The following is a 115,066-nucleotide window of genomic DNA, read 5'->3' as shown; positions in this document are numbered from 1 at the left end:
ATCACGGCTTCGCCGTGAGCGAGTTCCCTCGGGAACAGCGAGAGGCCACGCCGGCAGACGACTGATCCGTGGTTCACCCGCTCGATGCTCTCGGTGATCGGATCGCTTCGCCGCGTTCGGACCGCCTGACGCGGACGCTCCCGCTGGTGGTCGCGCTCCTCGGGGGCCTCGTCGTCTTCGTCTTCGCCAGCGACCTGTTCGCCTACCACTCGGTGAACGACGACGAGGGCGTCTACCTCCTGCAGGCCGCGATGCTCCTCGACGGGCACCTGTTTCTCCGACCCGGCGAGTTCGGACTCGCGGTCCGCCCGTGGTTCTTCGTCGTCGACGAGACGGCGGCGGTCGCGGACGCCGGTGCCGTCGGCGGTCCGGGCAGTGCCGACCTCCGACTGTACTCGAAGTACTCGCCGGGCGCACCCGCGATGTTCGCACTCGGGAAACTGGTCGGCGACGCACACCTCGCACTGGCGGGCGTCGCGTGCGGGACGACCTACTTCACGTACCGTCTGACCGCCGACTTCACCGACCGAGTGACGGGACTCGTCGCGGGCCTCCTGTTGGTCGGGACGCCGCTGTTCCTCCTCACCTCGTCGGTGTTCCTGTCGTACGCGCCGGCGACGGTCCTGAACCTCGCCTTCGCGGTCTGTTACGTCCGGGCAGTGCGGCACAGACATCGCGGCTGGGCGCTGGCGGCCGGGGTCGCCGTCGGCCTGGCGTTCTTCACGCGACAGTACACCGCCGTCCTGTTCGCGCTTCCGTTCGTGAGCCACCGGTGTTGGGCGCTGTGGCGTGCGTGGCGCGTGCGGCGTGGTGGGCGCTCCAGTGCCGACGCCGGCGGCGGAGCGGGGAACGACCGGTTCCGCGAGACGCTCGTCCTCTCGCTCGCTATCGCGGTGCCCGGACTGGCGTTCGTCGCACTTACCCTGGGCTACAACGCGGTCGTGACGGGCGACGCGCTGACGTTCCCCTACAAAGCCTTCGGGCCGGAGGACGGGATCGGCTTCGGCGAGCGTGAACTGCTCGGCTACGATCGGAACTACACCCCCGCACTGGCGGCCTCGGCGACACTCGCCGCACTCGCGGAACTCGGGGGCGAGTGGACCGTGGCCGCGCCACTGGGCACCGGTCTCGCGCTGGTCGGTGCCGGGTGGTTCCTCCTGCGGGACGTGGTCCGAGCACGTCGTGGCCCCGGCCGTCTCGGGGAGTCTGTCGGCGGCGACGAAACGGTCGGCGACCACCTGCCCGCAGAGACGCTCGGCCTGCTGCTCCTCGGACTGGTGCCGACGGTCGTCCTCGGGAACGCCTACTTCTGGGGGACGCTGAACGGCCTGACGAACGGACTGATCGACCTGCTGGGGCCGTACTACCACTTCGACCTGCTGCTGCCGCTGTCGGCGTTCGGAGCCGTCGCACTCGTCCGGGGGTGGCGCGGACTGCGGAGCGCGCTCTACACGCGATACGACCGCCGGACTGCCACCGCCGGTCTGCTCGCGGTCCTGCTCGTCTCTGCGCCGGTGCTGGCGGTCGCCGAGTCGCGGGCGGTCGGCGACCCGGTCGCGGAGAACCGCCTGCGAACCGAGAACCTGGCGACGACCTACGAACCGATCCGCGAGACGGACTTCGACCGCGCGGTCGTGCTGACGGCCGACCCCTACGGCGACTGGCAACAGCACCCCTTCCAGTATCTCCGGAACGACCCCGGTTTCGACGGGCCGGTCGTCTACGCCACCGAGGACGACCCCGAGCGTGATCTGCGCGTGTTGACCGCGACGAACCGGACGCCCTACCGGTTCACGTATCAAGGCGACTGGACCGGCGCGACGACGCCAGTCGAGTCGACACTCCAGCGACTGCGGGTCGTCTCGGGGGAGTCCGTCTCGGCCGAGACGACGCTGGGTGTGCCCGACGGGATGCGGGCAGTCTCGATCCGACTGGCGAGCGACGACGGGAGTGCTCGCTACGAGACCCTGCGCGTGGGTGACGGCTCGAACGGGACCGGGAGTGTCGGCGACACGAACGCGATCACGGTCCGGTGGCAGGTGACGCCCGAGTCGGTGCGGGTGACGAACGTCCCGCCGGCGACCGATCCGGGGTCGGTGGGTGTCCCGACGCCGGCGGGTGCGAGCGAGGTCGACCTGATCGTGACCTTCGTGGACGGCGCTGGCGGGAGCGTCACCTACCGCCAGACGGTGACGGTCGGCACGCAGGCGGCTACAGACGGTGAGACCGAGCGGTCGGTCCAGGTCGTCTGGCCGCCGGAGACGGTCGTCTGTGAGTTGACGACCGACTGTGGCTCCGAGGAGCGGTGGGTTGGTCCCGAGGGTGACTATCCAGACGGTGTCGGAGTGGCGACGAACGCGACTGCGACAGCGTAGGAGGTGCGGTCGCGGGCAGCACGTCGTGCCGGTGATCGCGACAACTTCGGGACGGCCCGCGACGATCACCACACCGCAGACCGCGACGGGATCGTTACTCGTCGCGCCTTCCCCCGGACGACCGCACCCACACAGCACCACGCGAAGCAGTTGTCGTCTCACCACCTCGATCCCGACAGACTTTCACCACGTCTAAGCCCCGACCGCGAGAACATCGACAGGACCCGTCATGAACGCGATCAAGGACAGTGTCCACGACTACGTGACTCTCGGGCCGGTCGCGCAGGACCTGCTGGACACCCACGCCGTCCAGCGACTCCGGCACGTCAAACAGCTCTCGACCGTCCGCCTCGTCTACCCCTCCGCGAACCACACTCGGTTCGAGCACTCGCTGGGCGTCTACCACCTCGCCTGCCGAGCACTCGATCACATGGACATCGCGGGCGACCGGGCCGAACACGTCCGGGCCGCCGCCCTCCTCCACGACATCGGGCACGGTCCCTACGGCCACCAGACCGAGGAGGTCATCATGCGCCACACCGGGACCCACCACGACGAGATCGGCGACCTCCTCCACGCGACAGAGACCGGGACAGTGCTCGAAGCCCACGGCCTCGACCCCGACCGCGTCGCCCGCATCGTGCGCGGCGAGGGGGAACTGGGGCAACTCGTCTCGGGGGAACTGGACGTGGACCGGATGGACTACCTCGTCCGAGACGCCCACCACACCGGCGTCCCCTACGGCACTATCGACCACGGCCGCCTCGTCCGCGAACTGCGCTACCGCGACGGGACACTCGTCTTGGAGGAGGGGAACGTTCAGACCGCCGAGAGCCTCCTCCTCGCGCGGGCACTGATGAACGCGACCGTCTACCGCCACCACGTCTCCCGCATCGCGGGCGCGATGCTCAAACGCGCGGCCGAGCGACTCCTGGCTAGCGAGTCGGCCGAAACCGACATCCAACAGTTCCGTCGGATGGCCGACCACGACCTGCTGGTCGCCCTGCGCGAGTACGTCCCGGATCTCGGTGCCCGTATCGAACGCAGGGACCTCTACAAGCGGGCGGTGTGGGCCGGTCTCGATTCGGTCCCACCGGCGGTCGTCGACCTCGGCCACGAGGACGCCCGGCAGGCCGAACGCGAGATCGCCGACGCCGCCGGCCTCCAGTCACACGAGGTCATCGTGGACGCCCCGACCCGACCGGGGATCAAGGAGTCGAACACCCGCGTCGTGGTCGGCGGCGAGGTCGTGCGCCTCGACTCGGCCTCGGAACTCGTTTCCGCCCTGCGCGCCGGCGAGCGTGCCCAGTGGCGACTCGGCGTCTACTGTCCCGCCGAGGCGACCGGAGCGGTCCACGAGGCGGCCTGTGACCTGCTGGAACTGCCCGGCGAGCGCGTGAGGCCGACCGGGTGAGCCAGCAGATCGCGCCGCCGGAGCGGCTCTCGCCCGGTGGGCCGCCGACGGCGTCCGGTGCGCGTGTGCGACGGTTTTTATCCCAGAAGGCGCAAGTCGGCGTATGACGACGATCAAGGACAGCGTCCACGACCACATCGAGGTCGCGGGCGTGGCCGAGGCACTCCTCGACACCTCGGCCGTCCAGCGCCTCCGCCACGTCAAGCAGTTGGGGACCGTCCAACTCGTCTACCCCTCTGCGAACCACACTCGGTTCGAGCACTCACTCGGCGTCTACCACCTCGCGGACCGGGCGCTCGGCCACCTCGGCGTCGAGGGGACCGAGGCCGAACGCGTCCGGGCCGCCGCACTCCTCCACGACGTGGGCCACGGTCCCTACAGCCACAACATCGAGTCGCTCACCCACCGCCACACCGGCAAGTACCACGACGACGTGGGCGGACTGCTCACTCAGGGCGAGGTCGGGGACGTGCTCCGCGACCACGGGCTCGATCCGAGGCGAGTCGCCGGACTCGTGGCCGGCGAGGGCCAGTACGGCCAACTCGTCTCGGGCGAGTTGGACGTGGACCGGATGGACTACCTCGTCCGGGACGCCCACCACACCGGCGTCCCCTACGGCACTATCGACCACGGCCGCCTCGTCCGCGAGTTGGTCTTCGTGGACGGCGAACTCGTCCTGGACGAGGGGAACGTCCAGACCGCCGAGAGCCTCCTCTTGGCTCGCGCGCTGATGAACCCGACCGTCTACCAGCACCACGTCGCCCGCATCTCGAAGGCGATGCTCCGCCGGGCGAGCGAGCGACTGCTCGACGCCCCGGACATCAGCGCAGAGCAACTCCGTCGGATGGACGACCACGAACTGCTCGTCGCGCTCCGTCGGACCGAGACGACCGGCGACTTCGCCGATCGCCTGCGCACCCGGAGCCTCTACAAGCGCGCGGTCTGGGCCGAGATACGCGACGTGCCGAGCGAGGTCTTCGAGATGAGCCACGACGAGATCAGGGCAGTCGAACAGGACGTCGCCGACGACCTCGGTCTCGCCGTGGACGACGTGATCGTGGACGTCCCGCCGAAGCCGTCGATGACGGAGTCCTCCTCGCGGGTGATGGTGAACGGCGAGATCCGCCGACTCGAAGACCAGTCGCCACTCGTCGGTGCGCTCAGGACCGCCCAGCAGAACCAGTGGCGACTCGGCGTCTACTGCCCGCCGGAGGAGACCGACCGGGTGGGCGACGTCGCCGCAGACGCCCTCGGCCTGGACGTGGACGGCGCACTCGTCAGCACCGTCAGCCACAGCGTCCACGCGACCTTGGACGAGTTCAACTGAGAGGGATACGTTCTCGCTGGCATCGGTGAACCTGCGATAGCACTGAAAGGCTGACTGCGACAGATACTGCGACCACGACAACACTGCGACAGCTACTGTTGCGAGCGCACCTCTGCCACGACCGCACCAGCACGGCACCGCGACAGCGACCACATCCGCCACCACAACCGCACCGCGACAGCGACCACATCCGCCACCACAACCGCACCGCGACAGCGACCACATCCGCCACCACAACCGCACCGCGACAGCAACAGCAGACGGCACCACACCTCGGTCCTCCCCAGCCTCGGGCTTCTCTCCACACCGCCCGAAGCCCTCCCTCGCGCACGTTGCTCGCGCGCGCCGACCGCGACGACACCGGGACGGCGACGACACCGGGTCTTCGACCCCGATGGAGCCGGAGCGTTCGACTGCCTGTCGGGAGTTCGTGACCGAGTGTCGGGGGTTTCAAGACCGGCGGTCGTCCACAGTCGGACGATGCAGATCGAGGGGACGCTACTCCGGGGGCGCTCGTTCGAGGCGGTCGAGGGGCGCGTGACCGTCGACGACGGCGAGATCGTCGCGGTCGAGGAACGACCGACCGACAGCGACCGGATCGTGCTCCCGGCGTTCGTCAACGCACACACCCACATCGGCGACTCGATCGCGAAAGAGGCGGGCGGCGACCTCTCGCTGGACGACCTCGTCGCGCCGCCGGACGGGTTGAAACACCGCCTGCTCGGGGCGGCCGACACCGACTCGAAGGTGCGGGCGATGGCGCGGTCGCTCGCCTACATGGAGTCGACCGGCACCGCCGCGTTCGTCGAGTTCCGCGAGGGCGGCGTCGAGGGCGTCGAAGCCCTCCGATCCGCCCTGTCCGGCCGTGAGATCGAGCCAGTGATCCTCGGCAGAGAGACCGTCGGGGCGATGGAAGCCAGCGACGGGTTCGGTGCCAGCGGCGCGCGCGACGACGAGTTCGGCCGGGAGCGCAACGCGACGCGCGAGGCCGGGAAACTGTTCGGCATCCACGCCGGGGAGCGCGACTCGTCGGACATCAACCCCGCGATGGACCTCGATCCCGACTTTCTCGTCCACATGGTCCACCCCGAACCACTCCACCTCCAGCGACTGGCCGACACCGAGACGCCGGTCGTCGTCTGCCCGCGCTCGAACCTCGTGACGGACGTCGGCCTGCCGCCGGTCGCCGACCTCGCGGAGCGGACGACCGTCGCGCTCGGCACGGACAACGTGATGCTCAACAGCCCCTCGCTGTTCCGCGAGATGGAGTTCACCGCCAAGTTGTGTGACGTGAGCGCCCGCGACGTCCTCCGGATGGCGACGATCAACGGCGCAGAACTGGCCGGGGTGAACTGCGGGCTGCTCGCAGAGGGGTACGACGCGAAGTTGCTCGTTCTCGACGGCGACTCCGACAACCTCGCGGGCGCACAGGACCTCGTTCGGGCGGTCGTCCGCCGGGCCGGGCAGGCCGACGTACAGCGCGTGATCCGCTGATCCGGTGACCGACGTGGGACCGCTCGGTCCGCCCGCCAAAGGGAAACGCTTTTTCGCCAGACAGACCGACTGACGGGCATATGAGTGACGGGGACGACGAGACGCCTGCCGACGACGGGGAGGCGTCCGAGACGACGGAGATCACCGTCGACAGCCTCGACGAGCGCCTCGAATCAGCCGAGAGCGCGCTCGCCGACGCCGAGACAGAGAGCGACCTCGACACCGTCGAGGGTGTCCTCGACGACATCGAGAGCGACATCGAGTCGGCCGAGCTACCCGAACCGGACGACGAGGACGAGGAGGCCCCGGCGGAGTCGTTGACCGACCGCCTGTCGGGACTGCGCGACGACCTCGAAGCCCAGCGCGGGCCGTACGCCGAGGACGTGATCGACGACATCGAGTCGTCGGTCTCGAAGATCGAGGACACCCGCTGGACCGAGCAGGGCGCAGACGAGATCGCCGACGCCGTGGCCGAGTTCGCCGAGGCCGCCGGCGAGATTCTCGACGGCGACTTCGCCCCACAGGGCCACGACGAAGAGTCCCTGGTCGCCGCGCTCGATTCGGTCGCCACGACGGTCGAGGCGGCCGGTCTCGACCCCGACGAGGACGACGAGACCATCGCCGCCCTGCTGGAGGCGACCGACGCGCTCTCCACCGGGCTGGAAGACGCCCAAGAGTGGGACGACCTGGAGACCAACGAGCAGTTGATGGCCGAGGGGTTCTACGACGTGCTGGGCCACTTCAAGGACTTCCCGGTCGAGTGGTCTGCGCTGAAGGAGTGGGAACAGCGTTCCCGCCCCGACATGGTGCTGCTCGCGCTGAACAGCCTCCAGTCGGACTTCATGGAGCGGCACTGTCTGGAGACGTTCCAGCGGATGGGCCAGGCCGCCAAGACCGAGGCGGTCGTCGACCAGATGCTCCAGCGTGCCGGCAAGCGAGACAAGCCGGCGATCCGCATCCTCGGGAAGATGGCCGCCGAGGAGGCCGTCGAGACCCTCGTGGAGTACGTGGACGCCGACAAGGACCCACAGCTCCAGAAGGTCACGTTCAAGGCGCTCGGCGAGATCGGCGACGAGGCCGCGACCCAGCCCATCGCCGACAAACTCGACAGCGACAACCCGATCATCCGGAGTCAGGCCGCCCGCGCGCTCGGTCTGCTGGGCGACACGCGGGCCGTCGATCCCCTCTCGGACGTCCTCGCGGACGACGAGGAGGACACCGTCCGCACCAGCGCGGCGTGGGCGCTCCGCCAGATCGGCACCGAGACCGCACTGGAAGCGGCCGCCGAGTACACCGGCGACCGCGCGTACAACGTCCAGATGGAAGCCGAGTCGGCCAGCGAGGCGCTGGACGCCGGTACCCCAACTGCGTAGGTCCGCACGGGTTCTCGACGTCCGCCGTCGGACGACCGACCCGACACGAGTCTTTTTGAGGGAGGCCGGGACCACCCCGTCCCGTGTCCGACAGGCGCGACCGACCGAGGAGCAGTCTCGTCACCTGTCTCCTCGTCGGCTGTCTGCTGGTGACTGCGATTAGCAGTGGCGTCGCCCTCGGTCCTGCCCTCGCCGTCTCCGCCGACGCGACCCGCGACACCGCCAGCCCTCGGATCGTCGCCGTCTACCCGAACCCCGTGACCGACGAGGATCGCGGCGAGTTCGTCGTCGTGGACACCGCCGGCGCTGCGAACCTCACGCTGTCGGACGGGGAGTCGTCGGTGTCGGTCTCCGCGCCGAACCGGTCGGCGACGGCGAGCGTTTCGACGCCGAGCAACACGACGCTCGTCGCGGTCAGTTCCGACCCCGAAGTCGCCCGAAACCGGACCGAGTATCCCGTCGTCGCCGGCGGCCTCGCACTGTCGAACGCCGGGGAGACGTTGACGCTGAGTCACGGAAACGTCACACTCGACACGATCAGCTACCCCGACGCGCCTGAGGGAGAACGCTGGCTGACGAGCGCCGCCAGCGGCGAGTCCGATCGCCAGCAGACCGAACCCGGTCACTGGCGACCGTTCGGCTACGAGCCACGAGGTGTCCACACCTACGGCGAGACGAACGCGACGGCCTTCGTGCTTCCCGACGCGGCCGGCGTCCCGGTCGAGACCCTGCGAGGTGCCGAGGATCGAATCCTCCTCGCGGGCTACACGCTCTCCTCGGAGCGCGTCGCCGACGCACTCCTCGCCGCCCACGACCGAGGCGTCGAGGTCGAGGTCCTGGTGGACGACGCGCCGGTCGGCGGTATCGGTGGTCGGGAGGCGGCAGTCCTCGACAGGCTGTCGTCGGCAGGCATCTCGGTCGAGGTGATCGGCACCGACCCGGCGCGGTTCGACTTCCACCACCCGAAGTACGCGGTCGTCGACGACGCGGCACTCGTCACCAGCGAGAACTGGAAGCCGGCCGGCACCGGCGGCAACGGCAGTCGTGGCTGGGGGGTCCGCGTCGACTCCTCCGCAGTCGCGGCCGACCTCGCCGGGTTGTTCCGGAACGACAGCGCCGGTCGTGACACGACTGACTGGCAGACCGAACGGGCGGGCGAGGTCTACGAGTCGGAGAACGCGACGACCGGCGAGTACCCGACACGCTTCCAACCGACCGGGTACCGCGTCGAACGGGTTCGCGTCCTCACCGCGCCGGGCAACGCGGAGTCGGCGGTCGTCGGCATCGTGGACTCGGCCGAGGAGTCGGTCGAGGTCATCCAGCCCGCAATCGGCGGTCGCCACCAGCCGTTTCTCCGGGCGACCGTCCGGGCGGCCGGGCGCGGCGTCGAGGTTCGCATCCTGCTGTCGAGTGTGTGGTACAGCGAGGAGGAGAACGAGCGGTTGGTGTCGTGGCTGAACCGCATCGCCGAGGAGCGCGGGTTGTCGTTGACCGCGAGGCTCGCCGACCCCGGTGGCCGCTACGAGAAGATTCACACGAAGGGATTGATCGTGGACGACGAGACGGTCGTCGTCGGCAGTCTCAACTGGAACAACAACTCCGCGCGCGAGAACCGCGAGGTGGCGGTCGCACTGGACGATCCCGAGACGGCGCGGTACTACCGTCGGACCTTCGACGCCGACTGGCAGGGTGGCGGCTCCGACCGCCTGCCGGTCGGACTGGTTGCGGCCGTGGCGCTGGCGGTCGTGATCGCCTTGCTGGTCGCTCGACGGGAAGTCGAGTTCGAGGACGAGAGTGACAGCGGTATCGAGGACGACCGCGAGATCGAGTGGCCGTGAGTCGGGACCGTGTCCTCGGCTGTCAGATCCGCTGACTCAGTCGTCGAGTGTCGCGGTACTCGACAGTTCCTCGTCGAGGTCCGCGTCGGCCATCTTCTCCACGAGGGCGTCGATCACGTCACCCCGCCGACCCTTGACGAACTTGATCGAACCGACGACGAGGTGACCGCCGCCGGAGACGCCGCCGCCCGGAATCTCGTCGTTCAGTTCCGTCACCATGTTCGGGATGTCGAGCCGAACGCCGTCGGATCTGAGGACCGCGAAGTCCGGCCCGTAGCCGATGGTGATGACCGGTTCGCCGGTCTCCTGCACCTTCCGGTCGTGGAGCTGTCCGGTCGTCTTCCCCGGCGCGGGGTAGGTGAACCGGTGGGCGAACTCGTCCACGTCGATCCGGTAGAGGTGCGCACCGGAGGCCAGCATCTCGTGTTCGACGTGCGGTTCGACGGCGTCGAGTTGCCGGTCCACGTCGCGCTGGGCGCGCGTCGAGAGGAACTCCACGAGTTCCTCGTGGCGGGCCTCGTCGTCACAGCCGACGTTCAACACGTCGTTGACCATCGACTTGCCGTCGTCGTAGCGGAGCCAGTGGGCCGCGTAGTCCAGCGCCTCGCCGATGTCTTCGAGGTCTGCGCGGTCGTACCCCTCGGCCTCGGCGAGTGCGACGTAGTCGTGCATCGCCTCGGCCTTCGAGCGGTCCGAGAGGCCGGCGACCGCCGGGACGTGCCGCAGATCGTCCGTGATCTCGGGGTCGATCATCCGGGCGAGTTCGACACACATCATCCCGGTCGTGATCCGGTAGTCCTCGTCGTAGAGGTACGGGTTGACGTGGGCGTCCAGCAGGTCGTTCACCGCGTCCGGGTCGGGGTGGTGGTGGTCGACGACCGCGATGGGGATGTCGTAGTGCGCGAGGTTCTGGTAGGCCGGCACGTCCTCCTCGGTCGAGCCGTTGTCCACCATCAGCAGGAACGGGAGCTTCTGCCCGTGCCGCGCCTGTCCGCCGAGCGCGAAGTTCAGGTCGCGGGTCACGTCCTCCATCTCGTAGAACGGGGCCTTGCTCGGCAGTCGCTTGAACAGGTGTCGGGGCGCGTCCGGGTCCTCGTGGACCTCGGCGATGAAGTTCTCCAGCGCCATCTGTACCGGGACCGACGCACACATGCCGTCGCCGTCGGCGTGGTGCCGGACGCGGAGCGGGCGACCCTCCAGCACGGTCCGGCGGAGTAGCCGGGCGACCTCCTGTAAGTCGTCGTGGAGTTTGGCGAAGGCGTCCCACTCGACGAGCGGTTCGGGCGTCGCCGGTTCGGCGCGCTCTGCGAGGGCGGCGTCCAGTCGTTCCTCGGCTTCCTCGGCTGTCTCGTCGGTCAGGAGCGTCAGATCGTCGACTTCGATCTGGAGTGCTCCCTCGTGCTCCTCGGCGTCGCCCGCGACGCGGACGAGGTCGTCGAGTTCGACGTCGGGATACGCGCGGACACCGGCCTCCTCGAAGGCGGCACAGGCGACGATGCCCGTCTCGTCGGCGACGTGGAAGATGGTCGGCCCGCCGGTCTGTTTGATCTGGACGACGCGCCCCTCGATCGTCGCGGTGTCGCCGGTGCCGAGCGTCTCGACCGGCGTCAGCGCGATCTCGTGGTCGACGACCTCGGTCCGGTAGTCGTCGGAGTCGACGACGCCGAACGCGATGTCGCCGTTGTCTTTCACTTCGACCAGTTCGACGATCAGGCGATCACCCACGTCGTACGAGCGGTCGAGGTTCGACTCGTGGACCAGCCCCGAGACGTGATCGGAGATGTCGACGAAGACGCCGTACTCCACGACGCCGTTGACGACGGCGTGGTACTGCTCGCCGACGGACGCGTCCTCCAGCGTACAGTCCGGTGCGAGATCGTAGACGACAGGACGGGAATCCCCCGCGCCGGAATCTCCGGCTTCCGTATCGGTCATGTCTGTCACGAGTCGGTCGCCGGTGTTAAGTCTTGCAATACGCCTGCGAGCAGGACGCAGGGGCCCCGACCAGTGGCACGCCACGACGTGTCGCCGACTCGCTCGTTGGGGTTCCGGAACCCTTAGAAGGCGACGCGACTCACGTTTTCACATGGGTCTGTTCCGGTCGAACCGGGTGATCGGCATCGCGGCCGACACCCTCGACTTCGCGCTCGACGCCTCCGAGGACACCCACCCCAACGAGTACATGGGCTTTCTCCGGGGCGAGCGCGCACGCAGAGTCGGTATCGACCGCGACGGACTGGTCGTCACCGACATCCTCGTGATTCCGGGCACCGAGTCGAACCCGATGTCGGCGACGGTCAAGTCCAACATGATCCCGAACGACATGAAGGCGGTCGGCTCGGTCCACTCGCACCCGAACGGCGTCCTGAAGCCCTCCGACGCCGACCTCGCCACGTTCGGCTCCGGCGAGGTCCACATCATCATCGGCTACCCCTACCGCCGGTCGGACTGGCAGGCGTTCGACCGTGACGGCGAGGAACGCGAACTGGACGTGTTGGACGCCGACCTCCCGGACGCGGACACGTTCTTCGACTTCACGCAGGCGGACATCGACAAGGAGCTCCGAGACGAATGAGACGCGACGACAGCAGGGACACAGACGAGACGGCGGAGGCGAGTGGCGTGGAATCGGTGGCGTCGTCCGGCGACGACACGACGACCGTCATCGCGCAGGGCACCTTCGACATCCTCCACCCCGGACACCTCCACTACCTGACCGACGCCGCGTCGATGGGTGACGAACTCCACGTCATCGTCGCTCGGCGGTCGAACGTCACCCACAAGGCCCCGCCGATCCTCCCCGACCGCCAGCGGCGGGACATGGTCGCCGCACTCGATCCGGTGGACGAGGCCCACCTCGGCCACCCCGAGGACATCTTCGTCCCCATCGAGCGCATCCAACCGGACCTGATCGTCCTCGGGTTCGACCAGCACCACGACGACGACGCCATCCGAGGGGCACTCGCCGACCGAGGCATCGACTGTGCGGTCCGCCGAGCCTCGGCGCGTGAGCCCCGCTACGAGGGCGAACTGCTCTCGACCGGCCGGATCGTCGACCGGATTCTCGACGAACGCGGTTGACGCCAACACAACGCCGAAGTTCCACGCCCGAGACCACCCGATATGGAACTCGACGACACCGACCGGGCCATCCTCGACATCCTCCAGTCGAACGCGCGGACACCCTTCTCGGAGATCGCTCGACGGATCGACATGTCGAGCGCGACGGTCCACGACCGCGTCGGTCGGCTGGAAGACGCGGGCGTCATCCGGGGCTACCACGCCGACGTCGACCCCGGTGCGGTCGGACTCGGCGCGTCGGCCATCGTCGGACTCCGGATCGAACAGGGGCAGGAGCGGGAGGCGCTCGACGCCCTCCGGGAGTTCGAGGGCGTCCACGAGGTCCACCTGACGACCGGCGAGTGGGACGTGATGCTCCGGGTGTTCGCCGAGGACACCGACGGCCTCCGGGAGTTGATGTTCGACCACATCGCCCAACTCGACGGGTTCGCCCGGTCGCAGACGATGGTGATCCTCGGCACCGAGTACGAGGCGGAGGGGTTGCCGATTTTGGACGACGACGCGGAGTGAGAGCCACCGCCGCTGTTGTCGCACGGCGAGAGACACGCGACCGAACCGACAGGCCGAGACACACGAGACCGGAACCCTGAAACCCGACGCGGGCGGTCGTGAAGGTATGGCAACCGTGGCAGACCGCGTCGGCATCCCGCCCGAACGACTCTGGGGGGGCACCGTCGCCACCCTGCTGACCCTCCTCGTCGTCGGGTCGCTCGCGCTCCCCCGACTCGTCTACGACCGCTTCGTCTGGCAGTACTTCTGGGGGCCCGTCGAGGCAGACGCGAACTCCGCCGTCTGTGCAGTCCGCGGTGGCGGCGTGACGGAGTACCTGACGAGCAGTAGCGCCTGTGCGTCCGCACAGGGAGTCGTCGCGTATCCGGGCTACACGCTCGTCTCCGAGGTCGGCTACGTCGTGATCCTCCTGATCGCACTGACCGGCGTCGTCTTCCTCCTCCGGAGACTGGACATCGGCGAGTCGAAGGACTTCTTCTACGCGCTGTTCCCGTTCATGTTCTTCGGCGGCGCGCTCCGGGTCGTCGAGGACGCCAACGACACCGGCGGGGCCGACGCCCTGCTGTCGTACCCGTGGAACACGCTCATCATCAGCCCCGTCATCTACTTCACCGTCTTCGGGATCACCCTCCTCGCGGTCGTCGGCAGTGTCCTGCTCGAACGCCGGGGCGCGGTCGACCGCTTCGAGGTCCCGCTACTCGGGTCGGGAGTGTTCGTCCTGATGGTCACGCTCGGCTACCTCGGGTCGCTGGCGATCTCCGGCACCAACGACGTCGTCTTCCGACCGATCGTCCTCGTCGTGACGCTGGTGCTGGCGACCGGGACCGCCGGCGTGACGTGGTGGCTGATCCGGCGCTACAAGCCGGAGATCAACCGTGGGACGGGCACGGTCGGCGCGGTCATCATCTGGGGGCACGCGGTCGACGGCGCGGCGAACGTCGTCGGTCTCGACTGGATGCCCGCACTCGGTGCCGGGCCGAACCTCGTCCCCAAGCACCCGGTGAACCAGGCCATCGTCGACCTCACGGGGTCGGTGCTCCCGGCGTCGATACTGGCGGTGACCGGCGACGCGTGGCCGTTCCTGCTCGTGAAACTCGTCGCCGCGACGCTGGTCGTCTGGGTGTTCGACGAACAGATCTTCGAGGAGAGTCCCCGGTACACGATTCTCCTGCTGATCGCGGTACTGGCGGTCGGTCTCGGACCCGGCACTCGCGACATGCTGCGGGCGACCTTCGGCGTCTGAGGCGACGAACGCCCGAGACTCCCGTCGCCGACCTACGCCAGCGACTCCTGTGGCGGTTCGGCGTCGAGCACCGAGAGATCGAGTTTCGTGCCCGCCCGGTCGAAGACGGCCAGCGAGTCGAGTTCCCACGGCGGCACCGCCACGAGGACGACGCCAGCGAGGTCGTCACGTTCGGTGACCTCGAGTTTTCCTTGCGGGTGGGAGATGAACCGGGCGCGACCGCGACCGGCGGGCGTGCCGAGGTCCATCCCGAACACCGCCCGGACGGACTTGCCCGCGTCCGGGAGATAGAAGTGTGTCAGTATCGGCGTCTCCGGGTCGAGACCGAGGTCGGTCTCGAACTCGCCGGCCGGCGTCGACGCGAGAACGACGTTGGTCTGCTCGGGTTCCGCCGACTCGGCCATGTCGAGGAGCGCATCGACCAGTCCGCGCGTGACGTACACCACGACGCCTGCTACGGGTGCCGGACGCATAACGGCGTTGCTCCCCCGCGCTAGCGTCGCTGCCGTGACGACGGTGTGGGACGATTGTTACCACTTGTCTCTCGACGATATCCGACAACGATCAGCATGGTTGAGAATTCGTACCAACATGTTAGATAAAGTATCAAAAAATTTATGATATTTCGGCAGAGAGTACAGCACGTCATGTCAGAGAGCGCAATCGCGGCGTACATCGCTGAGAACCCGAAGAAAGCCGGTGTCCTGTTCACCATCCTGTTGCTGCTGACGCAGGCGAGTAACGCGTCGGCAGGATTCGTCACCGCTGTCGGTGGCCCCTAACTCGGCCGTCGTCGGTCCGTCACGTCGCCAGCGAGAGTCGAGTCGGAACGAGGTCGTCGCCCGGAGCGTATCGACCACGACTACCACTGTCTGTCGGTCACGCCCGATCGGTCAGAGGTCGACCTCACTGCTCCACGTGAGCCGACCGTCGAGTTTGATCGGGAGTTCCTCCAACGAGAGCGTCTCCCGGAGTTCCGACCGCGTGACGGTGAACGGTCCCTGTGTCCCCAGTCCGAGGTAGTGCTGCGCCTCACTCCGCAGACTCGGCTGGATCAGACTCCCGATTCCCTTGTCACCGTTGGGGAAGGACGTGATCTCGACGTCGTACTCGGGACCGTCGCCGTCGATCCGAACGAGAATCGGGAGTCCACCCTCCGGTTGCACCACGTCGACGTTCCCGTCGCCGACGACGATGTACTGGCCGCCGACGATCGACTCGCCCTTGGCGATGGTCAGCGCCGCCCGGAGCGGGAACCCCTGGTTCAGCAGGCGGACCATCGTCCGGCCCACCCGGACCGCGCCGCTGTTGATCACCTCGGCGAGGGTGACGACGCCGCCGACCGCGCCGCCGTCGAGCAGCGCCATCCCCTGCTCGTAGGAGCGACAGGCGTTCAGCATGAACGCGTCCACGCCGACCGTCTCGATCTCGCGGGCGTCGAGTCGCCCGTCGGCACACTGGAAGCCGGCCTCGTCGATGTGACCGATGTAGTGGAGGAAGTCGCCGTCGGTCTCGATCACCGCGCGAAGTGCGTCGACCGAGAGGTTGCGGTAGGTCTGCACGTCGAACGGGAGGTTGTCCCGCGATCCGTACACCTGCTCTGCGAGGTCGCCCTCCTCGTCCATCGCCGCGTCGTTGCAGACGACCGTGATGTCGATGTCACCGCCGGAGGGCTCGCGGTCCAGCCGGTTCTGGAACGCCTGTATCGACGACTTGCTCGCGCCGAAGGGCGCGTTCTCGCCGGCCCACGACTGCTCGATCGAGTCGGTCTGTTCCGGCTGGACCAGCGGCGGCGACCCCAGCGACTCCTCGCTCGCACTCCGGGTGAAGCCGTCGCGCGTGAACGCCGACAGCGCCTCCAACTGCGCGGTCGACTCGGCGGTCGACCGCTCGGAGGGCAGTCGGATCACGGCGAGGTCGGTCACGAGGAAGGGGAGCAGTTCGGCGTTGTCCGGGGTCGGTGCGACGTGGGTCGTCAGCTTCCACTCGGGCACCTGTTCGGCGACGACCCCGTACGGCACGTCCAGATACGCCTCGATCTGCTCGGCCAGCGGCGCGTCGTACAGCGCCGCGAAGTCCAGATCGACCGCCTCGGCGATCGCCCGTCGCTCGTGGAGGTCGACCGTGTAGTAGCCCTCGGTTCGGGTACAGCAGTCCAGGAGAAACAGCTGTTTCAGCGTCCGCGCGACGGTCTCCTCGAACCCGTACGTGCCCGACAGCGCGTGTGTGAATCCGTGGTCGGTGACGAGTCGCGGCGTCGGTCCCGGTTCGACCGACGCGCCGAGGTAGTACGCCAGCGAGGCGACCGGGTAGACGTACCGCAGGTTCGGCGGCACCTCGATGGTGACACCCGTGTCGGGCGAGTCGAGCGTCTCCGGAATCGACAGTTCCTCGCCGACTTCGATCGCCGGCGGGTGGCCCCGGAGCGTCGGGTACGACCGCTCGACGCTCGTCGTCTTCAGCGCCGACCCGAACGTCGAGAGCGCGGCCATCACGTCGCGGGGGTCCTCGGTGACGGTGACGGTCGCCTCGGGCCGTTCGTGGCGGGAACGCGCTCCGAAGTCGATCCGCTCACTGCCGGTCTCGATCTCGATCCCGTCGGCCCCGGCCGTCACCGACAGCGTTCCCTCGACGCGCAGGTAGCACTTGATCGGCGGGCAGAGCTCTATCGTGTACCGCCCGGCCGGCAGTTCGATCTCCGAGCAGAAGTCGATCTCGGCGAGCATCTCGCCGTCGGCACCGCGGACGTACGTCCCGACGACGGTCGGCACGCGGAGTCGGTCCGTGTCGAGGCGAACCGCCTCGTCGACCGGAAAGTAGAACTCGTCGGTCGGTACGGAACTCGGCGAGACGTCGCTCGGCGTCTCGACGCTGAACTGCCGGCGTTCGACGCTGTCGACGACCGTCACGCCGGGGCCGCCGTCCAGCCGCTCGAAGGAGATCGTCACCGGACACCCCCACGTGCGTCGACTGTCTGCCGGCCGAGACCCGTCAACATATCTTACTGCTTTTCACCGTGTCAGCAAAAACGTACCGCCACGGTACGGTTGTCGAGACAGTCTCCGTTCGTCCGCGTTGACACGACCTCTGTCAGCCCGTCAGCGCCATCTTCAGCGTCTTTCCGTACAGCGCAGGTGTTCGCTTCCGGGAGTTCCGGAGCGCATCCCGCAGGGCGTCGCCGGCGTCCTCGAAGACGCCCGCACCGTGCCCGACGAGGATGCGGTCGGGGTCGAGTCCGCCGAGGGCCTTCGTCGGCGGGAACAGTCGCAACATCGGGTGGACGCCCAGTCGCTCCTCGCCCGTCAGGAAGTAGTCGCAGGTGCCGACCGACTCGGGGACGAGGAGCGTCCCGGTCTCCTCGCTGTAGAGGGCGACCTCCTGCCACGGCGGGATCGAGGTGTCGCGGACCCGGATCGCCCGGTAGCCGGTGTCGGCGAGTTCCCGGCCGAACCGTTCGACGGGCGCGTCAAGGTCCTCGGCGACCCCCGACATCCAGTTCGGGACGTACACCGGCACGTCGTGGCGGGTCGCGACCTCGGCGCAGTCACGGAGGTGACGGTCGAGACCGACGACGACGCCCGCGACCTCGCCGTACTCGGCCAGCAGGTCGTCGACACCGGGGGCGTCGACCGGATCGACGACCCAGACCTCGCCGTCGACGGCGAGTGCGTGGCTGGCGCGTTGCATCGTCTCGTCGGGGTACGCGAGCCAACCGACGCCCCCCTCGAACCGGTCGATCACGCGCAGTTCGGCCTCGTCGCCGCCTTTCATCGGCATACAGAGAGGGTGGGACGCAGTGTCCATAAGTAGTCTCGTTTCCATCGACAGTTTTGGGTCTCGGGCACGAACCGCCGCCATGCTCACCGGTCTCTCACACCTCGCGCTCGAAGTCAAACACCTCAACCGGGCACGGGAGTTCTACGCCGACCGACTCGGACTCTCCCCGACCCACGAGTCCGCGTCCGAGATCGGGGTTCGCGTCGGCGAGACGACCCTCCGACTCCGGCGACCGACCGCCGTTCCGCGTGGCGGTCTCCACGTCCACTACGCCTTCACGACGCCCGAGTCGGCGTACGACGACTGGCTTGCGCGTCTCGCCGATCTCGCGCCCGAAGAACACCAGTTCGGCAGCTACCGGTCGCTGTACGTGGACGATCCGGACGACCACTGCGTCGAGATCGGCGGGATCGGTGGCGTCGGCGACGACGAGGCGTCGGTTGCACCCGCCGACGCGGACGTCACCGACACACCGTCCGACGACACTCCACCGCTGACCGGCATCTTCGAGATCGTCCTGGAGGTCGCCGACCTGGCCGCCGCCGAGTCACGCTACACCGCACTCGGGTTCGAGGTCGTGGATCGGGGCGAGGATCGCAGGCGGGTGCGACTCCGGGGACCGTTCGACCTGGAGTTGTGGGAACCGCAACTCGGTCTCGCCGACGCGCGTGGCGGTGTCCACGTCGACCTCGGCCTGCGAACCGACGACCCCGAGTCGGCGGTGTCGGCACTCGGAGACAGCGTGGTGGCGCGGGAGTCGGTCGACGGCGGGGTTCGAGTACGAGAGACGGACGGCCACTGGCTGACGTTCCTCGCGGACTGAGCGTCGGAGTCGGGCAGGTTCGTCTCTCTGCGCGTGCCGACAGCTCAGTCGTCGGTCGGCGTGCGCCCGGCCATCGACCGTTCTTCGACGACGAACTGCCCCGAGGCGCGGGTCCGTCTGGCGATGGTGCCGACCCGGACGACGTACGCCGCGAGGAGCGCGAAGGGAGCCAGCGCGACGGTCGTCACCAGCGTCGCCACCGCGTGGAGGTCGCCGAAACTGTTCAGATGCAGGAGGACGAACGCGACCAGCGCGATGGTCGGCAACGAGACGAGGAGCAAGCCGTTCGAGAGGTCGGCGAACTCCCGGCCGAAGTAGAGCGTCTTGAAGTACTCGCGGGCGGTGGCGAAGTACTGGAGCAGATCGAGAATCGACTGGATGCGCGCCTCCGCCTCCTCGGGCAGGTCGTGCCCCGAGCGCAGTCGCCGGAGGTCGTTCGCCTGTCGGCTGTAGTCATAGTCCATCGTCGCCACGACCAACTCGAAGGTGCTGTCGGCGTCGTCCAGTGCGCTACTGACGACGCGTGTCTCCTCGGCGAGGTGGGTGACGTACGAGTCGACGCCCGACCGGAGCGCGGTTCGGGCGGCGGCGTCGCCGAGCGCGACCGACTCGTCGATGTCCTCGTCGATCAACTGCGCGCGGGCGAGGATACTCCCGGTCAGCAGGCGGAGGAAGCGAGCAGGTTCGGCGGGACTGATCGGCGTGTCGATCAGTGACTCGATGTCCCGGCGGAACTCACCCACGTCCCGGATGCGGTCGAACTGCCGGCCCAGTGGCGTCTGCTCCTGTGAGACGAACAGCGAGTTGATCGAGACGACGATAGAGACGAGCAGAAACGAGCCACTGAGCAGTGTCGTCAACAGCGGCCGGACCGCGTTCGGGCCGAAGGTGTCGGGACCGACCGGCACGAGGGCGTGGCCGACCGGTCCGAGTCCGACGAAGATGGCGAGGAGAATCACGGCGGTGACGTACCACCGGTCGCCGGTCAGCAGGAACCACCGCCGGACGCGAGCGACCAGGGTGCGTCGGCCGTGGCTGATGACGGGTGACTGATCGGTATCGGACGCGGTGGAATCGGTCGACGTGTCGGTGTTCTCCGAGGCGGACGAACCGGAAGTCGACGAGTCGGTGGGACTGTCGTCGTCGGACGAGTGACTCCGGTCCACTACAGGCGGTCGGTGTCGATGTCGATACCCGGCGGCGAGACGACGAGGAACTGACGGAAGTGCATCAGTTCGCCGCCCATGTCTTTGATGTCGCGGGCGAACCCGGCGGCGAGTTTGTTGAGGTCGCCCTGCACCGACAACACGAGCACGTTGCCCGATTTCACTTCGTCGATCCACTCCTCTGGATCGTCGGTCCCGTCGAGGACCCCGAGGACCACGTCCGCCGACAGGCCCTCCTCCTCGTCGAGGTGGGCCTCGGCGTTCCGCAGGTCGAGGTTGAAGTCGCTCATACTCGTGGCTCACGTGGCGACAGCAAAAAGCCTCTGCCATCGGCAGACGCACGGCTGACGATACGTACGCGTGATACCGTCTTCGTGTGAATCGCGGTGAACTACTCCCGGTGTGTCTCCGACTGTGATGGCTACTACACCGAGGACTGCGGCCGCGACAGATACGGCACCGCGACCGCAGACCGCGACACCGACCACACCGCGACCGCACCTGGGAGTACGCACGGAACCGCAGACCGCGACAGCACTGCACAGCGACCGCGACAGCACTGCACAGCGACCGCAACCACGACAGCACCGCGCTCCTCCCCAACCTCGGGTTCCGCTCGGCACCGCCCGGAACCCTCCCTCGCGCGCGTCGAAGTCGCGCGCGCCGGAACCGTCTGTGCCCTCGCCGATCGCTTCGGTCGCTCCGGTCACACCAGCCGACGCGTTCGGGTACGTTCAAATCCCTCCAGCCCCTCGAATCATGTATGAGCGCAGAGGCGATGGTCAGAGACTACTACGAGGCTCTCAGGCGCGGCGAACCACTCGCCCCGTACTTCGCCGAGCGCCCGGACGTGGTGAAGTTCGGCGTCGGCGAACGACTCGACGGCTACGACGAGATCGCCGAAGGCCTGCGGGAACAGAGTCGGGTCACCGACGACTGGACCGTCGAGAGCCACGACCTCAGGGTCACCGAGCGCGACGACTGGGGCTGGTTCTCGGACGAAGTCCGGATGTCGTGGACCCAGCGCGGCACCGACTACGACTTCGAGACGCGCTGGTCCGGCACCCTCGAACGCAGGAGCGACGAGTGGCTGTTCGTCGGGATGCACGTCAGCGCCCCGGTCGAGACCGGAGGCGACGACTGATGGTCGGCCCGAGCATGAACGACGCCGAGCGTGCGACCGCGAGCAACCAACTGAAGGCCGGGTTCGTCGTCACGGTCGCGCTCTCGGGCACCTTCGTCGCCTTCTTCGTCGGCGGGAGCCTGCTCCAGATCGCCGTCGCCACCGTCGGCGCGGCGATTCTGGGGGCCGTCCTCCTCGTCTACCTCACCCGCCTCGGGAGCGAGTTCAACACCCCCCGAAATCGCTGAACCGCCCACTCGCCCACTCGCGGGCCCTGCGACGCAGACGCTCCAGCCCCGGTTTTCTGTCCACTCGTAGCCGTCAGGTCGCTTCGGTCGCCGAGGTGCTGTCTCCATCGCGGCCACTGTCGGGAGCGAGACCAGTCCGGCCGACCGGTGTGCTCGTCGGAAGGGTACTGGCACCGAGCACGCTCTCGTCACGGCCACGCCGGGTACGAGAGACACAACCACGGGGAACGCGACGAGACGTCGGCCGGTCCGGCCCGCAACTATATCACCGATCGGGCAGAACCCACGCCCGAGTCCCCGCGACTCGTGACACAATGGACGTAGACGAATTCGTCGAGACGAACGCACCGAAAGACGACCAGGACAGCTTCCAGTTAGAGAACGGCAAACTCCTCGACGTGAACGTCGACGGGACCGTGCTCGCCAAGGCCGGGTCGATGGTCGCCTTCGACGGCGACCTCTCCTTCGCCGGCAAGAGCAACGCCGAGGGCGGTCTGACGGGCTACATCAAGTCGAAGGCCACCAGCGAAGGGACCCCGGTCATGGAGGTGAGTGGACAGGGGAGCGTCTACCTCGCCGACCAGGGCAAGGAGATCCAACTGCTCTCGCTCGACGCCGACGAGTCCATCTCGGTCAACGGTAACGACGTGCTGGCCTTCGAGGAGCAGGTCGACTACGAGATCGGTACGATCGGAAGCCTCGGCGGTGCCTCCGCGGCCGGCCTGACGAACGTCTTCCTCTCGGGGCCGGGCACCGTGGCGATCACCACCCACGGCGAACCACTGGTCCTGAAGCCGCCGGTCCGCACCGACCCCAACGCGACCGTCGCGTGGAGCGCCGACTGCTCGCCGAGCATCGAGCGCAACCGGAGCCTGAGCGACCTCGTCGGCCAGTCCTCGGACGAACGCTACCAGATGGCCTTCGACGAGGGCGGCTTCGTCGTCGTCCAGCCCTTCGAGGAGATCCAGCAGGTCTGAGAACGCCGACCACTCGCAGAGGTCGACCGACTCGGCCTACTCGCAGAAGTCGAGCGTCCGCTCGATCACGCGCGCCTCGTCGTGCATGAACGAGTGGTCCTCGCCTTCGAACACGAGCAGTTCACCCCTCGGCAGGTGCTCGGTCACCTGCCGGGCAGTCTCGACCGACACCACCTGATCGTCCTCGCCCTGCAGGATACGAACCGGTACGTCGATGCCGGCCAACTCGTCGGCCCCGAGCGACGGGAAGCTCTCGCCGTCCTCGAACGACACCGCCGGTGCCCACAGCACCATGCGCTCGACCGGCAGTGGGCCACAGCGGAGCGCCAGTCCCCCTCCGAAACTCTTGGCGACGAGTACGACGGACTCACAGCCCTGCGAGCGCAGCAAGTCGATGCCCGCCGCGATGTCCGCACGATGCTGTTCGGGTGTCTTCGCCTCCACCTCCTCGTGATCGGCCCACGTCTCGAAGCGCGCAACGGTGAAGCCACGCTCCGCGGCCGCGTCGGCGAAGGTGGCGAACACCGTCCCGAAGGGACCGTGGCCGGCGCCCGGCACCACGAGGATGCCGCGGTCCGACCCGCCGTCGGGCGTGTTCAGTCGGCCGCGGTACTCGCTGTCGCCGACCGTCAGGGTCACCGACTCGCCAGTCACCGGTTCCTGTGGCGGCGGCCCACCGTCCGCGTCGTCGTCACTGCTGTCTGTCACGGACCGGGTATCGAGCGACCGACTGAAAAGCGTTCCTCTGGTGTGAGACTTCGTCACGAGCGGAGAGGGACGACGGGCGGGCCCTCCGCGCAGACGCGCTCAGTCCCGACCGACGAGCAGGTAGCCGCCGGCACCGAGCACGCCGGTCAGCAGGGTGGCGACGACCCACGGCGTCGCGTCCACTTCGCGCGACTCGGCGTCGCGGTACACCCACCCGGCGAGGACCGCGTGTGCGACCGCCGTGATCGCGGCGAACGCGAGCGTCGTGGTCGAGACGAGCGGCGAGGTCATCAGTCGCCTGCGGCCTGCTTGTCGACCCCGGCGGCTTCGATGTCCTCGCCGCCCACCGACGAGCGAAGCGCGTCCATCCCGTCGTCGCGTTCGACGCCGAAGTTCTGCTGGTACAGTTCTTCGACACGGGCGACCTCCTCCTCGGAGAGTGCGGGCGTGTCCGGCGCGGCGGCCCACTCGTCGATGTCGTCGGTGGTCCGGAACGTCGGCGTCACGGAGGCGACCGCGTCGTGGCTCAGGAGCCACTGGATCGACGCCTGCCCCATCGTGCGCTCGCCGTCGCGTTCGAGGAAGCGCAGCGCCTCCAGTTTCTCCCAGCCGGCCTCGTACCACGCGGTCGGTCGGTGGGCACGGTGGTCGCCCTTGCCGAGTTCGGTGTCGGGGGTCACCTGCTCGTTCAGCAGGCCCGAGGAGTGCGGCACGCGGGCGATGACCGACGTGTCCGAGTCGGTCGCCTCGATGGTCTCCAGGAAGTGCCGACCGGGGGTCTGCTCGAAGACGTTGAAGACGGTCTGGACCGCGTCGAAAACCTCCAGTTCGACCGCACGGTCGCCCTCAGCGAGCCACCCGATGGAGGGACCGAGCGCCCAGCCGATCGCCTCGACCGTGCCAGCTTCCTTCAGTTCCTCCAGCTTCTCGACCACGTCGGGCGTCACCTCGTCGACGTTCGCGTTGTGGAGTTGCAGGAACTCGACGTGATCCGTGTCGAGTCGGTCCAGACTGCGCTCGACGGCGGTGTCGATCCACTCCGGGTCGACGCGCTTCGGGAGTTCGCCGTGGCCGGCCTGCGGGTTGTTGTAGAAGTCGTAGCCGATCTTCGTCGCCAGCGTGACCTCCTCGCGCCGGTCGGCGATGGCCCGCCCGATCAGTTCCTCGCTGTCGCCGTGGCCGTACACGTCGCCGGTGTCGATGTAGCTGACACCGCGATCCAGCGCGTGCTGGACCATCTCGACGGCCTGCTCCTCTGTGCGGTCGCCCCACCAGTCGGTGCCGACGACCCACGCACCGAAGCCGACTTCGGACACCTCGACACCGGACGACCCGAGTTCTCGGTAGTTCATGTGCCCGTCTTAGGGTGGCGCGCACTTATCGGGTACGGTTGCTCGGTGGGCGGGTCGTGCGAGGTGGCGACGCGAGCGCCGACTCGCGCGCCGCGTCCGACAACTCTTAGTCCGCCCTGCGTCTCGTGGGAACGATGGACGAAGGTTCGGTTCGCGTCGCGTTTCTCTGTGGCGACGATCTCTCTGCCGACGAACAGGCGGCCCGCGACTGGTGTACCTCGGCGTTCGACGCCGACTCGCTCCGACTCGGTGACGTCGCCGACGCGAGTCGACTCGCCGCGTTCGACGCCTGCTGGTGGCACCGTGACCGACCGCTGGGTACGGACGACGCCGACGTGCTCCCGGCGGGCGCCGCCGACACGCTCGACACGTTCGTCGCCGACGGCGGCGGCCTCCTGCTGTCGGGGCACGCGCTGTCGGCGGTGGACAGACTCGGTATCGACACGGTCCCGCCGGACGCGACCGGCACCGACGAACTGCCGAACGGCGGCGGCTTCCTCGCCAAGCGACTCCACGCCGATCACCCGGTCTTCGAGTCGTTCCCGGACCTGCCGGTGTACACCCGGCCCTCGGGGAGCCAGCAGGCCTACGCCCGGTACGAGCACGTCCTGCCGAGCGAGGGGCAGGTGCTCGCGTCGGCGGTGCGCGGGGCCGACTACGAGGTCGCCCGGAAGTCGCTGATCGAGTGGCACCACGGCGCGGGCCACGTCCTCGGTGCCGGCTCCGAACTCCGCTTTCACGACGAGTTCGCGCCGGACTACGAGGTGGCGACGACACAGGAGCGGTTCGTCCGCAACGCCCTGACCCTGCTCGCCGGCGACCGCTACCCGGCGTTCTCGGATCGCCCCGGTGTCGCCGGGCCGCCTGCTGACGACGATGCTGGCGGGGCGACGACGGGGTTCACCGCGATGCGCGAGCGACTCGCCGACGACCACCACCGACCCGGCTACCACCTCGCCGGCCCGGCCGGGTGGCTCAACGACCCGAACGGGCTGATCCAGTGGAACGGGCGCTACCACGTCTTCTACCAGTACAACCCGGCCGGCCCGTTCCACGGGACGATCCACTGGGGCCACGCCGTCTCCGACGACCTGGTCCACTGGGAAGATCGACCCGTCGCGCTCGCACCCGATCCAGATGGTCCGGACCGGGACGGCTGTTGGTCCGGGTGTGCCGTGGACGACGACGGGACGCCGACGATTCTCTACACCGGCGGCAGAGAGCGAGCACAGTTGCCCTGTCTCGCCGTCTCGCCCGACGAGACGCTGGACCGCTGGCAGAAGGACCCCGCGAACCCGGTCATCGAGTCGGCCCCGACCGACCTCGACGTGCTCTCGACCGAGGACTGGTCGGCGGAGTTCCGCGACCACTGCGTCTGGCGCGACCGGGACACCTGGTACCACGTCATCGGCTCCGGCGTGACCGACGTGGGTGGCACGGCCCTGCTCTACCGGGGCGAGACGCTCGACGAGTGGGAGTACGTCGGCCCCCTGCTGACCGGCGACTGGGAGGGGAGCGGCGCGGTCTGGGAGTGTCCCGAACTCCTCCGGTTCGGCGACTACGACCTGCTCCACGTCTCGAACTACGAGGACGTGGTGTACTTCGTCGGATCCGCCGACCTCGTCTCGCCGGGCTTCCGGGTCGAGTCACACGACAAGCTGGACTACGGCGACTTCTACGCCCCACAGTCGCTAGAGACCGACGACGGCCGGACCCTGCTGTTCGGCTGGCTCCCTGAAGCCCGGTCCACGAAAGCGCAGTGGGAGGCCGGCTGGTCCGGCTGTCTCTCCCTGCCGCGCGAACTGGACGTGACCGACGAGGGCCGACTCCGCCAGCGACCGGCCCGAGAGCTAACCGCGCTTCGCGGCGACCAGGTCGTCGGCGACGACGACTCGGCCGGCGAGACGCTGACACTCTCGGCCGGCGAGCACCGCCGACTCCCACTCGCGGGGAACCGCTACGAACTCGCCGGGGAGTTCGACCTCGAACCCGGGGCGACACTGACGCTCTCACTGTTCGAGTCCCCCGCCGGCACCGAGCACACCCGGCTTCGGTACGACGGCGAGGCGGTGGTCGTCGACAGAACCGACTCGACGAACGGCCTCGGGCGAGATGGCGACGCGAGAGCCGCGGGCGCGACGACCGACGAACAGCGACTCCCGGTCGGCGACGGGACGCTGTCGCTTCGGCTGTTCGCCGACGGTTCGATCGTCGAACTGTTCGCCGACGAAGCGCGGTGTCTCACGAGTCGCGTCTACCCGACCCGCGAGGACGCCGAGGGTGTCAGTCTCCGCGCGACCGGCGGGGACGTGACGATCAGTGATCTGCGGGCGTGGCACCTCGACGGGACGGTCCCGGCCGGAGAGTGAGGCGAGCAGGCGCTCCGTGAGCGTGACCGTGAGCGTGAGCGTGACTCAGTAGCCGCGACCCGTGCCGTCCTGCTCGCGCCGCAGACGCTCGATGCGTTCGTCGTCGGTCTCCGGCAGGGCTTCGTCGGCGGTCGGCAGGTGGCCGTGGTCGAGGGTGCCGACGATGCGAGTCCGGTCGCCGTCGAGTCGCAGTCTGAGAGTCGGTGCGAGCGTCCCGCCGAAGCGCCGGCGCTGTTCGGACTCCGGGAGGTACGCCACGTCGTCCAGGGAGGGGCGGTCGAACTCGGTGTAGTTGACAAAGGAGGTGACGAGCACCTCCTCGCGGTGGCCGTAGGCGAGCCACGAGTAGGCCTGAAACGGCGCGTTCGCTGGGTTCGTGGCGACCAGTCCCGAGTCGTTCAGCGGTCGGTAGTCGCCCCGCAGGGAGTCGGCGACGAAGCCGTACAGCGCGTCGAACCCCTCCAGACCCGGCGCGAAGGTGTGCATGTGGCTGGAGACGAACAGGTAGTAGCGGCCGTCGCGGACGACGACGTGCGGGCGTTCGAGTTCCTGGTTGACGCAGACGCCGTCGAGCAACGGTGGGCGGAGTTCGAAGTCGGTCGGGTCGCCGGTCGGGGAGTGGGCGATACCGACCGAGCCGTTGAACTCCTGCTGGGCCGCGTCGCCGCCACAGAGCGACGACCCCTCTGGAACCGGCGTGTTCGCCTCGAACAGCAGGTACGTCTCGCCGGTCGCGGGGTCCTCGAAGAACCACGGGTCCCGGAAGGTGTAGATCATCCCGCGGGACTGCCCCTCGCGTTCGTACCACTCGCCGTCCGGTCGGAGCAGCGACCGGTGGTCGAAGGTGCCCTCGACGCGGACGCCGTCGTCGTCCGCGTGGAGACGGCCACCCTCGGCGAGGACGATGTGCTGGGTGTACGAGAGGTCGGTCTCGTCGCGTTCGCCGGCGGCGGTGTAGTAGCAGTAGAGGTCGCCGTCGTCGTACAGCGCACTGCCGGCCCACTGCCGGGACCCGAGCGCGGTCGATTCGGGGAAGACGCGCCCGCCGAGGTGCCAGTCGCGACCGTCGCGGGAGTAGTAGAACCGGAGAGTGGCGGTGTCGTGGCGCTTGCCGGGGAGGAGGTCGGAGTCGGCCGTCAGTGCGACGACGACACGGTACCCGTCGACGTCGGCGATGGAGCCGTCACGTTCGCGGACGAGCCACGTGTCCCAGATGTGGTGATCGGGGTCGAGGTTCTCCGCCGGCGGGTAGACGATCGGCGCGGTCGTCTCGTCGGTGCGCTCGATCAGGCCCGCTTGCTCGCGCGTCCAGCGCGGCGTCTCGTGTGGATCGCCACCGTCTGGGGCGACGCTGTCGAGTCGCCGTCGGTGTCGTCGGTGCATACCCCACGACTGTCGGTCGAAGGCAAAGACCTCACGTTTCGCCGGCGGGATCGACTGACAGACAGGCCGGCGGTGGACCGACGACCGCGTCGGAGGGCGCACGGACCGCGAGTCCGCTCGGGTGGTCGAGTCGTACGGTCCGGCGTCGGGTTCGCACAACAGAATTCATTTCAACGACGCCAGCCAAGGAAGGACAATGACCAAGCGACACGTCTCTCTCCCCGCCGAGGCGGAGGAAGGAGTACAGGCGTTCATCGACGAGGTGGACGAACGACTCTCCTCGGAGGAGGACACCTGCGACGTGGTGCAGGACGTTCTCGTCGATCTCTACGGGGACCGGGAGGCGTACGAGCGCTGGCAGAAGGGGAAACCCGTCTCGGCCGCGACGCGCGTCCGACTGCAGGGGTACGACCCCTGCAACGCCACGCTGGAGTCGGAGTACTACGCCGAGAAGGACGAACTCCGGTTCAAGCAGTCGAAGTACCTCCAGTGGCTCTGGCGGCAGTTCGACGCCACGCCGATGGCCGACAACATCGAGTTCGCGCTTCGCTTCCGCCAGATGCTCGCCAACCACCTGTTCAAGGAGTGCGGGGACAACTGTCGCTTCTTCAAGGGGATCAGCTTCACCTACGGCCACAACATCTCGCTGGGCGACAACGTTGTCGTCCACGACGACGTGCACCTCGACGACCGGGGGAAACTGACCATCGGCGACCGGGTGTCCATCTCCGACAGCGCGCACGTCTACTCACACGACCACGACATCGTGGACCAGACGCAGGTGACGAACTACCACACGATCATCGACGACGACGCGCGGGTCACCTTCGACACGATGATCCGGGCTGGCTGCCGGGTCGGCAAGAACGCCGTCGTCGGCGCGAAGGCGTCCGTACAGGGCGACGTCCCGGACCACCACATCGCGGTCGGGTCGCCGGCCAAGAGTATCAAGGTCAAGCCGGGGTGGGAGTCGGTGGCCGAACCGCTGGAGGCCGGCGGCGAGAACCGGAGCGCAGAGCGCGTGGTGGAGTACGAGTTGCCCGACGACTTCGACCAGTTCGACGAGTTCCAGCGCGATCTGACGCCACCGGACCCCGAGTAACCCCACTCACCGCGGACGGTGCCGTGGCTCGCGGGGCCCGTGCCGTCGTCTACTGCGACCCGACGCGGGACCCACGGGACAGTCCGCGACGGCACCGACTCGTGTGCGTGTCGCTCGGGACGTGCCGAGTCCAGAGTCGTCTGAGACAGGGGTCGTCTTCACGGACACGAGATGGTTGTGCCCGAATTCGACAATACTATTCGTCAGTGGAGTCGATCCTCTGGTATGCTCCTCCTCCAGTTGCTCGGAGCCAACCCGCTGGGTAGTCTCGTGCTGGCACTCGTGGTCCCGTTCGTCGTCGTCGTCCTCGGAACGTACGTGGGCGCGCTCATGGCACTCCAGTCGTTCTTCGGTGAGTCCTCCTGGCAGGACGTCGCACCCGCCGAAGAGTGAGACGTTCGGCCGCCGTCCCGCCGACGGACGCCGCTCTGTCGGCGTCGCAGTAGCCGGTCGGTCGGCGTCGCAGTAGCCGCTCTGTCGGTCACTCCCAGCACTCGACCACCGTGCCGCTCGACCACGGGTCGGGCCGGAGGACGGACTCGTCGGCCAGTCGCCCGGTCTCCTCGGCACGGACCAGCACTCGGTCGTCGAGGTAGTAGGTCGCGTAGGTCGTCGCGGAGTCGGCGTGGATCACTGCTGTCGTATCCGGGTCGTCGTCCGAGTACTCGTAGTAGTACTGGTAGCGCACGCGGACGACCGCCGACCCCTCCCGCGAGTCGAAGACACGCGTGCTGCCGAGTGGGACACCGGCGGTCGTCAACTCCTCGCCGTACCCCTCGGCGAGGCTGTTCCGACGGTAGGCGCGTTCGTACTCGGTCAGGTAGGTCTCGACTGCGGATTCGTCGGCCACCGAGTCCGGTCGTTCCGGGTAGCGCGAGGCGTCGGTCGGCGTCTCCGCGTCGCCGATCGGCGACACCGGCGGCCGGGACGCCGTCGCGCAGTCCACCTCGGGCCGGCCGCGCGGCGTCGACCCCGTGGGCTGTTCGTCGGTCTGTGACTCCTCGGGCGACCCGTCGTCGGCAGGCGAGTCGTCACCGGTCGCCGGATCGTCGCCCGGCGTCCCCGCGAGACAACCGGCGAGTGCGACCGGGAGGGCCGCACCGACCGCCGAGAGGACGGATCTGCGCGTGTGTGGAGGGCGCATAGTTCGACGCTCGCCCGTCGCCGGTAAGTGTCTTGTCCGTCCGAACCACGCTCCCGTTCACCGGGCGGGGCCGTGCCGGTGCCGTGGCACCTATACCGGTGCCGGCCTAACCACGGTTCGTGGCAACCCCGTTCGAGGTACTCGGTGTCGACCCGGACGCCGACGACGGTGAGATCGTGGACGCGTACCGCCAGCGTGTGAAGGAGTCACACCCCGATCACGGCGGCTCCGCCGAGGAGTTCCAGCGCGTCCAGGACGCCTACGCCCGGATTCAAGCCGGCGACGTGGACGACGAACTCGAAGTCGCCGAAGCGGCGGGCGACAGGAGTGACGGGTCGGGCGAAAGCGCCGAGAGCGACGGCAGTGACAGCGCCGACGGGAGCGAGTCCGACCCGGAGGACGCGGACGCCGAGCAGACCGGCGCACGCGTCGAGTATCTCGACTATCAGGCGATCGTCGACCTGGGGTGGAGTCTGGACGACGAGGACCTCTTCGAGAAGGCGAGCGAGACCGACCTGGACCCGGTCGATTACGGTCGGTTCGTCGTCGAGGAGGGTGAGACACTGCTGGAGGCCGCCGAGGCGCGGGGCTTCGCCTGGCCCTACGCCTGCCGGGGCGGAGCCTGCTCGAACTGCGCGGTCGCGGTCGTCGAGGGGGAGATGCCCGACCAGCGCGGGCACATCCTCCCACGGGAGATGCTGGATCGCGGCTTCCGGCTCTCCTGTCTCGACGGGCCGGTCTCCGACGACCTCCGGGTCGTCTTCAACGTGAAACACCTGCCCGACCTGGACGAACTCCGACTCCCGACCGGGCGGTTCGGACAGGCGTCACCCACGGACTGAGGAGGGAGTCGCCGCGATGTCCCCCGCCCACCAGTATCTGTCGAGGATACTACGTTAAGCTCTCTCGCGTCGTCTCGGACGTGATGACACGAACACAGATACTCTCGATAGCACTGGCGCTACTGCTCGTGCTCGCGGGCTGTACCGGCGCGGACGTACCGACCGACGCGACACCCACTGGGGGTGGATCCGGCGGCGGTGGCGGCTCCGGCGGGGCCGGCGACTCCGGTGCGGACGACGAGTTCGACGTGGCGGACCCCGAGACCATCCTGCGTGAGGCGGGCAGTTTCACGAGCACGTGGACCTTCACCGTGACGGAGGTAGACGGTGAGACCACCACGATGTCGAACAGCTACCGGGTGGACGTCGCGGGCAACCGAACCAGCGAGGTCCTCTCGGTGGAGGGTGCGTCGGCGACGAGCTACGAGCGCTTCGTCGCGGACGGGACGAGCTACACCCGGTTCGGCGAGGACGAGGAGGTCTTCTACCAGGTGACGCCCTTCGCGGGTGATCCGATCGACGTCGCCCTCTCGCGCGGTGCGGCCTTCGCCTACGACGACCTCTCGGACGCCGAGATGGTCGGCACCGAGACCTTCGACGGCGTCTCCGTCACGCGCTACGAGTACCGCGATCCGCTGCTCTGGCGGCAGTACGGCACCTCGGCGTTCGGCGGCGAGGAGAACGTGACCGTCACCGACTTCGTGCTGATGAGCCTCGTGGACGAGGACGGACTGGCACGCTCGACCGGGTGGACGCTGGTCGGCGAGACCGAGTCGGGTGAGGAAGTGCGCGCCGAGTGGCGCTTCGAGTTGACCGACGTCGGCTCGACGACGGTCCCCGACCCGGACTGGCTCGAGGAGGCGGAGAGTCGCTCCGAGACAGCAGTCGGGTACTAGGTCTTTTGCGTCGGATCTTGCGGGGATGCTTCAGGGAGGTGAGCTGGCGACGACTCTGTCGAATACGTCGTGGAGAGCGTCGTCTAATTTGTCGTGGAGAACTTGGTCGAATACGTCGTGCGAAACGAGAGGTGAAAGTCCCACCCGGATGTGCGACCGATCGTGTCGCTACTGGTGGTCACCCAGCGTGACGCTCGCGGGTCGGAATCCGGCACTCGCAGTAGCTCCCCACACCTCCCCGACTGCTGACGACCGAACTGCGGGCAGGTCACTCGCTGTCGCTCGGACACTGCCCGGTCTCGGTCGTCACCAGATCGCGTCCGCCCGGATTCCCGGTCGTCGGCGAGTGGTTGGGTGACGAGCGTGGCGTGAGCGTTTCGCCAAGTTTCGGCGCGCGCGGTTCCTCGCGCGCGAGGGAGGCGGGGGTGGGCGGTGCGGAGAACCCCCGCCGAGGCTGGGGAGGACGAGGTGCGGTGCTGTCTGCGGTGGCGGTGCGGTGGCGGTGCTGTCGCAGTTGCGGTCGCGGTGCTGTCGCAGTTGCGGTCGCGGTGCTGTGCTGTCGCGGATGCGGTCGAGTATTCCGGTTGCACCGGATCGAGTAGCGGTGCAGTCGCGGTCACTGTTGCTGTCGCGGTCGCGGTCTGCGGTGCCGGTGCTGTCGTGGTTGCGGTCTGTGGTGTGGTCGCGGATGCGGTCTACGGTGCAGTGTCGGTCGTGAGCGTGGTCTGCGAGCCTAGGACCACCACAGTAACAGCGAACACACAGCCACCCACCAAGACCAAGACCAAGACCAAGACCAAGACCAAGACCACGACCTCAGTGCAGGTCGGAATCGGTTTGTCACTCCCGACCCACCACACGCTGTGGACAGCCGCCACCCACTCGTCGCGTTTCTCGCCGGCCTCCTCGCACGCGCTGGCATCATCGAGGAGTCCCGACTCAGAGAGACCACCGCGCTCGCGTGGCCCCGCGTGGTCACCGGCTTCGCCATCATGTCGAAGCGCACCGTCGACCTCGCGGTCGTCGGCATCGCGGTCGGTCCCACCGCAGTCGCCGGCGTCACCCTCGCCAACGCCTACTGGGCGGTCGGGAAGTTCGCCTTCATCGGCCTGGCGGGCGGGACCATCTCGCTCGTCTCGCAGAACTACGGCGGCGGCGACGACGACCGGGCACGACAGGCCGTCGAAGCCAGTATCCTCGTCACCCTCCTGCTCGCGGTGCCGGTCGCGCTCCTCTACGCACTCGAAGCCGACACGCTCGTCTCGCTGTTCGGTCTCGGCCGCGACTCTCTCGGCGGCGAGACGCTCGGCTACGGGGCGGTCTACCTCGCAGTGATCGCCCCCGGTCTCGTCTTCGAGGCGCTGAACCTCGTCGCCTCCAGGACGTACGCCGGGGTCGGCGACACCCGCACCCCGATGGCGATGCGCGTCTCCGGGGCCCTCCTGAACATTCTCCTCTCTGGCGTCCTAGTCCTCGGTCTCGGCTACGGCGTGGCCGGCGCGGCGGTCGGCACCACCGTCTCCACGGTGATCGTCGCCTGCGTCTTCGCGTGGGGGATGACCGGGCGTTCGTATCTCGGCCGGGGCGCGAGTCCGCTCCCGCTCCGCTTCGCTGGCCTGCCGGATCTCGCACTCGTCCGGCAACTCGTCCGGATCGGCGGGCCACTCGTCGCGCGCCGGGTCGCACAGGCGGGTGTCGTCTTCCCACTGCTCGCCATCGCGGCCGTCTTCGGTCCGGTCGCGGTCGCCGCCGTGGGGGTCGCCAGACAGGTGCGTGGCCTGCTGGACAGTTTCGGCTGGGGGTTCTCCATCGCGTCCTCGACGCTCGTCGGGCAGGCACTCGGCGACGGGGCGGAGACCGACGCCGCGACCTACGGCTGGGAGATCACGAAACTCTCTGCGGTCGTCTACGTCCTCGCCGGCGTCGCGGTCGTGGCGGTCGCAGAACCGGTCGCCGGCGTCTTCGTCGATCCGGCCGACGTCCCACTGACCGCCGCGTTCGTCGCGGTCGCCGCGCTCAGCGTGATCCCGCTGGGCATCGACGGTTCCGTGACGGGCACCTTACGCGGGGCGGGCGACACGACGATCCCGTTTCTCGCCACCCTCGCGGGGCTGTATCTCGTCGCGCTCCCGGTCGCGTGGGCCGGGACCGTGACCGCACTCGGCGTCGTCGGCCTCCAACTCGCACTGCTCGCGGAGACGACCGTCCCGGCACTCGTGACGCTCGCGCGCTTCCGGAGCGGCGCGTGGCAGGCGAGGAGCAGGGCGTTCCGCCCGGACGCGGGCGCGACCGAGACGGACTAGTCCGAAGGCTCGTCGTCCCGAACGAGTTCGAGTGCTCGTCGTCCCGAACTAGTCCGAAGGCTCGTCGTCCACGAGACTGGGGTGTGTCGGCTGGTCCGACGGATGTGGTTCGGCGAGTCGGTCCCGCAGTAGCGTGCGCGACTCGGCGTCTCGCGCCTCGCGTTCGGTCGCGTCGATCTCCTCACAACCCGGCGGCACGTCCCGGCCGCGGTCCGTGAAGTAGCCGTCAGGGGCGACCCAGTCGTGGTAGAAGGGTCGCTCGTCGTCTTCCAGTAGCGTCACCGCGACCTCCGCGCCGTGGCCGGCGCTCACGGCCGCCTGGTGCGGCTTGCCGGCGAGTCGTCCGGCGGCGTACAGTCCCGGCACGCCGGTCCGACCGCGTTCGTCGGTGGCGACGAACGTCTTGCCGCGATCCACGAGTTCGACGCCGTCGACCCCCGTGAGGTACTCGACCGTGTTCTTCGTCGCGGCGACGACGTACCGCGACTCGTACCGGTCGCCGTCTGCGGTCTCGACGGTGAAACGGGGGCGGTCCGGTTCGTGGTCCCGCTGGCGCAGGCGGGTGACTGTCGCCTCGACGCGCCGACACCCGGCACGCTCGGCTTGCTCGGAGAGTAAGTCGAGAAACAGGCGCGCGTCGATCCCGGCGGGGAAGCCGGGGACGTTCTCCAGGTGAGCGTTCCGGCGGAGGATCGACCCGCCGGCGTCGAGGACGAGGGTGTCGAGGTCGGCCCGCGCGGTGAACGTCGCCGCCGACAACCCGGCGACGCCGCCACCGACTACTACCACGTCGGCCGTCGTCTGATCGGTCTCCATGTGTTTTAGGCGGGCCTAAACAGATAAAGCAGGTTCGGTCCCGCGACGGACTCGGTGGGGAGACCGACCGGTAGACACGTGCGACGTCGGAGGATCGGATCACCTGAGGAGAAATCGGGGGAACCGTGGGCACGATAGCACCCCGATTGCATCCGTGGGCAACGACTGCACAGAGAGATACAGTGCGGACCAAGATATACTTACTGGTTCTTTTGCGGTTTTCAGGGGATAGAAGCCCTGTGACGCGCGAATTCTGTTTCGAGATTCTCGAAATTACTTTCGAGATTAACGCTCTCGCACCAGGAATATTCTGCCCCGCCCCGACAGTTATCCCGGAGTGGTTCGAACGACCGAACGTGACAGAGTCAGGACTGGCGGCGGTGCTCACGTCCAGAGCGGTGGTGCAGATCGTCGGGTCACTCGCGCGGGCGGACGACGACCGGGCGCGGTCGTTGCGGGAGATCGCGGAGCTATCGGGCGTCTCGACGCGGACGGTACGGAACCACGTCGACCATCTGGAGTCGGTCGGCCTCCTCGCAGAGACCGACCGTGGCTACCGATTCGGGGACACCGAACTCGCCGACGCGTTCGTCGGGATCGAGACCGCCTGCTGGGAGCGTGTTTCCGCCGAGCAACTAGAAGATTCAGCGCGTCAGTTCTGGCAGTGAACTCGAACTTTTCAATGCATTAATACTCGTCCTGTGCTAATCTTTTAGATAAATTTACTGTCATTTGCGGTACAGAAAGAAGTGGGCATGAAGACGACTGCCAAAACCACGCTGAAGAATCACCCACGACTACTGCAGGCTCTCGTGACGCTCACGACCTTGGCGTTGCTGGCGATGCCGGTCGTCGCCGGGAGCCACTCCGGGAACGGACCGTAACTCAGTCGGTGAACAACTGTTGGGACCACCGTAGCGTTCCGTCGACGATCACTGGGAAGTTGGACGCGGTGAAGAAGTCGTGACTCTCCTCACTCGATATCTCGTACTCGTCTATGTACCCCGTGTTCAGATACCAGTCTGTTCCGTCCAGGTGTGGTCGAGTGACCGACCCCAGCTTGAACAACTCGGTCTGATACGCGTACATGGACGCGACGACGGGGGCTGATAGATCCCGTACGTGGAGTAGTTTCGGTGCACCGTCCGGGCATTGACACAGCGAGAACCCATCGAGTCCGACGACTGCGAACTGCTGTGCCAGGTCGACCTGCCGGAGAACGTGGAGCGAGATACCCAGAGAGTGACCGTACGCCAGGAGTTTGCTCAGTTCCCGACCCAGCCTCGAAGCACGGGTGTTCCCGACGTCGCTCAGACTCACTACGCCACCGATGGCACCAGCCTCCACGAGTGCTTCGCCTTGCCGGAGTGACTGACAGCCGTTGAGCAGAAACGCTTCCACCCCCGTTTCCGCTATCTCCCGGAGGTCGAGCCACCCGTCGGAACACTGAACGCCGTCTTCCCGTCCGTGGCCGATGTAGTGGACGAAGTCGTCCGTCCCGCGAAAGACCTGTGTGAGTTCGTCTCTCGTGAGCTGAGTTCTGGTCGAGAGGTCGAACGAGATCAACTCGGGGTCCGGATACAGGTCCGCCGAGAGTTCGTCGAGCATCTGATCGTCGTTACAGACGACCGTGATCGATATCTCGGCCTCTTCTTTCGGCGTCCGCTGCAACCGGCGTCTGAACGACTCCTTCGTCGGACGACTGGCGTGGAGCGGGAGGTCCCTCCCGACCCACTGGTGCCGGGGGGTCTCCACGTCGGACGCGGACAGAAGTTGCCGTGCCGGGGCGTCGTTGTCGCTCCGGAGAAACCCCTCCAGCGTCGGCGTGGCCTCGACGACTTCTTTCGTCTCTGGCGGGTGGACGAGAGAGAGTTCGTCGACCAGGTAGGGGAGTAACGTTCCGTTCTCGGCGGTCGGCGTCACGGTCGTCGTCACTGGCCACCCCGAGAGACAGTTCGCACTGACACGTCGGTCGACGTCGAGATACTCGTTGGTTCGGGCCGCGATGGGGAGCGAGTACAACTCGGGGACGTCCAGTTCCACTTCCTTCGTCAGTTCGCTGCGTTCGTGGAGATCGATCCGGTAGATTCCCTCGGTTCGGACGATCGTATCCATGAGAAACAGATGTCTGAGCAGCTCTGACGCCTCCCGATGGAGTGGGACTTCCGCCCCCAGTCGATAGCGGGAGTCGCCGACGATCAGTGTCGACTCCTCGCTGGCCGGGACGACCTCTGCGCCGAGGTAGTAGGCCAACGTACTGACAGCGAAGACGGATTCGAGTGCTGGTGGCACCTCGATCTGAATGTCCGTCTGTGGCCGGTCCAGGTGGGTCGGGATGTCGAGTTCGTCGCCGAGCTGTAGTTCCGGCGGATGGCCGCGGAGCGTCTGCCACGAGCGCTCTGGGCTCGTCGTCTGTAATCCGGAGCCGAACGTGGAGACTGCACGCATGAAGTCGACCGGATCGTCGGTCGTGGTCACTGTGGCGGCAGGCAAGTCGTGTGGCGACCGGACTCCCAGTGTGAACCCGTCTCCCTCGGTAGCGATGACTGTCTTCGAAGACCCGGTCTGCACGGAGACGGGCCCAGTCGCGACCAGATACACCTTCATCGGGGCACTGATGACGTTCAACTGGAGCAGTCCGGACTCGAGTGGGATCTCTACTTCCGGATCGTCGACCGTCGTCGTTGCACAGTGTTCCCCGTCGGAGCGTGCCCACACCGTCGCCGACGTGGGGACCGTCACCCGCCCTGTCTCGAGGCGAACGGCCTCCTTGGCTGGAAACTCGAATACGTCCGTCTCCGCCGGACCGACCGCACCGTCGAAGTGTAACTCGAAGCGCGTCCGCTGGATCTGATCGAATATCTCGACACCGTGCTCGGTCTCCTCGATGTCGATCAAAATCGCATCCACGGCGTCGTCCCGTAGTCGGGGAGGGTCCACCGTTGCGCGAGTTGTGTGTCGCGCACCTCCAGTTCGACTTCGGCGTCGGCGAAGTCCCGCAGTCGGCCGTACACCGGCCCGGCAGACCGGTTCACGAGCAGGTGGAGTCGCCCACCCGACCCCGTGACCGTCCCGGCGACCGACCGGCCGAACTGCTCGACGCTGTCTGTGGCGTGCCGGCGGACCAGTCCACGCAGGTCTGTGACGACCCGCAGGTCGCCGGGGTAGTCTCGACACATCGTCGCGGTGACGACCGTCTGGAGGAGATCGCTCGTCACGTCTTCGAGGTCCCGGTTCCCGCCGTCCCACGACACGTCGTCGACGACACTCGCCGACCGGGCGGGCGGACGAACGTCGACGACGTGGCGTGCCGAGTCCGACCGATCCGTGGGGAACCAGTCGTCCGTCTCGCCGACAGTCGGTTCCGACAGCAGGAGGACACGCGGTCGGGAGACGCCCGCCCGGCCGAAGAACTTCCGGGCGGCCTCGCGGAGTTCCCGGTCCGGGAGGCCACAGTCGACGAGGATGGTCGCCCCGTCCCGCAGGTCGTCGAGCGCCTCGTCGAACTCCGACTTCGGCCCGCGTGGTGACCCCCCGAGACTCATCGTCCCACAGATAGTGTGAGTCGCTAAATAAAATTTGCGGGCTGTGTCGAGAGTATTACCGTTCTCGCCGTCGTCGAATGTGCGCTCGCGGCGTTCACTCGCCGCGTGTCGCCTCCCACCCGCCCGCGTCGACGAGTTCGAACAGTTGGCCCCAGTTCTCGTCGGCGTCCGACTCCGGCAGTTGGTCGCGGAGTTGCTGGAGGTCCGACTCGGGGACGATACTCGCCGAGAGATCGACGATCACGCGGGCGTGGTGGGCCGCGTCTGCTGGCTCCGCCCCTTCGATCTCGCTCACCCGGTCGAGGAACTCCCGCCAGTCGAACCGCTGGCCGTGTTCCGACACCGCACCGGTCATGTACCAGCCGATCTCCATCGGGAGGGAGGCCGCGAAGTCCTCGGCGGCCCCGGCCGGGATACGCTGACCGAGTGTCGAGAGCGTCGCGCGTATCGCCCGGACCGTCTCGCCGGTGCCGGGCAGTTCGAGGCGGTGCTGGATCGTGCCGGTGAATTCGTCGAAGTCCATGACTGTCACCTGTAGCGTCCGGGAGGTATCACGTCGCCGAGCGTCAGTGTACGTACCAGTCGATAGCCGGCTACGGTCGACGTACGCCTCAGTCGTCGACGACTCGACGAGAGAGCAGGCCAGTGTGCCCCCGAACGAGAGCACTCCGCCCGTGCGTGTCCGGGCGAGTCCTTAGGCCGCTCCGGCGCGAACCGAGAGGTATGCCCTCGAAGCGTCACCACCGCTGTAATCTCTGTGGCCGTGACTTCGAAACCGGCCAGGAGTTAGAGAGTCACGTCGACCGCCGGCACCCGAAAGACGACGTTCACTGGTGGGTCGTCGCCGAAGACCCGAGCCACGACCTCCGGTTCAGTCGACGCTGACCGATCACGGGACGCGTCGCCGGCGTCGACCGACGAACCGGAGCGAACGTTTTGCCCCCGGCGTCCCTACCGACGCTCGTGAGCACTTCACCCCTCGACCTCGCGGGCGTCCGCGACGTCGACCTGTCCGGGACGACGGCCCTCGTCACGGGGTCGACGAGTGGCATCGGCCGACTCGCCGCAGTGGCACTCGGCGACCTCGGCGCGAGCGTGATCGTCCACGGCCGCGACGAGTCGGCCGGGCGGAACGTGGTCGCCGACATCGAGTCACGCGGCGCGACTGCACAGTTCGTCGCGGCGGACTTCACCAGCGTCTCCTCTGTCCGGACCCTCGCGGAGACGGTCCGGAGCGAGACCGACGGACTCGACCTGCTGGTGAACAACGCCGGCGGCGTCTTCCGCGACGGCGGACTGACCGACCTCGGCGTCGAGCGCACCTTCCACGTCAACCACCTGTCGCCGTACCTGTTGACGACCGAACTCCTCGATCACCTCGCTCCGGGCGCGCGAGTCGTCACCACGGCGTCGGCCGCCCACCAGGGCGCGACCCTCGACCTCGACGCGGTGTCACGTCCCGACGGGTTCTCGACGTTCGGCGCGTACAGCCACTCGAAACTGGCGAACGTCCTCTTCTCGGCGGAACTCGCGCGCCGACTCGACGCGACGGGGAGAGACGTGACCGCGAACAGCGTCCACCCCGGCGCGATCCCCGGCAGTGGCTTTATGCGCTTTCTCCCCGGGCCACTGCCGCGACTCGTGCAGGCGCTCGATCGACTCCCGGGTATCACGTCGGTCGCGGACGGCGCAGCAGAACTGCTCTATCTCGCCGTCTCGCCTCGCGCGGGCGACCTGTCCGGGCGGTACTTCTCGAACCAGCGACCGACCGAACCGTCACGCGAGGCGCGCGATCCGGAGAACGCCCGCCGGTTGTGGGTCCGGAGCGCCGAGTTGTTGGACATCGACGAACCGCTCGTCGCGGGCCGCAAATCCGACTGAGCGTACCGATATCGGGCAGAACTGCCGCCAGCCTTTTCTGTCGGTGGGACTACCAGTCTACAGATACGTCGATTCTATGACCGGACCCCCGTCGAACCACCCAGTCGTCGTCGCCCTCCTCGTCTCCGAGCCAGTGCCAGCCCCGCTCACCGAACTCGATACGCTCGACGAGCGAGTCGGTGTGGTGTCGCTCGGCGGAGACGTGGCCGGAGACACACTCGCGTCGGTCGATCCCGACTGTGTGGTCGTCGTCGACGACGACCGACTCCCGACTCGGTTGTCGCGCGTCAGGTCGTACGACGCGGACCTGCCGGTGTTCGTCTACCGGGACGACGGGGCGGGGGCCACGCTGGACGACCCCGAGGTGACCGGCGTCCTGACGCGATCAGAAGTAGTCACCGCACTCGACACGACCGGCGACGCGGCGGAGGGCGAGGCGGTCGCTCCCGCCGACTCGCCGGTCGCCCGACTCGTCTCGGCGATGTCGGACTACCGGATGCCCGACGACGTCCGACTCCGCGACATCGCCCTCGACGCGGTGTCGGTCGGCGTGACGATCACCGACCCCTCGAAGCCGGACAACCCCATCGTCTACGCCAACGAGCAGTTCACCCGCCTCACCGGCTACCCGGAACACGAGACCCTCGGTCGCAACTGCCGGTTCCTGCAGGGTCCGGACACCGAACCGGAGGCACTCGCGGAGATTCGACAGGCAGTCGACACCGGCCGGCCGGCGTTCGTCGAACTGCAGAACTACCGGCGGGACGGCACCCCCTTCCGGAACGAACTCCAGATCATCCCCGTCACCGTCGACGGCGAGGTGGACAAGTTCCTCGGTCTTCAGCGCGACGTGACCGAGAGACACCGGCAGACCGAGACCGAGACCCGACTCCGTGAGACACGCCGCGAGGCGCGGACGGTCGCACACGACGCGAGCGAGTCGCCCGTCGCCCGCATCGAGTCGATACTCGCGCTGGGCCGGGCGGCCCTCGACGTGGAGAACGCGCACCTGGTCTTCGTCGACAGGGAGCGAGACCACCACGAGATCGTCCGCGCCGACGGTGCCGAGACGTTCGAGCGGGGGGAGACGACTTCGCTCTCGGAGTCGTACTGCCGGCACAGTCTCGACGGTGCGAACGCGTTCGCCTTCCACGACCCCGAGGCGGTTGACCTCGCCGACGATCCGGCACACGACCGCCACGGGATGGGCTGTTACCTCAGCGAACCGGTCTACCGCGACGGCACGCTGTACGGGACGCTCTGCTTCGCGGATCGGAGTCCACGGGCGGCGTTCACCGAGGCGGAACGCCAGTTCGTCGCGCTCCTCTCGGCACACGTGGGGCGACTGCTCGCACAGGCACGAGACGAGGGCTCGGCACTCCGCGGCGAGCGGTCGTCGCCGCGAGACGAGTGACCGGACGCGTCGGCCTCGGACCCACCCGACCGACGCGGTCGGTGTCACTGCCGGGAGTCGAACTCCTGGTAGATGACGTGGCCGCAGGCCTTGCAGTGTGAGGCGTCCGGGTCGTGGTGTGCCAGCCCGCAGTTCTCGCAGGTGACGTTCACCTTCTCGGCGTAGGCCCACTCGCGGACGATCTTGCTGGCCTGCCACGGGACGAGGATCACACCGGCCAGAATCGTCGCCACCGTCACCCACCGCCCGAGTCGCGTCGCCGGGATGATGTCGCCGAAGCCGACCGTCGACAGGGTGACCACGGTGTAGTAGAAGGCGTCGCCGAACGTCGAGACGCCGGGGTTCACACCCGACTCCGCGCTGTAGAACAGTCCCGCCGAGACGAAGAAAAGCACGAGCACCGTCAAGAGGAGTTTGACCGCCCGGAGCGTGTTGTCGGAGACGGTGCCGAAGAAGAACTCCGCGTCCCGCGTGAACCGGTAGAACCGGAGGACACGGACGACTCGCACCGCACGCAGGAAGCCGATCTGTGCGACCGCGCCGACCCCCGGCACGAGGAAGACAGACAGCGTCGGCAGGATGGCGAGCAGATCGACGACGGTGTAGGCGTTCGTCGCCTCGGCGAGTCGGTTCTCCGCGCCGTACAGTCGGAGGACGTACTCCCCGAGGAAGATCAGCGCGATGGCGACCTCGACCGTCCACAGACTCTCGTCGAGTCGCCCCGGGAGATCGTACGTCTCGGCGACGAAGACGCCGACGAACACCAGATTGAGCACGAGGAGCGCCACGTCGATCCCTTTGCCGAGCCACGTCTCGTGGTCGATCAGGTAGAAGCGGACCTGTTCGCGGGTGGTCGCGTCGGCGGGGGGCGAGGCACGCGGCATCGCTGTCGGAACGTCTCGTCCGGTCGTTGTAGGCGTGCTGGTCGGCGACTCTCCCGACTGTCTCTCGTTTCGGTGATACATCAACCTCCAAACGTTTATGTAGGTGAACTGGTGTCGTTGGTGACGATGCTCGAAGACGGACTCTCGTACCCCCTCGCGGGGGACAGCGCACTCGGCAGAATCGTGATCGGATCGCTCCTCCTGTTCGGGAGTTTCCTCGTCGTCCCGGTGATCCTCCTGTTCGGCTACCTCGTCAGGGTCCTCGCGTCGTCTGCGCACGGCGACCCCGAACCCCCGGCGTTCGACGACTGGGGTGAGATGTTCGTCGACGGTCTGAAGGGCGTCGCCGTGACGCTCGTCTACGGCATCGTGCCGTTCCTCCTGATCGGTGTCAGCGTCGCGATCGGCCTCGGCGGCGCGGGCAGTGGGAGCGACGCGGCGGCGGGCATCCTCGGTGGGATCGGCCTGCTCGGGATACTGCTCAGTTCCGTGGCGCTGTTCCTCCTGTACTACCTCGTCCCGGCGGCACTGACGAAGATGGCCGTCGAGGACAGCGTCGGTGCGGCCTTCGCGGTCGGCGACCTCACGGACGTCCTGTTGAGCGTCGACTACCTCGTCGCGTGGCTGGTCCCGTTCGTCATCGCGTTCGTCGTACAGGCCGTCACGACCGTTCTCGTCCTCGTGACGTTCGGCCTCGGGGCACTGCTCGTCCCGCCGATCCAGTTCTACGTGAACGTGGCGGTGTTCTACATGTTCGGGCGCGCCTTCGGGAAGGTGACGGGCATGGACACGGGCCAGCAGTCGACCGCCACGGAAGCGATCTGATCACGTCACGTGGTCGCCGACGTGATCTGACCGCCTCACGGGGCCGACGACGCGATCTGAGACCGCCCGGGGTCGCCGGATCGCTCCGACACGCCGAAAGCCCCACACCTTTCACTCCGTCAGTCGACAGGAGTCGTATGGCCACAGTCCCCGCCATCGACGCCGACGGTCTGACGAAACGTTACGGCGACGACGCCGCCGTCGCAGACCTGGACCTCTCCATCCCGTCCGGCACCGTCTACGGCTTTCTCGGCCCGAACGGTGCCGGCAAGACGACCACCATCCGGATGTTGACGACCCTCCTCCGCCCCTCTGCGGGCACCGCTCGGATCGCGGGCGCGTCCGTCGCGGACCGCGACGCGGTGACGCCAACCCTCGGCTACCTCCCGGAGGAGCCACCGCTGTTCGACGAACTCACCGGCCGCGAGCAGGTGGAGTACGTCGCGGGCCTCCGGGACCTGCCCGAAGCCGAGGCGAGCGCCAGGATCGACGACCTGTTCGCCCGGTTCGACCTGACCGCGGACGCCGACAGGCGCATCGACACCTACTCGAAAGGGATGAAACAGAAGACCGGCATCGTGCAGGCCATCGTCCACGACCCGGCGGTCGTCTTTCTGGACGAACCGACCAGCGGCCTCGACCCGCGTGCGGCCCGGACCGTCCGCGAGACAATCGCGGCACTGGCGGCCGACGACACGACCGTCTTCCTCTCGACACACATCCTGCCGGTCGTCGACGAACTGGCGGACACGGTGGGGGTGCTCTACGACGGCGGACTGGTCGCCGAGGGCTCGCCGGCCGACCTGAAACGACGCGCCGAGGGCGAGGGGGAACGCTCGCTCGAAGACGCCTTCCTCGCCGTCACCGACGAGGGCGACATCGACGCCGTGGGGAGCGTCTCGGCGTCCACCAGCGAGGAGGCGGCGGCGCAGTCGGAGGACGGCTGAATGGCGCTGCCGTCGCCCCGACGGACGCGCCTCGTCGCACGGACCGAACTCCGGCGGCGGGTGCGTGCGCTACGGGACGATCCCCGCCAACTCGTCGCGCTCGGTATCGGTGGGCTGTTTCTGGGACTGTTCGCACTCGTCGTCGTCGGGGGTGCCTTCTTCGCGGGGCAGGCCGCCGCGCGTGGGGCGATCCCGAGCGGTGCGGCCCGGACCGTCGCGGCCTTCGCGGTCGGGATCCCGGCGCTCACCGCGCTGTTCCGGGGCGGACAGAAACTGCACCGGCCGGACGGGGCCGACTCGCTCCTCACCGCTGCACCGACCCGCGACGTGGTCGCCGGACTCCTCGTGGCCGAGTTCGCCAGTGGCTCCGGGCTGTTCGCGGTTCCGTTCGTTCTCGCGGGACTGCTCTTCGCGCTCGGTGCGGGGTCGGTCGTCGGTGCGGTGCTCGTCCCCGCGACGCTCCTGACGGCGACGGTCGTCGGGACGGTCGCCGGCTTCGCCGCCGCGCTGGCGGTCCTGCTCGTCGTCTCCCGCTCGGAGTTCCTCCAGCGGTTCAAGACGTGGATCGCCGTGCTCGCGATGCTCGCGTACTTCGGCGTGCTGTTCGGTGGCTCGGCCGACTCCGCGCTCGGGCCGGTCTTCGTCGTCCTCGGTGCCTCGCCGATCGGCTGGTTCGCCGACCTCGCGCTCGTCGGGACGACACCGGGTGCCGACTCCCTCCGTGCTGCCGGGGCCGCCATCGGGTCGGCCGTCGTGCTCGTCGGGAGCCTCGGCGCGTCGATCCGTCTCGCCGGTCGGCTCTGGTTCGAGTCGCCGGCCCGTCCCGAGGAGGCGACCGCGTCGGCGTCCGCGATGAACCGGTCGCCCCTCGCTCGACTCCCGGTGTCCCGACCGACGCGACGGATCGCCCACAAGAGTTGGCTCCGCGCCCGGCGTGCGCCGATCACCCTGATCTACGCCGTCTATCCGATCTTCGTGTTGTACGCGCCGGTCGCGGAGGCGGTCTCGACCGGATCGGTGCCGGCGTACCTCCCGACCACACTGGCGCTGTACGTCGCGTGGGGCGTCGGTGCGGCGTTCACGCTGAACCCACTCGGCGACGAGGGGAGCGTCCTCCCAGTGACGCTGACGACGCCGGTCTCCGGCCGGCAGTTCGTCGCCGGCCACGCGCTGACCGGCGTCGCGGTCGGGGTCCCACTCGCACTGCTCGCGGTCGTCGTCGGTGCCGTCTTCGCGGGGCTGTCGCCGGCGACAGCGGTCGCGGTCGTCTGTCTCGCGGTGGTGTTGCCGGTCGCGGCGACCGGTCTCGCGGTCGGCGTCGGCACGCTGTTTCCGAAGTTCGAGACGAGCAGTATCGGTCGGGGCCGCGAGGCGGTCGTCCCGAGTCTCCTCGCGTTCGGCGGCTACTCGCTCGCGCTGGTCGTTCTCGGACTGCCCGGTCTCCTCGGCAGTTTCGCCGGCGTCGCCGGCACGCTGGCTGGACTCCTCGGGACGACGTCGGCACTGGTGACGGTCGCCGGTGCGGTGACGACCGCCGTCCTCCTCTCGGTCGCCGGTGGCGTCGGCGCGTGGTACGCGATCCGGGAGTTCGAGTCGTACACGGTCGCGTGAGCCGTGTCGAATCGGTATCGGCCGCTCACTCGGCGAGTCGGCGGTGGACTCCGGTGCCGACCACGTCGAGACAGAGGAGTCCGAACACCGCGATGCAGGCGGGGACGACGATCGCTTCGGCGGAAGCCAGCGACCGGTAGCCGACCGCAACCTGCACGAGGAGGACACCTGCGAGGAGCAGCACGGTCAGCAGTGGGGTTCTGCGATCGAACGTGCTGGCGGGGAGTGTGCCGAGCATAGTTGTATTCATCAACTAATTGTCATAAGCTTACTCCCGAACGAGTGAGTGGTCGGTGTTCGTTCCCGACCTACTCCGCCGGCACGAGCGCACTCGGGAGTCGCTCGCCGAGTGCGAACCGTTCCACGAGTCGCCACGCGAGCACTGTCGCTCCGAGACCGAGCAACACGCCGGCGACCGTGTCGCTGAGGAAGTGCGTCCCGAGGTAGACACGGGAGACGGCGACGAGTGCGGCGAGCCCCGCGATCGGCAGAAACGGCAGATCCTCCGAGCGCCACGCGGTCAGCGCGAAGACCGTCACGGCGGCGGCGTGGCCCGAGGGGAACGAGTGGGCGACCGTCTCCGCCCCGCCGGTCATACAGACCGGCTGTGGCGGGAAGGGTCGCTGGAAGACGCCCATCAGCGTCGGGACGAGTGCGCCGACGACGAGGATGGCGACCCCCGTAGTCAGGTACTCGTCGCGCCACCCGGCGAGGTAGAACACGCCGAGGAAGACCGCCGCGGCGGCCGCAGAGCCGAGTCCGGTCACCGAGGTCATCACCTTCGTCACCAGCGGGCCGCGGAGTTCGAGGATCAGCCCGACCGCCCGGTAGTCGAGCGAGACGACGTATCCCAGAAACTCCTGAAACAACTCCTGCATGTCGGAATACGGTATCCACGGGCCGGTTCCTCAATAGCCTTGGTGTAACGGCAGGCCCGCAGCGTGTCGAGGCTGTGACCGCCTCGACCGGCAGTCGTCGACCGACCGTCGCCGGCCGGGGTCAGGGCCAGAGGCCGCGTGCCTCGTGAGCCTCGGCGACCCGTGACAACGCGACGATGTAGGCCGCCTCCCGCCACGTCACCTCGCGCGTCTCGACCGTCTCGCGGACCTCGTTCCACGCCCGCAACATCTCGGTCTCCAACTCGTCCCGGACGCGGTCGAGCGACCAGCTTCGCCGGTTGATGTCCTGGAGCCACTCGAAGTAGCTCACGGTGACGCCGCCGGCGTTCGCCAGGATGTCCGGGATCACGGCCACGCCGTGCTCTGCGAGGATTCGATCCGCCGCACTCGTGGTCGGGCCGTTCGCCCCCTCGACGACGATGTCCGCCCGGACGCGGTCGGCGTTCTCCTCGGTGAGGACGTTGCCGACTGCGGCCGGAACGACCACGTCGACGTCGAGTTCGAGGAGTCGGTCGTTCGAGACGGTCTCGGGGGCGTCGTGTCGCATGACGGCCTCCGGCTTCTGACTGTGGGTCGGAATCGACCGCGTGTCGAGGCCGTCGGGGTCGTAGATGCCGCCGTTCACGTCGCTGACCGCGACGACGGTCGCCCCCCAGTCGTCGAGCAGTCGGGCGGCGTTCGCGCCGACGCTGCCGTACCCCTGTACGGCGACGGACGTCTCCGACAACTCCACGTCGTAGTAGTCGACCGCCTCCCGGACGACGATGGCGACGCTGCGGCCGGGTGCCTCTCCACGGCCTTCACTGCCGCCGATCGCGGGCGGTTTGCCGGTGACGACGCCGGGTGTCGTCTCGCCCCGTTGCATCGAGTAGGCGTCCATGAGCCACGCCATCGTCTGCGGGTCCGTCCCCATGTCGGGTGCCGGGATGTCGACGGTCGGTCCGATCACGTCGCGGATCTCCTCGGCGAACCGACGGGTGAGTCGTTCGGTCTCACCGTCGCTGAGCGACTTGGGGTCGACCGCGACGCCGCCCTTCGCGCCGCCGAAGGGCAGGTCCATCACGGCACACTTCCACGTCATCCACATCGCCAGACCGACGCACTCGTCTCTGGTGACCTCGGGGTGGTAGCGCAACCCGCCCTTGTGCGGGCCACGCACGCTGTCGTGTTGGGCGCGGTAGCCGGTGAACACCTCGACCGTGCCGTCGTCGCGTTCGACCGGGACGGTCACCTCCTGTACGCGTTTGGGGTGCGTCAGTCGTTCGACGACGTTCTCGTCGATGTCGAGTTGGTCGGCGGCGCGGCGGAGTTGCCGGCGTGCCGTCTCCAGTGCCGACTCGGGTCGCGTGGACTCGGTGTCGTCCGTCCGCTCGCCGGACGACGAAGGGTGGTGTGAACGCATGGTCACTCCAGTGGTGTCCGTCGGTTGCGCATCCGGCCGGCACAGTCGGGGCAGTCACCCGGGGGATCGGTTCTGACGACCACGGTCCCGCAGTCGAAACACTCGTAGGGCGATGCGTCGTCGGTGTCGTGTTCGATGTCTCGCATTGTGAGTCACGAGTGCCACGCCGGGTGTGGCACCCGGATCGAGTGAGGTCGGCCGTCCGGGAGTAGCCGGCAGTTGGAGACCGAAGTCGTGTGGTCGGGAGGGGGTTCGACTCTCAACCCCCACCTGCGACGATCGACACGTCCCCGTCGCCGAACAGCGTCGTGAAGAGCTTTCGCTGGACCCGTCGCGTGTGCTGGTAGAAGGCGGTGGGTGAGATACCGAGCGTCTCGGCGATCTCCTCGCCGGTCTGTCTGCGCGGGGACTCGAAGTACCCGCTGAAGAACGCCGTCTGGACGACCTCCAACTGCCGGTCGGTCAACGACGCGAGGAACTGCGAGAAGAGGTCCTGTTCGGCGGACTGATCGAGCGTCTGTTTGGACTGGAGTCGGACGTCGGTGAACGCCTCGCGGACCAGCGCCACGACGTTCCGGACCGCGACACTCTCGGGCACGTCGACGACCAGCGTCGTCCCCTCGGGCGAGGCGGTCGCGTTCCTGAAGACCGCGCCGTGATCGGCGAGTTCGAGCGCCAGAAACGGCTGTGTCAACCGGAGTTGGACCACACAGTCGTCGCCGTTCGTGCTGATCCGCGTCACGTCGCTGACCGCGACGAGGTCGGCGGCGGCCCGTTCTACGGCCCCGACGGCCCCCTTGTCGACCGTGACGAAGACGTGTCGCCCCTCGGTCGTCTGCTGGACGCCGCCGTGATACGAGACGGTGCAGTCGGCCGCACGCGCGAGTCGCGTCAACACGAACGTCGGGTCGTCCACGCTGAACTCGACGCGCGTCACCGACGTCGTCAACAGGGCGTTCTTGCGTTCGATGGCACTCAGTGCCGCCGCGACCGTCTCTGCGAGCTCCCCGAGGACCGCCTGCATCGTCCCGTCGAAGGCGGCTCTGGTCTCGGCGTAGACGGTCAACACGCCGTGTGAGAGGTCGTTGTACACGAGTGGGAGAGCGAGTACCGAGAGGTAGTCGCGGGAGAGCGCGTCCGTCCGCCACGGGGCATCACGGAGGCCGGCGGCCACGTTCGGCACCGCGGTCACGTCGCCGGTGGCGGCCGCCTCTCCGGACGGTTCGGTCCGGGACGGCGCGATGGTGAACGGTCGACTGTCGAGGTAGCCGCGTTCCGCACCCGCCCACGCCTGCGGTTCGAGGTGGTCCATCGCCGGATCGGGGGTGCCGATCCACGCGAACCGGAACCGGTCGGCGGCGGTCAGCAACTCACAGACGGTGTGGTGAATCTCGGCGCGCGTCTGTGCCTGCACGACCGCCTGGTCGATCTCGCGGATGGTCTCGTTGATGCGGTTGAGTTCCGTGAGTCGGTCGTTCTGCGCCTGGAGCGTGCGGTCCTGTTCGCGGAGCTTCGACTCCCGACGCACGCGGTCGAGTGCGGCCTCGGCGGTCGCCGCCAGCAGGTCTGCGAGTTCGCGTGTGATCTCGTCGAACACGCCGACCGCCGACGACCCGGCGACGAACACGCCGTGTTCGCCGAGGGGGACCGCCATCAGACTGCGCAGGCCGGTGGTCGGGTCGGCGAGTCCGCCCGACTCGTGGATGTCGTCGAACACCAGTGGCTCGTTCTCCACGAAACTCCGCCCGACGACGTGGCCGGGGTCGGCGTGAATCGCCGACAGTGGACCGTCGAGGTCACGCATCCGCGCCGTGGACGCGACCGGTTCCAGATCGGTCGTGTCCGCATCGAAGAGGTAGACCGCACCCGCGTCGAGACCGAGGACGCTGGGCGTGTCTGCGACGACGTGGTGTGCGATCTCCTGGTGCGTCTCGGCGTAGAGGAAGTCGCGTGCGGTCTCCTGGAGCGTGGCGAGTGCGTCCTCGCGCTGTTTGCGCTTGGTGATGTCCCGACAACTGTAGAGGATCGTCCCGTCCTGGATCGAGACCTCCCGGACGTTGACGAGGAGTGTGTGTTCACGGCCGGCCTTGTCGGTCGCGGTACACTCGATGTTCTTGAGGACGCCCTCGCGGGCGAGGTCCGCGCGGTCGAAGAGATCCGCGCCAAGGAGTTCGGCGATCCCGCCCATCTCGTGGATCTCCTCGGCGGTGTAGCCGAAGATGAAGTGGACGTTCGGACAGACGTAGGTGTACGCACCGTCCTCGTCGGTGATGAGGACGGTGTCCGTCATGTTGTTCAACGTGACGCGGTGGAGTTCCTCGGAGGCCCGGAGGTCGCGTTCGAGACCCACCCGCTCCGTGATGTCGACGCCCTCGACGACGATCGAGACCAGTCTACCGCGTTCGTCTTCGACCGGTCGGACGGAGAGGTCGACGACCTGCGGGGTGTCCGCGTCCGACGGCCGGGTGATCACCGCGTGGCCGAAGCGGCCGTCTCTAGCTCGCTCGACGAGTCGTTCCACGTCGTGGCGCGTCGTGGTGTCGCCCGTCCACCAGGGGAGCGTCCAGAACGACTCGCTCACGACCGACTCGACGCTCTCGTCGATCAACTCCCGCGCGGTGCGGTTCACCCGCGCCAGCGACCCGTCCGGGTCGAGCACCCACGTCGCCGTCTGCGCGTCGTTGAACACGGCGTCGAACTGGCGTGCGCGCCGTCGGTTCGTCTCGGTCCGTCGCGCATGGCGAACGACTCGTTCGATCCGGTCGAGTAGAGCGGCCCCGTCTTCGACCGGGAGGGTCGGCGAGAGGTAGTCGGAGACGCCGGCCCGGATCGCCTCGCTCGCGACCGCCTCGTCGCCGGCGTTCGTACAGAGGATCACGGGGAGCGTCGACGTGACGTGTCTGAGGTCGGTGAGCAACTCGACGCCGGTCCGGGCGTCGAGTTCGTACTCGGTGAGGACACAGTCGAACGCTCGCGTCCGGACCTGTTCGAGTGCCGCCTCGGCCGTCTCGACGGTGTGCGTCGTCGCTCTGTCCCGCAGGACCGTCGCCACTGCGTCCAGACAGTCGCTCCGTCCGACCAGCAGGACTCGGGAGTCGTCCACCACAGAATCTGATCTCGTCATCACGGGGGGTCTCGGACCCGCGTCACCTCTCGTGGCGGGTGAGCGGTCCGTACGCTCCGAGTGGGGGAGGCGTGGTGATGACTCTGGGGGTTGAGTATCGAACCCCCGCCGAGAGCGAGAGCCGAGCGACGGTGACCGGAGATTTTTGCCGCGAAGCGTCGTCGGTCCACGCATGGACGAGCGAGCCTACTACGACCGGATCGACTCGACGGCGGCCGACCCGCCCGACCTGTTCGAGCACTTCGAGCGTCGGTCCGTCGACGGGCGGGTCTACCACGTCCTGCCCTCACCCTCCCACGGCGTCGAGGGCGGGACCGTGATCGACCCGACCGCCGACGCCGTGGTCCGGGGGTACCCGAGCGTCCCGCGTGTCCTCGTCCTCGATCCGGGGCTGACGACCGTCTTCGACGCCGACGAGTCCGTCGTGATCGAGGAGAAACTGAACGGCGCGAACGTCCGGGTCGTGGACCTGCGCGCCGTGGCCGAGAGAGATGTGACCGACCACGGCGAGCGATCCGCGACCGGCACGGATGCCGGCGGACTCGCCGCCGAGGGACCGGTGGCGCTCACGCGGAGCGGCCACGTCTGTCCGTACACGACCGAGCGCGTCCGAGACGCACTCGACCTCGACCCGTTCTTCGCCGACCATCCCGAGGCGATGCTCTGTGCGGAACTGATCGGCCCGGAGACGCCCTACACGACACACGACTACGCCGACGTCGGTGGGGACGCGATCAGGGTGTTCGGCGTCAGGGACCGTGAGACCGGTCGCCCGCTCCCGGTCTCGGAGCGACGCGAGCGCTGTGTGAGCTACGACCTCCCGCAGGTCGCGTCGTTCGGGCGCGTCGAGGCGGAGCGGGCGGCCGCGACCGTCCGGGAGGTGATCGAGACGCTCGACGACGAGCGGCGGGAGGGCGTCGTCGTGAAGTCCGTAGACGGGTCAGAGATGGTCAAGTACACCACGGAGGCTCAGCACCACGCGGACCTGGCACACGCCTTCGGCCTCCCGTTCGACTACGGGCAGGACTTCCTCTTCTCGCGGGTGATCCGGGAGGTGTTCCAGACCGTCGAGTTCGACGAGGACGCCGAGCGCAGGCGGGCACGGGCCCACGCCCTCGGCGAGTCGATTCTCCTCCCGGCGGCCGACGCGGTCGAGACTGTCGCCGGGGGCGGGGCGGTCGGCACGGACCACACCGTCCGGGGGACGCCCGCGACCGTCACGGCGCTGCTCGACCACCTCCGCGAGCAGTCGATAACCGTCGAGGTGCGGGCCGACGACCGCGAAGACGGCGAACGTGTGGTCCGGTTCCGGAAACGCTCGGCGGCGTCGACCGACCGCATCGCTCACTACCTCGACGGCGGCATCGTCGACGAGTAGACCGGCGGTGCGAGCGGTCACACCAACCAGTTGGGGACAGACTCACTCTGTTGGGGAGGAACCACCGAACGTGAACACCGACACGGACGACCGACCCGGCGGACTGACCGCACGAGCGTACCTGCTGTTCGGCCTCGCGACCCTGTTCGGACTTGCCCACCACGTGGACCACGTGATCCGAGGGAACCACGTCGGCTGGCCGATCACGCCCGAAGTCAACCCCTTCACGTACAGCCTCGCCATCTACCCCCTCGTCGTCACGGGGTTCGTCCTCTCGCTGACCGGGCGGGCCGGGTCACGCTACTGGAGTGTCGTGATGACACTCGGCGGTGGCATGCTGGTCTTCTTCCACCTGAGTCCGTGGGCCGTCGAGCCACCGAGCGACGTGATTCTGCCGTACGCCGACCCGCTGTGGGGCTACGTCGCCTTCCTGATCCTGCTCGTGTTGATCGGCGTCGTGTTCCTCGGCGCGGGCTACTCGATCCTGCTGTGGCGGCGGGCGAGTGCGTGATCCTGCTGTGGCGGCGAGTTGGTGCGTGATCCTGCTGTGATGGGGGAGAGTCGGTGACTCGTCACTCCGGCGCGGGCCTGTGAGCGCGACCTCGGCGATAGATATTCGATAGCACAGCACGTACGCCGGGTATGGCCGACGCGACCGCGACCACCCTCGGCGACGCACAGATCGAGACGTTTCTCGGGGCACACTCGGTCGGGACGCTCTCGCTCGCCAAGGACGGCGACTCCTACGCGATTCCCGTCGGGTACACCTTCGACCCCGAGAGCCGGGAGTTCTACTTCCGACTCGGCTACGCGCCCGGGAGTCGGAAACGCGAGTTCGTCGAGGCGACCAACTCGGCGACGTTCGTCGTCGCCGACGACACCGACGAGGGGTGGCACAGCGTCGTCGCCGAGGGCTACCTCGAACACGTGAACACGGTCGAGGACCTCGCACAGCACCGCCTGCCCGGTGAGTCCACGAGCGCCGCCGACCGGGAACAGGACATCCCCTTCTACCACGTCTTCGACGCGCCCGAGGAGTCGCTGTTCGCACTCGTCCGCCTCGACGTGACGAACCTCAGCGGCGTCGCGGAGACGACCGACCGCGAGTGAGACCGACGACGACCGACCCTCAGACGCGGTGTCTCTCTCCTCCGAAAGAACTACATTGTTTTAGGTTGGCCTAAATCGCATGGGCAGAGAGCGAAGCCGTGTGCGACCCACCTCGCGAGCGACGCGTCGATGAGTCGGCGACCGCAGTACCTCCTCGGCCTGTACGTCGCCGAACACCGGGAGTCGCCGCCCGTCGCGCCCGGCGTCGTCGCGTCGGCGCTCGACCGGTCGCCCGCGACGGTGATCGAGGCGTTCCGCGAGTTCGAGTCCGAGGGATGGCTCACCTACGAACCGTACGAGGGGGCGACGTTGACCGAGGCCGGCAGACGCCGGGGCGAGGAACTCCACGAGACGTACGTGACCCTCTCGTGGTTCTTCCGGAGCGTCCTCGGACTGGAGGAGTACGAACGGGAGGCGATGGAACTCGCGGGTGTCGTGAGTCCGGACGTCGCAAAACGGTTCGCGGCGACGCTCCCGGTCGCGGTCGACGAGAGTGCCGACGTGTCACCGGTGGTCACCGAGCGACTCGACGAACCACCGTCGGCGGGCGAAGAGAACGGAGAGATTCAGAACGGCGGGGAGTAGTCGCTGTACTCTTCCATGTCCTCCATCTCGTCGGTCTTGTTCGGCATCACGGCCGCTCGCGGGCCACTGGCACGCCGGACCTTGACCGAGGTCACCTCGTCGACCTCGTCGGGGAGGCGCTGTTCGATGGCTCGCATCGTCATCGGCGCGATGCCACACCCTGAGCAGGCGCCGCCGATGGAGACCGTCACCTCGCCGGTCGCCTCGTCGACGTCTTCGATCTGGAAGTGGCCGCCGTGGTCCTGAATCTGGGGCACGTTGTCACTGAGGTAGTTCCGCGTTCGTCGTTCGAGGCCTTCTGCGCTCATACACGTAGACGTATGCCCACATTCGTAATAAGAGTTCGCTGTTTGGCGCACCTAAAACAAACGTGCGTTTGTTTGGCTCGCCTAAATCGTTCGTTTCTACACTTTTATGCGACTGGACCGGCGAGGTCGCGAGCAATCAGCGGATGCCGGGCGTCGGGGGACCGTACGAGTCGGCGGTGAGCGTCGTGGCCCATCGGACGCGGGGTCGGTCGGGTGGCGTGGGTCGGTCGCCGATCCCGGCGTGTCACCGGAGTCCGGTCCCGGTTTCCAGGTGTTACCATCCAGTACCACCAGATCGTAGCGTTCGAGCACCTGCAGGGTTTCGACGACCGCCTGCGGGTCGTACGGGACCGAGGTGTCGGACGGCAGTTCGGCCGCGATCACACGCCGGGTCCCACCGCCGATGCGCTCGACCGTCTCGAGGAGGACGTCGATATCGTGTCGCAGTGGCTCGACAAGAGCCGGGGTCGACTCGTCCATCCGTAACTTGGCCACGACGTCACCGTATTCGCCAGTTATCTCCATCGAAACGGTCACGTCGCCCCCAGTTTCTCCGTCTCCGTCGTTCATACGCGATAGCTGTCTGTCGAACTGCAAAGGATGTTCCGAGTGTGACTATATCGAGTCGCAAAATTCGCTTATCCGAGATCGTATTCGGCTCGCCGTGTTCGAAACGTGGAGTCGAGAGCGAGGACGGACACAGATCGGTCTCGAGTGTGGGTCACTCCGGGCGACTTCGCTGCGTTCGATCGCACGTCGACGGTCGTCGACCCGGCCGGCGACCGTCGCTCAGTCGGACGACTCGTCCGTCTCTCTCGACGCGTCGTCGGAGCGAACCTCGTCGGCGTACTCGACGAACGTGTGATCCTGCATCACCGCCGACCGGCCGCCGTCGACGAGGAGGCTGGCACCGGTGACGAAGGCGGCGTCGTCGCTCGCGAGAAACGCCACCGTTCCGGCCACGTCTGCCGGCGTCCCGATCCGACCGAGCGGGTGGATGGCTTCGACCTGCTGGCGTTCGTCGGGCGGGAGTTCGTCGCTCGTCCGTTCGACCTCGATCCAGCCGGGGTTGACGGTGTTGACGCGGACGCCGTGCGGACCCAGTTCCAGCGCCAGCGCGCGGGTCATCCCGTCGATGCCGGCCTTCACCGCGTTGTACGGGAAGAGCCCCGGCATCGTGGAGAACGCGTGGTTCGACGACATGTTGACGATCGAACCACCCGCGGTCATGTGGTCGACTGCGTGCTTCGCGCAGAGCCAGAACGACCGGAAGTCCGTCTCGACGACGAACTCCCAGTCGTCCATCGTCGCGGCCGCCGCCGTCGTCTCGGTCTGGACGCCCGCGTTGTTCACCAACACGTCGAGGGTGCCGTACACCTCCGTAGTCGCGCGGAGGAGCGCCTCGATATCGTCGGGGTCGCGCATGTCCGCCCGAACGAAGTGGGCGTCGCCGCGGTCCGTGCGACCTGCCAACTCGCTGGCGACCGCCTCACCTTCGGCGACCGACCGGCCGGTGACCACGACGTCTGCGCCCTCCTCGACGAACCGGCGAGCGACTCCCGCCCCGATCCCACGGGTCGACCCGGTGACGAGCACCGTCTGCCCCGCGAACCGTCCGCGTGCCTCGGCGTCTGCCATCACGGATCACTCGTGGTAAGGCCCCGCCTGGTCCTCGGCAGACACGTCGACGTCGGTGGCGGTGCGGATCGTCTCGGGGTCGGCTCCCGGTGCGAGCGCTGCGATCGCCTCGAGCGAGGGTGGGTCCTCGTCGTCGACGACGTACCGCCTGAACGTCTCGTACTCGGCCGGTCGATACGGGGTCCCGTCGTCGTGGACCAGGTCGTGGAACCACGTGTCGGTGTCTTCCTCCTCGATCGCCTCGGCGATGGACGTCTGTGCCGTGCTCCACGGGAGATGTGTCTGGAGTTTCCCGTTGACGAAGCCCCACGTGTAACAGCCGATCCCTTCGCGTTTGAAGTACGGGAGGTGCGACTCGGCCAGATTATCGCGCGTCCGGGCGAGCCACTCGGTACAGAGGAGCGGCCGACCCCACTCCTCTTTGAGTCCTTCGACCCGGTGTCTGGTGAACGCGAAATCGCTGTAGTCGTGGAACGACACGACGTCAGCCTCCTCGCTCCCGATGCGGTTCTGTTCGGACCGGTTCGGGTCCCAGTTCACGCCCGCCGTGATCGGGTGGATCGGGTCCGCCTCGCGCGCCCAGGTGAACGACTCCCGCAAGAGCGGGTTGGACCGCTCGTCCATCTTGCTGTTACCCGGTTCGTTGTACGTGTCCCAGCAGAAGATCCGTTCGTCGCCACGGAACCGCCGGACGACGTCCCGGACGTAGTCGGCGAGGTCCGGCCACGTCGACCGGTCGACGACGCGTTCGTGTCCGGGACTCGGCGTCCACTGACTGTTGTGGGTGTCCGGGATCGGATCCTTCTGGGGGCCGAGGTAGGGTTCGTCTCCGGAGAAGCCGACGTCGTCGAAGAGCACGAACATCGTCGAGAGGCCGTGGTCGTCGGCGATCTCCAGGAACCGGTCCATGCGCTCTGCGAGCGCCTCGGGGTCGTCCTTCCAGACGAGATACTGCAGGAAGACGCGGACGGAGTTCATCCCCCAGTCTGCGGCCCAGCCGAGTTCCCTGTCGATCGTCTCGGGATCGAAGGTCGCCGCCTGCCACATCTCCGTCGGGTTGACCGCGGTCGACGGGAGGTAGTTACACCCGACGGGCCACTCCTGTTCCTGGTACCAGTTCCACGCCTGTTCGTCGGTCCATCTGTCGCGTCCGGTCATGATTCGTATGCTCCGTGTGTTCGTCGTGAGGTCGTCGTGCGATTCAGCTTCGTCTGGCGGTCACCACTCCGCGACACTGCCGTCGTCGTGCCGCCAGACTGGATTGTGCCAGTCGACGTCACCGGCACGAGCCTCGACGACCGCCTCGTCGATCTCGATGCCGAGGCCGGGGCCGTCCGGCAGGTCGACGAAGCCCTCGTGGTAGTCGAAGACCGCCGGATCCGCCAGGTAGTCGAGGACGTCGCTTCCCTCGTTGTAGTGGATGCCGAGGCTCTGTTCCTGGATGAGCGCGTTGTGACAGACGCCGTCGACCTGGAGACACGCGGCCAGGGCGATGGGGCCGAGTGGACAGTGCGGTGCGAGCGCCACGTCGTACGCCTCGGCCATGTCGGCGATCTTCTTCACCTCGGTGATGCCGCCCGCGTGCGAGAGATCCGGCTGGATGACGTCCACGACACCCTGTTCGAGGAGGGGTTTGAAGTCCCACCGCGAGTACATCCGTTCGCCCGTCGCGATCGGTGTCGACGTGTGTGCGGCGATGTCGGGCAACGCTTCGTTGTGTTCGGGGAGGACCGGTTCCTCGACGAACATCGGGTCGTAGGGGTCGAGTCGCTCGGCGAGTCGCTTCGCCATCGACTTCGCGACCCGGCCGTGGAAGTCGACGCCGATGTCGACCTCTGGACCGACTCGCTCGCGGACCGTTCGGATGCGGTCGACCGCCGCCTCGACGGCGGCAGGGTGTTCGATCCGTCCGAACTCCGGCGTCGCGTTCATCTTCAGCGCGGAGAACCCCTGTTCGACCTTCGCCGCCGCCGCGTCGCCCACGTCCGCCGGGCGGTCACCGCCGACCCACTGGTAGACTCGCATCTTCTCGCGGACCGGGCCGCCGAGCAGTTCGGAGACGGGCGCGCCGAACGCTTTCCCGCGGAGGTCCCAGAGCGCTTGATCGATACCCGCGATAGCCGACATGAGTATCGGGCCGCCCCGGTAGAAGCCACCGCGGTACATCACCTGCCAGTGGTCCGCGACGGGGTGGGGGTCTTCACCGAGGAGGGAACTCTCCATCAACTCCTCGACGGCGGCCCGCACGCTGTGGGCACGCCCTTCGACGACGGGTTCGCCCCAGCCGACACGGCCGTCGCTCGTCTCGATGCGGAGGAACAGCCACCGCGGCGGGACCTCGTACAGGTCGTAGTCGGTTATCCGTGGCATGCTCTCACTCGGCCCCCGGCGTCCGTGAGGCGAGGTCGGCGACGAGTCGGTCGAACAGCACCGTTCCGACCGCGTGTTCGCCGTACTGGTCCCCGAGCGGGAAGGTACACGAGCAGACCGTCCCGTCGTCGATCTGTCGGAACGCGAGCGGCGACCCCCAGTTGGCCATCCAGCCTTCGATGTACCCGACGTGGATCTCGTCGGAGTCGCGGTCGAGTCCCGTGGCGACCGCGTTCGGGAAGATGCCCTCGAACCCCCAGCCGAGTCGCTTGCCGTCGGCGAGGTCGGCGAGGAACGGACTGTCCTGTGCGTACATCGCGGACGCGAGGTTCCAGTTCTCCCCCGGCGGGAGTTCGTGGTAACTGAAGAGGTTCGTCTGCGGGCGGAACTGGTCGGGGCCGGGGAGCAACAGTGCCGACGCGCCGTGTTCGACGAACTCGCCGACGTGGTCGCCGACGTGCGTGACGACCGCCACGTCCGCCTCGTCGACGTCGTCGACGACGGTGTAGCGCGCGCCACGGAGTCGCTCTGCGAGTGCGTGGTCGTCGACGAACAGCCGAACGTTCTGTTCGACGGGCGCCGTCCGCGGTGCGACGACCACCTCCTCGCGGTTGGTCGCCGTCCCGACGTCGCCGTCGACGCGCAGTTCGACGGTGAATCGTCTCGGCCCGTCCGGTGTCGTGGGGACGAACGAGACGGTCCCGACCGCCGTCGTCCCGAAGGACGCGAGCGTGGTCTCTTCGACGCCCTGCTCGACGACCTCGTCGCCGTCGACGACGGTCCACTCGACCGTCGCGGCACCGCCGGTGCCCGTGTCGTTCACGACGCTGAGGTCGAAGGAGAACGGTTCGCCCGCCCACCCGACGTGTGACTCCGGTTCGGCGGTCACACAGAGCGCGTCGTTTATCTCGGTGAAGCGGTCGTGGAACTCCTTTCTCTCGCGCAGGTAATCGAGGACACCGTTGAACTCCCACTCGACGTCGGTCCACTCGGTGATCACGTACCCGGCGATGTCGTCGTGCCGCCGGAGTTCCTCGATCTGGTCTTTCAGCGAGACGAACTCACGCCACTGCCACGTCTCGCTGGCCTCGTCCACCTCGCCGAGTATCTGAGGGAGGGTGGTCTGCGCGTACCGTTGACCGAAGCCGGCCGGGGAGCGTCGCACACCGGACTCGAGGTGGAGGTGGTGGCTGTCGAGGTCGCCACCGCGATGTTCCTCGGGGACGAGGAACGAGTGGTAGAACCACGGCGGGTTCCCGTCGTAGTGCTCGCGCAGTCTGTCGGTGTCACAGAGCCCCCACGCCCCGAACTCCGAGATGACGAGTGGCGTCTCGTGTGGATCGGTCCACTCGGCGGCGTAGTTCTCGTGTGGGTGTGTGAGCACGTGGTCCAGCATCTCTGCCCACTCGGCGGTGCGGTCCGGACTGGCGAAGTACTGGTGGTAGTCGTTGATGTCGGTCGCGACGTGTGCCCACCCGGAGTTGTCACAGACGAGGCGCGTCGGATCCCACGACTTGGCGTCTCTGTACAGGTCGCCGAGCACCTCCTGTTTCTCGACGTCGTCCCAGACGTACGACTCGTCCTGGTGGTGGCCGATGCCCCACTCCTCGTTGTAGAGACTCCACGCGATGACGGACGGGCGGTTGTAGTCCCGTTCGACGAGACCGCGTGCCTGCTCGCGAACCTCCCGCTTCGAGCGCTCCGTGTACCGCCCCGGGTTCGCCACCTCCTCCCAGACGAGGATGCCGAGACGGTCTGCGGCCTCCACCCAGTCGGGGTGAGCCGGCTTGATGTGTTTCCGGAGGAGGTTGAAGCCGAGTTCCTTCGCCGTCAGGATCTCACGCTCGAAGAGCCCCTCCTCGAACGGGCGATACAGCGTCTTCGGGTAGTAGCCCTGATCGAGTGCGCCCCGGATGAACAGCGGTTCACCGTTCAGGTAGAGCCGACGCCCCTCGAAGGAGACCGAGCGCATCCCGAAGTAGTCCTCGTAGGTGTCGAGGCTCCCGTCGGCGTCACCGCCGACGAGGTCGACGACCACGTCGTACAGGACCGGGTCGTCGGGGTGCCAGTAGTCGGGGTTGTCGAGCACGACCGTCGTCGTCGCGTGCCCACTGTCGGGATCATCCTCGTCGGCCACGACGGCGACCGGGTCCGCCTCGGCGACGGTGTCACCGTCACGGTCCACTCGGACGCGGACGGAGAGGTCGTCTGGCGCGTCCGCGTCGAACCCGTCGACGTCGACGTCGACGGCGGCACTGTCGGAGTCGATGTCCGGGGAGACCCGGACGTCGGCGACGTGCGTCCGTGGCCGCGTCTGAAGTTCGACGTCCTGCCAGACGCCGCTGACCCGCGTGTACCACGGATCGCCCTGTTTGCCGTGGGGAATCTCGTCGATGTCTTCAGGGTCTTCGACGCGGAGTGTCACGACGTTCTCGCCCGGTTCGATCGCCTCGGTGACGTCCACCTCGAACGGGAGGTAGCCGCCCCGGTTCGAGCCACACTCGACGCCGTTGACCCACACGGTCGTCTCGTAGTCGACGGCACCGAACCTGATGATCGTCACGCTGTCCTCGGGTACCGTCTCGAGCGTCACCGTCCGACGGTACCAGCCGACGCCGGTGTAGTCGCGGTAGGAGTCGTACTCCTGCCAGACGTGCGGCACGTCGACGGAGAGACAGTCCTCGTCGCTCCAGTGGGCGTCGACTGCGGTCCACCGCTCCTCGACACCGACGTCTTCGGGGTCGAAGCGGAGCGTCCACGTCCCGGAGAGCGACTGTGACCGCCGATGCGTCGCTACCGACTGCTGTTGTTCGATGCTCATCGTATCACTGGTTGCTCGCCATATTTTCGTATTCGTGTTATGTATCTTTTCATGCGTTCGGGAGGTGCCCGGTGGACGACCGGTCGTCCCCGCGCGGTCGCTGTCACGTGATTCGCGGTGGAGACCGGGTCACCGGAGCCCCGCAGCGAAACTCGGGAGCGCTTCTTCGTCTGCGGCCGTGCGGACGAGCACTTCGACGTGATAGGTCGCCGTGATCCCGGCGAACAGGAGCAGGAACCCGATGGTGAGCCCCAGCGTCGCGACGAGGAGCACGGCCGTCACGAGCAAGAGGAGCAAGCCGGTCACCGGTGATCCGGCGAGCCACACGTACGACTCGCGAAGCGCGACCTTCGGGTCGACGCCGGCCGCCACCGAGACGAACGTCGGGATCAGCAACACCCCGACGTACAGGGCCGCGTACACCGCACCGACGGTGAGCGCGGTCCCGACGATGCCGCTCGACAACCCCGTGACGACGTACAGTCCTGCGATGCCGACGAGCGTCACCGGGAGGAACCCGAGGAGCGTCGCCGGGACGAGGTTCTCTCGGACCGTGGTGAGGACGCGAGTTCGGTCGACACGACCGGTCTCGCGGAGCGACAGCACCACCGAGTACAGGCCGAGACTCACCGGCCCGACGGTGACCAGTGGGAGCGAACAGAGCACCCAGACGACGCTCGCCGGAACGAGCGCGGTGCTGTGCCGGTAGACGAACTTGAGCGTCGTGACGAAGGCGTTCGAACGACTCCCGTCGTCGTGCTCTTCGTCGTCGAACGCCGTCGCGTCACCGCGCCGACGGAACACGGACTGCTCCGGGTCGGTGAGTCCGCCCCGACCGTCGTCTGCGTCCGTCGTGCGGAACGTCCCCGCAGACGGCGTGTTCCGGGACATTATCCGGTCGTCCCCTGCATCTGCACGGCGTTCACGAGGTGTTCTTGCAGGAGGAGGAAGACGACGAACAGCGGCAGGACCGCGAGGAAGGTCCCCGCCATCTCCGCACCCGGTTGGAACACCTGCGTCGGTTGCATCGTGACGATTCCGACCGGGAGCGTGAACTGCTGCTGTCCCTGCAACACGATGAGCGGCCAGAGGAACTGGTTCCACGTGTAGACGAACGTGTACAGCGACAGCGCGGCGATCGCCGGCTTCATCAGCGGTAACACGATCTTGTAGTAGATCTGGAACGTGGAGAAGCCGTCGAGCTTCGCGGCCTCGATGACCGAATCCGGCAGGTCGTGGAAGAACTGCGTGAACAGGAACACCCCGATGGGCATCGCACTGAACGGCAGGATCACCGCCAGCGGACTGTTGATCAGCCCGAAGTCGGTGATGATCGTGTACAGCGGCACCATGTTGGCGAACACCGGCACCATGAACGAGGCGACGATGATCGTGAACACGATGCGCTTGCCCGGCCAGTCGAGTTTGGTCAGCGAGAACGCGATCATCGAGTCGAGGATGACCACGAGCACGGTCGTCGTCGCCGCGATGACGAACGTGTTGAGTCCCCACTGGACGATCGGTGCGCCGGCGAGAACGGCCTCGTACCAGCGGAACGTGACCTCCGGCGGGATCCAGTACGGACTGCTCGAGAACGTGAACTGCTCCGGCTTCAGCGAGGTCGACACCATGTAGGCGTACGGCACGAGGAATAGCGCCGCCGTGCCGTACAGCGCGGCGTAGACGCCGATCGAGCGGACCCGTTCCGACAGGAGTCGCGAACTGGCGGTGCTCACGCGCTCTCACCTCCGCTGACGAAGTAGTAGTTCCCCAGCGACACGGCCACCAGGACGAAGAACAGGAAGTAGCCCACGGCGGCCGCGTAGCCGAACTGTCCCTCGTTGAACGCCATCCGGAAGAGATACATCACGAGCGTCTGGGTCGACTCGCCCGGCCCACCGTTGGTCATGATGTACGCCTGTCCGAACACCTGGAACGACCAGATGAACTGCACCGTCGTGACGAAGACGATCGCCGACCGCATCTGTGGGACGGTGATGTCTTTGAACGCACGCCAGGAACTCGCGCCGTCGATCTTCGCCGCCTCGTAGAGTCGCTCCGGCACGCTCTGCCGGGCGGCGAGGAGGATGACGAAGTTGAACCCGACGGTCCACCAGATCGTCGCGATGGCGATCGCCGGCATCGCCCAGGTGAACGAGTTCAGCCACGACGGGGGGTTCTGGACGAGGTATCCGACGTAGTAGTTGATCGCCCCGTACTGGGGGGCGTACAGCTCCGCCCAGATCAGCGAGACGACAGAGACGGTCAGCACGTACGGGCTGAAGAACACCGTCCGGAGCACGCGCTTCCCCTTGATGTCACGATTGACGCCCAGTGCCAGTGCCAGCCCCAGGACGACGAGCGTCGGGACGGTCAGGACGACGAAGACGACCGTGGCCCTGACCGACTTCCAGAACGCCGGATCGCCCAGCATCCGCGCGTAGTTCTCGAAGAGGATGAACTCCGACTGTGCCGGGGCGAACGCGTTCCAGTCGAAGAGGCTCATGTAGAACCCCTTCACCAGGGGGTACAGCAGGAACACCGAGAACAGCGCGAAGTACGGGAGTGCGAACAGGATCCCGTCGCGCGTCTCGCCGTCACTGAGGTCTATCGACCGGAGCTTTCGTCTCACCGACAGCCGATCTTCAGTTGCCATCTGCGGTCATCCCTGGAGGTTACTCGTGACTTGCTCGGCGGCGCTCGGGATCACGTCGGCGGCCTCCGCCTGACCGGAGTAGATCTGCTGGATCGCCTTGTTGACCGGCCGCTGGTAGTCCTGGTTGTTCTCGGTACTCGGCATGTAGGCGAGCGCCCCGTTCTGTGCCATCTCGTTGTACGTCGAGAGCGTCTTCTCCCAGACGGTCGCCGAGCGCAGGTCGTCGGACTCGAGGACGCCGGACGCCGCCGGCAGGTGACCCGCGTCCGTCCCCCACGTGAGGCTGTTCTGCGTGAGCCACTCCGCGACTTCCGTGGCCGCCTGCGCCTTGTCCGTCCCGGCCGGGACGCCGAGGGTGTGGCTGTTGGCCCACGTGAGGTCGGTCGACTGCTCGGGACCGACGAACGGCTGGGTCATGCCCCACTCGAAGTCCTGCGACTGGAGGACGCCGTAGTACCAGGTGCCGTTGATCGTCATCGCCATGTCGCCCGAGCGGAAGGCCTTGGTTCCGCGATTCTCCGTCGCGTCGGGCCGGTCCCAGCCCCACTCGTTGGTGATGTTCCCGTAGAACTCGCCGAGGGCCGTCCCCTCGGCGTCACCGAACTCGGCGCTGGTCTTGTCTTCGTTCAGGAACGTGCCGCCACGGCCACGGAGCCACGCGATGTACTGGCGGACCTGATAGAGGTTGTACGGGTCCGGGCTGAACGCGAGTTTGTCCGTCTCGGACTCGATCGTGTTCGCGGCCTCCGTGAGTTCCGAGAAGGAGGTCGGCGGACTCTCCGGGTCGAGACCGGCCTCCTCGAAGATGTCCTTGTTGTAGTAGAGCCCGTTCGGGTGCGTGTCGAGCGGCAGTGCGACACGTGAGCCGTCGAACTGGGTCTGGTCCCAGATGGACGAGACGTACGCGTCACTCGCGCCGGACGAGAGCAAGTCTCCGAGCGGTTGCATCGCCTGGACGAATCGCTGGAGTTCCGTGGTGTGGAACACCGCGAGGTCCGGCGCGTTGCCGCCCGTCATCGCCGTGAACAGTTTGTCGTAGTACTCGGCGAACGGCTGGCGTTGCCGTTCGACCTGGATCGAGTCGTGTTCTTCGTTGAACTGGTCGACCATCGACTTCATCGCTTCGCCGTCACCGCCGGCGAACAGCGTCCAGAACTGCAGGGTCGTCGTCCCGGAACCGGAACTACCGGCAGTTCCGCCGCCCCCACCACCGCCACCGAGACATCCCGCGAGGCCGGCGATTCCGGTCGCACCGGCTACTTTGATAAACCTGCGCCTACTCGCCGAGGAGTCGCTCTGCTTGCGAACCATCGAAACGACGATTTAAAATGAAGGTATATAATTGTTGTTGTCCACAGTATGCCTCGGGAGGCTTCGAGGCGCGATCGTGCGTTAGAGGCGTTCTACGCCCCGTTGAAGCGGCTTTCGACCCGAAGAATCAGTCTGCGATGAAAAATTATATATGTTTCCTCACGACATACCCCACCGCCAGATCATGAGTGGAGTCACATTCAGAGACGTCAAGAAGATGTACGGCGACATCCTCGCCGTCGAGAACGTGGACCTCGGTATCGAGGACGGGGAGTTCGTCTCCATTCTCGGGCCGTCGGGGTCGGGGAAGTCGACCGTCCTGCGGATGGTGGCGGGCTTAGAAGAGATCAGTGCGGGTGAGATCGCCATCGGTGACCGCGTCATCAACGACGTTCACCCACGGGATCGGGGTATCGCGATGGTGTTCCAGAACTACGCGCTGTACCCGCACATGACGGTCAAGGAGAACATGTCGTACGGGCTTCGCCTGACGACCGACCTCTCCAGCGAGGAGATCGACACGCGCGTCGTCGAGGCCGCTGAGATGCTCGGCATCGAGGAACACCTGGACAAGAAGCCCGCGAACCTCTCGGGGGGACAACAGCAACGCGTCGCAACCGGCCGCGCCATCGTTCGAGAACCCGAGGTCTTCCTGATGGACGAGCCGTTGTCGAACCTCGACGCGAAGCTGAAGATGCACATGCGCACCGAACTCCAGCGCATCCAGGAGGATCTCGACACGACGACCCTCTACGTCACACACGATCAGGAGGAGGCGATGACGATGTCCGACCGGATCGTCATCATCGCCAACGGGACGATCCAGCAGGTGGGGACGCCCGACGAGATCTACAACCACCCGGCGAACATGTTCGTCGCCGACTTCATCGGGAGTCCCGCGATGAACCAGTTCGACGTTCGGCTCGACGGGACGACGCTCGTCGGCGACGGCTTCGAGTACGACCTCTCGGATCGACTCGCTGAACGAGCTCGGTCGAACCTGACCGGCGACCGACTCGTCCTCGGCATCCGTCCCGAAGACATCCGACTGGCCGAGGAGTCCGGCGGAAACACGATCGAGACACGCGTCGACGTGGTCGAACCCGTCGGGTCGGACAACTACCTCTACGTGACGCTCGCCGGCCAGGAGTGTACGGTCCGTGCAGACGCCGACGTGCGCCCGTCGACCGGTGACTCCGCGCTCGTGACCTTCGACGAGTCCGACGTCCACCTGTTCGACGCCGAGACCGAGACGAACGTGCTCACGCAGACGGACGAACCCCTCACGCCGACCGCGTGAGTATCGACCGCAGACGACTCCCCCGATCAGACGTATATCGAGTTCACTTCGATGACGTTCGCCGCCCCCGTGACGGCCTCGGGAAGCGTCTCTTCTAGCCGCTCTCCGTGGATCCGACTCTCCGGTGCCGTGATGCTGACGGCCCCGTAGAGTTTCCCGTCGCCGATGACGACGGGTGCTGCGATACACCGGATGCCCGGCTTCGCCTCCTCGTCGTCGATCGCGAACCCTCGATCACGGGTCCGATCCAGTTCCGCGAACAGTTCCTCGCGGTCGGTGATCGTGTTCTCGGTGAACGCCGGCAGGCCGTGTTCGTCGACGATCTGTTCGACTCGCTCGCGAGGGAGTGCCGAGAGGATCGACTTCCCCAGGCCGCTACAGTGGAGTGGCTCTCGGAGCCCGATCTCGTGGGAGGTCTGAATGGCGTCGGCCCCGCTCGACTTGTACAGGAGGACGTTCTGTCCGTGTTCCAGAACGCTCAACAGCGCGAGTTCGCCGCTCTCCTCGGCGAGGGCGTCGACCTGTTCGACCGCGATGTCGAAGATCCCCGTGCCGTGTTTCACACGCTCGCCGATGTCGAGGAATCGCAGTCCGTTCTGGTACGTCTCGCCCTGTCGGGTGACGTACTGCTTCGTTTCGAGCCACGAGAGGTAGTGCGAGACGGTGCGCTCCGACCTGTCGACGGCCGTGGCGACCTCTGCAGGCGTCGCCCGTCCGAGTTCCTTCAGCACTTCGACGATCTCGAAGACGACGTCTGCACCCGCCGTCTCGCGGAGCGCGCGCCGGTACTCGCCGTCGTGCTTCTCGACGCGGTCCTCCGCGACGAGCGTCGCGAGATGTCGGTGGACGGCACTCTTCGACATGTCCAGTGCCGCCGCGAGTTCCGTGACACCGGCCTGTTCGCGCGCCCGTACCGCGTCGAGGACGCGGAAGGTCGTCTGTGCCGTCTGCACGGTGTGCCGGTCGTCGTCGTCGTCGTGATCCTCGGCCATACGCTCGAAACAGAACAGTGGTACATAAACGTTCTGGCGAGAGAAACACAGACAGATTCGTTCTGTCTTCTAGAACAGTCTCTCGTATATTCTCGTCGCTGGAACGACTGTCACGAAAAGCAGTGTCGAACGCCGACGAGTCGGGACTCGCCTACAGCGAGTGGCCGACGTCGTCTGCACCCAGCAACGCCGATTCGACGTCCGCTGGCGTCGGGTTCCCCGGTTGGTTGCCCATCGACGTGCGACTACTGCACGCGGCCTCGGCGACGGCGTCGACGCGGTCGGTGGGGACGCCGATCGCGTCGAGCGTCACCGGGAGCCCGAGGTCGCTGGCGAACCGGGCGACCTCACGAACAGTCGACGTCTCTCGACCCTCGAGGACGAGTTGCGTGAGCAAGCCGAAGCAGACCTTCTCCCCGTGTGTCGCGTCGGTCTCGACCGCGGACACGATCCCGTCGTGAACCGCGTGTGCGGCGGCGAGTCCACCGTTCTCGAAGCCCAGCCCGGAGAGGAGGACGATGGCCTCCGTCGTCTCCTCGACGGCGTCCGTGACGGTTCCGTCGTTCACCGCCGTCACCGCCGCGGGCGCGGACGAGCGGAGGACCTCGTAACACTGTCTCGCGAGTGCGACCCCCGCCCGTGTCGGCTGTCCCCCCGCGACCGTCTCCCCGCCACTCTCCACCGTCGCGGTTGCCTCGAACCGCGTGGCGAGTGCGTCACCGACACCGGAGACGAACCATCGAGTCGGTGCTCGCGCCACGACTCCCGTGTCGACGAGGACCAGATCCGGGCGGCGGTCGTGGACGATCCCGCCGTCGAGTCGACCGTCCTCCGAGTACACGACCGAGATACCGCTCGTCGGCGCGTCCGTCGAGGCGATCGTGGGCAGAGAGACGAGCGCACCGCCGACCCGTCCGCGGACGGCCTTCGCGACGTCGATCGCCTTCCCCCCGCCCGCCCCCACGATCACGTCTGCGTCCCGGTCTCGAGCGATCGCCGAGAGCCGAGTTATCTCGGCGTCGGTACACTCACCGCCGAACCGTACGGCGTGATACGTCGCCGCGCCCCCCGAGAACGGCCCGTCGATCCCGTCGACGACGACGTCGTGGACGACGTCGTCGGTGATCACCAGCGCGGTGGTACCCACCCCTTCCACGTGAGAGCCGAGTTCGCTCAGGACTCCGACGCCCTGGACGTACCGAGGAGCCGAAACGAAGGAGCGTGTCATTGGCTGAACATTGGCTGTGGCTCGTATTACTCTTGTGACCCCCGCGTCGGGCGACCGCGTTCGCGTCGTCGAGAGAGCACGCCTCTATCCCGTCTGACGGAACAGTTCCGGCCGAGTTTCACATAAAACGGAACATACTCCTGGGTACTGTGTCGTGAGGGGGACCACTGACGACACCGGACCGACGGAGTCGTGACGGCAGGTGACCACCGAGTCGTGACGGCAGATGACCACCGAGTCGTGACGACAGGTGACCACGGAGCCGTGGTGGGAGGTGACTACCGAGCCGCGATCCAGACGCCGACCACGCCGATCACGCCGACCACGCCGACCACACCGTCCACGCCGATCCACCAGATTCGGTCAGTCCGACGGGTGCTCGGTCTGCAGGCAGTCACACCCACGGTTGTCGATGAACTCGGCGACGGCGTACTGGGTCCCACACTGCTGACAGAGTACCTGCGCGTCGACGAACACCTCGAACTCCTCGGCGGCGATTCGATCGGTGTCACGCAACTTCGCCAGACGGTCTTCCGTCACCGACAGCGTGCGCGTGAGCAGGCGCTGGATGCTCTCCCGGTCGTTGGCTCGCTTCGTCTCGTCGGAGGGGTGTTCGTACGCCGCGTCGCGCCACTCCGTCAGGTAGGTTCGAATCGCCTGATAGGTGACGAAGTCCCGTTCGAGGGCGTCGACGTCGACTCCCTCCTCGGCGAGTGCGGTCCGCGTGTCCGTCCGGACCCCCCGGCCGACGTCGTCGTCGGTGAGCGTCCGATACGCGGAGGCTACGTCGGTGTCGAGGGTGGCCCGTCCCGTGTCACGGAGCGCGGCATCGAGGAGTCGCCGGTTGAAGTAGTCTGCGAGGTCCCGGAGACTCAGGCGGTCGTCGCCGTCGTCCGTCCACCGTGCCTCCAGTTCCGCTCCGAGTCCGTCGAGACCGTACTCCTCGATGAGTCTGGCCACCTTGCTCCGAGGTCGGTCGTCTGTCGGCGTGGTCATCGGTCACCCGAAGGTTCGGATCTCGGGGAAAAAAGCCTACCGGGCTCAGATGGCCGTCACGTGGTCGTACTCCTCGTCGAGCGCCTGTGCGTCTTCGTCCAGCAGCGCGATGACGAGGAACTCTGTGGTGTCGGCGAAGTAGTCGACCAGTGCCGCGATGCGGTCGGAGTCGATGGCCTCCAGGGAGTCGAGGAGCATGAACGGGACCGTCTCGTGGAGGTCGTGGACGAGATAGCCCGCCAGCGCGAAGACGAGGCCGACCACCTCCCGTTCGCTCTCCGAGAGGTGATCGACGGTGTCCCGGTAGGCTGCGCCGTTCTCCGTGGATCGGACGATGTGGAGTTCGAAGCCCGCCTTCTCGACCGTCCGACGGCCCTCACGAACCTGCTGCTCGACGCGCTCGATCCACACGCGATCGAGGTTGTCGTAGCCAAGGATGTCCAGAACGGCCGCCATGTGCTCGTTGAAGGCCTCGACGGCCTCGTTCTCTATCTGGGCGACCTTGGTCCGCTTGTCCTCGAGCGTCTCGACAACCGCCTCCCGGTCTGCCCGGAGTTCCTCGGCGCGTTCGATCGAGGCCTCTATCTCGCTGATCTCGTCGGTCACGTCGTCGAGGGTCGACTCGAGTCGGTCGACCTCGAACTCGAGTTGGTTGGCCTCGCGGTGGAGGTCGAGAATCTCCTCGAAGTCGTCCGACTCGAGTTCCTCGACGGCAGATTCGAGGCGCTCGACGTCCTGGGTGCGCTCCGCACGACGCTCTCTGAGATGCTCGAGTTGCTCCGTCCGCTGGTCGAGTTCCTCGGCCACCTCGTCGAGTCTGTTCTCGATCTCTCGTCGCCGTCGCCGTCGGTCCTCCGCCTCCCGCTTGTCGCTCTTGAGTGACTCAAGGTCTGTTTTCACCTCCGAGAGTTCGGCCAGTTTCTCTTCGCGGAGCGACGTGAGTCGGTCGACGGTATCGGTGATCTGGTCGCGCTCGACCGTCGAGCCACAGGTCCAGCAGACGACGGACTGCTCGTCGTCGAGCAACTGGTCGGTGACCGATCCGTCGGCATCGGGCCCCTCCGCGTCCGTCTCGTCCAACACGTTGTAGTCGCCGGACTCCAACCGTTCCTCGTTGTACTGCACGAGGCGCTGCAGGTCGGAGATGTCGTTGTTCAGAGTCTGTCTGCGGGTTCGCAGGCGCGCGATCTCGTCTTCGAGGTGCTCTACTGCTCCCGGCTCCGTCTCGGGAAGGTCTTCGAGTTCCTCCGTGAGGTCGCTTCGTTCCTGTTTCAACGAGCGTAGACTCTTCTCGCGGGCGTCGATCTGACGTCGAAGCGACTCGAGATCCGAGCGCGTCTCCCGTAAGTCGTCGAGGTGCGACTCGAGTTTCTCCTGTTCACGACGACTCTCTCGAACGTCGTGACCACTCTCGTCGATCTCGGCTTCCTTCTCGGCGAGGGCCGCTCGCTCGGCTTCGATCTTCTCGCGGAGCGAGTTCCGTCGTCGCTCGAGGTCCGGGAGGTCCCGCTTCCGGGACTCGATCCGTTCCAGTTCGTCGGTGATCTCCGCCTTCTCGGCTTCGAGGCGGTTGATCTCCGCCTCGATGGCGTCTGTGTCGACGGGCCGCATGATGACGTCACGGAGGTCGTCGCCCCGGGCCACCGACCGCCTGGCCTCGTTGTACTCGAGCAAGAACGCGAAGAGATCAGCCACGTCGGGGTCTTCCAGATAGCTCTCACCGGAGAACCGGACGTCCCCACCGGTACGGGAGAGGGTTCGCTCGTACGTCTCACCGTCCGTGTGCAACCGAACGGATCCCTCCTCGGCGTCGCCTTTCAGCGTCGCGTTCTGGCTTCCCATCGCGGCCATGACCGACTGGAGGAACGACGTCCTGTTCGTCGCGTTCTCGCCCGAGAGAACCGTGACCCCCGGTTGCAGTGTGAGTTCGGTCTCGTCGATGCCCCCGATGTTCTCGACGGCGAACTCTACGGAGTCGTTCACGTGGTCTGGCGTCGACATACGTGGATCCTGCCCCGAGTATTTAATAAATCTTCCCAGTGCGGCACGTCACAGTAGAATAACAAGGGTACATTTGTTATTCCCGGCCGAGGACACCCTCCGACGATGTCGTCTCCCTCCCGAGCGCACTCGCCCGATATGAGACTGTCTTATATAACTGATATCTGATACTACTCAATATATACCAAAAAAATTAGTTTTCCGGAGACGGCCCAATAGTCGAACACAATTTCTCGATAGAGTGACGGCTATGCCACTATTTCCAGACGATACAATGCGTATCTCGGTCAATATAGTACGAGTTACGAGTCGAAATCTGGTTTGCTTCTATTCTATCGAAATTACTCGAACGGCGTGACATCGAGACGACGGTCGGTCGGCGTAGACGACAGAGAAGGCCTCTGTCTGCGAACAAAATAGGTTTGGCGATCCAGATCAATTCTGGACGGTCAGTTCAGCGAGTCGCTCTGCCCGAGAGTAATCCAAGAAATACATACTACTTTGATAGCTGGTACGTTTATGCTCGACTGCCGAGGGGATCCGTCTTCGCGTTCCGTTCGTGCCGAACTACCGTGTCTGCACCCGGCAGGTGAACCGCTCCCGTCGAGAAACTGGTCTCTCCACAGACGATCGGAGGAATCTGCTCGACACCACCCGTCCGTTCGCGTACTCGACGAAACGATAGAATTTCTGCCCGCCCGAGCGTGCGACTCCCGGCGAACGGGCCGAGTAACGAGGTGAACGGGCCGAGTGACGAACCGTCGTTGCATCGTCGGGGCTGGGGGGTCGTCGACGTGAACGACCCGGTCGGATCGGGCTACGAGTGGTCCTCGGGACCGCCGACACTGTTTCGAGAGCCGAGCGCGAACGTGGCGAACAGCGCACCGACGAGTCCGAGGCCACTGCCGAGCGCGAACAGGTCCTCGAAGTCGTAGCCGGACGACTCGCCGGCGCCGCCCCCGGAGCCGCGTCCACCGACCACGACTACGCCCTTCATCCCCATCATCTCGTGAGGGACGCAGGCGTACTTGTAGACACCCGTCGCCTCGAACGTCTGCTCGAAGGTGTGGCCCGCGTCGGTGGTCAACTCGCTCTCGAAGGAGCCGTCCTCGGCGACGACGTTGTGCGCGTTGCCCTTCCCGGACCACTCCCAGACGACCGTCGTCCCCGGATCGACGCGGACCGCCGGCGGGTCGAACGCGTAGGTGCCGTTGTTCCCCTCCGCGCCGACCGTGATCGTGATCTCCGACTCGCCGGTCCTGTCGGCCGTCCCGTCGAAGTTGCCGACGTTCTCGAACCAGCCGCCGTACTCCGGTCCGGTCGACTGCTCGGACTGACCGCCGCCGCTCCCACCGATCTGGCCGGGGTCACCGACGACGACTGCGCCCTTCATCCCCATCGCCTTGTGCGGGAGGCAGGCGTACTTGACGAGGCCCGTCTCCTCGAACGTCTGCTCGTAGGTGTGGCCGGCCTCGGTGCTCAGTTCGCTCTCGAAGGAGCCGTCCTCGGCGACGACGTTGTGCGCGTTGCCCTTCCCGGACCACTCCCAGACGACCGTGGTACCGGGGTCGACCCTGACTGCGGCCGGCCCGAAGGCGTAGTTCCCGTTGTTCCCCTCCGCGCCGACCGTGATCGTGACCTCGGACTGGCCGCGCTTGTCGACGGTGCCGTCGTAGTTCGACACGGTGTCGAACCAGCCGCCGTAGTTCGGTTCACTGTCCTCCTGTCCGGCGACTGGCGTCGCGGCGGTCGCGGCGAGACTCGCGGCCGTCGCACCGGTGGCACCGCGCAGTAGCGTCCGCCGCGTGAGTGTCGGGTCGGTGTGTGGTGATGACATAGTTGTGGCTCGTGTGCGTCGTCAGACCTCGTACCCCGCGTACTCCATCAACTGTGCGAAGATGTCGGTGTCCATCACCTGCTTGTAGACGATGCCCGAGAGCATCCCGCCGGGGTAGAAGCTCCCGTTCATCACGTGGTTCACCTTGTGACAGTGCATCAGGTAGATGCCAGGTTGTGAATCGGCGGTGAACTCGATCGTGTGGCGTTCTGCGGGCGCGAGGTCACAGATGTCCATGTCGTACCGGGCGGACTCGGGGATCACGCCGCCGTCCTTCTCGACACGCTGGAAGCGGTGGTTGTGGATGTGCAGTGGGTGGTTCATGTAGCCGCCGTTGACCCAGTGGACCCGCACCGTGTCGCCCTGCTCGACGATCAGCGGCGACCCTTTCTCGGGGTGGAGCGTCCGAGGCGCGGACTTCCCGTTGATGGTGAACACGTCCGGCTTCCGGGTCCGGGGACTGTAGGAGGCGTCCTCGCCGGCCATCATGCGGTTGAGCCGGGAGTCCCAGTCCTTCATCGTCATGAAGTACTCCTTGTCGGCCGGTTCGTACCCCTTCGGATCGACGCGGAAGATGCCGTACATCCCCATGTCGATGTGGCGGTGCGTCTGGAAGTGACAGTGGTAGACGTGCGTCCCCGGTACGTTCGCGGGGATGGAGTAGGTGTGCTTCTCGCCAGGGTCGACCGTGATCCCGGTCGTCGTGGGGACGCCGTCGTCTTTCCACGCCTTCTGGACGCCGTGGAAGTGGACGGTGTGTGCGCGCATCCCCTCGGTGTTGTCCAGCGTGACCTCCATGTCCTCGCCCTCGGTGGTCCGGATGATCGGCCCGGGGACGCTCGGATCCCGGTCGTCGGCCTGGAAGGCCCACACGCGCGGGAGTTCGACCGGGCCACCCATCGTCTCCAGCGGGTGTACCTCGTGGAACGCCGGTTGGGTCTTCAGCGTGACCGACCCGCCCTGTTCGTCGACGTTGACGACCTCCGGGGGACTGGTCGTCGGGAGGTTCTGCTGGCGTGCGGCCGAGGTGGTGGACTGCTCTTGCACGCTCCCCTGATCCGTCGGTGCCTGACAGCCAGCGAGGACGCCAGCGCCGGCAGTGCCGGTGGCTGCGAGAAATTCACGGCGCGACACGCCCGTCCCAGGTGCTCCGATGGGATCACTCATCACACTCCGTCGTAAGAATCCCCGTCAAGTAGGGGGTCGGGACGATTCTATCCCGCTGAGAACGGCCCGTAGGTGTTCGGCCCTTTATTTATACAGCCAGAAAATCGGCGTTGCAGCCTCCCAGAACGGCGCGCTGTGAGCGCGAATGTCGGCGTCGATACGTCGATCGGTCGGACGCTCGCCGCTTACCTCGCGGCGGGCATCCGGTCGTCGGCCCAGACGTAGTCGGACACGATCATCGCGTCCAGACTCTCGTCGGCCAGCGCCCCGGTTGCGAGGACTGTGTGGGCGGTCGCGCCGTCGAAGTCGATGCCGGGGCGACTCAGGACGGCGTCCTCGGAGTCGTTCGGGCGGACCTCGATGTCGTAATCGAGCGACGAGTACACCCCACGTCTCCCGGCCGGTCGATCTGGCGACGGCTCACAGGTCGACCGTCTCGTCGGCCGGGAACACGATCCCGAACGTCTCGGCGAGCAGGTCGTGATACGCCTCCGCCGTGACCGCTCGTTCCTCGGTCTCGCCGCCGCGCGTCTCGGAGAACGTCTCCGGCGTGAGCTTCACCGACCCGTCCGGGGTCGCCATCGTCACCGAGGGGGTGCCGACGAAGCCGGACTCCGGGGCCGACTGGAGGTACTCACAGGTCGCGGCGAAGTACGACAGCGATCGCGGCGTCGTGTCGAAGACGTACCGGTCCTGCCACGACTCGTCCGTGCGGTACTGGAGGAGGTACTCGGCGTCCGGCCGGTCGCTCCCGACGACGCGCCACTGGACGCCGGCCTCGTCGGTCGGCGGCGACTCTGTCGGCGTGAGCGGGAGTGGCGCGCGGAGCATCGGCTGTCCCATCCCGACGTCGACGAGGTACGGCCTGTCGAGCGTGACGAGCAGTGGGTGGTGGTTCGCCGGCAGTTCGATGGCACCGACCATCCGGGCGGCCAGCCGCGTCACCTCGAAGCCGAGGGCGTCCAACAGCCAGCCGAACGCGCCGTTCAACTCGAAACAGAACCCGCCGCGTTCCTGCTCAACGACCTTCTCGTAGAGTCGTGTGGGCGACAACGAGACGCCACCGCCGGCCCGCCCCGAGACCGGATCGCCGTTGATCGAGAACGTCTCGAAGGGGACCGACGTGACGTGTGCACGCTGGAGACGCGCGAGCGTGTCGAGATCAGCGTCGCCGACCTCGGCGGGCGAGACCGCGATCCGGGAGAGGTAGGCACTCGCGTCTCCCACGCGCGAGTCGTCCGGAGGCGTGGAGGGTGTCATGCCGTGACAGTGGTCCCGACACGGGATACATCTGCTGTCGATGCGTCGCCGAGCGTCGACAGCGGGTGCGACCCACTCCTCGTCGGTCGGTGGGCGTCGGCCGACCAGTCCCGGACCGACCCGGCCGCCACCCGGTCGGTGCCGTCACCGAAGAGGAGCGACGGGAGCGAGCGTGACGACGACTGGAGCGAGCGTGACGACGACTGGAGCGAGGGTGACCACGACGGGAGCGAGCGTGACGACGACGCGAGTCATCACAGAGCCCGCTCGAGCATCTCGGCGAGTGCGGGGAGACGGGGTCTCCCGTCCCACCCCAATGTTCATGTGAGGCAGTCCCAACCTGTGGGTGTCTTCAGCGCCCGCCGTCGGTGGCATCGCGCTGTCACAGCAGTCGGTTCGGTCAGCCGTCCGACGCGAAGCCGACCACGGTTCAGGAGCCGATCAGCAATGACCACGACCCACAGAGTGCTCGTCCCGTTCGAGTTGCCAGACGCCGACCCGCTTCCGTCGGTGTTGATCGAGACGTTGACCGAGATAGAGGCCGTCGTCCTCGGCCACTACGGCCTGCCCGAACAGACGCCGCCGTCGGTGGCACGCGACCAGTTCGAGGCCGAGGCCAGCGCGGAAGTCGACGCGTTGGCCCGCCCCTTCGCGGACGCCGGTATCCCCGTGACGACACGGCTCGTGTTCGGCAAGGCCCGCGAGAAGACGATCGACCGCGTCGCCATCGAGGAGGACTGCGACGTGATTCTGACGCCGGGCGAGGCGACCGCCGTCGAGACCGTCTTCGTCCCGCTCAGAGGCGAGACGAACTTCGACCGCATCCTCTCGTTCGTCGTGGAACTGCTGACCGCGACCGACGCGACCGTCACCCTGTTTCACGCCGGCGACGACTCCGACCGCCTGCCGGGCGAGCAAATTCTCGCCGACGCGGCCGAGTACCTCGCGGACGCCGGCATCGCCCCCGAGCGTGTCGACCAGCAACTGGCCGAAGGCGGCGACGTTGGTCGGAGTATCGTCGACCTCGGTGACGCGTACGACCTCATCGTGCTGGGCGAGACGGAGCCCTCGCTGGTGGATCGCATCTTCGGGAGTGTCCCCGCGCAGGTGACTGCCGACTCCGACGACCCGGCGTTCGTCGTCCGGAACGTCGAGGAGTCGTGATCGTATGAGCGAGGATCTGGAACGCGACCTGGGCCTGTACGCGACGATCACGATCAGCATGGGCGCGATGATCGGGAGCGGCATCTTCGTTCTCCCCGCACTGGGTCTCACGAAGGCCGGGCCGGCGGTGATCGTCGCGTACGTCCTCGCCGGCCTCGTGGTCCTGCCGGCGGCGCTGTCGAAAGCCGAGATGGCGACCGCGATGCCGGAATCCGGCGGCACGTACCTCTACATCGACCGCGCGATGGGGCCGCTGTTCGGCACCGTCGCCGGAATCGGTGCGTGGTTCTCGCTCGTCTTCAAGAGTTCCTTCGCGCTGGTCGGGCTCGGCGCGTACCTCCTGTTGCTCGTGCCGCTGTCGGGCGGACTGGTGAAGGTCGTCGCACTCGGACTCGCCGTACTCATCGTCGTGCTCAACATCGTCGGGACGAAACAGAGCGGGAAGGCACAGGCGGTCATCGTCACTGCGGTCGTCGTCGCGCTGGCGGCGTACGTCCTCAATGCGGGCTTCGCCGTCGAGTCTGCGCGCTTTCAGCCGTTCGCCAGCGAGGGACCGGACGGCATCGTCACCGCGGCGGCGTTCGTCTTCGTCTCGTACGCCGGGGTGACCAAGATCGCCAGCGTCGCCGAGGAGGTGCAGAACCCCGACCGCAACCTGCCGCTCGGGATCCTCGTCTCGATGGGGATCATGCTGGTGCTGTACGCGCTGGTCGTCGCGGCGGTCGTCGGCCTCAACGACCCCGAACCGCTGTCCACGACCGGACCGAACGGCGGCCCCTCGCTGACGCCGATGGCCGACGGCGCGGGCCAACTGTTCGCAGGGTTCGGCGTCGTCGCCGTCTCGCTGGTCGCGGTGTTGGCACTGACGAGCATGGCGAACGCCGGCGTGCTCGCGTCCTCGCGGTTTCCACTGGCGATGAGCCGTGACTCGTTGGCACCCCAGCGCCTCGCACGAGTCAGCAGACGGTTCAAGACGCCTCGGAACGCCATCCTGCTGACCGGTGGCCTCCTCGCCGCGCTGATCGCGTTCGTCCCGGTCGTCGAACTGGCGAAACTGGCGAGCGCGTTCCAGATTCTCGTGTTCGCCATCGTCAACGTCGCCTTGATCGTCTTCCGCAGGAGCGGGGTCGACTCCTACGATCCCTCGTTCCGGGCACCGGCCTACCCGTATCTCCAGATCGCCGGCGTGATCGGTGGGTTCGCCCTGCTCACGCAGATGGGCACGCTCCCGATTCTCGGCGCGGCCGGGATCATCGTCGGCGGCGTCGGCTGGTACCTGCTGTACGGTCGCAGTCGGACCGACCGCGAGGGCGCACTCGGGGTCATCTTGGCGCGACGACGCGAGGAGGAACCGGTGTCGTCCGACTGAGGCCGTCTGCATCGTCTCCGCCTCGTGTCGTCGGGAGGGCGGCGGTCGACTCAGTCGTCATCTGGCGGCGACGCTACCGGCGGCCGCGACTTCCGGGTCACCGTCCACGTCTGCGGGGCACCGGCGAACTGGAGGTACAGCGAGTGCAGTTGGACTAGCCACCCGAACGCGATCCACAGGTAGGCCGCCGCGACCGTCTCGACGATGCGCCGGAGCGACGTCGACGCCGGGATGTCCGGGTCGCGGAAGACCGCGTACGCGAAGGAGATGGCACGCTCGGGGAGGAGGAAGACGGCGAACGCCGCAGCCACCGGCAGGGAGAGTTGGAGCGAGGCGTCGAGTGCGACGGTCGGGACCACGAGCGCGGGAAAGATGACGTACAGCGGTGCGCTCACCGCGAGGAGCAGGAGCCACGACAGTCCGGCGGTGCGGCGGAGCCCGAGTGCCCGCCACGATCGGACGACGTCGCCGAGGTGGCGACCGGCGACCTGTGCCCAGCCACGGGCCCAGCGTTCCCGCTGTCGCAGTAGCGACGTCCACGACCCCGGGAGCAGTTCGCGGGCACCCATCTCGGGGACGTACACCACGTCCCAGTCGGTCTGGAGGTACAGCCGGATCGTCAGGTCGATGTCTTCGGTGAGGAGGTCGGACGCGAAGCCGTCCACGTCCGGAAGCACCTCGCGCTGGAGGACCGCGGCCGACCCGGCGAAGTGGGCCGCCGCGAGAACGTCGGCGTCGAAGGGGTGGTCGAGCCACGTACTGTGCTGGCGCTCCGCGCTGACGAATCGGGACAGTCGCGAGGCGTCCGGGTAGGTGGCGTACTTCCGGCCCTGGACGATGCCGACGTCCGGGCGGGCCGACAGCACGCGGAGGGCGCGGGTGACGAACGACGCGCCGACCGTCTCGTCGGCGTCGAGCAGCAGGACGTACGGTGTCTCGACGTGCTCCCACACCTGGTTCAGGTCGCCGGCCTTCGACCCGCCGGTGCCCTCCACGACCCTGATCCGGTCGGGGTGGTCCTCACGGACTGCCTGCATGACCTCCTGTGTGCCGTCCGACGATCTGGCCGCCGGAACGAGGAGGAACGGCAACGGATCGAGTGCGGCCACGTTCTCGCGGAGCGACGCGGAGAGGGCGTCGACCTCGTTCGCGCCCGTGACGACCACCGTGACCCCTGCGTCTGCGAGTGCGGTCGTGGGGTCTGTGGGGTCGGCATCCGGATCACGACGCCGTGCGTACAGGAGCATCGCGTAGTTCAACACCACGCCGACGAGGAGGGCGGCGAGGAAGACGCGGAACACCGGCCCGAGGAGTCCCGGAGCCGCGACGAAGATGCCGAGTACGAAGCCGTTTACGACGACGAACAGCGTCGAGACGTGCTGGCTCACGGTCACGGCGGGGCTGTCGAGCCACCCGAGTGCGAGCGGGGCGGACTGTGGCACGCCGAGCGTCGCGAGTGCGACGGCCGCCGCCGCACCGGTCACCGTCGCGAACAACTGGGTGAGAGGCGTGCGGAGCCCCAGCGTCCCGGTCTGTGTGGTGAGGACCATCGCGGTCGCGCCGAGGACCCCGACGACGATCGCACCGAGGAGCACCCCCTCCCAGCGGCGGCGATCCGTCTCGGGTTCGGGCGGGACCGTCCCCGAGGAGAGCGTCCGTGCCCAGAACGCGTTGAGCAGGAGGACGCCGAACCCACCGGCGTACAGCAGCAGTCCCGCTCGCGGGACGGTCGGCCCGCCCGGGAACGTGAGCACCGAGCCGGCGAAGATCGCCCCGTGGCTCATGAGCAACACCGCCACGCGGGCACGGAGCGTGGGCCTGGCCGGGCGGATGTCGACGCTGACGAGGAGCGCCTGGAACGCGGTCGCGAGTATCAGCAACCGGACCGTGAGCGGCGCGGCGGCGGTCCCGGGTAACACGCCCGCGGCGAACGCGACGCCACTGACGAACGCGAGCCCACCGACGCCGACGATAGCGAGGCGAAGTCCGCTGCTCGCCTCTCGGCCGACCGTCCGGCGGATCTCCGCCGACAGCGAGAAGAGCGCGAGGGCACCGCCACCCGTCGCGAGGAGTGCGTACCCGGTCGGTCGGGTCTCCGGACCGAGGCCGACGCCGACGGTCCCGACGAGCGTGACGACCAGCGAGAGTGCCCAGGCGGCCGTGTAGAGACGCTCCGGGAAGAAGCTGTGTTCCGGCCAGGACTCGACCCGGCTACTCATCGCGGGTCACGGCTCCCGGAGGGCCGATCGATCGCTGTCGCAGACCGTGCTCGTATGCTAACGAGTGACATTACCAGTTAGTGGTAACTTGTACTCAATAAGCACACCGGATAACCGTCGACGCCGGCCCGTCGCCGATTCGCCCTCGAACCGTGTCTCCACACCGGTCGTCCCGTCGACGGGGGTCCCTCGGCGGTGCGCTGGCTCTTCTACTCTCGAACGGGCAGTCGACCGGCTCTGCACAGCCCAAAATTCTATGTAATCATCTGAACAATGTCGGGCGACTAAGAATCGATGAGTCCGTTCTCAGTCTTCGCTCCAGGGGTCGGGTGGCCGCTTCAGCTCCCGCCAGTACAACTACCTGTGTCACTCGACGTGATCGTCGTGTTGGCGATCATCGCGGTCGTCTTCGTCCTCTTCGTCACCCAGCCGGTTCCGATCGACGCCACTGCGGTCGGTCTCGTGGTCACGCTCGTCCTCCTCGGCGAGTGGACCGGCGTGTCACCGGCACAGGGGGTCTCTGGTTTCTCTAACCCCGCCACGCTCACCGTCCTAGCGATGTTCGTCCTGAGCGAAGGTGTCCGACGAACCGGCGTCATTCAGATTCTCACGCGGAAACTGATCGCGTTCGCCGGCGACAACGAGTTCCGACAGTTGCTGGCCACGGTCACGCTCTCCGGGCCGCCGGGTGGGGTCGTCAGCAACGTCTCGGTCGTCGCCGTGTTGATCCCGGCGATCATGAACCTCGCCCGCCAGACGAAGACGTCGCCCTCGAAGCTGCTGATCCCGCTCTCGTTCGCCTCGATGCTCGGCGGGATGCTCACCGTCGTCGGGACGATCACGAACCTCCTGGCGAGCGAGGTGTGGGTCCAGGTCGGCGGGCCCGACGCGGAGCCGTTCGCCCTGCTCGAGTTCACACAACTGGGTGCGATCGTCCTGCTCGTGGGGATCGTGTACCTGCTCACCGTCGGCCGGTACCTCACGCCCGCACGGATCGAACCCGCAGACTCGCCCACCGACGCGTTCGGGATGAACGACTATCTCACTGACGTCGTCGTCATGGAAGACTCCTCGCTCGTCGGGTCGCGGGTCAGGGAACTGAGCGAGGAGGACCTCGACTTGGACGTGTTTCAGATCGTCCGTGGCACGCGGACGCTCGCCCGCGGACTCGCATCGGAACGGATCGAGGCCGGCGACGTCCTCTCTGTCAGGGCCGACCAGGAGACCCTCCAGGAGATTCTCGAACAGGAGGACCTCCAGTTGTTACCGGAGGTCATCGAGGCGGCCGCAGACGACGACGCGGCCCTCCCGCCGGGGTTCTCGCCAGCGCGTCACGGCGCGGGGGCGGTCGCTGCCGCGGAGACCGGGGACGACGGTGCGCTCACAGACGGCGAGACGGCCAGTGAAACGACAGAGGAGACCCCCGACGAAGGCGAGGAGGAAGCTCCAGACGAGACGACAGAAGAGACGACCGAGGAGACCCCAGACGAGGAGATCGAACTGACCGAGGTCGTCCTGCTGCCCGGTGCCTGGTCGACCCGGCGCAGCGCCCTCACAGACTTCGAGAACGACTACGACGTCACGGTGCTGGCGATCCGGCGTGGCGACGAGGTGATCCGGCAGCGTCTCCGGGAGGTCCGCCTGCAGGCCGGCGACGTCATCCTCGTCCAGGCCCCCGATCAGGTACTCGATCGCATCGCGAGAGACGTGAACGTCGCCATCGCCGGCGAGGACCGGTGGGAGGACTTCGACCGATCGAAGATCCCCGTCGCGCTGGGCATCCTCGCCGGTGCGCTCGGACTCGCCGCACTGGACGTCCTCACGCTCATGGTGAGTGCGCTGACCGGCGTCGCGGCGATGTTCTTCACGGGCATCCTCACGCCCGAAGACGCCTACGAGGCTATCGACTGGGAAGTGATCTTCATGGTCGCAGGCGTCATCCCGCTCGGCATCGCGGTCGAGGCCTCCGGGACAGCGGACCTCATCGCCGACCTCGTCGTGTCCGTCAGCGTTCTCTTCCCCGTGATCGCGGTCCTGGGGCTGTTCTACTTGGGGACCGCGATCATCACGGAGATGATCAGTAACTCGGCCAGCGTCGTCTTGCTGCTCCCGATCGGGGTCGAGGTCGCCGGCCAACTCGGGGCCAATCCCTTCGCGTTCGCGCTGGCCGTGACCTTCGCTGCCAGTACCCCGCTACTGACGCCCGTCGGCTACCAGACGAACCTCATGGTTTACGGGCCGGGCGGATACAAGTTCACCGACTTCGCCCGTGTCGGCGCCCCCTTACAGCTGATTCTGACGCTCGTGACGACTGCCGGGATCGCGTTCTTCTGGGGACTGTGACAGCAGTCGGCTTCGGCACGGACCGGCTCTCGGCGTCCGGGGTCACTTCACGGATATCACAGGGACGTCGGCACGGCGAACCACACGTTCGGTGACGCTCCCGAGCAGGATCCGGCGTACTCCCTTCCGGCCGTGTGTGCCCATGACGATACAGTCGACGTCGTGGTCCGCTGCGTATCTGACGATCTCGAAAGACGGAGGGCCGGTCAGTATCGCGGTTGCGGTCGACAGGTAGGTCGAAGACTGGACTCGCCCGAGGGCGGCCTCCAGTGCCGTCTCGCCGATCTCTTCGAGGGTCTCACGCAGTCTGCGAGCCCTGTCGCCGTCTAGCACCTGTCCCTCCTCGACGACGTAGACGATGTGTAACGTCGCGTCGACCGCTCGCGCCAAATCACCGGCATGGTCGACAGCAGTGTGTGCACACTCGCTCCCGTCGGTCGGAACGAGTATCGAACTGATGTCCGAGTCGACGACGGTCTCTTCGTGGACCGTCACGACTGGGACGGGAGACTCACGGAGGGTCAGTTCAGTGACGCTCCCGAGGACTGCTCGGCGAATGTCGAGTCCACTCCGTCCCCGAGTTCCCATCACGATACAGTCGATACCGTGTCTGTCGGCATACGAGAGGATCTCGTCGTGGATCGGCTCCCTCCGGTCGATGATCCGCTCTGTCGTCTCGACACCGGCAGCGGTAGCCAGGTCGACGGCCGCCTGCACTGCCCGCTCGCCGCTCCGGGCGGGGTTGGTGGACCCGTCCGTGTCGCTCGCGGGTCGGTCGGCCTCGAGGACGTGAACGACGTGGAGGTCCGCGTCGAACTGTGCGGCGAGCGTCACGGCTGTTTCAGCAGCGGTCGCCGAGACCTCACTCCCGTCGGTCGGTAGTAGCATACGTCGATACATGACGACTCTCTCCTTGACCGTCGATCGCTGGCGAGATAAATCTGGACTCTCAGCGCAGTTATCCGGGTTCCTGGACGAGCAGATACCGAACCTGCACGGCGACGTTTCGCCCGGCGATTCGATCGACACGGGTGTCGATCTCGTCACCCAACGCCGGTGGTGCCTCCCCTCGCGGCGCCCCGATCAAGATGGTGACCCGGGAGGGAGTCTGCGCGAGCAGATTGTCGGCGTACTCGAACTGGATCTCGAGGAGGACGAACTCCGAGTAGGCCGGCGCGTCGAGAATCTCCCGAACGTCGTCCTGGATCGACTGTTCGACGGTGGACGTCTGATACGAAGAGAACGTCACGCTCCCGAGGAACGCAGAGAGGAGCAGGATGCTCACCAGCAGGACACCGACACGCTTGAGGAACATCTTCCGGGTCTGCTCGATGTGGAACCACTTCTCGGGCCGATAGCCCATGTACCAGAGCACGACCAGCGCGGCGAGATTGATCGACAGGACGTTGACGAGGAGTAACACGCCGGAGCCCACGGCGAGTGCGGTGTTGCCCCAGGCGAGACCGATCCCGACCGTCGCTGCAGGCGGGACGAGTGCGACGGCGATCATGACGCCGACCAGTGCCGAAGAGAGGCCCGACGCGAGACTGATCACGCCCGCAGCACCGGAACCGAGAGCGACGACGAGTGACAGGATGTCCGGACGGAACCGCTCGCGAATCTGTGCGATCGACAGGAGGTCCAATCCCGGGGGGACGAGGTTCCCGGCCCTGATGAGAACCGCAAAGACGGCTGCCCCGCCGATCGTGAGGGCGGCGCCGATGAGTTGCAGTTTGACACCGTCACGGAAGAGATCGCGATCACGGAAGACCGTCCCGACGCTCGTCGCCATCGCGGGCCCGATGAGCGGTGCGATCACCATCGACCCGACAACGACGGCAGCCGAGTCCAGTAGTAAGCCCGCCGTCGCGATGATCGCACTCACGATGGTCATCCCGGCGTAGACGGGGATGGACGCCGGAACCAGGTCCGCAGCAGCACTCTGGAGTTCGTCTCTGGCGATCTGCTCGGGACTCTCGGCGTCCTCGGCGAACCGCGCTTCGAGTCGGTCGTACTCACGAGAGGTGATCGACTCCGTCTCGACTGTCACCGTGACGGCCTGCTCGTTCACTCCGGCGTCTCGAAGTCGGTCCAACACTGGCTCGACAGCACCAGTCGGCAGGGGAAAGTGCACAGCACAGGAGTAGTCCCGGCCACTCGACTCTTCGGTCAGCGTGTACTCGATCTCTTCGTCGTCGAGGACGTCGACGACGGCGTCCCGTTTGCCGATCGGAACGGTCAGGAAGACCAGCCGAGCCATGAGGCCCACAACTTCGCCACGGGAGATAAATGATACCACGGTGGCTCTGACGGTGACTCGTGTATCGTTTCTCGGTATCAGGATGTGTTCGCGGTACTCCCCCCTTGGATACTACCGAATGAACTCCACTCACTCGCCTTCTCAGACCGTCGTCGCATCGTGGGCAGCCGCCTGGAGCCGATCGAGAAACGCCGGGTCGTACGTCTCATCGACGTGGTTCACGTTCCACAGCCCTGTCTCGCGACCCCGGATACAGCACCACCTGATGGAGTGCATCTTGCGGACAGGTGTGCCGTCCAAGTCGGAGAGTCCCATCATCGGCTCTGTTGAAATCCTCAATCGGTGATAGATTCCAAGAACCGTGCTGAATACAGGGCGCGTATCGGTCACTGACCGGTCGTCATCTGGTGGTGGCTCAGAGCGATAGATACAGAAGCTGTATTCAGCACCAGTTGCTGGTTGGTTTCACACCCAGAGCCGTGATTCAGCCGGTAGTCTGTGGCGTCTCGGTCGAGGTGGGGTGCTACAGCCAGCCGTCGGGGAGGTCGTCCTCGTGGCCGCGGAGCAGTTCGAGCAGCGGGCGGATCTCCTCGAAGTTCGGGCCTTTCGAGACTTCGTTGGCGTCACGATTCCAGCTGATGAACCCGTAATCCTCCAGTTTCGGGAGATGAACGTGTTGCATTCCCACGAGCCGTGTGAACTCCTCGTCTGCCGATTCGTTCTCGACAATGGCGACCGGTTCGTCGTCCTGTGGGTTGTGGGTCAGTAACGCGAGAAGCAGTTTGCGACGCTGAATGTGGCCGATCGCGTCGAGCATCTCGTTGAACGGACGATTCTGCGTATCGCCCATACCCTGTTTCTGCGTATCGCCCATACTGAACGAATGTTGCGTACACCCAAGTACTCCGACAGTTTTCATCCAAATTGGTTTGAGGAGGAACTGGGTGACACCGATTCACGGATTCGGAAACCCGTGTCACCGTACTCCCTCTGAATCCGAACGATCCGCGGACTGTATCGATCGGCTCGTACGTACCCCTCATTCGTGACCGACTTGCACCAACTTCCTAACAGATAGTTCTGAAATTCGTGCCTGAAATAAACGGATTCGACGTGCTGAATACACCCTCTGTATCTCGCACCCCGGTCCTATCAGCACTTGAGGGTTTCAACAGAGCCCCATCATCGAAATCCCAGTCATCCGCGTTGTAGGCTCCTCGAGAGACCGTATTGAACGATCAGCGGCAGTCCATCATCGTCCGAGGAGTCCGAAAGAAGCGGTGTGTGTGACGAGGGAATCTGCTGCTCGAGCAAAGAAGAAAGAGAGAATCCGGGGCGCAGGGAGAGAAGAATCTACTTCGGCCACGAGCAGGCGCCTCGTGGGGGCACTAGCAGTTGTCAATAATACCGTACGCGCCGGGATTCCAGTCTTCAGACCGGTGTGAGCATCAGATGCAATCGATAGACGGAAACCGATGCTCGAGATTTCGTGCTACTCGATCTGTCAGAAGTCATCAGTATACATCGCGTCCCTTCGTCGAACAGTCGATCTCTCGATCCGCATCGAGACGCCTCCAGATACCAGAATTCGGATGATACGCTATCACTCACTCTCCACCAGGGGAAGCCAAACGCACCGGCTCACCTCGGGCACTCGTCGCCGTCAGCCCCGAGTACACCCACCCTTTCGGATGATCCAGGCGATGCTCACCGCTCGGAGAACCCTTCAAACGTGCCCCCGTCTCCGTAGACAGCGTGATCGCCCTCGCTGACGGTGATGGAAAATCCGAGAACACGTGCATACCCTGTCCACTGCGACCGACGGCCCAGAGCTATTCTTCTCGAGGTTGTTTTCGGAGCGATTCGCGTGAGAACCTCTCAGACACCTCCAGAGCATCGATCGAGTCGTTCTGTGGGGAGTCGTCTTCGCGTATGGTTTCGTGATCCGAGCCCCACCATTCGGAGGAGGCCCGAGAGCCGGATGCGATTCTCCACGTAACCGTCGAGGAGGGTGCGTGTACTGAGTGGGTCTACGATCCTGAACTGACCGAAGAACGAGCGGAGGCCGCACAGCGTCGGTTCGATCGGCTCTCACAGCGGCCGCCGTCGGGTGATGAGGCGGAGACAGACGAAGACGAACGGTCGTAGACGGAACGCATTGTTCCGTATGCGAGAAGGGTCGTTCACCAGATATTAATAGAGCTACAAACTGGTGGCTCGGCGGATCCGAGGGATTAACCGCATTCGTAGTGACGATCCATGTACGGCAACCGAGGACCGAGCTGACTCTGACTCCCCGCTCGATGACGTGATGGAAGACATCCGTCGAGAGCTCGTCCGACGGGTCGTGGCGGGTGACCGAGACGCGAACCGGGACATCTACGACGCCCTCGAGACCGTGTGAGATATTCAGTTTCAGCTTCTTGAATCGTGTTCGCTGAGTACTGCGGGTAGTTGTGCTACTTTCCGGTTTTGAATCCCGAGACGGCGTCGTGACCTCTGTACCCGTTCAATCAGCGAATCGAATCGCCACTATGGACCCGCTCCCAAACAATTATTCAGTTCACGTTAAAACTGTGACTTGATGGGCATCTTTGGAGAGTTCCGCGTCCCTCCGCAAGCCCTCGCACTCTCCGAGACATTCGAGGCCGAGCCGGAGACTGCCATCCAGATCGACCGGGTTGTCGCTTCGGAAATGGAGTCCTTGACCCCGTACTTCATCGTCTCGGGAGTGTCGAACACTGCCTTCGAGGCCGCCGCCAGTTCGGACGAGTCGATCGATGCTCTCCAGCAGATTCTCGACGCCGAGATGGGGACGATGTATCGTGCGGTATGGGGAGATCGGGTCGAAGCCCTCGTCCAAGAGTACACGAATGAGGGGACATCGATTCTGAAAGCTATGGGTACGGCGGACGGGTGGGTTCTCCGGATTCGATTCGATGGTCATGCACTAATCGGCAAGTTCACATCCCATCTCCGCGATCGGGGGTTCTCGTTCGACCTGGTCCGTCTCCACGAGATGTCCTACGCCCAGACGGGCAGCCAGTTCGGGCTCACCCCGAAACAACAGGAGGCGCTGGTAACAGCGTGGCAGATGGGTTTCTTCGATCTTCCGAGGGAGACGTCGATGGTGGCCGTCGCTGAAGAACTCGATATCACCCCCCAGTCCCTCTCCGACCGGCTTCGCCGAGCGCAGAACACGCTCATCGGCGATGCGCTACGCGTGGCTCTGCCGACGAGCCAGGATAACTCCGCAGAAGATTGAGGTAGCGGTGGCACTCAGCGTTTCTATTCTGACTGGCCAACCGAGAGAAGTGACTAGGGCCTTAACTCAATAACTTCGAAGAACACGGCATCGGGACGCTGGATTCGGCTCCAACACGATCCGACCGAAAGGATCGGCAGGGCCCGCGGTCGTGACTTCTCAAGGACTTGGTGAAAGCGAAGAGTTGGCATTTCTACCCACCGTTGCGCGGAGTTCGAGTGGATCAGACTATAAATAGAGCCTGATGGATAAGACGGAGCCATTCTTTCTCTGCCAAACATTCATTACGTATGAATATTCGAAGCCTCGTTTGGAACAGTATCGAGCGGCGGCCACGCGCATTGGTGCGACTCCTCATCGGGTTCTTCGTGATCACGACATTCGCTGTCGTCGGAACGATTGTCGCTGACCTCGTATCAGTGTCAGTCGTGCAACCACTCTCGTTCGGCTACCTTGTGCTTACCACACTTGGACTCGGTTTCGGGGCCGTCATTGGAGCCCTCGTAGTTGCTCGCTATATCGATCAGCGATCGCTCACTGACTACGGGTTCCGAGAGCGAACGGCATGGGGGCGTGATCTCGTGGTTGGTGGCGGGCTAGCCCTCATCGCGCAAACTGTCGCTGTCGGTGTCGCGCTAGCCGCCGGGTGGGCTGTCGTGGTCGATACAATCGTCGCCGGGTCGGAAGGATTCATTCTGGGACTGCTCGGTGCAGTGCTCCTCTTTGCAGTCGTCGGCTTCTACGAAGAACTCGTGGCTCGTGGGGTCATTCTGAAGAACGTTGCCGAAGGGTTTGCGAACTATGGGACGGTCCCGGCTGTCGTCGCTGCCGTCATCATCTCCAGCGTCGTGTTCGGTATCGTTCACCTGGCGAACGCCGGCGCCTCACTCGTCGCTGTGGGCGTGATCGCAGTTATTGCGATTACCGTCGCGGCGAGCTACGTGTTAACTGGTCGACTCGGGCTCGCGATCGGGTTCCACGCCAGCTGGAACATCTCGATGGGGGTCCTGTTCGGCCAGCCCGTGAGTGGCATCAATCTCCCAGCCCGGATCCTCGCCCTCGAAGTGACGGGACCGACCAGTTGGACTGGCGGGGCCTTTGGTTTCGAGGCCGGATTCTTGGGTGTGGTTGCAGGCGTTGTCGGACTCGTCGGGGTCATTGCGTACGTCTACGTCGTCGAGGGGCGTCTCCGGATACACCCCGACCTGCTCGTTCCCACCCTTCGAGGCCGAAGTGACGAAGAAAACGCTGCGATACGTGGCGACAGCCGCGTTGATGACGTACACGCCGAATCTAATATCGACGTTAGCCACGACGGGAGCCTTGCTCCCGAGAAGTAGAATCCAATCTGCCGTGATGGGGTCCCCCCAGGCTAATTGGAAACACCGTCGAATACTCCATTCTATGCCCGACTCGTTAGCCACCTTGTCCTGATAGACCCGGTTCAGGTTTTTACTGCTCGGATAGGGCCAGCTCGAGACGTACATAAAACACGGATAGGTACGGCGAGCGCAATCTTGGAACTTTGACCCGTATCAGACCCTTATGAGTCAATTCGATTCACGACCTGTATTGCTCGGTGGACTAGAATTCGCGCCACGTGATGATGGCACTGGCTGGAGGGGCCCGGATGGCTGTTGAACAGGCCGCCCCCAAATTCGAGGTGCCGCCGGACGTGTACCTCGGCGCATTCGTGGTGATTACGTTGGTCGTTAGCTGGTCGGTAGCACTACTGACCGTCACCGATTCGATTCCAGGTTACACGACGACTGTGCTGATGCTCACCCCCGCTGTCGTCGTTCTCGCCCTCCGACGGATCCAGGGTCAGTCTATTGTCAGAGCGATTGTGTCCTCGATTCGCGGTGCGACCATCCCGTCGCTCGGATTCGCGTTCCTCTACCCGGTCCTGTTTATCGGCATCGTCGGTGCCATCGCCCTCGCGAGTGGCCTCGGCGTCTACCAGCCGGGCCCGCAGAACTTCGTGGTCATGGTCATCGAACAGTTCGGGTTCGCCGTCCTGGCGATAGTCCTGTTCGAACAGCTCGTCAGAATGTACGGCGAGGAGCTAGGGTGGCGCGGTTATCTGCTCCCTGCACTGACTGAAAAATGGGGACGAGTGGGTGCGACAGCAGCCGTGGGGGTCGTCTGGGCACTGTTCCACTCTGCATTCCTCTACCGGGCGGCCGCAGTGACCGGTGTCGGTGACCCCGTCACCGTTGCTGTCGTCCAAGCCGTCGCCGTGTTCGCCGTCTCGTTCCCGTTCGCGTACTGCTACTTCCTCTCCAATGGGAGTGTCCTGCCCGTTGTCATTCTCCACCTCGTCTGGAACATCCTCAATCCGTGGGTTCTGGGAAGCATCTACGCGAACGAACAGGGGTTCGTTGCCGGCGAGGTCTTACTCCTCACTGGCGAAGGGATTCTCGGGGCGGCTCTCGGTCTCGTCATGATCGCTGTGTTCATCGTCCTGTTCAGGCGGGGGGTGTTGATCCGGTCGTGACCCTCCGGTCAATGATCGATCGTCACCGAGAGCCGGGTATTTAAAACCCGGATTGATACGGCCTGCATCTACAGGGATTATCCTTCCGTATATAGACCCGAATAAAGCGGACGCGTCGTGCTTCGTTGCGGTGTTCACCATGTCGACTTCAACTTACAATCAGCCGGACGTACAGCCCCGAACTACCGATAGCCCGCGATGGGCGATTCTCGTCGCTCTCGGGCTACTACTCGCCGCAGCGATTGCGCCGCTGGCCATCGTCGAGGGCTTCAAACTCGTGCAGGCGCAGTTCGGGTACGGTGGCGACCTCGCGGTTACGTACATCGGCGGTGGTCTCCTCGCAACGATAACGATCGGCCTGATTGGCGTCACGTACTACCGCGTCCGACCGGTTACCGTCCACGTGCCGCGATGGCTCCCGACGTTGCACGAGAGCGGTTGGATCGTCGCGGGTATCGCCATTTCGTTTGTCGCCGCAATCCTGCTCGGGATCGGGATGCAGGTGCTTAATGCAGTACCACCAACGAACTTCCTTACCGCTGCAGCCTCCGACCGTCCCGTTCTGGTGTACGGATTTGCGCTCTTTGGCGTACTGTTCATCGTCGGCCCCATTGAGGAGTACTTCTTCCGGGGAATCGTCCAGGGTCGCCTCCGCGAACAGATGGGGCCAGTACCGGCCATCGCCATCGTCTCCATCGGCTTCGCGCTGGGCCACGTTCCGAGCTACTGGATCGGCGGATCGGACCTACTCTCGCTGGGCGTCTTCTTCGCCCTTGTGAGCATCGCCGTCGCCTCGGTTATCCTCGGTGCGATCTACGAACGGACGCAGAACCTCGTCGTGGTCATCGTGATCCACAGCCTGATCAACGCGATCAGCGTCAGCCTGGCACTGGTCGCCGCTCTCGGAGCGTGATCGAGGGATGCAACTGAGATATTTCCAATCGCGCCCGGTGCAGTTGTACGTCGGCATTCTAGCGGCGATGCTTGTGTTCGGCGTGGTCGCTCGACCAATAGTCGAGACACTTGTCCCCGACCTCTCGGTCATCGGTATCCGTGTCGTCCTCAACTGGCTGTTCGTCGCGCTCGTCGTCGGCCTGGTTGCCTGGCTGGGCTGGTGGCGGAAGGTCCGGCTGACTGCACCGATAGCGTCGGGCGGCCGCCGGTATCTCCTCGTGTTGGCCGCACTGTTGCTCGTCCCGGTGGGAGTGACCCTCGCGCTCACCCCGGCGCCATTCGCAGTCCCGGAGTTTACCATCCTCGATGGACAGCCCCTTTCGACGGCCGGTGTGATTGTACTTGTCGTCGTCGGGTTCGCCCTCGGGGCGGCCGTCTCAGAGGAACTCCTGTACCGGGGTGTCGTCCTCCGGAGTTTCGAGTCGCGGGGCCGAATTCCCGCGGCGCTCGCGGCGAGTTTCCTCTTCGGCGCTTCCCACCTTTCCCAGCTCGTGGTTGGGGTACCCCTGAGTGAAGTGTTACTTGTCAGCGTGTTGAGCGGTGTCTCCGGGATTGGGCTCGCTGCGGTCGCGTTCAGACTGGGGACACTGTGGCCGCTGGTCGGGTGGCACTTCCTCCAGAATTCCTTTCCGGCGTTCCTCACCGCCGAGGCGATGGCGGTGTTCGTCCCCGTCAACATCGCCGTCGTCCTCGGGGTCGCCATTCTCGGGACGTGGCTCCTCTGGACTGATCGTAACATCAGGGGTGTTGACGGTGAGATACTGGCCGATGCACCCACTCAACCCGATGGGGGCGAGATAAAGCCGTGAACCGGCGCAGCTTCCTCGGCGCTGTTGCTAGAACCACGGCAGCTGGGGCTCTCATGACGCTGGCTGGCTGCATTGCTCGGAAGGCAGAACCGGCGAACTCACGGTGATTGTCACGAACGAGGACGAAATCATGCATACAGTCGCAGTAACTGTCACGAACCAGGCTGGTGACATCGTCGAATCGCTCGCCGGCGAGGATATCGACCCGGGTATAGGGCGAATGTTCACCAGCACAGGGTATGCCGACGACACCTATCAGATAGCGACTGAAGACGATCGAGAGGGGCCTCCCGTTTGGAAGCAGACCACGCAGTGGTCGAATCTGGCGGCGTGTCCTTCGCTGGTGTTCGAACTACGGCTGACCAACCAGAACGGCATCAGGAACGTCGTCCCATTGGAACGGTGCGAGTCGTCATGAACATACGTCGGCTGCTGCGTCCGGGGACACAGTCCCGAGGGCTTCCAGGAAGTCTCTTTGTGATTCACGCTGAGGTCGCCTCCTCGACTGCCACCTCGAACCGATCGAGAAATGCCGGGTCGTACGCCTCCTGGACGTGATTCACGTTCCAGAGCCCTGACTCGCGACCCCAGATACTGTATCACCTGATGGAGTGCATCTTGCGGACAGGTGTGTCGTCCAAGTCGGAGAATCCCATCATCGGAATATCGGTCATCCGCGTCGTAGTCTCCTCGAGAGACCGTATTGAACGATCAGCGGCAGTCCATCATCGGCCGAGGAGTCCGAAAGAAGCGGTGTGTGAGACAGAGAATCTGCTGATCAAGAAAACGAAGACAGAGAATCCGAACCCGCAGGTAGTGAGGAATCTAATTCGGTTGTGAGCAGGCGTTCCGCAGGGTACTAGCAGTCCTCAATATTCGGTCACGCGCAGATCGTCCAGTCTTCATACCTGTATGAGCACTAGATGTGATCGATAGACGGAAACCGATGCTCAAGATTTCATGCTACTCGATTTCCCAGAAAGCAGAAATATATGTCACAGCTGTTCGTCGAACGTCCGATCGCTCATTCAGGAGGTATACGCCCCCAGATGTCCGAATTCGGGTAATACGCGTTCAGTCACTCTCCACCGCTGGGAGCCCCAAACACCGCCTCACCTCGGCCAATCATCGCCATCGAACCCGCATACACCCCGCTTCTTTCGGACTGCTCAGACGATGCTCACCGAGCGGAGAATCGTTCAACGGTGCTCTCGTCCCCGTAGACACCGTGATCATCCTTGCTGACGATGTTGGAACATATCGAAATCACGGACAACACCGGTCCATTGAGAGCGACAGATCGAAGCTATTCATCGGTGAGTTCTCTCCGGAGCGATTCGAGTGGGAACACCGCAGACATCCCCGGAGCGTCGATAGAGTAGTTCTGTGGCGGAGTCGTCTTCGCGTAGGACTTCGTAATCCGAGGCTCACCATCTGCGGGGTGGTTCAGTGCGTGGACGACCCGGTAGGCGTCACGCGTGGACATGACGACCCAGATCGCCTCATCTGGGTCACACGCGGCCATCTTGTCGTAATCCGAGGGAGCTGCTTCAGCGAGGTCGTTGTTCACCCGTTCGACCTCGACGGTGATCCTGATCACACTCTCGTCGTCGAGTCCGACGAGATCGAGGCGATCCTGCTCGATCTCATAGTAGGTCTCGACACTGGTGACAGCAGACTCCGCGTCTGCGACGTACGTCTGTTCAAGCCACCGCCTCGCAACCTCGACGCCGAGGATGTGCTGGGTGGACTCACCGAGGTCGCCCTTGCCATCGCCGAAATCGAGTCCCTGTCTGTGCCCTTCCCCGATCTCGTGACGACCGTCAGCGGTGACCGTGTAGAGGCGGTGGGGATGATCGGTGTCCTGTCTGAGGAGATCAGCCTCGAGGAGTGCCTCGACGTCGTCGTGTTCGATGCCGACGTACTCCTGGAGGCGCAGCATCGAGTCTGTGAGGAGGTCGTACCCTGGCGGCCCATACCGGAACTGAGAGGCGCTGTAGACGACCTGCAAGAAGAGCAACTGCTGGCGTGACCACGCACTCGCGTCGAGTTCCTCGGGACTTCGCTTGAGGTGGACCGTCGTGATCGGGACGTCGTCGGGATCGACCTCCGCCAGTGCGTGACAGCAGTCGATCGCCCGGGAGAGGCCTTCGTCAGTCGGATCGTAGCGATTCGAACACGTCGTGCAGACGACTGCGTGTGCGTCCCTGTCGTAGGTGACACACGTGGGGAGCCGCTTCGTGTACGGCAGGAGGCTGTCGATGGGGGCAGCCCGCGATGCTGCCTCGGAGTCGCTGTCTGTGGCGTCAGTCTCGGTCGCGTCAGTCTCGGTCGAGTCGCTCGTCTGCGCCTCGTGAGCCGATCGAGACGGTCCCGTGGCCTGCTCTGCTTCGGCGATCTCGACACCAACCGTGCGGCGTGTGCGTTCATCGAGTGCAGCGAACGCCTGCTCGAAGCGGTCACGCATCGCCGGGGTGGGCGGTGCGTCTCCCTCCGGGTGGCCAACGGGGAGCGGGAGCGACTCGACGAAGAACGGTCGCGGACGCGACTGTCCGAACGCTGAGGGAAGTTTGAGCACCCACCCACCGTTTTCGAGACTCGCGAGTCGGGTCTCGATCTGTTTTTGCTCCATCTCGTCGGTCTCGAGCACAGTCGCGATATCGTCCGATTTCGCGATCGGCCCCACGAGAAACGTCTTGACGTTCGACAGTATCTCATCGAGCGTTTTGGAACTCTTTCCTTTGGCCTGGCTCGCGAACTGCATCGACAGCAAGAGCGAACAGTCGAAGCTGCGGCCCTTCGAGAGGAGTTGGTCGAGGAGTTTGGAATCTGCGAGAAACGACGCCTCTTCGATGTAGATGTTGACGAGCGGCTGTGTCTCTTCTTGATACCGACTCCGCTCGACGCGTCGCTGGAGGGCTGCCCACAGCATCGAGAGGAGGACGGTCGTGAGGTCACGACTCGACTGCTCGTTCAGCCGGCCCATATCCAGAATCACGAGGACGTCCTGGTTCAGTAGTGCATCCAGATCGAGGTGTGGCCCATCTGGCTCACTCACGTGATTGAATATGTGTGCGACACGCGAATCCGCGATTGGTTGGCGTATCTGCGTCTTCGCCCCGTCTTTGACACCCTGGAAGATCTCGGGCTTGAGCGAGTAGAGGTCTGCATACGTGTCTGTCGCCCACATCGTCGAGACCGGTGGATGTGGCGCGTCTAACTCGAGTTGTCGCAACAGCGCCTGCATCTCGCGGTGACTGAACGCTTCAGCGCCGTGGACCGGATCGAAGCCAGTCTTGATGAGCGCCTGGATGATAGTCGATGCCCACTGTGCTGGCTCCGTGTTCTCCTTTGTGTTCAGCAGGTCGACGATCTCGAGGTAGTGGGCGATCCGGTCGTTGATCGCCGTCTCCCGTGTGACGCCCGCTTCGAGATCCGAGCGAATGTCGAAGAAGCCGATCGCGGGGACGACCTCTGCACAGTCGAAGTACAGGACGTTATCGAGGTCGCCGTGTTTCGCGTAGTGGAGCATGAGCAGTTGCCGCGTGAAGCCATCGCCTTTCGGGGCGATGACGATGTCAGCACCGTCGGTCGCGACGTGATTCGCGAGAATCCCCGTCTCCCCAGACGTCGTCTTCCCAGAGCCAGTCGATCCCAGAATCGCCATGTGTTCTCGCTGCAGTGCCGGTGGCACGCTGATCGGCTCTGTGTGCCTGCTGGTCTGCTGTGAGTCACACGTTCCGAGGGGGAAGCCCTCCGTCCAATAGCGCTCTAACACACGTTCCGGCGGAAGGGTCACTGCAGTCCGGTCGCTGTCGATGATGTTCAGTGCCCGATGGACTGCGGGGGAAACTGCATCACCATCGAGTAAGAGAAACGAGCCGAGTTCACGCCGGTCGACGACGAACGACCGGTAGGGCCGTGCCCCGAGTCTAGGGATGAAGCGGTGGAACCATCGCCGGAACGGGTACGGTGTCCGCTCGTGTATCGCCTGGAGGAGTTTCGTCCCGGCAGCCTTCGACCCGGGCGTGTCTGTGCCGTCACCGACGTGTTTGCACTCGACCCACGTGTACTTCGTCTCGACAGGCGAGAAGGACTTCACCACCTCTTCACAGAGTGCGAGGCCTGCTGTGGTCGCCGCGGCCGGGTCTGTGTTTACGTCGTCGGGGTCTGTGGTGTCTGGTGAGTGTGTCGCTTCTGGTGTCGCCTCGTCGTCGGAATCGGCTCGAGGATCGGCATCACCATCGGCATCAGGGTCTGTGGTCGCTTCTTCATCTGGGAGGAACACCACGACTCTGCACTCGACGTCGAAGGAGACCCGCGTGTCACGCGCTTCGATGGCGTCGATCCGTTCTTGAATGTCTGGATGGACACGCCGTGTCTGTGTTTTCTGGGATGCGTCGTTCTCGGTACGGCGATACGACGGCGTACGAGCATCTGACTGAGGGAGTTCTTCGTAGGGGTCACCGAGGAACGGACCGATGGTCGCCTCGAACGCCCGCTGGGGAAGCGTATCACGCAGTTCGATGAGGCGGGTAATCCGCTCTTCTGCACTCCGCCGCCAGTCGGGTTTCGGCGTGACCAGTAGCTGGACGATCGCAGGATAGGGCGAACTCGTGAGTGCCTCACAGACATCAGAGAGTGGAACCCTGAGATCTGTGACTGTATTCTGTGTCGTCTCACGTCGCTCACGGTTACTCGTGAACTCTGCATACGGCGTGAGTGCTGTCTGCCAGTCCTGTGACCGCTCACCCATTCCCTGGAGATACCCGCCGACGAGACGGTGTGAGACGGCTGGTTGCAGGGCCGTCTCTGTCGGTTCGTCTGGTGTGACCTCGTATCGCGTCGGAAGGAGTCGGCCGAAGAGTCGATCCAGTGGGATATCTGTGCCCGCAGAAACCGTATAGGAAATCTCTGCATCCTTGCCAGCACCGCTCGTCAATCGGCACTCCAGTGGCGTCTCCGCGTTCAGGAGAGCGCTGTGAAGCCGTGTGATCCCACTCGCTGCTGTGTGTGGATCGAGCGGATCTGTGCTCGGACGGATCCGGTAGCGTGGCGTGGTGGTTGTTGACACGATAGCGTGTGGGTCTGGATGAAAGTGATATAGGTGTATCTGCACCTGTCAGGGGCTCTGTCACAGGAATCGCCAGAAACGAGAGACGGTCGTGTAGAGAGGGTCTCGGTACTGTTCGACAGGAAGCTAGCGAGTGGTTTGTGTGCTACTCAGCACACCTGCTGTCTGGATCACACAGTTGCAAGGAGGAAGCACGTATACGATACCTCCGGTGGAAGGCTGTCACTCGTCTTGGACTGTCTTCAGGTCGAGCCGTGGAGCAACCGATTCGTACGCCTCATCACTCGAAACGATCGTGTCGCCATCAGATTCGACGAGGTGGAGCGCATCGAAGGGAGTGAATCCGTGGTCTTCGACGTAGCTTGCAGCTGCGACGACGGTATCCACGTCACCACGAACGTCCAATAGGGCAGCCGCGTTTGTGACGACTCGTTCCGTATCTCGGTCTTCTCGGTATGCAACCATGAGAAGTTCGATGAGCGTGAACTGAGACGTCCACAGCTCGTCCGAATGCTCGCGATAGACGGCCTCTGCGGCGTCCCCGAGCCAGTCTTCGTCCTTGATGAGTGCCAGCAGGAAGTCTGTCTCCGCGTACATTCAGCGTCCCGCCTCGTCCAGTGCTGCGGTACGTGCGTCCTGGCGGAGCTCTTCCGCTGTCTTCTCAACGTCCGCGAACTCAGAACGGAGAGCATCGAGTGGATTCTCATCGATTGGAATCAGCTTGATACCATCGTGCAGTTGGACGATGTGGTAGTGGTCGCCGTACCGCTCTCGAACCTCTTTCGGCAGCGTGAGGCGTCCGCGAGCGTCCAGCGTCGCTTCGGACATACTCCCATCTACGGTGGGCAAGTACAATAATTTTCCCACATTACGAACTTCTGCCCATCCTCGTGGACTTCTCGCGTTTGCTGCATACACCCGCTGTATCGTTCACGCTTCACCCATCAGTCAGTCATCGACCCACGACTGAAGTCGTGGGCTTGTCCGTGGACTCCCGGTCTGACGACGAAGCGTCGTAGGCGGTGTAATCGCCGTTCCCGTTCAACGTCCCAGATTTGAGGGCGAGATGACCGTCGCCCAACCCAGAGGGGCGTTTGCCCTCCGGTAAAGTTAGCAGTTTCAGACCAATGTTCTTCGCCGCGTTGTAGTCACCATCAACCGAGTACCCACACCCGTTGCACTCGAACCAGCCGTCTGAGCTACGATTCGTGCTGGACTGATGGTCGCACCTCGAGCAGGTCTGACTGGTAAACGCAGGCGGAATCTGCTCGACGCGAATCCCGTACTCACTGGCCTTGTAACCGAGCATCTCTTGGAGTTCGCGGAACGCCCAGTTGTGCATCTGACGCCTCACTTGGTCGTTCCCGTTGTCCATCCGCTCGCGGATGTGGGTTAGCCGCTCGACAGCGATGTACGAACAGTCGTTGGTGTCTGCCTCTTCCACGATGCGTCGAGAAATTGTGTGCAGGCGGTTCAGCACGAAGCGGGTTTCTCGCCCCGACAGTCGCCGGAGTACCTGCTTGGCGGAGCGAGTGCCTTTGTGCTGAAGGCTTCGACGCACCCGGAAGTAGTGGTTCTGCCCCCACAACAGTTCGCCACCATCGTAGAACGATCCCGTACTGGTCACGGCGACGTTTTTCAGGTTCAAGTCCACGCCCAGTACCTTGTCACCGTCGCGTTCTTCGACTTCTTTCTTGATGACGATGTGAAGGTAGAACGCTTCCTCGTCCTCGCGGTAGTGGAGCGTTCCCATCCGTTTCTCGTAGTCGTCATCATCGAGGTAGGACTTCTGGTAGTCACCGAGAACGTAGTCTACGGCGACCCGACCGTTGATAGTCGAGATGGTGGCCGACCTATCCTTGATGGTCAACGTCCGTTTGTCGTAGACAGCGGACAGTTCGTTGAATTGAGGGAGTGGTCGGCTGGTACCCTTCTTCCAGTCTGCGACGGTGGACTTCATCGCTTCGACGGCTTTCGAGTACGCGCGGACGCAGAGGTTTGCGGGGAGATCTGTCTCGTCTCGCAAGTCGTGGTACACTTCGTCGTGTATGGTGGACTTGTTGAGAATGAGGTAGCCGTCGTTGTTTCTGCCGTGCTGGACGGTGTAGTTGCTGGCGTGGTTGAACTGCTCGATGGTCTGATGGAGGTCTTCCTGTCGGTCTTTTGGAACCGAGAGTTTGACCGGAATGGTTCGTTTGACCTCCATCTGCAACTTCACGTACGGAGTAGTGTTATATAATTCTATGAATGGCGTGGGGGAGTCGGGGTGCTGTTGCTCATGGGTTGTTTCAAGCCTTGTCAGATTCCTCCCACGGCTAAAGCCGTGGGCTTCCTCCTTGCATCTGTGTGACGCCTCGGGACGCTCCGCTCGCCCGCCCTGTTCGGCCAGTGGCGTTCACGCCCTCCCGGCGTGCCAGCGGGTTGGCCTGTCGAGTTCCGTGCAGTGGCACGGAACTACCGGCGACAGGCACACTCCGCTGGCCACTCCACTGGCCGGGGCGGCCGCGCGTAGCTGTGTGTGTCGAACGAAGGCCCGCCGCTCGCGCCCCAGAGGGGCGCGCCGAAGGCGCGAGCGGCGGTGTCCGTGTTGATGTAGTTGGGTCGAGTGAGAGAGCGACGGCTGGAGAGTCGTCGTGTTGGAAAGGCACCGAGTGAGTGCCTTCGGAGTTAGGACTCCAATGAGTAGTACGAAGAGCGGCAAGAAAGCAGTATCGACGAGAGAGAAGACGACCGACGATGCGTGGGAGTTCGAGCGTGTCTCGGTGGAGTTCCGGGCGAGCGTGTCTCAAGAGATCCAGGCGAAGATCGATTATTCGGACGAGCGGGAGCTGGCCGATGGACGGCTGTTCGGACAGACGCAGGAGGCGTTCGAGCGGATGTGCGGTCGGGAGGCGGAAGTCGAGCGGACGCGGGCACGGACGGATCGGAGCCAGGAACCGGGTCGGGAAGGTGCGGCGCGGTACGTGACTGAAGTAGCGAACGAAAAGCGGCGCGAGGCATTTGCAGCGCGGAGAGCGAGTGTCGACCCGTGGGCAGATCCGGAGATCGTCGATCCACGAGAGACGTTGGAGCGCGAGGAGTTAGCGGGTGTGAACAGAGAGGCGGCGCGGTTGCACAGGCGGTACGACGACGTGAGTCGGGCAGCCATCGGACGGGAACTGGGCGAGCGCGTTGCAGAGGGGCAGAGTCTTCTGAGCGCGGTCGTGGCGGTTGCAGAGCGGCTTCGCGAGCGGCCCGGACGAGTGGTACCTGTCGGGGAACTCGACGTGGTGGACGCAGGGGAGGTCTGTGTGGAAGGCGTGATCGAACGGCTGTGGTCGCCATCACACCCCTCGATTCAGTGGGTCGGACTGTTAGAAGACAAGACGGGACGGGTGAAAGTCACCTCGTGGAAACGGTCGAACCAACCCACTGTGCGAGAAGGAGAGCGCGTGCGGATTCGGGCGGCCGCGAAGAACTGGTACGAAGGAAGTGTGTCGCTCGCGGTGACTGGCTGGTCGGGTGTCACCTTCCCCGGACGGGGACGCTACTGGGAATAGCACCACTCTCGGATATTTTGTTGTTTCTGTGAGGTTCGAACCGGGACGAGTAAGTGCCGGGGTCAGTGAATCTCAAGTATATTTGAATACTTTTCCGGAATAACACTACCTACAGTTTGTTACTGTGATGGAACGGATCTACTGGATGAATTACTCCATTCTATTTTCAGAAATCTATTTAATGCGATGTCTCATTCCGGCCTTTAATCGCGTGTTAGCTCCCGGAACTCTGGATATCGGGCGTTAAGGTGCGACGAGCCATATGCAACCACAAGACCCCACCACAGACAGTGGCAACGCTACAGAACAAAACGAGCGCACTACCGGTCACCGCTGGGTGCGGGGAGTCGGTCTCCTCGCGATCGGATCAGTGCTCTTCTCGCAGCCTGCAGCAGCACAGAGCGTTATCTGTCAGGATACCTCGGGCACGCTTCCCGGGCTGGTCGAAGGCGCGATCCTGTTGATCGTCGGCGTCGGCATCATGGCCGCGGTGGTGATGTATTTCGCTGATACCCTGATGCAGATGCTCGTCATCACCGGGCCACGTCGCGAGTCCGTCGACGCTCACAAACGGACGGTCTACCGGAGCGCGGCAATGTTAGTCGTCGCAGGTCCCCTGCTTGCCGTGATGGGTCCAACGCTCGGTCTGCCCTTTGCAGACTGCGTCGATCTGATCCCCTTCTGAGCGATGACGGGGATTTTCGCGATGCAAACGGTGAGCCTCGGCGTCTGTCTCGGCTTACTCGTGAGTCTGCCACTCGGGACGGTCGCGGTGAAGTCTGTGGATCCCGTCGACTCGGTGGTCCAGACTGGAGCGACCGCACAGGTCGGCGACCCCACGACGAACGGACTCACTCGCAACGAGACGGCGACGCTCTTCTCGGGTGACGTCGACCAACTCAGCTTCGAGAACGTGACGAACGAGACGGCCACCGAGACGCTTTCTCGACTCTCCGACTTCGCCTTCGCGACGCCTCCGGAGACGGCACACCACTGGTCTGCCGGTGCGTTCGAGCGTGTCCGGGCTGGCGGTGCTACAGAATCAGTGGCACCTGCAGATGCGACACTATCGAACGACCGCTTTCTGAAAGACGCGCACGTGTCGGTCTTTGGCGTCCACCCCACGACGTGGGTTCATGCAGACGATGGCGAACCAGTGCGGCACATCGCCCCGAACGGCACCGTCCGGGCGCTCGTCGACTACCGGGTTCACGAACCCGAAGATAGCGGTGACCCCGGACTGAACGCGACTCGTCGTGTGTTCCGTGTTCGGGACCACGGCGTCGAGTCCGTGCGGCTGACCGCCGTGCGAGACGGTGAGGAGATTCTGCTTGACGAGACGACCGGGCAGACACCGTCGTTAGTGTATGACCTGACTGACGAAGTGGGCGGTCCAGTCACGCTTGCGGTCGAAGCGGACATCACGGTCACCGTGCAGCGGTACCGTGAGCGAGGCGTCTGCTGGCCGTGGGGCAACGAGACAGTCTGTTCGTGGGAGACGGTCGATAGTGATCTCCTGACGGAGACACTGACGGTTCAAGACGACGTCAACGCTGAACTCTACCAGTTGAACGTCTCGGCGTCGACGGTCACGTACCCGGACGGCGACCGGGGCGTGGCGACGTTCTACTCGGCCCCGTGGCAGGGGCTCTCGGTCGAAGGGAGTGACGACCCCGAAGTGCGGGGCGTCTGGCGCTTCTACACGGCTCGCGACCAGACGTGGGACGAACTCTCCGTTCGGAGTGTAGATGGTGCTGACTCGCGTGTGACTCTCCCTGAGGAGCGACCTGTCGCGGTCCATGCGTATCCCTCGCGGATTGGCCCGCGGGTGACCGACCCCGCGACGTTGGAGATCGTCCAGGTGTGGGGCCTCGAACAGCCCTCACCCGAATCGGCGATGGACCCGAACGTGAACGTCGGTGTCGTCACGGAGCCGTACACCGCCTCGTACGGCGTGGCCACACGGATCGGCGTGGGGACGTCGAACGAGACTGCGGAGACACAAGCCGTGGTTGCGACCGGGATCGTCTCGGGTGTCGAGGCTCGTGGCGTGACGAGCACGGCGGCGGTGCGTGAACTCCGCGAGAGTGAACTGTCAGCGACCGTCCTCGAGGACGCTGAGGAGCCGCTTCGTGTTCGCCTCGAACTCACAGACGCGAGTGATAACACGCCGATCGGTCTCGATCTGGGTGTCGAGGATCCACGGTACGACCGGATTACGGGGCCGGATCGTGACGGAACGATCGAGATCGCCGGGCAGTCAGTCCAGACGAACGATACTGGCGTGGTGATCGTGGAGGTCCCGGAAGCAGGCGTCTACGAGGCACGCTACGAACCGGGCTCGTGGCTGACACACGACCCAGCGTATACGGCCTCGACAGCGACCGTGCGGGCACACCCATTGACCGAACTCGGCGGGTGGCTGACCGCCTTTGCCGTAACGCTCGGACAGGCCGTGCCGTTCCTCGCTGTGGGCTTTCTGGCGTGGCGAGCCGGCCTGATACTCCGGAGGTGGCCATGACGTACTCACGACGGACGGTCCTTGCTGGGATCGGGATGGCCGCGCTTGCCGGCTGTACTGGTGAGGGTGTTTCACCTGCTGGATCGAGTAGTGGTGGCAGTGGGTCGAATGAAATCGCTGCGACCGTGGAGGGGGAGACCATCCAGATCGAGGTCCTCCCAGACACTGTCGAGTCGGTCAGCGTGATCGACCCGGAGGGTCGCCTCTGGACAGAGCGGCCCGTCCCGGCCGGTGTGACTCGCGTCGATGTCGGGCTGGATGAGCGCTACACGCCTGGGGAGTTCCGTATCGTCGGGGCGAGTGGCGGTGCAACGGTCGCCGAGACGCGACTGGAGATCATGCCGGACCTGCGAATCGTGGAATTCGATGTCGGCCGGAATCAGCCCGAACGGATGCCAGAGGGACTTGGTAGTGTTCGAGACATCGAATCCCTTGTTTCCGTAGAAAATCGTGGGACTGGGCCTGAATACGTCAGAAGGTTGCTGTTCAACGGAGATGTTCCGTACCCGACCACGAGAATCGAATCTGCTTCAGATCGCACGACAGGAATATTCGGCGAAACAGAGCCTGTTCTCATCGCATCTGGAGAAACGATTACACTGTTCAGCTCGACAATTCCATTCTCGTTAGCAGCAAGCAGGACGATTGACTGTGAGAGTGAGTTCAGTGGAACAGCCATCGTATCACTGATTCCGAGCGTAGGGGCTGAGTCTCTCACTACTGAGTTCCCTGTTCTTTACCGTCCGTCGACGGACGCGGATGAGTGTGATGTTACGATTGAGGTGGGGTGAGTGGTCGATCTTATCGATTTAGGGGTGAAGTGGTTCACCGATATCATCGACATGGTATCGACCACTTTCAGAAGTGGTCTTGAGGAAGGCTACCGGGAGTTAGGGGGGCTCCTGTTCGGTACGCCGGTTCCGGGTGGCTCTGTCGAAGACATCTTCACGCCACCATCTGGCGGTCAGTGGAATGTCCTCTACGATACACTGATCGGCGGAGAAATCATGCAGTACTCACTGCTCCTGTTAGTGATCACGTTCTATCTCCACCAACTCGTCAGAATCGTCGACGTGACAGGGGCCTACCGGGCCCGTGCCGCACAGCGGTCGATCTGGACGGGTGGTATCCTCGTAGTCACGTGGTACTGGCTCGCCGCACTCGCCTGCTATCTCGTGAACGGACTGACTGTGGCACTGCTCCCGAGCCTCGGGACAATAGGCGACACACTCGTCGGTTTTGCACAGGTAACGGTCACGAACTGGATCCTCGCACTCGGACTGGCGATCATCGGCGGAGTCGCCATGTGGGCACTCGAAGCGTTGCTCATCATTCGATACGTCCTGTTGTACGTCTACCTGCTGGGGATGCCCCTGCTCCTCGCGGTCGGCTTCTCGAACGTGCCCGTCCTGTCGGCACTCGCACGCGGACTCGCCCGACGATTCGTCCCGCTTCTCGTGCTCCCACTGCCACTGGCACTCCTGTTCAAAGCCTTCGACCTGTTCGTCCAGGCCGATGCCTTCGGCGACCTGCTGTTCGTCAGTGCGTACGTCCAGACGCTCGTCGCGGTCGCACTGCCTGTCCTCGGCCTGCTCGTGACGTGGCGACTGTTCAAAGACGCCTCGCCACTCACCGCGAAGGTGATCGGAGCGACCACTGCAGGTGTGGCGACAGTCGGTGCTGTCGTCGGCCTCGCCAGTGTCGCCGGGCCGGGTGCGGCGGCGACAGCAGGACGGTTCGGTGCCCGTGCAGGTGTGGGCTACGCGGCGGGGAACCGACTCGGTGAGCGATTCCGTGGTGACCCACCGGTGACGGATGCACACGGCCAGCAGGGCATCCCCGCGTACCGCAGAACAGAGAACGATCCGGGGGTCCAGTAGTGACTCGGACGACTCGACCACAGGCGGATTCGGACCCAGAAGCGACGGCCGCAACTCGCCGGACTCTGGCGACGCTCACACCGGAGCGCCGTGTCCCCATCTTCGGGCTTCGCAGTGGTGACGCACAGGTGCTGGCTGTCGGGCCGGTGGCCGGCCTGTTCCTCGTGAGCATCTTCGGTGCACGGGGACTCGTCATCCCTGCAGTACTCGTCGGGCTGTTCATCTCGATTGCCCTCGTTTTCGCCGCACCACCGCACCTCACTGCCGGTGCGTGGGTCAGGACGCTCGGTCGGTACTACCTGCGCCGACCGAAGCTCTCGCTCGCAGACGAGCCCGAGCGTGGGACCGGCCGTGTCCCCTTCGTTCCCGCAGAATCGACACAGGAGGTGACGAACATCGGCCGTGCGTGGCCCGGTCTCGCAGCGGTCGAACGCACAGACGGGACACTCGAGGCCATGGTCGAGATCGAACCCACACCGATGGGGTTTGCGCTGCACCCCGACTGGGCGAGTGTAGAGTCGACGATCACCGAGTTCGTGAACGCCGAGGCGGAGTTCCCACTGAAACTGCACGTCCGAACGCGGCCGTTCCCGGTCGAGACGGTGGTCGGGTCGGCCGATCCGGGGACGTCGAGTGGGGCGTTCACCGCAGCCCGAACACGACGAGTCCTCACAGACGAATATCGCCAGGAACGATCGGATGCACTCGCACAGAGTACGCACCCACAGTACTTCCTCGGGGTGTCTGTCTCACCAGTCGAGGTGTACGAGCGAGACGCACAGGAGGGCACACCAGCAGAGCGACTCGCAGGGGTGCCACTCCTCGGTGTGCTCGCCCGGACGGTCCTCCGTGGCCGGGAACCGCTCTCCCCGCTCGAACGCCGTGAGCGGATGGCAGAGAAACTCGATGCGAGAGTCGAGACCCTCCAGACCGAACTGTTCGGCCACATCCCCGGCTGGCGTGCCCGTCGACTCTCCACTGTCGAACTCTACGAACTGTGTGTCGAGTTCTGGGGTGGTGAGCCTGCAGACCGGTCTGTCCGAACCCGCACGGCGGTCGGTCGAGCCTCACGAGCAGCTCAGACACCGGCTGCGCCAGACGGGACGATAGAACGCCGCACGGCTCGCGCTGTCGCACGGGGGGATGGCGGGGCGGCCGTGGAGGCGGACGAGGACCGGACGCCCGCAGAGGCCGAATACGAGCACCTCACGGAACTCGGCGAGTCACACGCTGACGACATCGCGCCTGCAGGGATCGAGTGGGGCACGCGCACAGCACGGCTCGACGAGACGTGGACACAGACGCTCACTATCGAGGGCTATCCAGATCTGCTGAAAGACGGTTCGCTGTCGGGCCTGTTCGAACTCTCGGACGTGTCGTACGCACTCACCATTAATTGGGAGCCGATCGATCACGAACGCGCTCGGCGAGAACTCCAGCGGCAAGCGGACGACCTCGAAGCAGACGCCCGTCTCGAAGAGACGGTCCGCGGTGGGTATCTCGCAGAACGGAGTCAGCGGGCCGCCCAGACGTACGCCGCAGTCGAGGGTGGGACGCGTGTGTTCCACCAGTCGATCTACGTCACCGTCCGGGCAGACGACAGAGAGACACTCAGGGAGTCGGTGCGACGGGTGCGCCAACGGCTGCGTGAACAGCCTGCTGGGTTGACGGCGAAGACGGCCATCTGTGCACAGGATCGCGCCGTCCAGTCGGCTGCACCGGTTGGTCCGGACGTCGCGGACCGGTCGGTCGTCGCACTCGGCGGAGCAGTCGGTGCACTGCTCTCGTCTCCGCACCGGCCGACGATGCTCGAATCCGAGGGAATCGAACTCGGGACGGAGAGTCGGACAGGTACGCCGGTTGTCGTCGATCCGTTCGCCCGGGCGAACGGGTATGCCACGTTCCGGGTGGGTGATCCCGGGTCGGGTAAATCTGTGGCCGCGAAACAGGCCTTCTTGCGGACACTATTGGCAGACGAGGATCGCCTCGGTGTGATCTTGGAGCCGCTCGGAAACTGGGCGAGCGTCGCCGAGGCACTGGGCGGCCAGCGCGTGACGGTCGGTGGGACACTCGGTGTGAACCCGCTCGACATTCGGGCGGTCCCAGCGAGCGTCCAGCGGACGATGGGTGCAGACGCCAGTCCGTTCGCCGAGAAGCTGAACGACGTCTTGTCCTTCTTGACGAACTTCTTCGCCCAGCGGGGTGTGACGCTCGGCGAGCGTCGTGTGACACTCGAACTCGCGCTGATCGAGACGTACAAGCGGGCAGGCATCACCGAAGACATCGAGACGCACGGTGCGGAGAGTCCCACCCTGCGTGACCTTCTCGACGTCCTCTCGGACATGATCGACGACCCCGAGGCGTTCACCGCCCGTGCAGTTGCTGCAGAAGCAGAACAGCTGGTCACACACGCCGAGACGCTCGTCTACCAACTGCGAGTGTTCGACGAGGGCGAGCGGTACGCGAACATCGGCGAGCCGACCGCGTTTGATCTGCGTGAGGAGTCGGTGCTGTATCTCGACTTGGGCCAGCAGGAGGGCTCCATCGGCGAGGACACCGGCCTCCTGATGCAACTGCTCATCTCGCAGGTGTACGAGCTGGCGAAGGAGACCGACCGAGAAGTCGTGTTCGTGATCGACGAAGCGCGATACGTTCTGAAGGACGCAGCGTCGTTGTCCTTTCTGGAGACGGTGTTTCGGCATCATCGCCACCACGATCTGTCGATTCGGTTGGTGACGCAGACCGTCGATGAGTTCTTCGACCGTCCCGAGGCGGAGGCGATCTTAGATCAGTGTGCGGTGAAGCAGTTCCATCGACTAGACGGGATGGACGCACAGTGGGCAGAGGAGTTCGGGCTGAATCCTGCGCAGATGCGATTCGTCCAGGAAGCACTGCCCGGTGATCCAGTGCGTGGGTACGGTGAGGCGCTGGTTGGTGTCGATGGTGAGTGGTACGGGATCGAAGTGCGGTTACTGGCTGGGGAGTGGAAGGTGATCGAGTTCGATCCACAGGTGGGCGATGTGGCGACGCACCCAGACGGACAGAGTGAGCACCTACCGCTCTGAACACTCCTGGAGGTGTGCGGGTAGTCCACCTTTAGGGACAGGTTCGCCACAGAACGAGCAGGTTTCCGTTTCTCCTGTGTCGAACCCCGACTCGTCGGACGCTGATGGCGACTCGAAGAACTCGGCGATGACGGGACGACAGGCATCGATCCACTCGCGTCCGTAATTCGACAGTTGTCTGCTGGCGGACCTGTACGTCTGTGCGTCGACGAACTCAGGATTCGCCTCGAAGAAGCAGCGGCAGACGTCCTCCTTTTTGTGCTCTGGAAGATACGCGATTTTGACGCTCTGGCCGCCTGCTGGTTGAGTGTCGCCAACACCACTAGTGAGACGGAACAACCAGACACCCTGTTCTCGATGATAGCTCTCTAAGCGAACGGGTAACTCCGAGCGTGGGGTCGGGCCGTTCTCTTCGAGATACGGTGTAATCGACTCCGACTCTGGCATCGTTGTTCGGCATCTTGTGTGGGTGATTGAAAAATCCACCTCGTCCACCCCCTGTGGTCATTCCAGCGCTCCCGGTTGCGCTTCAGTCACGAGTATTCATCTCGAGTTCTGCGAGACGCACCGTCCGCCTGTTTGTTCGCCCCCTGCGGGTGCGGGGCTCCCCACGTGAGGTCCCGTGCAGACCAATGACCACGAGACTACCGACACCTGAGCGATGCGGCGAGACGGACGACCTGAGCGACGACTGCCCGGAGTGTGGTAGCCCACCGGCGACCCTGCGTGGCGAGACGACGTGTACCCAGTGCGGACTCGTCATCGCCGAAGACTATCTTGACCGGGGTGCAGAGTGGCGTGCGTTCGACGCTGAAGAGACGAGGACTCGTTCGCGTGTGGGTGCACCGACGACACCGACGATGTTCGACCGCGGCGTGTCGAGTCAGATCGGCTGGCGTGGTGACGCCCACGGTAATCCACTCTCCTCACGTAAGCGGCGGCGGATCGCCCGGATGCGGACGCACGACCGGCGAGCAGTCACGACCTCGAAACGCGAACAGAACCTGCTCCGGGCACTCTCTGAGATGGCACGGCTCGTCTCCGCTCTCGAACTCCCGAGGGCAGTCCACGAAGAGGCGAGTGTGCTGTACCGCCGTGCCTACCGCGAAAACCTCCTGCAGGGCCGAACCATCGACGGGATGGTCGCCGGTGCGGTGTATGCTGCGTGTCGCCGCCAGCACGTCCTCCGAACGACCGACGAGATCGCAGCTGGTTCATCGGTCACCGAACACGACGTGCGGTTCAGCTACGGCGTGTTGAACGTCGAACTCGGTCTCGCGGTCGAGCCAGTGAGTCCGCACCTGTACCTGTCGCGACTGCTGGGTGAGATGGATGCCTCTCCTGTGGTGCGGTCCAGAGCGTCAGAACTCGTCTCACTCGCACTGGATTCGGGCATCGCGACGGGCAAGAACCCAGCCGGTGTGGCGGGTGCTGCGTTGTACCTTGCGGGTACCGAGCGGCTGCAGAATGCCACGCAGTCGGATATTGCAGCCGCAGCAGGTGTGACGGTAGTGACGTTACGGAAGCGGTACTACGACTTGCGTGACCTCGTCGGCTCTGAGTGAGCACCCTAGATTTTCTATGCGCCTCGGCGGGCGGAGGCGCAATAGATGCCAACAGAGAAGTCGGCGAAACAGGTCGGTGTCCCGAGTGACACGGACGAGTTCCGGGAGCACTGCCGAGATCGGGAACGGAGAGACGACCTCCTGCGAGAGACGATCAACCGATGGATCGAGGAACTCGAACAGGACGTTGAGGAAGCAACGGCAAGCGAGCAGTTCGCCGAATGGCTCGACGTGCAGGCACAGTTTCACGATTACTCGTTTCGCAACTCGATTCTGATCCGAAGACAGTGCCCAGAGGCGACTCACGTCGCCGGCTACAGAGCCTGGCAAGACCTCGATCGACAGGTCCAGTCTGGCGAGCAGGCGATCTGGATCCGTGCACCCATTCGAGCGCGGGTGTGTCCCACCTGTGATGACTCAGTCCAGGGTCACGGCGACTGCGATGAGCAGGCCCCGACTGAAGAGTGGCCACAGAAAGTCGTCGGCTTTCGCTCTGTTGCGGTGTTCGATATCTCCCAGACCGAGGGCGAGCAACTGCCCGAACTGCGGCGAGAGGCTCACGGTAACGCGGACTGGCTGGTGGAAGCCCTCCACCAGATCGCCGATGACTGGGACATCCCGGTTCAGATCATTGACGAGTCGGAGTGGCCGCACGGCTCGGCATGGGGTGCCTATGGGACGACAGAGGAGCGAATTGATCTCCGAAATCGTGAGAATACTGCGGATCTCGCTCGGACGTTCTTACACGAACTCGCACACGCCCGACTCCACCCCGAGGTTCCCGTAGACGCACAGCAGGCAGCCGCCTTCGAACTCGATGCAGAGGCGACGGCAGCCATCGTTGGACGGCACTCAGGTCTGGATACGGTTGGGTCAAGATGGTATCTCTCTGCGTGGACACACGACGAGAATGTCTCGGTCACTGATCGCTGTGAGGTGATCGCTGTGACTGCGCGGGAACTGATCGAACAGATCGACAGGAAGGCTAACGACTGATCCCGGCGGCGATGTACTGTTCACCTGCAAACGGGTGCGACTCGTCACTCACTATGAGGTACGGCCGTCGAGAAGTATTCCCGTATGGGTCCGCGGCGACGACGACACTGCCACGCTTCAGCATCAGTTGTCACTCGCTTCAGCATCGACATCTGAGAGCCCAGCGTCCCAGTCGGGATTCATATCGTAGTGATCGCCCTCGAACTGCTCAGCAACTGCCCGAAGGCCAACTTTGCTGGCTGTTTGGGCGTTGTACGCCTCGATGTTGATCGCCCAGTACTCTCCTTTATGTCGGACGAGTCCTCGCTCTTCGAGTCGACTCAGCGTCGTTCCAACACTTCCTCGAGGGATTCCGAGTTCGTCGGCAAGCTCGCTCGGTGTGAAGCCGAGTTCGGGGTGCTGTGCGAGATATTCCAGGATCTGCCGCCCGTTCGTCCCTTCGTTCGGAAGGTCATTGGGATGGTAACTCTCGAAATCGACGGGCATTGTAATCTACTGTAATTGTGTGCTAAGAGACGTAATCAGTCCTCTGGTCGGGGACTCCCTCGATTGGCGGGCAGTAGCTACCCATCGGGGTCGCCAACAGTGGACGTCAGCAACACCATTGAGACGGATTTACTTCGTCAATGCTCCGAACACACCAGCTGTTTTTCGCCCCCTCCGGGGTGCGGGGGAACTCCCGCGAGATCATGTCGACGACGACACCACACCAGCGACGACCGAGAGATGCAGTCCGGGCTACCGGACTCGACCCGATGGACCCACGCACCGACCGTGCGTTGACCGAGCAGATGACGCTCCGGTCTTGCGGCCGGTTCGCCTACGAAGTGTACTCTGAGAGTGGGAACACCTACTTCGTACATCTGGGCGCGGAGGCGTGTACCTGTCCGGACTGGCGGAAACGCCACCCTGAGAACGGCTGTAAGCACCTGCGACGGGTGCGACTTGAACGGGCACGCCACGAATAGGGCTCGTAGGTGAACGAAGACTCGGGAGAACTCACCACCATCCCGGACTTGGGCGGCATCGTGATTCGTGACAGGCGACGTTCAAGCGGGACGACCGTCCAGAGGTGTGACGACGCAGGGAGGCCGAACAGTTCCCGCTGTTTGGCGACGTAGAGGCGGGTCAACAGGTGCTCAGTTCGGCTCAGGACTGTCTCCCTGTTCTTGGCTCGTCCAGAAGAGCGGCGGCCGCGTATAAGATAATACTTTAAAGTATCATACTCTGAAGTACGATAATGGAAAGTATTATTAGTCGAGAGCGAAAGGAGCAGCTATGCCGGACTTCGTCAACCGGAGTGAGGAACTCTCACGTCTCCGGGAACTCTACGATTGACCTCCTCCCGCGTCTAAAGTCGCGGGAATCCCACCATGGGATTTCAGGCCGAGCGCGGCCCTAAGCTTTCAAGACGCATACGTTCCAAGCGTCTCTTGCTGGGTGTCAGCATCGGCTTGGCTGTCTTGTGGGGCGGTCAAATGCCCCCCGTCCTCAGCCGAGTCATCGCCACTCGTGTGTTCTCTTGAATGGCTCTCTCCGCTGAGGTAGCGGTCTGCGATGTTGAGCGCGGCGTTCACGTCTGCGTGGTACTCCGAAACCCAACACCTCGAGTTAGAACACGTGAACGTCGCCTGCGTCGGACGGTAGCCCTGTGCTCCGCAACAGTGACACGTCTTCGAGGTGTACGCAGGATTCACCGTCTCCACACGAATCCCCTTCTCAGTCGCCTTGTAGCGAATCTGTGCGTGCATCTTCGCAAAGCCCCATCCGTGAAGGCGGCGGTTCATGAACGCGCCGTAGTCCATGTTCTCACGGATGTGCGTCAAGTCTTCCAGAACCAGAATGGGGTTCTCGAATTGGTCGGCGTAGGCGACGACCTCCGACGTGACCGTGTGGAGGATGTGGTCGATGTGTCGCCACAACTCATCGCCGTAGGACTCAGCGATTCGTTCGCTTCCGCGTTGCTGAAGGCGTCGAGCCGCCGTGAAGTACGTTTCACGGAGTTGTCGAATCGCCTTGCCTTCTGTGTTCCAGAGGTTGGGTGCAGTCGGGGAGCCGCGCTCGTCACGGTGACACACCGTTAACAAAGAGGCTTCCCCGATGTCTACCCCAATCGGCGTCTCCGTCGAACTGGTTTCTCGTTCCTCCACGTCTCGTGTGGCGACGATGTGGAAGTACCACTCACCGTCACGGTGAAACAACCGACATTCGCCCATCTTCGCGTCTCCTGCGTGCAACGCTTCCAACCACTCCCGCTGTTCGGGATTCGGTTGTGCGGGCAACCAGAGGTGGTAGTCGTCGTGGTGCGGGATTTTGACGTACCACTCGATGGCGTTCTGTGGCTTGTGGTCGAGCTTCGGGCCTTCGTTCGT

Annotated in this window: 103 protein-coding genes; 52 read left to right on the top strand and 51 right to left on the bottom strand. The window is 65.5% G+C overall.

The annotated features are described in order from the left end of the window. Positions 1 to 68: 68 nt before the first annotated feature. From LI337_RS19080 to LI337_RS19055, 6 genes are all read left to right on the top strand, one after another. Complete coding sequence (locus LI337_RS19080) at positions 69 to 2,375, top strand: ArnT family glycosyltransferase (protein ID WP_227231524.1); 2,307 nt, start codon at positions 69 to 71, stop codon at positions 2,373 to 2,375. 229 nt (positions 2,376 to 2,604) lie between these two features. Further along, positions 2,605 to 3,789, top strand: coding sequence for an HD domain-containing protein (locus LI337_RS19075; RefSeq protein WP_227231523.1), 1,185 nt, complete (start codon positions 2,605 to 2,607; stop codon positions 3,787 to 3,789). 103 nt (positions 3,790 to 3,892) lie between these two features. Then, positions 3,893 to 5,116, top strand: coding sequence for an HD domain-containing protein (locus LI337_RS19070; RefSeq protein ID WP_227231522.1), 1,224 nt, complete (start codon positions 3,893 to 3,895; stop codon positions 5,114 to 5,116). Between the two features lie 480 nt (positions 5,117 to 5,596). Beyond that, complete coding sequence (locus LI337_RS19065) at positions 5,597 to 6,610, top strand: amidohydrolase family protein (RefSeq protein ID WP_227231521.1); 1,014 nt, start codon at positions 5,597 to 5,599, stop codon at positions 6,608 to 6,610. A gap of 80 nt (positions 6,611 to 6,690) precedes the next feature. Next, complete coding sequence (locus tag LI337_RS19060; protein WP_227231520.1) at positions 6,691 to 7,983, top strand: HEAT repeat domain-containing protein; 1,293 nt, start codon at positions 6,691 to 6,693, stop codon at positions 7,981 to 7,983. 83 nt (positions 7,984 to 8,066) lie between these two features. Next, positions 8,067 to 9,821, top strand: a complete 1,755-nt coding sequence (locus LI337_RS19055; RefSeq protein WP_227231519.1) for a phospholipase D-like domain-containing protein — start codon at positions 8,067 to 8,069, stop codon at positions 9,819 to 9,821. A gap of 36 nt (positions 9,822 to 9,857) precedes the next feature. Here the strand turns inward: LI337_RS19055 and han are convergent, their stop codons facing one another. Beyond that, the gene (gene han, locus LI337_RS19050) at positions 9,858 to 11,756 is read right to left on the bottom strand and encodes a Hef-associated nuclease (RefSeq protein WP_227231518.1); all 1,899 of its coding nucleotides are present in this window, start codon (positions 11,754 to 11,756) and stop codon (positions 9,858 to 9,860) included. A 151-nt stretch (positions 11,757 to 11,907) separates the two neighbouring features. On the opposite strand from han, the gene LI337_RS19045 reads away from it, so the two are divergent. The 4 genes from LI337_RS19045 (at position 11,908) to LI337_RS19030 (ending at position 14,655) form a co-directional block, all read left to right on the top strand. Further along, on the top strand, positions 11,908 to 12,396 hold the full coding sequence (locus LI337_RS19045) for a Mov34/MPN/PAD-1 family protein (protein WP_227231517.1): 489 nt from the start codon (positions 11,908 to 11,910) through the stop codon (positions 12,394 to 12,396). Then, a complete protein-coding gene (locus LI337_RS19040; RefSeq protein ID WP_227231516.1) occupies positions 12,393 to 12,902 on the top strand; it encodes an FAD synthase family protein in 510 nt (169 codons plus the stop codon). The genes LI337_RS19045 and LI337_RS19040 overlap by 4 nt, the downstream gene beginning before the upstream one ends. A 42-nt stretch (positions 12,903 to 12,944) precedes the next feature. Beyond that, on the top strand, positions 12,945 to 13,412 hold the full coding sequence (locus LI337_RS19035; RefSeq protein ID WP_227231515.1) for an Lrp/AsnC family transcriptional regulator: 468 nt from the start codon (positions 12,945 to 12,947) through the stop codon (positions 13,410 to 13,412). Positions 13,413 to 13,518: 106 nt separating this feature from the next. Further along, entirely contained in the window at positions 13,519 to 14,655 is a 1,137-nt protein-coding gene (locus LI337_RS19030; protein WP_227231514.1) for a DUF63 family protein, read from the top strand. Positions 14,656 to 14,687: 32 nt separating this feature from the next. On the opposite strand, the gene LI337_RS19025 is transcribed toward LI337_RS19030, so the two are convergent. Further along, entirely contained in the window at positions 14,688 to 15,128 is a 441-nt protein-coding gene (locus LI337_RS19025) for a JAB/MPN domain protein-containing protein (RefSeq protein WP_227231513.1), read from the bottom strand. 174 nt (positions 15,129 to 15,302) lie between these two features. On the opposite strand from LI337_RS19025, the gene LI337_RS20040 reads away from it, so the two are divergent. Then, on the top strand, positions 15,303 to 15,437 hold the full coding sequence (locus tag LI337_RS20040) for a DUF7503 family protein (RefSeq protein ID WP_264475161.1): 135 nt from the start codon (positions 15,303 to 15,305) through the stop codon (positions 15,435 to 15,437). A 111-nt stretch (positions 15,438 to 15,548) separates the two neighbouring features. Here LI337_RS20040 and LI337_RS19020 read toward each other — a convergent pair whose 3' ends face one another. Together LI337_RS19020 and LI337_RS19015 are read right to left on the bottom strand one after the other, a co-directional pair. After that, entirely contained in the window at positions 15,549 to 17,603 is a 2,055-nt protein-coding gene (locus LI337_RS19020; RefSeq protein WP_227231512.1) for a CHAT domain-containing protein, read from the bottom strand. 142 nt (positions 17,604 to 17,745) lie between these two features. Then, complete coding sequence (locus LI337_RS19015; RefSeq protein WP_227231583.1) at positions 17,746 to 18,426, bottom strand: hypothetical protein; 681 nt, start codon at positions 18,424 to 18,426, stop codon at positions 17,746 to 17,748. Positions 18,427 to 18,511: 85 nt separating this feature from the next. On the opposite strand from LI337_RS19015, the gene LI337_RS19010 reads away from it, so the two are divergent. After that, positions 18,512 to 19,255, top strand: coding sequence for a VOC family protein (locus LI337_RS19010; protein WP_227231511.1), 744 nt, complete (start codon positions 18,512 to 18,514; stop codon positions 19,253 to 19,255). A 44-nt stretch (positions 19,256 to 19,299) separates the two neighbouring features. Here the strand turns inward: LI337_RS19010 and LI337_RS19005 are convergent, their stop codons facing one another. Together LI337_RS19005 and LI337_RS19000 are read right to left on the bottom strand one after the other, a co-directional pair. Beyond that, a complete protein-coding gene (locus tag LI337_RS19005; RefSeq protein ID WP_227231510.1) occupies positions 19,300 to 20,421 on the bottom strand; it encodes a DUF7972 family membrane protein in 1,122 nt (373 codons plus the stop codon). Continuing rightward, positions 20,421 to 20,711, bottom strand: coding sequence for a DUF5779 family protein (locus LI337_RS19000; RefSeq protein ID WP_227231509.1), 291 nt, complete (start codon positions 20,709 to 20,711; stop codon positions 20,421 to 20,423). Before LI337_RS19000 ends, LI337_RS19005 begins: the two co-directional genes overlap by 1 nt. 473 nt (positions 20,712 to 21,184) lie before the next feature. Here LI337_RS19000 and LI337_RS18995 point away from each other — a divergent pair, with 473 nt between their 5' ends. From LI337_RS18995 to LI337_RS18985, 3 genes are all read left to right on the top strand, one after another. Beyond that, positions 21,185 to 21,565, top strand: coding sequence for a YybH family protein (locus tag LI337_RS18995; RefSeq protein WP_227231508.1), 381 nt, complete (start codon positions 21,185 to 21,187; stop codon positions 21,563 to 21,565). Next, the gene (locus tag LI337_RS18990) at positions 21,565 to 21,792 is read left to right on the top strand and encodes a hypothetical protein (RefSeq protein ID WP_227231507.1); all 228 of its coding nucleotides are present in this window, start codon (positions 21,565 to 21,567) and stop codon (positions 21,790 to 21,792) included. The genes LI337_RS18995 and LI337_RS18990 overlap by 1 nt, the downstream gene beginning before the upstream one ends. Positions 21,793 to 22,106: 314 nt before the next feature. Then, positions 22,107 to 22,769 carry an AIM24 family protein gene (locus LI337_RS18985; RefSeq protein ID WP_227231506.1) on the top strand — a complete coding sequence of 221 codons (663 nt, stop codon included), beginning with the start codon at positions 22,107 to 22,109 and terminating at the stop codon, positions 22,767 to 22,769. Positions 22,770 to 22,805: 36 nt separating this feature from the next. Here the strand turns inward: LI337_RS18985 and LI337_RS18980 are convergent, their stop codons facing one another. The 3 genes from LI337_RS18980 to LI337_RS18970 all read right to left on the bottom strand — a co-directional run bounded on the left by LI337_RS18980 (position 22,806) and on the right by LI337_RS18970 (position 24,829). Continuing rightward, on the bottom strand, positions 22,806 to 23,477 hold the full coding sequence (locus LI337_RS18980; protein WP_227231505.1) for an alpha/beta hydrolase: 672 nt from the start codon (positions 23,475 to 23,477) through the stop codon (positions 22,806 to 22,808). A gap of 99 nt (positions 23,478 to 23,576) precedes the next feature. Next, positions 23,577 to 23,768, bottom strand: coding sequence for a hypothetical protein (locus tag LI337_RS18975; protein WP_227231504.1), 192 nt, complete (start codon positions 23,766 to 23,768; stop codon positions 23,577 to 23,579). Continuing rightward, positions 23,768 to 24,829, bottom strand: a complete 1,062-nt coding sequence (locus LI337_RS18970) for an aldo/keto reductase (protein ID WP_227231503.1) — start codon at positions 24,827 to 24,829, stop codon at positions 23,768 to 23,770. The genes LI337_RS18975 and LI337_RS18970 overlap by 1 nt, the downstream gene beginning before the upstream one ends. A 134-nt stretch (positions 24,830 to 24,963) precedes the next feature. Between LI337_RS18970 and LI337_RS18965 the strand changes: the two genes are divergently transcribed. Beyond that, positions 24,964 to 27,198 (top strand): GH32 C-terminal domain-containing protein, encoded by a 2,235-nt coding sequence (locus tag LI337_RS18965; protein ID WP_227231502.1) that lies wholly within the window; start codon positions 24,964 to 24,966, stop codon positions 27,196 to 27,198. A 45-nt stretch (positions 27,199 to 27,243) separates the two neighbouring features. Here the strand turns inward: LI337_RS18965 and LI337_RS18960 are convergent, their stop codons facing one another. Then, the gene (locus LI337_RS18960; protein ID WP_227231501.1) at positions 27,244 to 28,581 is read right to left on the bottom strand and encodes a glycoside hydrolase family 68 protein; all 1,338 of its coding nucleotides are present in this window, start codon (positions 28,579 to 28,581) and stop codon (positions 27,244 to 27,246) included. A gap of 196 nt (positions 28,582 to 28,777) precedes the next feature. Here LI337_RS18960 and LI337_RS18955 point away from each other — a divergent pair, with 196 nt between their 5' ends. Together LI337_RS18955 and LI337_RS18950 are read left to right on the top strand one after the other, a co-directional pair. Further along, entirely contained in the window at positions 28,778 to 29,683 is a 906-nt protein-coding gene (locus LI337_RS18955; protein WP_227231500.1) for an acyltransferase, read from the top strand. 225 nt (positions 29,684 to 29,908) lie between these two features. Then, positions 29,909 to 30,076 carry a hypothetical protein gene (locus LI337_RS18950; protein WP_227231499.1) on the top strand — a complete coding sequence of 56 codons (168 nt, stop codon included), beginning with the start codon at positions 29,909 to 29,911 and terminating at the stop codon, positions 30,074 to 30,076. 88 nt (positions 30,077 to 30,164) lie between these two features. Here the strand turns inward: LI337_RS18950 and LI337_RS18945 are convergent, their stop codons facing one another. Next, complete coding sequence (locus tag LI337_RS18945; protein ID WP_227231498.1) at positions 30,165 to 30,827, bottom strand: hypothetical protein; 663 nt, start codon at positions 30,825 to 30,827, stop codon at positions 30,165 to 30,167. Positions 30,828 to 30,946: 119 nt separating this feature from the next. Between LI337_RS18945 and fer the strand changes: the two genes are divergently transcribed. From fer to LI337_RS18930, 3 genes are all read left to right on the top strand, one after another. After that, positions 30,947 to 31,669 (top strand): ferredoxin Fer, encoded by a 723-nt coding sequence (gene fer, locus LI337_RS18940; protein WP_227231497.1) that lies wholly within the window; start codon positions 30,947 to 30,949, stop codon positions 31,667 to 31,669. 83 nt (positions 31,670 to 31,752) lie between these two features. Continuing rightward, complete coding sequence (locus LI337_RS18935) at positions 31,753 to 32,565, top strand: DUF7537 family lipoprotein (RefSeq protein WP_227231496.1); 813 nt, start codon at positions 31,753 to 31,755, stop codon at positions 32,563 to 32,565. Between the two features lie 863 nt (positions 32,566 to 33,428). Further along, entirely contained in the window at positions 33,429 to 34,868 is a 1,440-nt protein-coding gene (locus LI337_RS18930) for an MATE family efflux transporter (RefSeq protein WP_227231495.1), read from the top strand. Positions 34,869 to 34,916: 48 nt separating this feature from the next. Here the strand turns inward: LI337_RS18930 and LI337_RS18925 are convergent, their stop codons facing one another. Then, a complete protein-coding gene (locus LI337_RS18925; RefSeq protein WP_227231494.1) occupies positions 34,917 to 35,684 on the bottom strand; it encodes an FAD-dependent oxidoreductase in 768 nt (255 codons plus the stop codon). A gap of 356 nt (positions 35,685 to 36,040) precedes the next feature. Between LI337_RS18925 and LI337_RS18920 the strand changes: the two genes are divergently transcribed. Next, complete coding sequence (locus tag LI337_RS18920) at positions 36,041 to 36,352, top strand: HTH domain-containing protein (protein WP_227231493.1); 312 nt, start codon at positions 36,041 to 36,043, stop codon at positions 36,350 to 36,352. Between the two features lie 87 nt (positions 36,353 to 36,439). Further along, the gene (locus tag LI337_RS20035) at positions 36,440 to 36,568 is read left to right on the top strand and encodes a hypothetical protein (RefSeq protein ID WP_264475159.1); all 129 of its coding nucleotides are present in this window, start codon (positions 36,440 to 36,442) and stop codon (positions 36,566 to 36,568) included. Position 36,569: 1 nt separating this feature from the next. Here LI337_RS20035 and LI337_RS18915 read toward each other — a convergent pair whose 3' ends face one another. From LI337_RS18915 to LI337_RS18905, 3 genes are all read right to left on the bottom strand, one after another. Continuing rightward, positions 36,570 to 38,594, bottom strand: a complete 2,025-nt coding sequence (locus tag LI337_RS18915; protein WP_227231492.1) for a CHAT domain-containing protein — start codon at positions 38,592 to 38,594, stop codon at positions 36,570 to 36,572. Further along, positions 38,579 to 39,229, bottom strand: a complete 651-nt coding sequence (locus LI337_RS18910; protein ID WP_227231491.1) for a DUF7504 family protein — start codon at positions 39,227 to 39,229, stop codon at positions 38,579 to 38,581. Before LI337_RS18910 ends, LI337_RS18915 begins: the two co-directional genes overlap by 16 nt. A gap of 94 nt (positions 39,230 to 39,323) precedes the next feature. Then, complete coding sequence (locus LI337_RS18905) at positions 39,324 to 39,752, bottom strand: DUF2267 domain-containing protein (protein ID WP_227231490.1); 429 nt, start codon at positions 39,750 to 39,752, stop codon at positions 39,324 to 39,326. A 200-nt stretch (positions 39,753 to 39,952) separates the two neighbouring features. Here LI337_RS18905 and LI337_RS18900 point away from each other — a divergent pair, with 200 nt between their 5' ends. The 3 genes from LI337_RS18900 (at position 39,953) to LI337_RS18890 (ending at position 42,524) form a co-directional block, all read left to right on the top strand. Next, the gene (locus LI337_RS18900) at positions 39,953 to 40,114 is read left to right on the top strand and encodes a C2H2-type zinc finger protein (RefSeq protein ID WP_227231489.1); all 162 of its coding nucleotides are present in this window, start codon (positions 39,953 to 39,955) and stop codon (positions 40,112 to 40,114) included. 78 nt (positions 40,115 to 40,192) lie between these two features. Further along, the gene (locus tag LI337_RS18895) at positions 40,193 to 41,110 is read left to right on the top strand and encodes an SDR family NAD(P)-dependent oxidoreductase (RefSeq protein WP_227231488.1); all 918 of its coding nucleotides are present in this window, start codon (positions 40,193 to 40,195) and stop codon (positions 41,108 to 41,110) included. Between the two features lie 76 nt (positions 41,111 to 41,186). Beyond that, positions 41,187 to 42,524, top strand: a complete 1,338-nt coding sequence (locus LI337_RS18890) for a PAS domain-containing protein (protein WP_227231487.1) — start codon at positions 41,187 to 41,189, stop codon at positions 42,522 to 42,524. A 44-nt stretch (positions 42,525 to 42,568) separates the two neighbouring features. Here LI337_RS18890 and LI337_RS18885 read toward each other — a convergent pair whose 3' ends face one another. Beyond that, positions 42,569 to 43,408 carry a potassium channel family protein gene (locus LI337_RS18885; protein ID WP_227231486.1) on the bottom strand — a complete coding sequence of 280 codons (840 nt, stop codon included), beginning with the start codon at positions 43,406 to 43,408 and terminating at the stop codon, positions 42,569 to 42,571. A gap of 126 nt (positions 43,409 to 43,534) precedes the next feature. Here LI337_RS18885 and LI337_RS18880 point away from each other — a divergent pair, with 126 nt between their 5' ends. The 3 genes from LI337_RS18880 to LI337_RS18870 all read left to right on the top strand — a co-directional run bounded on the left by LI337_RS18880 (position 43,535) and on the right by LI337_RS18870 (position 46,791). Continuing rightward, complete coding sequence (locus LI337_RS18880; RefSeq protein ID WP_227231485.1) at positions 43,535 to 44,233, top strand: DUF4013 domain-containing protein; 699 nt, start codon at positions 43,535 to 43,537, stop codon at positions 44,231 to 44,233. 137 nt (positions 44,234 to 44,370) lie between these two features. Continuing rightward, complete coding sequence (locus LI337_RS18875; protein ID WP_227231484.1) at positions 44,371 to 45,180, top strand: ABC transporter ATP-binding protein; 810 nt, start codon at positions 44,371 to 44,373, stop codon at positions 45,178 to 45,180. Then, complete coding sequence (locus tag LI337_RS18870; protein WP_227231483.1) at positions 45,181 to 46,791, top strand: hypothetical protein; 1,611 nt, start codon at positions 45,181 to 45,183, stop codon at positions 46,789 to 46,791. It abuts the gene before it with no gap. A gap of 25 nt (positions 46,792 to 46,816) precedes the next feature. Here LI337_RS18870 and LI337_RS18865 read toward each other — a convergent pair whose 3' ends face one another. The 5 genes from LI337_RS18865 to LI337_RS18845 all read right to left on the bottom strand — a co-directional run bounded on the left by LI337_RS18865 (position 46,817) and on the right by LI337_RS18845 (position 52,216). Further along, positions 46,817 to 47,029, bottom strand: a complete 213-nt coding sequence (locus LI337_RS18865; RefSeq protein WP_227231482.1) for a hypothetical protein — start codon at positions 47,027 to 47,029, stop codon at positions 46,817 to 46,819. A gap of 70 nt (positions 47,030 to 47,099) precedes the next feature. Further along, on the bottom strand, positions 47,100 to 47,669 hold the full coding sequence (locus LI337_RS18860) for a phosphatase PAP2 family protein (RefSeq protein WP_227231481.1): 570 nt from the start codon (positions 47,667 to 47,669) through the stop codon (positions 47,100 to 47,102). 121 nt (positions 47,670 to 47,790) lie between these two features. Next, positions 47,791 to 49,092 carry a glutamate dehydrogenase GdhB gene (gdhB, locus tag LI337_RS18855; protein WP_227231480.1) on the bottom strand — a complete coding sequence of 434 codons (1,302 nt, stop codon included), beginning with the start codon at positions 49,090 to 49,092 and terminating at the stop codon, positions 47,791 to 47,793. Between the two features lie 2 nt (positions 49,093 to 49,094). Then, positions 49,095 to 49,238 (bottom strand): rubrerythrin-like domain-containing protein, encoded by a 144-nt coding sequence (locus tag LI337_RS18850; protein WP_227231479.1) that lies wholly within the window; start codon positions 49,236 to 49,238, stop codon positions 49,095 to 49,097. 113 nt (positions 49,239 to 49,351) lie between these two features. Further along, positions 49,352 to 52,216, bottom strand: coding sequence for a bacterio-opsin activator domain-containing protein (locus LI337_RS18845; RefSeq protein ID WP_227231478.1), 2,865 nt, complete (start codon positions 52,214 to 52,216; stop codon positions 49,352 to 49,354). Positions 52,217 to 52,388: 172 nt separating this feature from the next. Between LI337_RS18845 and LI337_RS18840 the strand changes: the two genes are divergently transcribed. From LI337_RS18840 to LI337_RS18825, 4 genes are all read left to right on the top strand, one after another. Then, a complete protein-coding gene (locus LI337_RS18840) occupies positions 52,389 to 53,594 on the top strand; it encodes an RNA ligase (protein WP_227231477.1) in 1,206 nt (401 codons plus the stop codon). Positions 53,595 to 53,664: 70 nt separating this feature from the next. Further along, positions 53,665 to 54,105, top strand: coding sequence for a hypothetical protein (locus LI337_RS18835; protein WP_227231476.1), 441 nt, complete (start codon positions 53,665 to 53,667; stop codon positions 54,103 to 54,105). A gap of 131 nt (positions 54,106 to 54,236) precedes the next feature. After that, positions 54,237 to 54,704 carry a pyridoxamine 5'-phosphate oxidase family protein gene (locus LI337_RS18830; RefSeq protein WP_227231475.1) on the top strand — a complete coding sequence of 156 codons (468 nt, stop codon included), beginning with the start codon at positions 54,237 to 54,239 and terminating at the stop codon, positions 54,702 to 54,704. A gap of 129 nt (positions 54,705 to 54,833) precedes the next feature. Continuing rightward, positions 54,834 to 55,289, top strand: coding sequence for a metal-dependent transcriptional regulator (locus LI337_RS18825; protein ID WP_227231474.1), 456 nt, complete (start codon positions 54,834 to 54,836; stop codon positions 55,287 to 55,289). On the opposite strand, the gene LI337_RS18820 is transcribed toward LI337_RS18825, so the two are convergent. From LI337_RS18820 to LI337_RS18780, 9 genes are all read right to left on the bottom strand, one after another. Further along, positions 55,271 to 55,597 (bottom strand): NifU family protein, encoded by a 327-nt coding sequence (locus LI337_RS18820; protein WP_227231473.1) that lies wholly within the window; start codon positions 55,595 to 55,597, stop codon positions 55,271 to 55,273. The genes LI337_RS18825 and LI337_RS18820 overlap by 19 nt on opposite strands. Before the next feature lie 789 nt (positions 55,598 to 56,386). Then, entirely contained in the window at positions 56,387 to 57,235 is an 849-nt protein-coding gene (locus LI337_RS18815; RefSeq protein ID WP_227231472.1) for an SDR family NAD(P)-dependent oxidoreductase, read from the bottom strand. A 6-nt stretch (positions 57,236 to 57,241) separates the two neighbouring features. Beyond that, positions 57,242 to 58,393: a cellulase family glycosylhydrolase gene (locus LI337_RS18810; protein ID WP_227231471.1), complete on the bottom strand. Its 1,152-nt coding sequence runs from the start codon at positions 58,391 to 58,393 to the stop codon at positions 57,242 to 57,244. Between the two features lie 60 nt (positions 58,394 to 58,453). Beyond that, on the bottom strand, positions 58,454 to 59,605 hold the full coding sequence (gene dgoD / locus LI337_RS18805) for a galactonate dehydratase (protein ID WP_227231470.1): 1,152 nt from the start codon (positions 59,603 to 59,605) through the stop codon (positions 58,454 to 58,456). Positions 59,606 to 59,609: 4 nt separating this feature from the next. Continuing rightward, a complete protein-coding gene (locus tag LI337_RS18800) occupies positions 59,610 to 62,426 on the bottom strand; it encodes a glycoside hydrolase family 2 protein (protein ID WP_227231469.1) in 2,817 nt (938 codons plus the stop codon). Positions 62,427 to 62,555: 129 nt separating this feature from the next. Further along, the gene (locus tag LI337_RS18795; protein WP_227231468.1) at positions 62,556 to 63,317 is read right to left on the bottom strand and encodes a hypothetical protein; all 762 of its coding nucleotides are present in this window, start codon (positions 63,315 to 63,317) and stop codon (positions 62,556 to 62,558) included. Beyond that, the gene (locus LI337_RS18790) at positions 63,317 to 64,162 is read right to left on the bottom strand and encodes a carbohydrate ABC transporter permease (protein WP_227231467.1); all 846 of its coding nucleotides are present in this window, start codon (positions 64,160 to 64,162) and stop codon (positions 63,317 to 63,319) included. Before LI337_RS18790 ends, LI337_RS18795 begins: the two co-directional genes overlap by 1 nt. Then, on the bottom strand, positions 64,159 to 65,082 hold the full coding sequence (locus LI337_RS18785; protein WP_227231466.1) for a carbohydrate ABC transporter permease: 924 nt from the start codon (positions 65,080 to 65,082) through the stop codon (positions 64,159 to 64,161). Before LI337_RS18785 ends, LI337_RS18790 begins: the two co-directional genes overlap by 4 nt. Before the next feature lie 6 nt (positions 65,083 to 65,088). Next, complete coding sequence (locus LI337_RS18780; RefSeq protein ID WP_227231465.1) at positions 65,089 to 66,393, bottom strand: ABC transporter substrate-binding protein; 1,305 nt, start codon at positions 66,391 to 66,393, stop codon at positions 65,089 to 65,091. Between the two features lie 184 nt (positions 66,394 to 66,577). On the opposite strand from LI337_RS18780, the gene LI337_RS18775 reads away from it, so the two are divergent. Beyond that, positions 66,578 to 67,693, top strand: coding sequence for an ABC transporter ATP-binding protein (locus LI337_RS18775; RefSeq protein ID WP_227231464.1), 1,116 nt, complete (start codon positions 66,578 to 66,580; stop codon positions 67,691 to 67,693). A gap of 26 nt (positions 67,694 to 67,719) precedes the next feature. Here the strand turns inward: LI337_RS18775 and LI337_RS18770 are convergent, their stop codons facing one another. From LI337_RS18770 to LI337_RS18735, 8 genes are all read right to left on the bottom strand, one after another. After that, on the bottom strand, positions 67,720 to 68,685 hold the full coding sequence (locus LI337_RS18770) for an IclR family transcriptional regulator domain-containing protein (RefSeq protein ID WP_227231463.1): 966 nt from the start codon (positions 68,683 to 68,685) through the stop codon (positions 67,720 to 67,722). Positions 68,686 to 68,836: 151 nt separating this feature from the next. Then, complete coding sequence (locus LI337_RS18765; RefSeq protein ID WP_227231462.1) at positions 68,837 to 69,913, bottom strand: glycerol dehydrogenase; 1,077 nt, start codon at positions 69,911 to 69,913, stop codon at positions 68,837 to 68,839. A 363-nt stretch (positions 69,914 to 70,276) separates the two neighbouring features. After that, positions 70,277 to 70,909: a rod-determining factor RdfA gene (gene rdfA / locus LI337_RS18760; protein ID WP_227231461.1), complete on the bottom strand. Its 633-nt coding sequence runs from the start codon at positions 70,907 to 70,909 to the stop codon at positions 70,277 to 70,279. 45 nt (positions 70,910 to 70,954) lie between these two features. Then, positions 70,955 to 72,910 carry an archaea-specific SMC-related protein gene (locus LI337_RS18755; protein WP_227231460.1) on the bottom strand — a complete coding sequence of 652 codons (1,956 nt, stop codon included), beginning with the start codon at positions 72,908 to 72,910 and terminating at the stop codon, positions 70,955 to 70,957. An 817-nt stretch (positions 72,911 to 73,727) separates the two neighbouring features. After that, complete coding sequence (locus tag LI337_RS18750; protein WP_227231459.1) at positions 73,728 to 74,747, bottom strand: halocyanin domain-containing protein; 1,020 nt, start codon at positions 74,745 to 74,747, stop codon at positions 73,728 to 73,730. 21 nt (positions 74,748 to 74,768) lie between these two features. Beyond that, positions 74,769 to 75,914, bottom strand: a complete 1,146-nt coding sequence (locus LI337_RS18745; protein ID WP_227231458.1) for a multicopper oxidase domain-containing protein — start codon at positions 75,912 to 75,914, stop codon at positions 74,769 to 74,771. A gap of 185 nt (positions 75,915 to 76,099) precedes the next feature. Further along, positions 76,100 to 76,300, bottom strand: coding sequence for a hypothetical protein (locus LI337_RS18740; protein ID WP_227231457.1), 201 nt, complete (start codon positions 76,298 to 76,300; stop codon positions 76,100 to 76,102). Positions 76,301 to 76,334: 34 nt separating this feature from the next. Next, positions 76,335 to 77,174: an arylamine N-acetyltransferase family protein gene (locus LI337_RS18735; protein WP_227231456.1), complete on the bottom strand. Its 840-nt coding sequence runs from the start codon at positions 77,172 to 77,174 to the stop codon at positions 76,335 to 76,337. A gap of 447 nt (positions 77,175 to 77,621) precedes the next feature. Between LI337_RS18735 and LI337_RS18730 the strand changes: the two genes are divergently transcribed. Continuing rightward, positions 77,622 to 78,338 (top strand): universal stress protein, encoded by a 717-nt coding sequence (locus LI337_RS18730; protein WP_227231455.1) that lies wholly within the window; start codon positions 77,622 to 77,624, stop codon positions 78,336 to 78,338. Between the two features lie 4 nt (positions 78,339 to 78,342). Continuing rightward, complete coding sequence (locus LI337_RS18725; RefSeq protein ID WP_227231454.1) at positions 78,343 to 79,707, top strand: APC family permease; 1,365 nt, start codon at positions 78,343 to 78,345, stop codon at positions 79,705 to 79,707. Between the two features lie 50 nt (positions 79,708 to 79,757). Here the strand turns inward: LI337_RS18725 and LI337_RS18720 are convergent, their stop codons facing one another. Beyond that, complete coding sequence (locus tag LI337_RS18720) at positions 79,758 to 81,926, bottom strand: glycosyltransferase family 2 protein (protein ID WP_227231453.1); 2,169 nt, start codon at positions 81,924 to 81,926, stop codon at positions 79,758 to 79,760. Between the two features lie 363 nt (positions 81,927 to 82,289). Here LI337_RS18720 and LI337_RS18715 point away from each other — a divergent pair, with 363 nt between their 5' ends. After that, positions 82,290 to 84,269, top strand: coding sequence for an SLC13 family permease (locus tag LI337_RS18715; RefSeq protein WP_345777778.1), 1,980 nt, complete (start codon positions 82,290 to 82,292; stop codon positions 84,267 to 84,269). Positions 84,270 to 84,311: 42 nt separating this feature from the next. On the opposite strand, the gene LI337_RS18710 is transcribed toward LI337_RS18715, so the two are convergent. The 4 genes from LI337_RS18710 to LI337_RS18695 form a co-directional block, all read right to left on the bottom strand. Then, the gene (locus LI337_RS18710) at positions 84,312 to 85,157 is read right to left on the bottom strand and encodes a universal stress protein (RefSeq protein ID WP_227231451.1); all 846 of its coding nucleotides are present in this window, start codon (positions 85,155 to 85,157) and stop codon (positions 84,312 to 84,314) included. 70 nt (positions 85,158 to 85,227) lie between these two features. Then, a complete protein-coding gene (locus LI337_RS18705; protein ID WP_227231450.1) occupies positions 85,228 to 86,529 on the bottom strand; it encodes a TIGR00341 family protein in 1,302 nt (433 codons plus the stop codon). Between the two features lie 141 nt (positions 86,530 to 86,670). Beyond that, positions 86,671 to 86,844 carry a GIY-YIG domain-containing protein gene (locus tag LI337_RS18700; protein ID WP_227231449.1) on the bottom strand — a complete coding sequence of 58 codons (174 nt, stop codon included), beginning with the start codon at positions 86,842 to 86,844 and terminating at the stop codon, positions 86,671 to 86,673. A gap of 208 nt (positions 86,845 to 87,052) precedes the next feature. After that, a complete protein-coding gene (locus LI337_RS18695; protein ID WP_227231448.1) occupies positions 87,053 to 87,403 on the bottom strand; it encodes an ArsR family transcriptional regulator in 351 nt (116 codons plus the stop codon). 1,710 nt (positions 87,404 to 89,113) lie between these two features. Here LI337_RS18695 and LI337_RS18690 point away from each other — a divergent pair. The 7 genes from LI337_RS18690 (at position 89,114) to LI337_RS18660 (ending at position 94,472) form a co-directional block, all read left to right on the top strand. Beyond that, positions 89,114 to 89,794, top strand: coding sequence for a helix-turn-helix domain-containing protein (locus LI337_RS18690; RefSeq protein WP_227231447.1), 681 nt, complete (start codon positions 89,114 to 89,116; stop codon positions 89,792 to 89,794). A gap of 344 nt (positions 89,795 to 90,138) precedes the next feature. Then, positions 90,139 to 91,134, top strand: a complete 996-nt coding sequence (locus LI337_RS18685; RefSeq protein WP_227231446.1) for a CPBP family intramembrane glutamic endopeptidase — start codon at positions 90,139 to 90,141, stop codon at positions 91,132 to 91,134. Between the two features lie 290 nt (positions 91,135 to 91,424). Then, complete coding sequence (locus LI337_RS18680; protein WP_227231445.1) at positions 91,425 to 92,291, top strand: CPBP family intramembrane glutamic endopeptidase; 867 nt, start codon at positions 91,425 to 91,427, stop codon at positions 92,289 to 92,291. 139 nt (positions 92,292 to 92,430) lie between these two features. Further along, positions 92,431 to 93,204, top strand: coding sequence for a CPBP family intramembrane glutamic endopeptidase (locus tag LI337_RS18675; RefSeq protein WP_227231444.1), 774 nt, complete (start codon positions 92,431 to 92,433; stop codon positions 93,202 to 93,204). Positions 93,205 to 93,241: 37 nt separating this feature from the next. After that, on the top strand, positions 93,242 to 94,054 hold the full coding sequence (locus LI337_RS18670; RefSeq protein ID WP_227231443.1) for a CPBP family intramembrane glutamic endopeptidase: 813 nt from the start codon (positions 93,242 to 93,244) through the stop codon (positions 94,052 to 94,054). After that, positions 94,051 to 94,161 carry a twin-arginine translocation signal domain-containing protein gene (locus tag LI337_RS20340; protein WP_227231442.1) on the top strand — a complete coding sequence of 37 codons (111 nt, stop codon included), beginning with the start codon at positions 94,051 to 94,053 and terminating at the stop codon, positions 94,159 to 94,161. Before LI337_RS18670 ends, LI337_RS20340 begins: the two co-directional genes overlap by 4 nt. 23 nt (positions 94,162 to 94,184) lie before the next feature. Beyond that, positions 94,185 to 94,472: a hypothetical protein gene (locus tag LI337_RS18660; RefSeq protein WP_227231441.1), complete on the top strand. Its 288-nt coding sequence runs from the start codon at positions 94,185 to 94,187 to the stop codon at positions 94,470 to 94,472. A gap of 64 nt (positions 94,473 to 94,536) precedes the next feature. Here the strand turns inward: LI337_RS18660 and LI337_RS20375 are convergent, their stop codons facing one another. The 5 genes from LI337_RS20375 to LI337_RS18640 form a co-directional block, all read right to left on the bottom strand. Then, the gene (locus LI337_RS20375; protein ID WP_465269962.1) at positions 94,537 to 94,647 is read right to left on the bottom strand and encodes a GIY-YIG domain-containing protein; all 111 of its coding nucleotides are present in this window, start codon (positions 94,645 to 94,647) and stop codon (positions 94,537 to 94,539) included. Between the two features lie 713 nt (positions 94,648 to 95,360). After that, positions 95,361 to 98,156 carry an ATP-binding protein gene (locus tag LI337_RS18655; RefSeq protein WP_227231440.1) on the bottom strand — a complete coding sequence of 932 codons (2,796 nt, stop codon included), beginning with the start codon at positions 98,154 to 98,156 and terminating at the stop codon, positions 95,361 to 95,363. Positions 98,157 to 99,350: 1,194 nt separating this feature from the next. Beyond that, on the bottom strand, positions 99,351 to 99,725 hold the full coding sequence (locus LI337_RS18650; protein WP_227231439.1) for a PIN domain-containing protein: 375 nt from the start codon (positions 99,723 to 99,725) through the stop codon (positions 99,351 to 99,353). After that, on the bottom strand, positions 99,726 to 99,956 hold the full coding sequence (locus LI337_RS18645) for an AbrB/MazE/SpoVT family DNA-binding domain-containing protein (protein ID WP_227231438.1): 231 nt from the start codon (positions 99,954 to 99,956) through the stop codon (positions 99,726 to 99,728). 124 nt (positions 99,957 to 100,080) lie between these two features. Next, positions 100,081 to 101,334: an RNA-guided endonuclease InsQ/TnpB family protein gene (locus LI337_RS18640; RefSeq protein ID WP_227231437.1), complete on the bottom strand. Its 1,254-nt coding sequence runs from the start codon at positions 101,332 to 101,334 to the stop codon at positions 100,081 to 100,083. Positions 101,335 to 101,806: 472 nt separating this feature from the next. Here LI337_RS18640 and LI337_RS18635 point away from each other — a divergent pair, with 472 nt between their 5' ends. The 6 genes from LI337_RS18635 to LI337_RS20335 all read left to right on the top strand — a co-directional run bounded on the left by LI337_RS18635 (position 101,807) and on the right by LI337_RS20335 (position 110,133). Beyond that, positions 101,807 to 102,667 (top strand): DNA-binding protein, encoded by an 861-nt coding sequence (locus LI337_RS18635; RefSeq protein ID WP_227231436.1) that lies wholly within the window; start codon positions 101,807 to 101,809, stop codon positions 102,665 to 102,667. A gap of 262 nt (positions 102,668 to 102,929) precedes the next feature. After that, entirely contained in the window at positions 102,930 to 103,352 is a 423-nt protein-coding gene (locus LI337_RS18630; RefSeq protein WP_227231435.1) for a DUF7985 family protein, read from the top strand. A gap of 21 nt (positions 103,353 to 103,373) precedes the next feature. Further along, a complete protein-coding gene (locus tag LI337_RS18625) occupies positions 103,374 to 105,188 on the top strand; it encodes a DUF8186 domain-containing protein (RefSeq protein ID WP_227231434.1) in 1,815 nt (604 codons plus the stop codon). Then, positions 105,185 to 105,979: a hypothetical protein gene (locus tag LI337_RS18620; protein ID WP_227231433.1), complete on the top strand. Its 795-nt coding sequence runs from the start codon at positions 105,185 to 105,187 to the stop codon at positions 105,977 to 105,979. Before LI337_RS18625 ends, LI337_RS18620 begins: the two co-directional genes overlap by 4 nt. Further along, on the top strand, positions 105,980 to 107,068 hold the full coding sequence (locus LI337_RS18615; RefSeq protein ID WP_227231432.1) for a TrbL/VirB6 family protein: 1,089 nt from the start codon (positions 105,980 to 105,982) through the stop codon (positions 107,066 to 107,068). It abuts the gene before it with no gap. After that, positions 107,068 to 110,133 carry a VirB4 family type IV secretion system protein gene (locus tag LI337_RS20335; RefSeq protein WP_227231431.1) on the top strand — a complete coding sequence of 1,022 codons (3,066 nt, stop codon included), beginning with the start codon at positions 107,068 to 107,070 and terminating at the stop codon, positions 110,131 to 110,133. The genes LI337_RS18615 and LI337_RS20335 overlap by 1 nt, the downstream gene beginning before the upstream one ends. Here LI337_RS20335 and LI337_RS18605 read toward each other — a convergent pair. Continuing rightward, complete coding sequence (locus LI337_RS18605) at positions 110,122 to 110,580, bottom strand: hypothetical protein (RefSeq protein ID WP_227231430.1); 459 nt, start codon at positions 110,578 to 110,580, stop codon at positions 110,122 to 110,124. The two genes, LI337_RS20335 and LI337_RS18605, sit on opposite strands and share 12 nt — an antisense overlap. Before the next feature lie 185 nt (positions 110,581 to 110,765). Here LI337_RS18605 and LI337_RS18600 point away from each other — a divergent pair, with 185 nt between their 5' ends. Together LI337_RS18600 and LI337_RS18595 are read left to right on the top strand one after the other, a co-directional pair. Next, positions 110,766 to 111,698 carry a transcription initiation factor IIB gene (locus LI337_RS18600; RefSeq protein WP_227231582.1) on the top strand — a complete coding sequence of 311 codons (933 nt, stop codon included), beginning with the start codon at positions 110,766 to 110,768 and terminating at the stop codon, positions 111,696 to 111,698. A gap of 45 nt (positions 111,699 to 111,743) precedes the next feature. Continuing rightward, positions 111,744 to 112,694, top strand: coding sequence for an ArdC-like ssDNA-binding domain-containing protein (locus LI337_RS18595; RefSeq protein ID WP_227231429.1), 951 nt, complete (start codon positions 111,744 to 111,746; stop codon positions 112,692 to 112,694). A gap of 123 nt (positions 112,695 to 112,817) precedes the next feature. Here LI337_RS18595 and LI337_RS18590 read toward each other — a convergent pair whose 3' ends face one another. Both LI337_RS18590 and LI337_RS18585 read right to left on the bottom strand, forming a co-directional pair. After that, a complete protein-coding gene (locus tag LI337_RS18590; RefSeq protein WP_227231428.1) occupies positions 112,818 to 113,180 on the bottom strand; it encodes a MarR family transcriptional regulator in 363 nt (120 codons plus the stop codon). 920 nt (positions 113,181 to 114,100) lie between these two features. Further along, on the bottom strand, positions 114,101 to 115,066 hold a 966-nt coding region (locus tag LI337_RS18585), incomplete at its 5' end, for an RNA-guided endonuclease InsQ/TnpB family protein (protein ID WP_227231427.1).

It is taken from the genome of Salinirubrum litoreum (assembly GCF_020567425.1).
Taxonomy (GTDB): Archaea; Halobacteriota; Halobacteria; order Halobacteriales; family Haloferacaceae; genus Salinirubrum; species Salinirubrum litoreum.
Note: the sequence above shows the minus strand (reverse complement) of the source record. Positions and strands in the feature narration are given on the sequence as shown.

Excerpts from the sequence above, each read along its gene's own strand:
- LI337_RS18675 (WP_227231444.1), top strand. The coding sequence starts at position 92,431 with ATGTCGACTTCAACTTACAATCAGCCGGACGTACAGCCCCGAACTACC.
- LI337_RS18965 (WP_227231502.1), top strand. The coding sequence starts at position 24,964 with ATGGACGAAGGTTCGGTTCGCGTCGCGTTTCTCTGTGGCGACGATCTC.
- LI337_RS19035 (WP_227231515.1), top strand. The coding sequence starts at position 12,945 with ATGGAACTCGACGACACCGACCGGGCCATCCTCGACATCCTCCAGTCG.
- LI337_RS18840 (WP_227231477.1), top strand. The coding sequence starts at position 52,389 with ATGGACGAGCGAGCCTACTACGACCGGATCGACTCGACGGCGGCCGAC.
- LI337_RS18720 (WP_227231453.1), bottom strand. The coding sequence starts at position 81,926 with ATGAGTAGCCGGGTCGAGTCCTGGCCGGAACACAGCTTCTTCCCGGAG.
- LI337_RS19010 (WP_227231511.1), top strand. The coding sequence starts at position 18,512 with ATGCTCACCGGTCTCTCACACCTCGCGCTCGAAGTCAAACACCTCAAC.
- LI337_RS18625 (WP_227231434.1), top strand. The coding sequence starts at position 103,374 with ATGCAAACGGTGAGCCTCGGCGTCTGTCTCGGCTTACTCGTGAGTCTG.
- LI337_RS18650 (WP_227231439.1), bottom strand. The coding sequence starts at position 99,725 with ATGTACGCGGAGACAGACTTCCTGCTGGCACTCATCAAGGACGAAGAC.
- LI337_RS18700 (WP_227231449.1), bottom strand. The coding sequence starts at position 86,844 with ATGGGACTCTCCGACTTGGACGGCACACCTGTCCGCAAGATGCACTCC.
- LI337_RS18890 (WP_227231487.1), top strand. The coding sequence starts at position 41,187 with ATGACCGGACCCCCGTCGAACCACCCAGTCGTCGTCGCCCTCCTCGTC.
- LI337_RS18935 (WP_227231496.1), top strand. The coding sequence starts at position 31,753 with ATGACACGAACACAGATACTCTCGATAGCACTGGCGCTACTGCTCGTG.
- LI337_RS18690 (WP_227231447.1), top strand. The coding sequence starts at position 89,114 with ATGGGCATCTTTGGAGAGTTCCGCGTCCCTCCGCAAGCCCTCGCACTC.
- rdfA (WP_227231461.1), bottom strand. The coding sequence starts at position 70,909 with ATGACCACGCCGACAGACGACCGACCTCGGAGCAAGGTGGCCAGACTC.
- LI337_RS18970 (WP_227231503.1), bottom strand. The coding sequence starts at position 24,829 with ATGAACTACCGAGAACTCGGGTCGTCCGGTGTCGAGGTGTCCGAAGTC.
- LI337_RS18900 (WP_227231489.1), top strand. The coding sequence starts at position 39,953 with ATGCCCTCGAAGCGTCACCACCGCTGTAATCTCTGTGGCCGTGACTTC.
- LI337_RS18750 (WP_227231459.1), bottom strand. The coding sequence starts at position 74,747 with ATGTCATCACCACACACCGACCCGACACTCACGCGGCGGACGCTACTG.
- LI337_RS18645 (WP_227231438.1), bottom strand. The coding sequence starts at position 99,956 with ATGTCCGAAGCGACGCTGGACGCTCGCGGACGCCTCACGCTGCCGAAA.
- LI337_RS19060 (WP_227231520.1), top strand. The coding sequence starts at position 6,691 with ATGAGTGACGGGGACGACGAGACGCCTGCCGACGACGGGGAGGCGTCC.
- LI337_RS19070 (WP_227231522.1), top strand. The coding sequence starts at position 3,893 with ATGACGACGATCAAGGACAGCGTCCACGACCACATCGAGGTCGCGGGC.
- LI337_RS18595 (WP_227231429.1), top strand. The coding sequence starts at position 111,744 with ATGCCAACAGAGAAGTCGGCGAAACAGGTCGGTGTCCCGAGTGACACG.
- LI337_RS18995 (WP_227231508.1), top strand. The coding sequence starts at position 21,185 with ATGAGCGCAGAGGCGATGGTCAGAGACTACTACGAGGCTCTCAGGCGC.
- LI337_RS18975 (WP_227231504.1), bottom strand. The coding sequence starts at position 23,768 with ATGACCTCGCCGCTCGTCTCGACCACGACGCTCGCGTTCGCCGCGATC.
- LI337_RS18780 (WP_227231465.1), bottom strand. The coding sequence starts at position 66,393 with ATGGTTCGCAAGCAGAGCGACTCCTCGGCGAGTAGGCGCAGGTTTATC.
- LI337_RS18680 (WP_227231445.1), top strand. The coding sequence starts at position 91,425 with ATGGCTGTTGAACAGGCCGCCCCCAAATTCGAGGTGCCGCCGGACGTG.
- LI337_RS19045 (WP_227231517.1), top strand. The coding sequence starts at position 11,908 with ATGGGTCTGTTCCGGTCGAACCGGGTGATCGGCATCGCGGCCGACACC.
- LI337_RS18845 (WP_227231478.1), bottom strand. The coding sequence starts at position 52,216 with ATGACGAGATCAGATTCTGTGGTGGACGACTCCCGAGTCCTGCTGGTC.
- LI337_RS18710 (WP_227231451.1), bottom strand. The coding sequence starts at position 85,157 with ATGCTACTACCGACCGACGGGAGTGAGGTCTCGGCGACCGCTGCTGAA.
- LI337_RS19030 (WP_227231514.1), top strand. The coding sequence starts at position 13,519 with ATGGCAACCGTGGCAGACCGCGTCGGCATCCCGCCCGAACGACTCTGG.
- LI337_RS18815 (WP_227231472.1), bottom strand. The coding sequence starts at position 57,235 with ATGGCAGACGCCGAGGCACGCGGACGGTTCGCGGGGCAGACGGTGCTC.
- LI337_RS18825 (WP_227231474.1), top strand. The coding sequence starts at position 54,834 with ATGAGTCGGCGACCGCAGTACCTCCTCGGCCTGTACGTCGCCGAACAC.
- LI337_RS18870 (WP_227231483.1), top strand. The coding sequence starts at position 45,181 with ATGGCGCTGCCGTCGCCCCGACGGACGCGCCTCGTCGCACGGACCGAA.
- LI337_RS18605 (WP_227231430.1), bottom strand. The coding sequence starts at position 110,580 with ATGCCAGAGTCGGAGTCGATTACACCGTATCTCGAAGAGAACGGCCCG.
- LI337_RS18725 (WP_227231454.1), top strand. The coding sequence starts at position 78,343 with ATGAGCGAGGATCTGGAACGCGACCTGGGCCTGTACGCGACGATCACG.
- LI337_RS19040 (WP_227231516.1), top strand. The coding sequence starts at position 12,393 with ATGAGACGCGACGACAGCAGGGACACAGACGAGACGGCGGAGGCGAGT.
- LI337_RS18955 (WP_227231500.1), top strand. The coding sequence starts at position 28,778 with ATGACCAAGCGACACGTCTCTCTCCCCGCCGAGGCGGAGGAAGGAGTA.
- LI337_RS18950 (WP_227231499.1), top strand. The coding sequence starts at position 29,909 with ATGCTCCTCCTCCAGTTGCTCGGAGCCAACCCGCTGGGTAGTCTCGTG.
- LI337_RS19025 (WP_227231513.1), bottom strand. The coding sequence starts at position 15,128 with ATGCGTCCGGCACCCGTAGCAGGCGTCGTGGTGTACGTCACGCGCGGA.
- LI337_RS18745 (WP_227231458.1), bottom strand. The coding sequence starts at position 75,914 with ATGAGTGATCCCATCGGAGCACCTGGGACGGGCGTGTCGCGCCGTGAA.
- LI337_RS20040 (WP_264475161.1), top strand. The coding sequence starts at position 15,303 with ATGTCAGAGAGCGCAATCGCGGCGTACATCGCTGAGAACCCGAAGAAA.
- LI337_RS20035 (WP_264475159.1), top strand. The coding sequence starts at position 36,440 with ATGAAGACGACTGCCAAAACCACGCTGAAGAATCACCCACGACTACTG.
- LI337_RS18765 (WP_227231462.1), bottom strand. The coding sequence starts at position 69,913 with ATGACACGCTCCTTCGTTTCGGCTCCTCGGTACGTCCAGGGCGTCGGA.
- LI337_RS18925 (WP_227231494.1), bottom strand. The coding sequence starts at position 35,684 with ATGGAGACCGATCAGACGACGGCCGACGTGGTAGTAGTCGGTGGCGGC.
- LI337_RS18820 (WP_227231473.1), bottom strand. The coding sequence starts at position 55,597 with ATGAGCGCAGAAGGCCTCGAACGACGAACGCGGAACTACCTCAGTGAC.
- LI337_RS18850 (WP_227231479.1), bottom strand. The coding sequence starts at position 49,238 with ATGCGAGACATCGAACACGACACCGACGACGCATCGCCCTACGAGTGT.
- LI337_RS18600 (WP_227231582.1), top strand. The coding sequence starts at position 110,766 with ATGACCACGAGACTACCGACACCTGAGCGATGCGGCGAGACGGACGAC.
- han (WP_227231518.1), bottom strand. The coding sequence starts at position 11,756 with ATGACCGATACGGAAGCCGGAGATTCCGGCGCGGGGGATTCCCGTCCT.
- LI337_RS18860 (WP_227231481.1), bottom strand. The coding sequence starts at position 47,669 with ATGCAGGAGTTGTTTCAGGAGTTTCTGGGATACGTCGTCTCGCTCGAC.
- dgoD (WP_227231470.1), bottom strand. The coding sequence starts at position 59,605 with ATGCCACGGATAACCGACTACGACCTGTACGAGGTCCCGCCGCGGTGG.
- LI337_RS18905 (WP_227231490.1), bottom strand. The coding sequence starts at position 39,752 with ATGGACTTCGACGAATTCACCGGCACGATCCAGCACCGCCTCGAACTG.
- LI337_RS19000 (WP_227231509.1), bottom strand. The coding sequence starts at position 20,711 with ATGAGCGACTTCAACCTCGACCTGCGGAACGCCGAGGCCCACCTCGAC.
- LI337_RS18885 (WP_227231486.1), bottom strand. The coding sequence starts at position 43,408 with ATGCCGCGTGCCTCGCCCCCCGCCGACGCGACCACCCGCGAACAGGTC.
- LI337_RS18705 (WP_227231450.1), bottom strand. The coding sequence starts at position 86,529 with ATGGCTCGGCTGGTCTTCCTGACCGTTCCGATCGGCAAACGGGACGCC.
- LI337_RS19075 (WP_227231523.1), top strand. The coding sequence starts at position 2,605 with ATGAACGCGATCAAGGACAGTGTCCACGACTACGTGACTCTCGGGCCG.
- LI337_RS18775 (WP_227231464.1), top strand. The coding sequence starts at position 66,578 with ATGAGTGGAGTCACATTCAGAGACGTCAAGAAGATGTACGGCGACATC.
- LI337_RS18800 (WP_227231469.1), bottom strand. The coding sequence starts at position 62,426 with ATGAGCATCGAACAACAGCAGTCGGTAGCGACGCATCGGCGGTCACAG.
- LI337_RS18735 (WP_227231456.1), bottom strand. The coding sequence starts at position 77,174 with ATGACACCCTCCACGCCTCCGGACGACTCGCGCGTGGGAGACGCGAGT.
- LI337_RS18590 (WP_227231428.1), bottom strand. The coding sequence starts at position 113,180 with ATGCCCGTCGATTTCGAGAGTTACCATCCCAATGACCTTCCGAACGAA.
- LI337_RS18770 (WP_227231463.1), bottom strand. The coding sequence starts at position 68,685 with ATGGCCGAGGATCACGACGACGACGACGACCGGCACACCGTGCAGACG.
- LI337_RS18910 (WP_227231491.1), bottom strand. The coding sequence starts at position 39,229 with ATGAGTCTCGGGGGGTCACCACGCGGGCCGAAGTCGGAGTTCGACGAG.
- LI337_RS18795 (WP_227231468.1), bottom strand. The coding sequence starts at position 63,317 with ATGTCCCGGAACACGCCGTCTGCGGGGACGTTCCGCACGACGGACGCA.
- LI337_RS18620 (WP_227231433.1), top strand. The coding sequence starts at position 105,185 with ATGACGTACTCACGACGGACGGTCCTTGCTGGGATCGGGATGGCCGCG.
- LI337_RS18985 (WP_227231506.1), top strand. The coding sequence starts at position 22,107 with ATGGACGTAGACGAATTCGTCGAGACGAACGCACCGAAAGACGACCAG.
- LI337_RS19065 (WP_227231521.1), top strand. The coding sequence starts at position 5,597 with ATGCAGATCGAGGGGACGCTACTCCGGGGGCGCTCGTTCGAGGCGGTC.
- LI337_RS18695 (WP_227231448.1), bottom strand. The coding sequence starts at position 87,403 with ATGGGCGATACGCAGAAACAGGGTATGGGCGATACGCAGAATCGTCCG.
- LI337_RS18945 (WP_227231498.1), bottom strand. The coding sequence starts at position 30,827 with ATGCGCCCTCCACACACGCGCAGATCCGTCCTCTCGGCGGTCGGTGCG.
- LI337_RS19015 (WP_227231583.1), bottom strand. The coding sequence starts at position 18,426 with ATGAAAGGCGGCGACGAGGCCGAACTGCGCGTGATCGACCGGTTCGAG.
- gdhB (WP_227231480.1), bottom strand. The coding sequence starts at position 49,092 with ATGCGTTCACACCACCCTTCGTCGTCCGGCGAGCGGACGGACGACACC.
- LI337_RS18960 (WP_227231501.1), bottom strand. The coding sequence starts at position 28,581 with ATGCACCGACGACACCGACGGCGACTCGACAGCGTCGCCCCAGACGGT.
- LI337_RS18830 (WP_227231475.1), top strand. The coding sequence starts at position 54,237 with ATGGCCGACGCGACCGCGACCACCCTCGGCGACGCACAGATCGAGACG.
- LI337_RS18755 (WP_227231460.1), bottom strand. The coding sequence starts at position 72,910 with ATGTCGACGCCAGACCACGTGAACGACTCCGTAGAGTTCGCCGTCGAG.
- LI337_RS18630 (WP_227231435.1), top strand. The coding sequence starts at position 102,930 with ATGCAACCACAAGACCCCACCACAGACAGTGGCAACGCTACAGAACAA.
- LI337_RS18640 (WP_227231437.1), bottom strand. The coding sequence starts at position 101,334 with ATGGAGGTCAAACGAACCATTCCGGTCAAACTCTCGGTTCCAAAAGAC.
- LI337_RS18990 (WP_227231507.1), top strand. The coding sequence starts at position 21,565 with ATGGTCGGCCCGAGCATGAACGACGCCGAGCGTGCGACCGCGAGCAAC.
- LI337_RS18660 (WP_227231441.1), top strand. The coding sequence starts at position 94,185 with ATGCATACAGTCGCAGTAACTGTCACGAACCAGGCTGGTGACATCGTC.
- LI337_RS18635 (WP_227231436.1), top strand. The coding sequence starts at position 101,807 with ATGAGTAGTACGAAGAGCGGCAAGAAAGCAGTATCGACGAGAGAGAAG.
- LI337_RS18785 (WP_227231466.1), bottom strand. The coding sequence starts at position 65,082 with ATGGCAACTGAAGATCGGCTGTCGGTGAGACGAAAGCTCCGGTCGATA.
- LI337_RS18865 (WP_227231482.1), bottom strand. The coding sequence starts at position 47,029 with ATGCTCGGCACACTCCCCGCCAGCACGTTCGATCGCAGAACCCCACTG.
- LI337_RS18730 (WP_227231455.1), top strand. The coding sequence starts at position 77,622 with ATGACCACGACCCACAGAGTGCTCGTCCCGTTCGAGTTGCCAGACGCC.
- LI337_RS18880 (WP_227231485.1), top strand. The coding sequence starts at position 43,535 with ATGCTCGAAGACGGACTCTCGTACCCCCTCGCGGGGGACAGCGCACTC.
- LI337_RS18875 (WP_227231484.1), top strand. The coding sequence starts at position 44,371 with ATGGCCACAGTCCCCGCCATCGACGCCGACGGTCTGACGAAACGTTAC.
- LI337_RS18810 (WP_227231471.1), bottom strand. The coding sequence starts at position 58,393 with ATGACCGGACGCGACAGATGGACCGACGAACAGGCGTGGAACTGGTAC.